An 84,669-nucleotide genomic window follows, 5' to 3' on the forward strand; every position below is an offset into this window, starting at 1 on the left:
CGTTCGCGAAGATCCTCAGAATATGGGTGCGTCATCCTTGCCGGCCGTCCTTTTCCGGTAGGACAGAGAATCATATTTCAGCTGATTTGCGAATCTGCGATTCTGAAAAATCGAAGCGTGCTCTAGACGTCTGCCTCCCATCGGGATCCCGCAGATGTTCCGCGGGCGCGGGACGTCGCTGGTACGCGCTGACGCTCTTGCCTGACACTCCGGGAAGATTTCAGTGTTCCCAGTGCGAGTGGCAGATGACCGAGCACATGTTCACCCGCTGGAACTGCGGATCCCTTGCGGCCAGGAAATCATTGTTGAAGGTTCCGAAGGTGGTTTCCGGTCTATGCTTCATGCCTTGGTAGAACGCGTCGATGATGCCGTCCTTGAAATCGGCTTCACGAGGGAACGCAGCGACGACCGCGTTCCGGTCTGCCTCATCGTAATGCTCGAATCCTCGGCCGGCGACGTCCATCCCGGCTCCAGCCTGGAGCAGCGCAATTTCCGCACGCATGAACTCCGGTATGCCAGGCGTTGTGTGCAAGGCAACCGCGTTCCACACTGTTTCGATGTCGCCTTCCGAGATGCCGCGTGCGCGCAGGAAGTCGCGCGCGGCATTTGCCCCATCCACTTCAAAGCGAAGGCGGCTGTCTGCGAACTGCGCCGTCAATCCGAGGTCATGGAACATGGAGGCGACGTAGAGCAGTTCGGGATCGTAGACGAGCCCCTTGTTTGTCCCGCCGATGGCTCCCCAGAAGTAGACGCGACACGAGTGGCGAAAGAGCAGCTCGCTTTCTGTGTCGCGTATGAGTTGGGTCACATCCCTTGCGAGCTTGCTGTCGGGAATGCGTATGCCGGCTATCTCCAGCGGGATCATGGCATGCTCCATTGGTGTTGGTTGGGGTCGGCCTTAAGCCGATTTAGCGCACTGCCTGGGGCGTGTTGCGGAAGCTGATGGCCATGCGATTATAGCTGTTCATCAGGCTGATCGCGATAGTGAGGTCGACAAGCTGCTTCTCGTCGAAGACCTTCCGCGCCGCCTGATAGGCGCTGTCGGGCACGCCGGTCTGGGCAACCAGGGTCACGCTCTCCGCCCATGCCAGAGCCGCACGCTCGGTCTCGGAGAAGAGGTTGCCGCCTTCTTGCCAGGCCTGCAGGAGGGCCAACTTTTCAGTTTTGACGCCCCGCTTGATAAGTTCGCGGGTGTGCATGTCGAGGCAGTAGGCGCAGTTGTTGATCTGCGATACGCGGAGATAGACGAGGTCGACGAGTTCTCCCGGCAGGCCGCTCTGGCTGACGTAGCCATACACCCCGCCAAGTGCCTTCGCGCCATTCGGTGCGACCTGGTTGTAATCAAGCCTCTGTGTCATGTCGGTTTTCCTTAGTTCTGCTTTACGGGGAAAGTGAGTTTCGTTTCGGAGGTATCGGTGACGAAGATAGCAAGCAGCCTGGCTGGCTCCGTCTGGCTCGCGTTGCGGCTGATGGAATGGACAGCGCCAGGTGGCTCCGACCAGCCTTCTCCGACCTTGTAGATACGAGCCGGGCCGTCGTTGACCTTCGACTCGACCCGGCCGGAAAGGACGTAGGCATAGATGAAGGCCGACTTGGCATGGGTATGCGGCTTGGAAGCCGCACCGGGCTCGTAGTCGACTTCGACTGCGACAAGCGACTTACCCGGTACGTTGGGGATGGCTTCCCGGAGCCTGGGGGTGACCGTCTCGGACCGCGGATCATGCGCCGATGCCTGCGACGCCATGATCCAGGACATTGCCGCGACGGCGACGGGCAACAGGTTTTTCATCTTCATGAGTGTGCTCCTTTCGATGGCCTGAAGATGCCGCTGCCGTGGCATAAAAAAAAGAACCAAGAACATGCAGAAACAGTGTACCATGAACCCATGGGGACCAAGCTTAGCCTTTCCATCGACCGCTCCGCATCGACATCGCTCTCGGAACAGATTCACTCCGGAATCAGGAAGGCGATCGAGGACGGCGTCCTGGAACAGGGAGCGCGCTTGCCTTCCTGGCAGGATCTTTCGGCCGAGCTTGGGGTTGCGCGCGGAACCGTCCGGGTCGCCTATGATAGGCTTGCTGCAGCGCAGCTGATCGAGGCTTCAAGGGCGGCGGGCACCCGCGTGGCGCAGCGGCCAGGTGCCGTTGCGGATATGCAGACGCGGGTAGATTCAGGTGCGTTCATGCAAATGTATCTGGAAATGACGCAGGGACCCGCGTTCTTCCAAATGGGTGTCCCTGCGACCGACGTCTTTCCCGCAACATTGTTTGCCCGTCTGTATGGCCAGGCCGTGCGAGCCGGTGCGAGCGCGCCGCTGCTCTACCCGGATCCGCGTGGGGAGCTAGAGCTGAGACGCGAGATCGCCTCCTTTCTGGCCATAGCCCGTGGCATGAACTGTTCGCCGGACCAGGTGATGGTGACCAATGGATATGCTGCAGGTCTGGGGCTTGCACTCGGCGCCCTAAAGCTGGCCGGACATCCCGCTTGGCTGGAGGAGCCTAGCTTTCCCTGGTCGAGAAGAGGCGTCGAACTGGCCGGTCTCTCAGTCGCACCGATCCCGGTCGATGCGCAGGGCATCGACGTGGAACACGGTATGCGCTCATGCCCCGGCGCGAAGCTCGCGGTTGTCACGCCGGGACAGCAGGCACCTCTGGGCCATACCTTGTCCCTGGGACGCCGTCTGCTTCTGCTCGACTGGGCAGCGGCGAATGGTGCATGGATTGTGGAAGACGACTACCTGAGCGAACTGCAGCTGACAGGCAGGGCAGCCCCCGCTCTTGCCTCGCTGGATCGAGCCGGGCGTGTCATCCACATCGGCTCTTTCAGCAAGACCATTAGCCCGGCGCTCAGGCTCGGCTTCGTCATCGTACCCCATGCACTGGTGCCGTTGTTCGCGGAGACGGCCGCCTGTCTCATGCCGGCGCCTGGTCCCGCAGTGCAGATGGCTGTCGCAGAGTTCATCAGGGAGGGCCACTATCTGAGGCACATACGCCGCATGAAGCGTCTCTATGCCTCGCGACAGCAGGCCGTGCTTGCTGCCCTTCCAAGCTCCGATTGCGTCGTTGATGTTTCGACACCGGGTCTCGCGGTCCTGCTCAAGCTGCGGGACGACATTTCGGACGTCGCCGTGGTCAGCGAGGCTCTCCCATTCGGTCTGTTTCCAGCACCGCTTTCGACGTGGTTCGCGTCGTCAGCAAGCGCTCAGCCGGGGCTGCTTCTGGGCGTCGCGAGTGCTCCCCAGAGAAATCTCCGCGAGGCCTGCCGCCGGCTTCTGGAGCTGGCCGAACGGTCGCGGCTTTAGGTGTGGCCACCCAATCACCGCGTGTTCCGAAAGCTTGCGCGATACTGAGCTGGAGTGACCGCGAGCCGTTGCGTGAAGACGGCCCGCAGCCTGTCGGCCGTGCCAAATCCGCAGTCGTAGGCCACCGTCTTCAGCTGAAGATCGCTACCCTCGAGCAGGTTCCTCGCGGCATCTACTCTTGCCCGCTCCACGAACTCATGCGGGGTGCAGCCTGTGGCCTGCACGAAGTGTCGAGCAAGGCTGCGTGTGCTCATTCCGACAAGGTTTCCCAGAGACTCAAGCGTGTGGCGTTCGCGCAGATGGTCCATCACATGCTGCTGGATCTTGGCGATCGGCGACGTCGGATCGGCAGGCGCGATAAGGTACGGGCTGAACTGAGACTGGCCGCCCTGTGCGACTACGACCAGCCGCTTCGCGACAGCGAGCGCTACGTCGTTTCCGTGCGTCTCCCTCACCAGAGCCAGCGCGAGATCGATACCCGCCGTCACGCCCGCAGAGGTCACGAGGCGGCCGTCCCGATAGCCGGGCGACAAATCGTAGACGTTCCTCCATCACCGAAGTCTCTTTCCACGGCATCAACACCTCCCGCCAAAAAGCGAAAAGTGTTACCCATGTCTCCGGTACGAAACGTCACCTATCGCTCAAGTCGGGCAGTCCGGCACTTCCCATACTTCAAGCCCTCTTAGTTGAAGTTTTCTGTGATGGCTCACATGGCCCAGTTGCGGCTCCGGCCCGAATGGTGATTGACTCTAATATGTATCTGCTTTAAACAAATACAAATAGCACTGGAGGAGCGCTATCGCGGCTTGAGCATGGGCTTGGCCAGCAGGTTTCCATTAGGGAGGAATGAATGTCAAAGATTTCGAAGATGCTCGCTAGCGCCGTCGCAGCCGTTGCGCTGATGTCGGGGGTTGCCGCTGCTCAGGACACTGTCGGTGTCAGCTGGCGCTATTTCCAGGACGAACGCTGGAAGATCGACGAAGCCGCAATGAAGTCCGTGCTCGAAAAGGCCGGGGTTTCCTATGTCGGCATCGATGCGCAGGGCGACCCGCAGAAACAAGCGGCAGACATTGAAAGCCTGATTGCTCGTGGCGTTAAGGTGCTTGTCGTCGTAGCCCAGGATGCCAAGGCCATCATTCCTGTTATCGACGAGGCCAAGCGCAGCAACATCGCCGTCATTGCCTACGATGCCCCAATCGACACCGGCGATGTCCTTTATACAAGCTTCGACAACGTGGCTGTCGGCCGTGTCATGGGCGAGGCTCTCCTGAAAGCTGTGCCAAAGGGCAACTACGTTGCGATGGACGGAGACCCTGCCCAGACGATCCAGCAGGTTTTCAAGAGCGGTCAGATGCAGGCGATCCAGCCCGCAATCGACAGAGGCGACATCAAGATTGTTGCCCAGCAGAACGTTGAACAATGGAAGCCGGACGTTGCGCAGTCGCTCATGGAACAGGTGTTGACGGCAACGAATAACAAGGTCGATGCGGTACTCGCGATGAACGACAGCATCGCCAACGGCGTGGCGGCAGCACTCGCCAGTCAGGATCTCTTGGGCAAGGTTGGTATCTCCGGGCAGGACGGCGACAAGAACGTCCTCAATCGCATCGCCAAGGGTGAGCAGACGATGACCGTCTGGAAGGACGCGAACGCGCTTGGAACGGTCGCGGCGAAAGCTGCCGTCGAAATCATCAAGGGCGCAAAGATCGATGCCGTGATGGGGGTGAAGCCTGGCAAGACATCAACCGGCGCTTCGCAGCCCGCAATAATTCTCGATCCCGTCGCCATTACGCGTGACAACCTCGACCTCGTCGTGAAGGCCGGCTGGATCTCGAAGGACGTGCTTTGCAAAGGCGTGACGAAGAACCCGCCAAAAGCCTGCGAATAAACAGTTCCAGCTGGAGTTCTGTCATGACATCCATTCTTCAACCTGCGTCCAGCTCGACGAAGCTTTTCCCCCGACTGCTACAAGCGGTCGGGGGAGGGGGCCGCGACACGCGCCTTGTGGCTATGGTGTCCGTTCTTGCTTTGATATGGCTTTGCGCAAACATCCTTACCGACGGCGTATTCCTGTCGCCGCGAAACCTGTTCAATCTCTCGCTGCAGGTCTCGGTCGTGGCCATTATGGCATCGGGCATGATCCTGGTCATCGTGACACGACACATCGACCTCTCGGTCGGATCTCAGGTCGGTTTTCTCGGGGTCCTCGGTGGTCTCGTGCAAAGCAGCTGGCTCTCCGACAGCCCGCACGCCTGGTGGATCTCCTGCCTCGTCATGCTCGCGGGCGGTATGGTGATCGGTTTGATCCAGGGTGCACTTGTCGCCTACGCGCGCATACCCTCATTCGTCGTTACGCTGGGGGGCCTGCTCTTCCTGCGCAATGCTGCTTATGAACTGAACGACGGCACCACGATCGCCCCTCTGAGCGCGACGTTCCAGAATCTCGGTGGGGGACAGAACGGGGTTCTCGGAGCTACCCTGAGCTGGGCGGCCGCCGGCGCGGTCACCGCCTATGTCGTGTTCAACCTTGTCCGCAGGTACCAGCGCAAAAAGTCCCTTGGCATACAGAATGCTTTAACGGCATCCGACATTGTTCCGGCGGCACTCTGGTGCGTTTGCGCATTCGGTCTGGTGGCAGTCATGAACAGCTACTATCGGCCTGGAACGACAGAGTCGATGGGATTGGCCGTGCCCGTTCTCATCCTGATCGCTGTGACAATCCTTATGACGGTAATCGCCAAAAAGCACAGGTTTGGACGCCACGTGTTCGCTGTCGGCGGCGATCCACTCAGCGCGCGATTGACGGGTATCAATACCCAACGCGTCGTCCTGAAAGTCTTCGTGCTGATGGGGTTCCTGTCTGGATTGGCCTCGATCGTTCTTACGGCTCGACTGAATGCCGCAGCGAGCGGAGCGGGCACGATGATGGAGCTCTATGTGATCGCGGCAGCAGTGATCGGTGGGACTTCGCTTGCCGGAGGAGCTGGTACAATTCTTGGCGGCTGCATTGGCGCCTTGATCATGCAAAGTCTTCAAAGCGCAATGGTCCTGATGGGGATTGCGAGCCCGCTGCAGAGCATGGTGCTTGCGGGCGTTCTCGTACTCGCCGTCTGGATTGATACAATGTGGCGCGAAAGGAGGCCATCATGACGACCCCGTTGCTCGAAGCCCGCAACGTCAACAAGGCATTTGGCGGCGTTCACGCAGTCGAGAATGTCAGTGTATCGCTCATGCCGGGCGAAGTCGTCGCGCTACTAGGCCATAATGGTGCTGGCAAATCCACCTTCATCAAGATGCTGTCGGGAGTCTTTCCCGCAGACAGCGGCGAGATCCTGATCGACGGCAAAACCGTTGATATCCGGTCACCCCATGATGCACAGGAAATGGGGATCGAGACCATCCATCAGACGCTGGCGCTCGCCGATAATCTCGATGCGGTCTCTAACCTTTTCCTCGGTCGGGAGCAAACCGACCGCTTCGGTTTCCTCGACACGGAAGCGATGGAGCACGGAGCACGAAAGACAATCGAGCGCATGCGGTTGAGGATACCTTCTCTCAACGTGTCCGTCCGATCCATGTCCGGTGGTCAGCGGCAAGCGGTAGCGATCGCACGCGCACTTCACTTCAACGCGCGCATCCTCATCATGGATGAACCCACTGCCGCCCTTGGACCCGAGGAGACGAAAAACGTCGGCATCCTGATTGAGGAACTCAAAAAGCAGGGTTTGGGTATTTTCCTCATCAGCCATGACATGCACGATGTCTTCGCGCTGTCGGACCGGATCACCGTGATGAAATCCGGACGCGTTGTTGGTTCCTATCCGACGCGAGACCTGACACAGGACGACGCGCTCGAAATGATCATCCTTGGCCGCAAGCCGGCTCGCCTTGCCGCGACGGCATGAGGCATACCAACCCGAGAATGGAAAGAAATATGACAGTCAAAGCACCAAACTTCAGTCTCGATGGGAAGGTTGCCCTCGTAACGGGCGCGGCGCGTGGCATAGGTCGCGCGATCGCACTCGCCTGCGCCGCCGCCGGGGCCGATGTGGTCATCGGCGTGCGAAGCGTGGAGGCGGTTGCCGATCTCGTTGCGGAACTGAAGACCACTGGCCGACGCGCTCTCGCCGTCACGATGGACATCTCGAACAGCGGTCAAATCGCCGAAGCGGTTGCCGAAGCTGTCGCGGCATTCGGAAAAATCGACGTGTTGGTCAATAACGTCGGCGTGGCGCCGGGAAACCTCGCGGAACTCGTCGACGAAAAAGCGCTTGACCAGATCCTCGATGTTAACATCAAGGGCACCTTCCTCGTCACGCAAACGGTTGCCCGCCATATGATCGAGCGCAAGAGCGGTCGCGTCATCAACATCAGTTCACAGGCCGGGACCGTCACGCTTCGCGGTGAAGCCCTGTATTGCATGAGCAAGGCGGCTATCAACCACTTGAGCAGATGCCTGGCGGCCGAGCGGGCGCAATATGGCATTACGGTCAATACGGTCTCGCCCACCTTCATATGGACGGATTCGACCCGCCCGGTCCTTGCCGATCCGGATTTTTATGCACGTACCGTGGGCCATATCCCGCTCGGGCGGATCGGTGATACCGATGACGTTGTCGGAGCCGTGGTCTACCTCGCATCCCCTGCCGCATCCTTTGTGACTGGCGCCAACCTGTTGGTGGACGGGGGATGGTCGATTGCATGACGATGTCCTTCGCTCAAACCTTTGCCTGCACGCTGGCATCTGCTAGTGCGTGGAGGTGTATTTTAAGCAATGATTCGAGTGCGTTGCCGGTGCCTGACAACAGCTCATGATCGACAATGCTGTCAGTGGGAGGAAACTTGACGACGAACAGTGTCTTGAGACACATGAATGCCGTGCGTTGTCTGCGCGTCCTGCGCAGAGACGTTCCTCTGTCGCGCGCAGATATTGCGCGCGAACTGAACGTGACGCGGGCAACCGTCGGCAATTCGATAAAGCAGCTTCTTGCAGAAAATCTCGTTATCGACCTCAACGAAAGCGCCGAGGCCAGCGGAGCCGGGCGCCCCGGGGCTCTCGTATCGCTCAATCCGGCAGGCGCCTACTTTATCGGTCTCGATATTTCCTCGGCCGAGATCAACGCGGTTCTGATCGACTTTTCGATGCGCGTGGTTGCCAAGCGGATCGTGTCGATTGCCGACCGCTATCACGAGCCGAAGCGGGTGATCGAATTGCTCGCCGCCTTGCCGAAGGAACTGGTTGACGTATCAAAGGTCCGGGCATCAAGGGTGCGCGGGGTCTGTATTTCCGCGCCGGGTATCGTGCGCGACGGGAAAATCATTTCCGCCCCGTGGTTGAGCTGGCGAGACGTCGACGTCGTTTCAGCCATGTCGGAAGCGATGAAGCCCTCGCTGCCGCTTCAAATTTGCAATGACGCAGTGGCTCTTGCAAGCGCGGTCGCCGCCGACTCGTCGGAAAGCGATTTGAGCGACGTACTGCTGTTATTGCTCGCACAGGGTATTGGCAGCGCGCATTTGCGGCAGGGGCGGGTCGTCGAGGGAGCACACGGACTTGGAGGGGAAGTCGGGCACATGGTGATGGGTGGGCGGCCTGAAATGGCGGCCACGCACACGTTTGAAATCCTCGCTGGCTACCAAAGATTTCTGCCCTTCATCGAGGATGGCGTCCCAATCCCGGAAGGTCTTGCCAAACTCGTGACCCGGGAAAAATCTCCGGCTCTCGACCAGGCTCTTCATGAATGGGCCTTGGGACTGGCAACTGGCATCCTTAACCTAATTCATATTCTCGACCCAAAAACGATCGTGCTGGGTGGGCCGCTTGCCGTCCTTTACCCTAAGGTGGCAGAGCGCGTCGAGAGACTCCTCTTTGAAAACCTCGTCCACGGCTTCAACGTCCCCCCTATCTCCGTTGCCCGGTTCGGTGGGGATGGAGCTGCCATTGGCGCTGCCGCTCTTCTTCGCGAGAGCCTCTTCGACCTTCCCGAACTGCCCGCCGTTTAATTCGGCGCGGAACGCCAAACGGGTTTGACTCCATATTTGTATTTGTATAATACAAACGCAAATAGTCAGCTTGTGGAGGAAACAGATGCTGAAGCTAATCGACCCCATTCTCTCTCCGGAACTGCTCTACTCTCTTCGAGCGATGGGGCATCGGCACGATATTGCTATCGTCGATGCGAACTTCCCGTGCGATGCCGGCGACGAGCGCCTCATCCGTCTCGACGGCGTTTCCGGGCCAAGGGCGCTGGAAGCCATCCTGAAGATCTTCCCGCTGGAAGAGCAGGAACCACATGTGGCGTGGCGTATGATCGCTGAAGGCGATGCTGCCAAGATCCTACCCGTTTTCGAAGATTACAGGGCCGGCCTTGAGAAAACGCAGGGCAGGGCGATCGAACTCACTGCGGTCGAGCCGGATGAATTCAAGGACCGCGTCCGGGCCGCCCATACGGTCGTGGTCACGGGAGAGCGACGCTTCTATGGCAGTGTCATTCTGCGCAAAGGTGTCATTGCACCCGAGTAAATCGGAATCCAAGCGGTAATCCAATGTCAGGTGACACCTTGCCCGATCTCTTCTCCTCTTCTTTCGACGCCTTCCTTTTTGATATGGACGGAACGATCCTCAACTCAATTGCCGCCGCTGAACGGGTTTGGGGAGCTTGGGCTTGGAAGTTCGGGCTTGATCCAGAAGTGTTCCTACCCAAGATCCATGGGCGCAGGGCCTTCGAAACGATCTCTTCCCTCGGCCTCCCCGATATCGATCCGCAGGCCGAGGCCGCCGCCATAACACAGGCGGAAATCGATGAAATCAACGGTATAATTGCAATCGGGGGTGCGCAGCATTTTTTGAGCAGCCTCCCATCTCATCGGTGGGCCGTCGTGACCTCTGCGCCTTCTGCACTGGCCAAAAGACGGATTGAGGCGGCGGGATTGCCGACACCATCAGTGTTCGTAACAGCCGAGGACGTACGGCAGGGAAAGCCGGCGCCTGATTGCTTCATTCTGGCCGCCGAGCGCCTTTCGGTCGAACCCGCACGTTGTCTCGTCTTCGAAGACGCCGAAGTGGGGATTGCCGCCGCAACCGCGGCAGGTTGTCAGGTCTGCGTCATTACCGAGACGCATAGGCGGCGGATGAAGGTGAACCACCACCAGTTTGAGAATTACGAACGCCTCAAGCCGAGGCTCGTTAACGGGGCCTTGGGGCTACTGTCATTCTGATCATTGAGCGCGTCCGGCGTCTATTTTCGGGCGACCGAAGACAAGGTTTTCGTCCACGGACAACATCTGCTTGTGCAGCATTGATGCGCCGCCGATCGCAGGGCCTTCGCGGCCGAGCGACGAGAGTTTTATTTCCGGGATGGGATGCCCGTTGAGGAGATTGCTCGCAACTTTCTCGAGCGTCTCTTCACGGCAAAGGTCGAAAAGTGCTGCGACCGGTCCGCCGAGCACGATCCGCGTGGGATTGAAAATGCTTGTCAGGGTCGCAATTCCTCTTCCGAGATAAAACGACCAATCCTTGAGAGTCGATAGAGCGCTTTTTTCCTGTCGCCTGGCCGCTTCCATGAAAGCAGGAATGTCATCTGCCGAGCCACCGTGAAAGCGGTAGCGCGCAAGCACAGCTTCGCGCCCGATGAAGCTCTCGAACGATCCCGAAACGGTTGCCAGTTCAACGAAACCCTCGTCCCCCAGTATGATGTGGCCAAGCTCACCGGCATAGCCGTCCTGGCCCCGGAGAAGCTGACCGGAATTTACGATCGCCCCACCGACGCCGGCGTCCAGATAGATGTAGATCTCCGTCTCGCCGCGCTCATCCTTGGACTGGTAGATCTCGGCAATGGCGAAGGCGTTTGCATCGTTCTCGGCAATCAGCAGGGGAATTTCCGGCAAGCGCTGCTGTAATCGCTCCAGGATCGGTTCTTGCCGCCATCCCAAAATGGGCGCTCGCAAAACGGTGCCATTGCGATCGATGACACCAGGGGCGGTCAGGCATAGGCCGCGGATGCGATAATCATTGCCGAGCCTTTGCCTGATATTCTCAACGACATCCACTAACTTTTGCACCACGAGGTCGGGGCCTGCCTCAAAGAGGCTGAAGTCCGCCGTCGACTGAGCGATGACCGACGCCTCCATGTCGAGAGCGACGACGTTCATGCGACCGACGCCGATATCTGCGCCTATGAACATCCCATAGTTTGGGTTGATACGAACAAACGTCCCGGGCCTGCCCGTGCCGGCGCTTTTGTCATCCTGTGACTCGTCTTCCACCAGCAATCCTTCGTCAGCCAGGCTGGCAACGATGCTGCTTGCCGTCGAGCGAACCATGCCCAGCTCTTTGGCGATATTCGCGCGGCTAATCCGGCCATGGCGAAAAACAACATCCAGCGCCCTGACTTCATTAATGTGCCTTACGGCGCGCGGCATGGACATTGGCGTTCTCCAATAAAGTCAGACTCACAAAAAGAGATGTACAATCAAGGAAGTGACGAGCGCATTCAAGCCCATGGCCAGTCCTGAGAAAAGACCCGCCACCGGGTCGACCGAATAGGCACGAGCGATGCCAATTCCGTGTGATGCAAGCCCTACGGCGAACCCTCTCGCACTATAGTCGCGTATCTTCATCGCGTTCATCAGCGGGGTCACGACGACGGCGCCAGTAATGCCGGCCATGATGACGACGGCCGCGGTCAAGGCCGGATCGCCGTGCAAACCAGACGAGATAGCCATGGCGACCGCCGCCGTGACAGATTTCGGAGCGAGAGAAGCGACGACCGTTGGATCGAAGCCGAAGAAGCGGCCCAGATAAATCGTGGAGGTCACCGCCGTCAGGCTTCCGACGAAAAGCGCCGCGACCATCGGAATAAGATTGGCCCTGACCAGATGGAGCTTCTCATATAGCGGTATACCGAGCGCCACAGTCGCTGGCCCCAGCAGAAAATGAATGAACTGCGCACCGGCGAAATAGGTCTGGTATCGAATGTGGAAGATGGAAAGCAGACATGCGATTGTCGCGACCGACAGCAGCACCGGATTGACAAGAGGATTGGCGGGAAGCGCGCGTGCGAACCTGAGCGCGGCTATCCAGACAAAGAGCGTCACGGAAAGCCATGAGAGCGGGGACGCTGCGAGGTAAACCCACAAGCCTTCATCCATGGCTTGCCCCTCCGATGAGCCGCTTGATCGCCAAATAACACCACACGGTGACGATCAGCGTCGCAACCGTCGAGGTGGCTATCGTGACGAAAAGCGCCACGCCTCTTTCAGCAAGGAGGTCCAAATGCTGGATGATCCCAACGCCGGCTGGGACAAACAAGACTCCAAAATTAGCCAATAGCATATGCGATGTGGGCACGGTTGGTTGCATCAGTCTGCCGATTAGAGTTCTTCGAGAAGCAATCAGCGCCCCGAATATTAACGCCATACCTATGACCGGCCCCGGTACGAGACCCTTAAGGTAGTAAGCGATGATTTCGCCAACGAGCTGAAATATCAGCAGAAGCGTGATTCCAACCATCATTGTTCGGCTTCACAACAAACTCGCTTGACTCATAAACCCCAATATGTTTGTTTGCAATCGAAACAAACGAGAGGAGCGTCGTTTGTCGAAGATCCGGCGTGGTGCCGGTAGGTTGGAGGAGGACTACATGCGTTTATCGTTCAAAATGCTTGCCCTGACAGCTGCACTGACCGCATCGGTCAGCGGCCATGCGCTTGCGGCTGAAAGCGTCGAGGTGTTGCACTGGTGGACATCGGGCGGGGAGGCTGCAGCCGTGGGCGTTCTGAAGGACGACCTGCAGAAGAAGGGCGTCAGCTGGCAGGATATGCCGGTCGCCGGGGGCGGCGGTGAAGCTGCAACAACCACTCTCAAAGCCCGTGTCGCCGCTGGCAATCCCCCGACGGCTGCTCAGCTGCTCGGAATGGCGGTCAACGAGTGGTCCGAGCAAGGTCTTCTCGGCGACTTGACCTCGGTGGCTCAAAAGGAGGGATGGGACAAGGTCGTCCCGGATCAGATCAAGCAGTTCGCTGTTCATGATGGGAAGTGGCAGGCCGTTCCGGTTAACATACATCGGCCCAACTGGCTCTGGATCAACGCCAAAGTGTTCAAGGACAACGGGCTGGAGCCACCGAAAAACTGGGACGAGTTCAACGCGGTTGCCGAAAAGCTCAAGGCCAAGGGCATTACGCCCCTGGCGCATGGCGGACAGCCTTGGCAAGACACGACGATTTTTGACGACGTGGTTCTGGGGCTCGGCGGGCCGGACTTTTACAAGAAAGCGATCATTGAGCTGGACGAGACCGCGCTTGGCTCGGACACAATGATCAAGGTCTTCGATCAAATGCGCAAGATCCGCGGTTATGTCGATCCGAACTTTTCCGGCCGCGACTGGAACCTTGCAACGGGAATGGTGCTCAAGGGCGACGCAGCGATGCAGCTCATGGGTGACTGGGCCAAGGGCGAAATCGTCAAGGCCGGCATGAAACCCGGCGTCGATATCCTCTGCGTTACCGCGCCAGGCACCGAGGGCTCGTTCCTTTTCAACACGGATTTTCTCGCAATGTTCCCGGTCGGTGCCGACAAGGTCGATGCACAGACCAAGCTTGCATCGAGCGTTATGTCGCCTGAATTTCAGCAAGCCTTCAATCTCGTGAAAGGATCGATCCCAGCGCGTTCCGACGTGCCGGGTGACAAGTTCGATGCTTGCGCTCAGAAATCCATGGCCGACCTGAAGACGGCCGAGAAGGCCGGCACCCTGATGGGGTCGCTTGCTCACGGCCACGCGGAGCCCGCGTCGATCCAGCGTGCGATCTTCGACGTCGTGACCCAGCACTTCAACTCGGACATGTCGTCTAAGGATGCCGTGTCCGCGCTGATCAGCTCCATCCAGGCTGCGAAGTAACCAGTTCCTCCCTGCCCCTGCCGTCGAGAGGCGGCGGGGGTATCCTGCAGCGAGGTTGCGCACCCGTCCGACCACGGGACGCCGACCAGTTGATTCCGAGCCAGCCGATGTCCTTTTCAAAACGCCTTGGCAAGGTAATGCCAGCAATCGTCCTGTCGCCATCACTGGCGGTCATCACGGTCTGCGTCTATGGCTTCATCGCCTACACGGCGCTGTTGTCCCTCACCGGATCAAAGATGTTCGCCAACTTCACTTTCGTTGGGTGGCGACAGTATGGGAGACTTTTTGAGAACCCCCGATGGATCACAGCCATTGAAAACATGGCGATCTTTGGTTGTCTCTATATCATTGGAGCGACCTGCCTTGGCCTGCTCATCGCCATCCTGATTGATCAGCGTATCCGCTTCGAAGGTGTGTTTCGGGCTGTCTTCCTTTACCCGATGGCACTCTCATTCGTCGTCACGGGCGTCATCTGGCAGTGGCTGTTGAACCCCGGCCTCGGCCTGGAGCACATGATGCGCGAGCTTGGCTGGACGTCTTTTTCGTTTCAGTGGCTGATCGAGCCCGACCGTGCGATCTACACGATCGTCATCGCCGGCGTCTGGCAGGTAACCGGTTTCGTCATGGCGCTTTTCCTGGCCGGCCTTCGCGGGATAGATACCGAGGTTCTTCGCGCTGCCCGCATAGACGGGGCCCCCATACACAAAGTGTACACGCGCATCATCATTCCGGCCCTTCGGCCAGCCTTCCTCACAGTTTTCGTGATCGAGGCGCATCTCGCCATCAAGAGCTACGACCTTGTCGTCGCACTCACGAAGGGTGGCCCTGGCGTGTCCACTGAACTTCCATCGACGTTCATGTATTCGATGACATTCACGCGCAACGAGCTTGCGGTCGGCGCGGCCAGCGCGACCGTCATGCTCGTTACTCTGGCAAGCATCATCATCCCCTACCTTTATTCGGAGCTGCGCAATGAGCCTGCGACTTGATGCGGAAAGCGCCGCAATCCTATCGAAGGGCACCGACATAAAAGCGACCCGTATTCTCGGCCGGGGCTTTATCTATGGATGCCTGATTATCGCAGCCGCGGTTTTCCTGGCGCCCCTTGTCTCCATGATCTTCACGTCCCTGAAAAGCATGGACGAAATTCGGTCCGGCAATATTCTGTCGTTTCCGAAAGCGATCACCTTCGAAGCATGGAAGCACGTTTGGGATTCAGCATGCATCGGGGTTACCTGCGGGGGGCTGAAGGGCTACTTCGGCAATTCCTTCCTGATTGTCATACCGGCCACACTGCTGTCGGTGGGCTTCGGAGCACTGAACGGATACATTTTCGCAAATTGGCGGTTTAGGGGCGACAATATCCTCTTCGGCCTCGTCCTGTTCGGCTGCTTCATCCCCCTACAGATCGTACTGATCCCGATGGCCGGCCTCCTCGGCCAATTGAAACTCGCCGGCACGATACCCGGTCTCGTTCTCGTTCACGTCGTTTACGGGATTTGCTTCACGACGATGTTCTTCAGGAACTATTTCGTGACCGTGCCGGCGGAGATCTTCAAGGCGGCACGTATCGACGGGGCCGGGTTCTGGGCCGTGTTCATCCGGATACTGCTGCCGATCTCCTGGCCGATCGTGATGGTGTCCATCATCTGGCAGTTCACGGGGGTCTGGAATGACTTTCTGTTCGGGGTCTCGTTCGCAGCCGGCTCCAGTCAACCGGTGACGGTCGCTCTGAACAATCTGGTCAATACATCAACAGGCACCAAAGCTTACAACGAAGACATGGCCGCCGCGATGATCGCCGCGCTGCCCACCATAATTATCTACGTGGCGGCGGGGCGGTACTTCCTTCGTGGTCTGATGGCCGGTGCAGTGAAGGGATAACGACGATGGCCAACCTGGCGATCAATCACATCAACAAAAGCTTCGGGAGTCTGACGGTCCTGAAGGACATCAACATCTCCATTGAAGACGGGGAGTTCCTTGTCCTTGTCGGTCCTTCAGGCTGCGGGAAATCGACCCTGCTCTCCATTATCGCTGGACTGGACGAGCACACATCGGGCTCGATCACCATCGATGGTAGATCTGTTCAGGGCCTTGAACCGAAGGAAAGGGACATCGCGATGGTGTTTCAATCCTATGCGCTCTACCCGGCAATGACGGTCGAGCAGAACATCGGCTTTTCGCTGGAGATGAGCAAGATGCCGAAAGCCGAAAGGGTGGAGCGCGTCGGCAAGGTTGCAGATCTGCTTCAGATCCGCCACTTGCTCAAGCGGCGTCCGGGCCAGCTCTCGGGCGGGCAGCGTCAGCGTGTTGCCATGGGACGAGCGCTGGTTCGGGAGCCGAAAATCTTTCTCTTCGATGAGCCGCTATCGAACCTCGATGCGAAGCTGCGTGTGGAAATGCGCACCGAGATCAAGAAGCTGCACCAGCGGCTCGGAGCCACCATCGTCTACGTCACCCATGACCAGATCGAGGCCATGACGATGGCGACCCGGATCGCCGTGATGAAGGACGGTATTCTGCAGCAGTTCGGTACGCCCGAAGACATCTATGATCGACCCGCAAACGTGTTCGTCGCGACCTTCATGGGTTCGCCGCCGATGAACCTGCTCCCCGCCATAGTCACTTCCGGCTCCCAGAGCCTCTCCATTAAAGGCGCGGATACGACTTTGCCGGTCCCCATGTCAGTCATCGACATGCCTGCCCCCGGCAGGGAGGTGCTTCTGGGCCTCAGGCCGGAATGGATTTCACTGGCGACGGACGGCAACTCCTCCAATCCAACACTGACGCTGCATGTGGATGTCATCGAGCCCACTGGCCCGGATGTGTTCGTGGCCCTGCGCACAGGTGAGCGCGAAATCATGTCGCGCCTGCCCACGGGCACTCCGGTCCGGATCGGAGAGAAATCATCCTTCGCACTCGACCTTTCAAAAGCAGTTCTCTTCGACGCCGAGACCGGCGTCGCTCTCTAAACACTAACTTCCCAAGGACTTAGCAATGCCAGCAAAACAGGAAAGACGCCTTCGCGTCGGCGTGCTCGGAGCCGGTCAGATCGCCCAGGCAGCGCATTTCGAGGCCTGCACGAAGGCCGCAAACGCCGATCTCTATGCTATCTGCGATGTCGCGGACGATTTGCGCGAGCGCATGGTGATCACCCACGGTGCGCAAAAATCGTATAACGACTACGACAAGATGCTGGCTGATCCGGATCTCGATGCCGTCATCATCGCCACGGCCGATGCCTTCCACGTTCCGGCCTCGATTCGAGCACTGGAAGCGGGCAAGCATGTCTTGTGCGAAAAGCCGGTCGGCATCACCGTCGAGGAGTGCGTGGACCTCAAGGCCGCCGTCGAAAAATCCGGCAAGACCTTCCAGGTCGGCCACATGAAGCGCTTTGACGCAGGCCTGCAGGCTGCCAAGTCGTTCATCCGTGACGAGATGGGCGATCTGATCGCGCTGAAGGCTTGGTATTGCGACAATACTCACCGCTACCCAATGACGGATGCGGTGCAGCCACTGATCGTGACCAGCGCACATGCCAAGCGTCCGTCCACGAACCCGAAGGCTGATCTTCGCCGCTACTATATGCTGGCTCATGGCTGCCATCTGATCGATACCGCGCGTTATTTCGCCGGCGATATCGTCTCTGTAAACGCCCGGCTTTCCGAGCGCTCCGGCATCTGGTGCTGGTTCGTTGATGTCGAGTTTGCCTCCGGCACACTTGGTCATCTCGATCTGACGGTTCAGGTACGCATGGACTGGCACGAAGGTTTCCAGATCTATGGCAAGAACGGCAGCATTCTCGGTAAGACCTACAATCCGTGGTATTATAAGTCGAGCGAGGTCGATATCTTCCGCGAGGCAGATGGTGCGACCCACCGCGTTCTCGGCGCCGACGGCCACTTCTACCGACGCCAGGTCGAAGGGTTTGCACGCACTATTCTCGACGGTGCACCGATGGAAGGTGCCGACATCACCGACGGGTTGGCCTCGGTCCAGGCTATGGTTGCGATTGCCCGCTCCGCTGAAAGCGGGAAGCCTGTTGCACTTGCCGACGTCACGGGTGGCCTGTGATGAAGCTCGGGATATTTGCAAAGACCTTTGATGGCAACGATCCCGAAACGGTCCTCAAGGCCGTCGCGGCCGCCGGGTTCGTCTGCGCACAATACAATATGGCCTGTTCCGGCCTGCCATCCATGCCGGAAGTGATTCCTGCGGCGCAGGCCAAAGCGGTAAGCGATGCAGCAGACGCTACCGGCGTGGACGTCGTCGCGGTGTCGGGCACGTACAACATGATCCACCCCGACCCGGCCATTCGCGCCGCCGGTCACGCCAAGCTTGAGATCATTGCCCGCAATTGTGCGGGCATGTCGACCGGGTTCATCACGCTGTGCACCGGCACGCGCGATCCTGTCGATCAGTGGAAGGAGCATCCGGATAACAATACGCCAGAAGCATGGCGCGATCTCTTGGAAGCCATGGAAACGGCAGTCGGTATCGCCGACCGCTACGACGTCGATCTCGGGATCGAACCGGAGCTTGCCAATGTTGTGAATTCGGCGGCTAAGGCTCGGCAACTCATTGACGAAATAAAAAGCCCGCGCATCAAGGTCGTGCTCGACCCGGCCAACCTCTTCGAGATCGCAAGCCTTGAAGAGCAGCGCGCGCTCGTATCGGGCGCCATCGACCTTCTCGCTGATGGCATCGTCATGGCCCATGCAAAGGATCGCAATCCGGACGGCAGCTTCGCGACGGCCGGCAAGGGCGTGCTCGACTACGGCCATTACCTTGGCCGCCTCAGGAGCATCGGCTTTGAAGGCAGCCTGATCACCCACGGTCTGTCGGCAGGCGAAGCGCCCGGCGTCTCGACTTTTCTGAAAAACCATCTGCAGGACGGAGTGGCCTCATGAGCACGGCCATCAGCCCGTTCGAAACCTCCGACGGCACGCTGCTGAATGTCGAAGCAGCTGGCGAAGGGCAGACCGTCGTCTTTCAGCACGGCCTTTGCGGCGATGCTGGCCAGACGCGCGAAGCCTTTCCGACCGAGCCGGGGCTGCGCCGGATAACGGTGGAGGCGAGGTGCCACGGCCGCTCACAGCCGGGCAGGCTTGACAAGCTATCGATCGCGACGTTCGCGGAAGACATTGAATTATACATCGAGCGTAATCTGCAGGCGCCCGTGGTGATCGGTGGCATTTCGATGGGGGCGGCAATCGCGTTACGGCTTGCGGTCAAGCGGCCCGATCTCGTCAATGGGCTCGTGGTTGCTCGCCCTGCGTGGGTTATTGAGGCCGGTCCGGAAAATATGGCGCCGAATGCCGAAGTGGGCAGGCTGTTGAAAGCCATGCCGCCTGAAGAGGCAAAGGTCGCCTTTCTCGACGGATCGATTGGCCGCCGCCTGGCAACGGGCGCCCCTGACAATCTGGTATCGCTTGCCGGTTTCTTTTCACGGGATCCGATCGAGGTGACCGCGGCACTCCTGAGCGCGATTTCCAGCGACGGGCCAGGAGTGACAAAAGCTGAGGTTCGCAACCTTGATGTTCCAACGCTGGTGATCGGTCATGAGAAGGACCTGATTCACCCGCTCACCCACGCGCAAACCCTGGCGCGCATCATACCCGGTGCACGCCTCGTTCAAATCACGCCCAAAGTGGAACACCGGGAGAAGTATGTTGCCGACTTCCGGCTTGCGATGGGCAATTTCCTGAAGAGTCTGAGACATGAGCAAGCCTGACAAAAACTGGATTGCCAGCCTGCCGAGAGACCGATTGATCGCGGAGTTCTCCGTGTGGTCAGCTGATCTCGTACGGCTTGCCGATGATCTCGCGCGTGTGGAACCATTCGTCGACGTCCTGCATATCGATGTCGCCGATGGTCACTTCGCGCCTGCGATGCTCTTCTTTCCTGATCTGGTCGCGGGCGTGCGCAAGGTCTCCTCGCGGCCGATCCATGTTCACCTGATGGTGTCCGACAATGTGCTGTTGCCGCAGATCGAACAATTCGTCGATGCCGGCAGTGATCTCATCAGCATCCATGTTGAGAACGAAGCGGTGGCTGACGCAGCGATCGATCTTCTGGACCGGCGCGGCGTTGCATCCGGCATGGTCCTGCGGGTCGAGTCCCCCGTGGACCGTATCGCCAAATATGTCCCACGCCTGGATTTCGTAACGCTGCTCGGAACGGCCATCGGCGTAAAAGGGCAGGGGCTCGACGGACGGGCCGGCACGCGGCTTGAGGAAGCTGGCCGGATCATAGCGGCCAGCGGCGCGACGCATCGCATCGTTCTTGCTGCCGATGGCGGTATCCGGGAGCATACGGTACCGCTGCTGCGCCGGGCAGGCACGGAGACGGTCGTTCTCGGCTCTCTGGCTTTCAATGCTCCATCGCTTGAAGAGCGGATGGCGTGGCTACGCGCACTCTAACGCACGGTATGAACATGCATCAGATCGCCATCGGGATAGACTTAGGGGGAACTCAGGTGCGCGCGGCCCTCATCGACAAGCACGGCACGATCGTTGCGCGCATGGAGGAGCCGACCGAGGCCCAGGCGGGTCCTGAGCGAGTTCTTTCGCAAATTCACAGCCTCACCGAAAGATTGCTGGCCGCGACCAAGTCTTCCGTGGTCGTTGGCATCGGCGTCTCGACGCCGGGTCCGATCGACACCGTCAGCGGCATCGCGAAGGATATTCCGACCCTTTCAGGCTTTGCGGATTTCCCGTTGAAAGCGGAACTGCAAAAGCGCTTTGCCTTCCCCGTAAGCCTCGAGAACGACGGCATTGCCGCAGCCATCGGAGAATGGCAATTCGGGGCGGGCCGAGGGCTCGAAAATCTTGTTTACGTTACTGTGAGCACGGGCATCGGCGGGGGTGTCGTCGCGGACGGCCGCGTGGTGCGTGGCCGCAAGGGCATGGCCGCGCACATCGGCCACATGTCGGTCGAGCCTAACGGCGCGCTATGCCCCTGTGGCAATCACGGCTGTTTCGAAGCCTATGGTTCCGGCACGGCATTCACCCTGCGCGCCAGGACGCGCGCCATCGGCTGCGAGGAGACGACGCTGGGAAAGAACGGTAGCGAGATCCACGCGCGCGATGTCTTCGTGTCGGCGCGGAACGGCGACGCCCTTGCCAAGAGACTGATTGACGAGGAGGCGGAGATCCTCGGGCGCGGTTTTACCGGCCTGATCCACATCTTCAGCCCCGACATCGTCGTCATGGGTGGCGGGATCTCGCACGAGTTCGAAAGCCTCCAGCCCGGCATCCAGGCCTACATCGGCCAATGGGCAATGCCTGCCTTCAAGGATGTAAAGGTGGTGCGTGCCGCCCTGGGCCAGAATTCTGGCCTTGTGGGGTCGGCTGCGCTTGCCTTTCTGGCGAAACGCCCCGAGGCGGATACCTTCGCGCTTGCTGCGCACAATTGAAAGCAAGAAGGAGAAGAAATGCTGACGATTAACAGATTGAGCCTGGCCGACGCCCGCATTTTGATCGAGGGTGCTCGCGGACGCGCGGAAGAAATCGGAGTACCGATGTGTATCGCTGTGACGGATGAATCGGGGCAATTGATCGCGTTCGAACGCATGGACGGGGGAAAATTACCAGCACCATCATAGCACAGGACAAGGCCTACACTGCCCCCGGCGCCAAGCGAACGACAGAGAGCTATGGAGAAGTCAGCCAACCGGGCAAGCCGGCCTATGGCATCAACTCGGCCATCGGCGGGCGACTGCTGGTCGTGGCTGGCGGCATCCCCGTCATCGTCGACGGTCAGGTCGTCGGCGCCGTTGGGGTCAGTTCTGGAACGCCCGGGCAGGACAAGGATTGCGCCCAGGCAGGAATCGACCTTTTTTCGCGACCTCAGCGCCTGAAAAGTTGCCGATGGCTTGATGCCAGCACGAAGGAGTTAGCCGTACCTGTTCCGGGGATTGGGTCACTGGCCCAAGGTCCCTCCGAGACATAGGTCAACTTCAGCTTTGAAATGCACGCTGGCTTCATCTTCGGTGGTCGGTTCCATAAAACAGCGTTATGTACCAACTCGTTGATTTAGTTCGAGCGCCGGCCTGCCTGTTGCGGGTTGCTGGTTCAGATCCTTTCAAGAGCTCCGCCTAAAGGTGGGGCGCTTGAAGGGTGACGAAAATTAAAGCGCCGGAATAGCTTCCGTCACTCTGTCGCGATAGATTTCACAGCGGACGCGACGACGGCGAGAGCATTCTCATCAAGACCAATTACACCATCCTGCTTTTCACCGATCAGTTTGGGCTTTGCACCGCTGTTGTCCCAAATCCAGGCTCTGTCAGCACGTTCAAGAAACCAAGGGAGTTGATCGAGAGATCTTGCGTAGCGAGCACGTACCTTATCGGCGGGAACGTCATGTCCACCCTTCGCGACGCGTAGCTTGATGCGCTCGATCGATCGTTCCGGACTGTCCAAAACGGTGTAGAAAAGCCATACAGCAAATCCCAAGGCCTCAGCGGCTTCCACAAGACGTCGATATTTATCTGTAGATAACACGGTCTCGACGCCAATTGTTTTATGGACGGCTATGGATGAATGGATCCAGGCCTCGATGCGTTGAACTGCAATCAAATTGGCTTCGGAGAGTGGTTTCTTTTCTACTTCACTGATCCGGGCTGCTAGAAGATCAGGATTGACAATCCATACGGACCGCCCTTCCAACTCAAGATCTGCATTTGCATAGACGCTACTCTTACCGGATCCGTTGGGTCCTGCAACGATCAGAAAGACCGGCTGCTCAAGCTTTTGCAGGAGCACGGTCGACGACGCCTGTCACAGCTTTGTTATCACGGCGAGCCTTGGCCACATTCTTGCTGAAGACGTAGGTGATGTCTTGTCCAAATGTTTGGCTTTTCGCGTCAATCGTGCGCACAGTGACGAACTGCCCGCTGCTCGAATCGCGAACTCGCTTCTCCGTCACCGCGTTGCCACGCACTCCGGAGTTTGGGCCACCAAGCTTTTTGACGACGACTTTTGCCATGTTTACTCCAATTCTTCACGGTCCAATATAGCAAGCATCATCGAGCCCGAAAAGACCAATCCGAGCAGGTTGCGGATGGGATTGTTGGACGGCAGCCGGCCGGTCGAGATACGAGCAACCAGGTTGCAGAAGCATCGTGCAAGCTGCCTGCGCGCATTCTGCTTGGCCAAGTTCCCCAGTGTGGACAATGCTCCCGCGCGCGTGATGGAGTTCAAAGATACTTTGCTGAAAGGCAGACACTGCGGGAACTCTCTTCAGGCATATTCCGGCGCGGCGCCTGATGCGTTCTGCTACACTTGGCTGATAGTCATCTCTATTGCGGTTGCCGGATGCCATTTACCTCCAGCGGCATACCAGGCGACAGATTGTGTCGAGGAGTGACGCCTTAAACGGGACTTTACCACCATCTGCGCGTAACTCCCGTGGTGTGGGTTGCCGAATAACGATTCCGTGACGTTCATTGTCGTCATCCCACGTCGCTTGACTGCGACCAGAAAATGCAATCCAAAACGGCGATGCCGCAACGGTTTCGTCGGTGCGCTTGTACAGATTTTCTTTGAAAGTCTTCTTATATTCCGTCTCGGCTGCAAGGTGATCCTCGCGAATCTTGATTAGTCGGTCACCTCCCTCGACGAATTTTGCTATTTTAACGACAATCCGATCGGCGTTGGTCCGGGCAAGATTGATTTGGCTCAAGTCAGCAAAACGTTCCCGTAGAGCAATAGACCGCAGACCGTCGTAATACATGAAACAACGCATCGTCGGCCCGGCGTACAGATCCTCTCGGCCGCCGGCCAGCCAAAAGGCGAGCAGCGAGTGTCCAACCATCGCCGCTTCTAAAAAATCCATAGGATCTTTCAGGTTGAAGAAATCACCCATCATCCTACGCAATTCTCGATCAACAAAAAGGCAAAGCGAGCCCACGCCGCCACGACGGTCTGCATCTAGTTCCTCGAGAAAGCGGGACCCGCTAATGTTGGTCTCCACTTTTTCCTTGTGGCCATAAAGGCCATGAGAATACTCATGGGCGAGAGCAGTAACCACTGCAGCAACCACGAACGCCATCGGGTCATAATTACGTGCAGGAACCTCGTGCACACTGACAATTAGGTCGAAAAGCCGCTCTACCGAGGCCAGTGCTATTCGCGCGTAGTAGAACAACTCGCCGTCCTTCTTATTCATACCCGCCGGCCCGTTTGGCTCTCCACTCGGGTCAAGGACGAACGTAAATTCAGCCTTAGCTTCTTCTTGAGACGAGGTCGAAACATATCGGGAGATTGTTGCCAAGATAGTCGCCGTCTGCCGGACAAGGCGGTCAGCTCTTACGACGTCTTGCGAAGTATGGCGCTGCGGATCGCTAAGATACGCTTCGGCGAGAGCGGCTGCGGCATCGTCGGTCAATTCAGGCATTGGTTCACCAGCGGAAAAGAAATTGAAGTTGCAGATCGATATCGCAAGGAAGCGAAAGAATTAGCTAAGAACAATTTTTGTGCGCGTTTATGCTCGTCGAAGTTCGCTTAGAGATGACAAGGTCCTCACGGCGACACATTCGCAGCATTGACCCCTCTTAAATATCGCCGCAGGCGCTTCACCGTCGCCACGAGGCCGACGCACAATCTTTCTAATCAGTGTCTGGGATTTTCGTCTCGCTGTGGACGACTGTCCGCCGAACGCCGATCCTGAACTTCGGCAGCGAGAACGGACATCCATGTCATTGCCGCCAGCGATTTGCCATCGGCCGCACTCCCGTTATTCCCCGCCCGGCTAGGCTCCTAAGATTCCTAGATAATGTGCCATAGTGAGGTAACAAGTTTTCGGGTCTTCGGTTCTGATCCCTTCAACTGCCGCAGCTTGGTTTTTCGAGTTGGACGCGGCCTGCACTCTCTATCTCTGGGGTACCTCATTCACTTTCCTGGCGATAGTGTGCGGCGTGTGGACCTGGAATATCTTCTCCCCAGGCCTCCCTGTGGCGCTGGTGGCGGGACTGATCATCTCGGAAACGGCTTTCGGTCTCATTGGGTGCCTTGTTGTTCATGGCCGATGGCCGAACATAATGGAAACTACCGGCGTGGCGGTAATGATCGCCGGCGTCGTTTTGGCGACCCCCGTCTTCCATAGTTAGCGGCCCAGATTGAAGATGGCTTTGGCCCGAATGCCTTGAATTGGCGACCCTTCGCAGGGTCGTAAGTGCCCATCCTACATTAGCCGTCTCCGTCCGAGATTAGCGGCGTTCCATTAAGTTTTATGGCCACGGACGCACGAAATCAGCCCCACGCCCGCCGGATTGCGTCCAAGGCTGCCAATATTGTCGGATCTTGGACGCGAGCCTCCAGGCAAAGGAAACTCAGTGTCGTCGAGATTTTGATATTCTCAGCGATGACAAGGCCGTGTGCCTGTTGTTCATGAAGGGCAATCGACTCTCGGCAAAGGCTCAATCCCACCCCTGTCCGGACCATGGCGACCATGGACGTCTCCTGATCCACCTGGGCGACGATATTTTGCCGGACGCCTAAATCGGCAAACAAGCGCGACAGCAATCGATTGTGGACCGAGGCCTGTGGTGTGCCGATCCAGGGAAGCGATGCGAGTTGCGGCCAATCGGCGCCGCGCACGAAACCGGCAAGCGCTGGCGGAGCGACGACGCGATAGGTCAATTGTGCCAATTCACGGGCATGAAACAGCGGCGCGGCGTTTTCGCCGGCCCTATCGGCGGAAGGATCGTAGTCGCTTGGGTCGCCGAGAAAGAAACCGGCATCGAGTTCATTTCGCCTTAGCCTCTCCGGAACATCGCCGCTCATTCCGTGACGCAGCGTGGTTTCGATGCCCGGTCCGCTTTCGATAAGCGCCTTCAGAAACGCGCCCAAGCGGGTGAATTCCGGATCGATGATCGTGCCGATCCGCAATTTTCCCCGGACGCGTGTCGATAGATGTCCGGCCGTCTGGCCGAAATCCGTCAGCGCCGCCAGCACCTGTTCGGCCTTGGCAGCGAGCAGCGCGCCCTCCTGCGTCAGCTCCAAACCCGTGGAGGTTCGCTGGAACAGGAGGAGGCCGGTCTCTGCAGCAAGACGTTTCAGTTGCAGCGTCACGGCCGGTTGGGTGACATGCAATAGCTCCGCGGCGCGGGTGACATTGCCCTCCCGTGCGACGGTGACGAATGCCCTCAATGTTCTCAGGTCGGCCGACTGCAGCATATTAGTTTCATTTATAATGCCTTCTATCATTTGTCATTGGATTTTCCGGCTGAACCTCCGCTATGGCATTGAACACTGTAGGCAGGGAGGCTGGCATGCAGCGGCAGGATGTCGAAGCTTATGAGTATGCGTGGTTCCGTCTGAACGGGCGGGCAGTACAATGACCCGGGACGCTTCCCTCTCTTCCCATGATGCTTTTGATTATATCGTTGTCGGCGGCGGCTCAGCCGGTTGCCTGCTCGCCAACCGCCTCAGCCGCGATCCGGCGATGCGTGTTCTGCTGCTGGAAGCCGGTCGCAAGGATGACTATCCGTGGATCCATATTCCCGTCGGCTATCTTTATTGCATCGGCAATCCGCGCACCGACTGGCTGTACAAGACCGAGCCGGATGCCGGCCTGAACGGTCGGTCGCTGCGCTACCCGCGCGGCAAGACGCTCGGCGGCTGCTCCTCCATCAACGGCATGATCTATATGCGCGGCCAGGCGCGCGACTTTGACGGCTGGGCCGCGGAAACCGGAGACGCGGCGTGGAACTGGCAGAACTGCCTGCCGGATTTCAAGGCGCATGAGGATCATTACCGGCTGGACGCCGGCGCGGATCCGAAGACCGGCGGCAACAGCCGTTTCTCCGACATGCACGGCCATGGGGGCGAGTGGCGGATCGAGAAGCAGCGGCTGAAATGGGACATTCTCGAATCCTTCGCCGAGGCCGCAGTCGAGGCCGGTATCCCTCGCTCCGACGATTTCAACAGCGGCGACAACGAGGGCGTCGGCTATTTCGAGGTCAACCAGCGCTCAGGTTGGCGCTGGAACACGTCGAAAGCCTTCCTCCGTCCCGTTAAAAACCGTCCGAACCTGACGATCTGGACGCAATCCCATGTCGAACGGCTGATCCTGGAAACCGAGGGTTCCGGCCGCAAACGTTGCGCCGGGGTCGTGGTCCGACGGCAGGGGCAGCGGGCAGAGGTTCAGGCGCGCCGGGAGGTCATCCTGTCCGCGGGCGCAATCGGCTCGCCGCAAGTACTGCAACTGTCGGGTATCGGCCCCGCCAGACTGCTGAAGCGCCATGGCATTGAGGTCGTGCATGACTTGCCGGGTGTCGGGGAAAATCTCCAGGACCATCTGCAGATTCGCGCCGTCTTCAAGGTCGGTAATGCAAAGACGCTGAACACGCTCGCCAGCAGCCTGTTCGGCAAGGCGATGATCGGGCTCGAATATGTTCTGAAACGCAGCGGCCCGATGAGCATGTCGCCCTCGCAACTCGGCGCTTTCACCCGGTCGGACGACAGCCAGGCGCACGCTAACCTAGAATATCACGTCCAGCCGCTCAGCCTCGACGCTTTCGGCGAGCCGTTACACAGCATACCCGCTTTCACCGCGAGCGTCTGCAATCTCAACCCGACCAGCGTCGGAAGCGTGCTCATTCGCTCCGATAAGGCGTCGGACGCCCCGGCAATAGCGCCGAACTATCTCAGCACGGAAGACGACCGCCGCATCGCCGCTGAAAGTCTGCGGCAAGTGCGTAAAATCGTGTCGCAGCCGGCATTGGCCAAATACCAGCCTGAAGAATGGAAGCCCGGCTTGCAGTTCCAGAGCGACGAGGAGTTGGCGCGGCTGGCGGGCGATATCGCCAACACCATTTTCCATCCGGTCGGGACAACGAAGATGGGACGTGACGACGATCCGATGGCGGTGGTGGACAGTCGTCTTAAGGTGCGCGGTGTCGATGGCCTGCGCGTCGTCGACGCGGGCATCATGCCGAAAATTACCAGCGGCAACACCAATGCGCCGACGCTGATGATTGCCGAAAAGGCAGCCGGCTGGATCGTCGCCGATGCGCGTGCGTAGTAAATTGTTGGGGAGACAAGAGCAATGACATCGATCGCACGTTCCGCGCTTCCGCTTTCCGGCGTTCGGGTGGTTGATTTCGGGCAATATATCGCCGGCCCGGCCGTGGCCATGATCCTTGGCGATCTCGGCGCGACCGTCGTGCATGTCGATCCGCCTGGCGGTCCACTCTGGGACAATCCGGCCAATGCCATCCTCAACCGCAACAAGCTGATCGTCACCCTCGACCTCAAGACGGAACAGGGGCTGAATGAGGCGAAAGCGCTGGTGGCCGAGGCCGATATTGTCGTCGAGAATTTTCGCCCTGGCGTGCTTGCCCGGCTTGGGATCGATTTTGCGGCGCTGCGGACGGCACGGCCGGAGCTGATCACCCTGTCGATCCCAGGCTTCGCCTCCGACGACGAGCTTCGCCGGGATTGGCGGGCCTTCGAGACGGTGATCGCGGCCTCGTCCGGCATCTTTACGGATATGGGCCTCAATCGCGTCCTGATGGGCATCAACCCGTCCTTTTCGCCGCTGCCGCTGTCTTCCGCCTATGGCACGATGCTTGCGGCGTCCGCGACGGTGCTGGCGCTTCAGGCGCGCGAGCGCACGGGGCACGGCGACCACATCGAAGTGCCGCTGGCAAGCGCCGTCATGGAAGGCCTTTCCTACAATTCCATCCTGATCGACGATTATCCGCTGCGCTACCAGACACAGCGCGAGCGGGAAATCGAGCGCCGGCGCGCAGAAGGCCTGCCGATGGATATGTCCTATGACGACCTCCAAGAATTCCTCGATCCCTTCTATCGCAGTTATATGTGCGCCGACGGGCGGATGTTCTACGTGGTCTGCCCTAGCCACAAGAACCATGCGAAGCGCTGCCTGCAAGCCCTCGGCATCTACGACGAACTGGTCGCTGAAGGTCTGCGCGAGGAGGAAGACACCTACCTTCCGGTCTCGCAGTGGTCGTCGGACGTGTCGCTTGGCGTCTACCCGCTTCCGAAATTCTGGGCCGACAAGATCGCGGCCCGCATGAAGCAGGTTTTCCTGACCAGAACGGCGGCCGAATGGGAACGCGTATTCGGGGAGGGGTTGTTTCCGGGTGCGCCGCAGCGCTGGCTGAAGGAATGGATCGCCGACGATCATGCCAAGGCCGCCGGCCTGATGATCGAGGTGGACGATCCGACCCTGGGCCGGATGACCCAGCCGGGGCCGCTGGCCTGGCTGCAGGAGGGCGCCGAAGCCATGCTGACGCCAAGCCCGAGGCGCTGGGGGACCTTTGAGGACGCTCTGGCGATGCTTTCGGGCGTGGAGCGCCCGTCCTTGCCGGCGCCGACGACCGACGCCCACGGGGGCTGGCTGGACGGCGTCAAAGTGCTCGATCTGTGCAACGTGATAGCCGGTCCACACTCGGTCGCCTATCTCGCCCGCTTCGGCGCGGAGGTGATCAAGATCGACCCGGCCAAGCCGCTCTATGACTGCTGGAACACCGTGATCTTTGGCATGTCCCACATGCGCGGAAAGCAGTCCGTGCTGCTGAATATCGGTTCGCCCGATGGCCGTGTCGTCTTCGAGGAACTGGTGCGCTCCGTCGATGTCGTGGTCTGGAACGCCACCGACCGCCAGGTCAAGGCAATGGGGCTCGATGCCGAAAGCCTGAAGGCGCTCAATCCGCAGGCCATCTTCTGCCAGCTCGATTGCTTCGGTGGCGTGCGCACGGGGCCGCGCACCGACTATCTCGGCTATGACGACCTCGTGCAATCGGCGACCGGCATCATGCTGCGCTTCGGCGGCTCGATGGATACGCCGGAAGAGCATGCCCATGTCGGCACCATCGACGTCATGTGCGGTTTCGGGGCAGCGTTGGGAATTGCCGCCGCCCTCTACCAGAAGTCCATAACCGGGATCGTCGGCCGCCCGCGCACGTCGCTGTCGGCGCTGACCGGCCTCGCGCAGATACCGTTCTGCTACGACTATGCCGGGCGCGGCCCGTTCGACGAGCCGTCCGGCCGAGACACCAAGGGGTATCATGCCCTGTCGCGGCTCTATGAAACGGCAGGCGGCGATCACCTTCTTTTGTGCGCTTCGGAAGCCGATCTTCCGCGCTTCAGCAAGGTTGAAGGTCTGAGGGGGATTGTCGAGATGGCCGCGTCCGATCGCGAGGCCTATCTGGCGAAAGCCTTCCTGACCGCGCCGGTGGAAACCTGGCAGCAGCGCCTGCGGGAAGCCGATATCGGCGTATCGTTCTGCGAGAACATCGAAACGATCCGCAGCCGCAGTGCCCGCATTGCCGACGGCACGCCCGGGATCGACCGGGGCAGCTACTCCTTCTCCATCTTCCCGGACCATCCGAGCGGCCATACCGTCACGCAGCTCGACCCCTTCGCCGTCCGGCCGGCTGTCGGCGAGGTCAAGGCTGTCACGCCGGCAGAAAAGTACGGAGCCTCCACGCGCGCCGTGCTGCGGACCCTGAACTACACCGAAGCCGAGATCGATCGGCTGATTGCCTCCGGTGCAATCAGCGAGACCTGGAGCGAGGAATATCTGCCGAGCTAGCAGGAACCGGCGGCTTCGGGTTCTGAGGAGGATACCAAAGCCGCTCGCAGCCCGCCGAGATATGCGATGGCGTCGACGGGCATGGAATTTCGACATCGCACATAGGGAGGAAGTGCCATGAAAGAACTCTTCGCCTCGACATGCCTTACAGCAGCGATGCTGACCTTTGGCAGTTCGGCGCAGGCTGCGGATTGCGGCGACGTCACCATCGCCAGCATGAACTGGCAGAGTGCGGAAGTGCTCGCCAGTCTGGATAAGTTTATCCTGACCGAGGGCTACGGTTGCAACGCCGAAATCATACAGGGCGATACCGTTCCGACCATCACCTCGATGACCGAGAAGGGGCAGCCCGACATCGCGCCCGAGGGATGGGTCGATCTTCTGCCCGATGTCGTCAATGCCGGCGTTACAAACGGCAAGCTCGTCGTTGCATCGACCGTGCTGACCGACGGCGCGGTACAGGGCTGGTGGATGCCGAAATACCTTGCCGACGCTCACCCGGACATCAACACGATCGATGATGTCCTCAAGCATCCGGAGCTCTTTCCTGATCCGGAAGACGCGTCGAAAGGTGCGGTCCACAATGGCCCGCAGGGCTGGGGTGGTACGGTCGTGACCTCGCAGCTTTACAAGGCCTACGGCGGCGAAGCGGCGAATTTCACGCTCGTCGACACGGGTTCGGCGGCCGGCCTCGACGGATCGATCGCCAAGGCCTACGAGCGCAAGGAAGGCTGGGTCGGCTACTATTGGGCCCCGACAGCGCTCCTCGGCAAGTACGATATGGTCAAGCTCGACTATGGCGTGCCGCATGATGCGGCCGAGTGGAAGCGCTGCAACACGGTCGCGGATTGCCCTGACCCGAAAAAGAATGAATGGCCGAAGGACAAGGTCCAGACGCTCGTCACCAAGGGCTTCTCGGAGCGTGCTGGTGAGGACGTGATGGGTTATCTCAACAAGCGCGCCTGGTCGAACGACACAGTCAACAAACTCATGGCCTGGATGACCGACAACCAGGCAAGCGGCGACGACGGTGCCAAGCACTTCCTCCAAGAGAACAAGGCCATGTGGAAGGAATGGGTGTCGCCTGAGGCAGCCGAGAAGATCAAGGCGGCGCTTTGATCGAGTTCAAGTCGTTGCCGGCGCCTATCGCGCCGGCAACGAACGGCGCTCCGGAGGATGCGCTCGCCATTATCGAGGAGGATAGATTTTGGATTGGCTGTTCAGCTTTCCACACATAGACGATACGTCTCTACGCAATCTCAAGAAAGCGATCGATGAAGGGTTTCGCGGCTTCACGCGTGCCTATGGCGACGGACTTGAAGCAATCTTCGAGCCGCTGCAGCATTTTCTGATCTGGTCGGAACGTTTCATGACGAAGACGCCCTGGCCGATCATCCTGCTTCTCATTGCCGCCGTCGCGTGGTTCGCGAGCCGTAACTGGAAGATCGTCGCCGGCACGGTCGTGACGCTCCTGCTCATCGGCTATTTCGACATGTGGGACGACACGATGAAGACGGTCTCGATGATCTTCGTTTGCACCGTGATGTCGATCGTTGTCGGTATTCCGATAGGCATAGCCATGTCCCGATCGGACCGCGTTCAGAACATGGTCAATCCGGTGCTGGATGTGATGCAGACCATGCCGAGCTTCGTCTACCTGATCCCGGTCGTCATGCTGCTCGGCATCGGCAAGGTGCCTGGCCTCATCGCCGTCGTTATCTACGCCATTCCGCCGATGATCCGCCTCACCAATCTCGGCATCCGCCTCGTCGACAAGGATGTGCTGGAAGCCGCCGACGCCTTCGGGTCGTCGGGCTGGCAGAAGCTGAAGAACGTGCAGATGCCACTGGCGCTGCCCACCATCATGGCCGGCATCAACCAGACGATCATGATGGCGCTCGCCATGGTTGTCATCGCTTCGATGATCGGCGTGCAGGGCCTAGGCCAACCCGTTCTGAAGGCGATCTCCAACCAGTATTTTACGCTCGGCATCTTCAACGGCCTTGCCATCGTCGGCATCGCAATCATCTTCGACCGCGTCAGCCAGGCCTTTGGCACACGCCTTCAAAAGCACCGGGAGGTGGTTCATGGGTAACAAGAAAATCGGTGGCTCCGGCATCGAAATAAAAAACCTCTACAAAATCTTCGGTCCCAACGGCGCGGATTGCGTAAAGCTCATCGAGCAGGGTGTAACGAAGACGGAACTGAACGCGAAACATGGCCATGTCCTTGGTCTGAAAGACATCAACATCTCCATGCCTGCCGGTGGCATTCAGGTGATCATGGGTCTTTCGGGATCGGGGAAGTCCACGCTCATTCGCCACATCAACCGCCTTATCGATCCGACCTCAGGTGAAGTCGTCATCGGTGACGAGGATGTGGTCAAGATGGATGCCATGCAGTTGCGCGAGTTCCGGCGGCATCAGACCGCCATGGTGTTCCAGAAGTTCGCGCTTCTTCCGCACCGCACCGTCCTGGAAAACACCCTTTATGGCCTGGAGATACAAGGGGCGCCACGGAACCGGCAGGTTGACTGTGCCATGCGATGGATCGAGCGGGTGGGGCTGAAGGGTTTTGAGGGCAAATATCCCAATCAATTGTCTGGCGGCATGCAACAGCGCGTCGGTCTCGCCCGTGCGCTGGCGAACGATGCCCCGATCCTCCTGATGGACGAGGCGTTTTCGGCGCTGGACCCGCTCATTCGTGTCGACATGCAGACTGTTCTCCTCGACCTGCAGAAGGAGATCAAAAAGACGATCGTTTTCATCACCCATGATCTGGACGAGGCGCTGAGGCTCGGGGACCGCATCGCGATTTTGCGGGATGGCGAAGTCGTGCAGCAGGGTACCGGGCAGGATATCGTGATGAACCCGGCCGACGATTACATCGCCAGCTTCGTCCGGGAAGTGAACCGCGCGCGCGTCATCAAGGTCGAGACTGTCGCCACAGCGCCCAACGGCTCGTCCGGCGAGCTGAAGATTTCGGTGCAGGCCGGCGCCACGCTGGAGGAGGCGGTGAGAGCGATGACGCTGGCCGGGACAAGCGAGATCGCCGTCGTCGATGTCGACGGTCAGGCCATAGGCGCGTTGACGCTTCCCCAGGCGGTTCATGCCATGGTCAATGCGCAAGTTGCCTGCGGAACGACCGACGCCAAGAAAGTTGCCTAGGAAGGAAATCCAGAAATGGGAGCCTCAGATGTTTGACGCCGTCCTGATCGAAAAGTTTGACATCGGGCAGGAAGCCGGTCTTGGCAGGGTCGATACCGCGCAACTGCCACCCGGAGAAGTACTGGTGGACGTCGCGTGGTCGACCCTGAACTACAAGGATGCCTTGGCAATCACCGGCGCCTCGCCGGTCGTTCGCAGCTTCCCGATGGTGCCGGGGATCGATTTTGCGGGCGTCGTGGCCGAAAGTTCCCATTCCGGCTTTAAGCCTGGCGATCGGGTCGTGTTGAACGGCTGGGGCGTTGGAGAGCGGCATTGGGGTGGGCTGGCGGCCAGGGCGCGCGTAAGCGGAGACTGGCTCGTCCCTTTGCCGGAAGGGGTCAGTCTGCGGAACGCCATGGCGATAGGAACGGCCGGCTACACGGCGATGTTGTGCGTGATGGCACTTGAACGCAACGGTGTGCTGCCGGACAGCGGAGAGGTTGTGGTAACCGGCGCGGCCGGTGGAGTCGGCAGTACAGCAACCATGCTTCTGGCCGCGCGCGGTTACACCCTTGCTGCCGTTACAGGGCGGATGGTCGAGGCGGACTATCTCACCGGCCTCGGTGCCAAAACGATCGTTGATAGGGCTGAGTTCACGCAGGCTGGCCGACCCTTGGCCAAGGAGCGTTGGGCTGGAGCCATCGATGTGGCAGGCGGAGTGGTGCTGGCCAATGTACTGGCTTCGATGCGCTATCGCGGTGTCGTCGCCGCATGCGGGCTAGCGAGCGGCATGGAACTGCCCACGACTGTCGCGCCCTTCATCTTGCGCGGGGTGACGCTGGTGGGCATCGACAGCGTTATGTGCCCCAAACCCGAGAGGCTGGCTGCCTGGCAACGCCTAGCGGAAGAACTCGATATGGAAAAGCTTGACGCAATGACGACCGAAGTCCAGCTCGCCGATGTTGTCGCGGTGGCACCGCGGTTCCTTGAGGGCGAGGTGCGAGGCCGGATACTAGTATCCGTCAACCCGGAGCTTAGTTGAACGTAATACTGACGTGTACTTGATCGAGTAAGCCGCGTAAGATCGCAAAGAGAGTGGCTGCATGTGTTTGGCATCGTCGGCGAGCTACGCGTGGAGACGCAAGAACCTAAAAACAATAGCGTTAGGGGAAGATCTCGACTTTGAGGGATGTTCGCTCTGTATGCCGAGCAAGTTGCATTGATGGGGACTGCAAGTAGCCTCTAATTTTGAACATCAGGAAAACCAGAGACGTAGGCCACTACAGTGGTAGAGCGACGGTTCTAATCCTTTCAAGAGCTTAAGCTTACGGCAGCTTTGCGCCGATATCGTTGAAAACATCATTCGACGCGCTGTCGAGCTTGCCAATGCATTCCGCGGCGGCAAAAATGTTCAGTTCGTGCTCGCTCTGGCCGAGCTTTGATGTCGAGCTGCCGCCGCGAATACGCGCAGTCAAATGAGAGAGGGAATGATCGCCGACATCATTGATCCAGAAGTCGCTCTAGGCTCGGAATACCTTGGCATACATTCAAGCGGGCAGGGGTGCAGCGGAGTTCACAAGCCTTGATTCCCGCAATTCGTGCCAGAAATCCGCTGGGACGGCTTCCTGAAGCGCTGCGCGGTCTTCGGCGATGCGGCTCGGCTGGCTTGCTCCTGGAATGACCGCCGCCACGGCCGGGTTGGCGAGCGCGAATTGCAGGCCGGCAGCCTTCATGCTGATGCCGTAGCGGTCGACGATCGTTTTGATGCGGGCGATCTTTTCCCTCATCGGCGCCGTCACCGGTGCGTATTCGAAATTCGGTCCGCCAACCAGCGCGCCAGAACTATAAGGACCGCCGACCACGATACCGAGCCCCCGTTCGGGAACCATCGGCATGACACGCTGCAATGCGCGATCATGGTCGAGCAGGGTATACCGACCGGCCAACAAGAAGCCATCCGGCCGCGGTTCCTGCAATTCGAGCAGAAGTTCGATCGGCTCGACGCGGTTGACGCCAAGGCCCCAGGCCTTGATCACGCCTTCGTCGCGCAGTTTGTCGAGTACCCTGAAGGCGCCCTTGCGGGCGGTTTCGAAAACATCGAGCCATTCGTCGCCATAAAAGTCCTGGGCAACGTCATGACGAAGGCGATATCGATATGATCGGTGTCCAGCCGCTTCAGGCTGTCCTCGATCGAGCGCAGGGTCGCATCGGCGGAGTAGTCGTTGACGATCTTGTTGGGGCGGCCGTATTTGAACACGTCACCCTTTTCGCCGAGATCACGGGCGCTGACATCCTCGACCTCATCGAGAATGACGCGGCCGACCTTGGTGCTGATGACGTATTGGTCGCGCGGCTTGTCAGCAAGTGCTGCGCCCATGCGGATTTCCGCAAGGCCGGCACCATAGAAGGGTGCGTTGTCGTAGTAGCGAATGCCGTCGTTCCAGGCGGCTTCCACGGTTGCCCGCGCTTCCGGTTCGGGAATGTCGCGGAACATGTTGCCGAGCGGGGCTGCGTCGAAGCCGAGCTTGCTCGGCAGGATATCCTTGATTGCCATTGTCTTTGTCCTCTGGTTCGTGTCGTTTGATGATCAGGCGACCTTCGCCGGGTCCAGCACGAGCGCGGACCGTTCGGCGATATCGTTGATCCTGGAAAAATAGTTCTGGAAATGCGGTGTCTCGCGATGAGCGGCGATCGCGGCCTTATCGGTATAAAGTTCATCGAGCACGAAGCGGGTCGGATCGGCCTGGTCCTGACAGACGTCCCAACGAAGGTTACCCGGTTCCGCGCGGCAGGCATCCACCATGCCGAACAGCAGCTGCTTCAGGTCGCCGGCCCGGCCGGGCCGCTCGGCGAGGATCGCCATGATCTTGATGGGGGCGGACATCTTTTTCTCCAATGATGTTGCCAATGATCTTTATGATCGGCGGGGCGCCTCGCAGCGCCCCGTCATGCCGTCGACGGTTCAGGCGGCCTTGGCCGTGGCGAGCGAACGGTCAAGGGCAGCGACCAGCCGGGCGGCCAGCGGCTTGTCCGAACGCGGGTTCTGACCGGTGATCAGTTCGCGGTCCTCGATGACGTTGGGCTCGAAATTGACGGGCGTGGTGATCACCTCTCCGCCAGCGATCTCGAGGGCGTCGACCACATTGAAGTAAAGCTTGGCTTTCAGGATATAATCCTCAACGACCGTCTCTTCGGTGTTAGAGAACACCGTCATCTTGTAGCCGGCATATTGCCAGTCCTTCGCCCATTCCCTTGCCTTTTCAGGCGCACCTGCAAAGAGGGCACCGCGGAATTCACGGGCATGCGGCATGGCTGAGGCCATTGCGATCGGGCCGTGGCAGAGAAGCGCGGTCGGCTTGGCCTTCTCATGAAAGTGGCGGAGGATTTCGCCGAGATCGGCATCCTGCATCAGGTCGACAACCGGCGCCTGGCCGCCCGGAACGAAAACGCCCACATAATTGTCGAGACCTTCCTCGATGACCGAACGCAGCGTGCGCGGAGCGTTCATGGCCGGGTCGTCGGCATAATAGGCCTTGCCGCGGCGATAAGCCGCCTCGTCGCCTTCGAAATGGTCGATGCTGTCGGATGCTTCGTCGATATGGGGCTTGGTGCCATCAGGCGTGGCGAGAACGATCTCGTAACCGGCGTCAACTGCGGCCATGGCCGGCACGACGGTCTCGTTGAGGTACTGGCCCGTGGCGCCGGTTCGTCCGCCCTGGACTTCGATGCGTGTGGCGTTGGAGCCGATCAGAAGAAGTTTACCCTTGCTCATTTTAGTCTCCATCAGGTTTGCAGTGAGGCTTGGTTGCCATCCGTTTCGGATGTGCTGACTATGCTCCGGGCCAACACATTTCGGAAATTTATTTGTTTTATTCCAGATATTCATATGGCATTATAACTGTATGCGATACGACCTGAACCTGTTGCCCGTCTTCGTGGCGCTGATGGAAGAACGGAACGTCACCCGCGCCGCCGAGCGGCTGGGCATCACCCAGCCTGCGCTGTCGAACGCACTCAACCGTCTTCGCGAGACGCTGCGCGATCCGCTGTTCATTCGCGAGCGCTACGGCATGCGGCCGACGCAATTGGCCGAGGAAATGGCGCCGATGATCGGCGCGGCACTCGCGCAGTTCGACGACCTGATCACCGGTCAGCAGGATTTCGAACCGGCCAAGGCAACGCGATGCTTCACGCTGGCGCCAAACAGCTATGTGGAATTCGTGCTCATGCCCTCGGTGGTCGCCCGGTTGAGAGAACGGGCGAAAGGCATCAAAGTTCGCCTCGTTCCCTATGGCAGCGACCTTGCGGAAACCGGTGTCATATCCGGAACCACGGAAATGGTCTTCGGTCGGATCATCGACCCGCCGGACAATCTTGTCGTGCAGCATCTGATGGATGACGGACTTGCCTGCGTCGTTCGGGCGGGTCACCCGGAGATATCAGACAGCATTTCCCGCGAGCAATATGAAGCGATGATGCATGTGAACGTCCTGCCGCCCGGCCGACTGCGCGCCGGCCTGTTCCAGGCGCTCGGTCGGCAGGGGTTGAAGCGCGACGTGGCCGTTTCGGTCACCCACTTTCTGGCCGTGCCCGAAATGATCGCGGTCACGGATTACTGCGCGACGCTACCGCGCCTCATCTGCCGCGGACTTGCGCGGGACCCCCGCGTAAAGGTGGTGCCTGCACCGGTCGATCTTGGCACGTTCCCCGTCGAGATGGCTTGGCATGTCCGTTACCGCAACGATCCAGCCCATCGCTGGCTGAGGACAGTAATAACCGAGGTCGCGAAAACAGTGTCGGCAGATGTGGCGTTGAAAGCGTGACTCTCGACGACCTCGAGCCGGGGCATAAAATACCCTTATGCCACAAGGCATGCTTCTCAGACATTGACGCTGGTTGGGCTACCCGTCGTCGGTTCGATTCCGCTCAACTGCAAAAGCTATCTCGCGATTCGTCAGGGCGCATCACGAACGCGGGCCAAATTAGCGAAAAGACCGGACTCCTGTGCCAGCGCCTCCTCGGTCGTGGTAAGATGCTCAGCTCCCTGTATCGAAAAGGTGGGGCAGAGAAATGGATAGGCGTCTCGCCGCGATACTCTCCGCTGACGTGGTAGGCTATAGTCGTCTCATGGGAGTGGATGAGAGCGGCACGTTCGAGCGGTTGAAGGCCTGCCGTCGGGAGCTGGTCGATTCCGCCATCGAAGAGCACCATGGCCGGATCATCAAACTCATGGGTGATGGCGCGCTCGTCGAGTTTGCCAGCGTTGTGGATGCGGTTCAATGTGCGACCGAAATCCAGCGGAAAATGCCCAGCAGAGACCAGGGAGTTTCCGAGGAGCAGCGCATTCGATTTCGCATCGGGATTAATCTCGGCGACATTATCGTTGAAGGCGACGATATATATGGCGACGGCGTCAACATAGCCGCCCGTCTGCAGGGAATTGCCGAACCTGGCGGAATTTTCATATCTGGGACCGCATTCGACCACGTTGCGCACAAGGTTGACGTTGGCTTCTCGGCACTCGGCGAGCATCGGCTGAAAAACATAGCGGATCCGGTTCGCGTCTATCGCGTTCTGCTTGGCCCGGGGCACACTGGCACGGTCGTCATTTCCAGTCGGGCAAGGTCACGAGGCGTGGCGCTGTTGGCGCTCGCAGGACTGTTGATCGTTGCGAGTGCGGCTGTCGTCGCTTGGCAATGGCCCCATAAACAACGCGCATCGATCGCAGTGCTACCCTTCGCCAACTTGAGTGACCAAACCCAGGATTACTTCGCCGATGGCATTACCGACAACCTGATTACCGATCTCACCAGGTTGTCGAAACTTGATGTCATTTCCCAGAATTCCGTCTTCGCCTACAAGGATAAGCCCCACTTGCTGGCAGACATTCGTCGCGATCTCGGCGTGCGCTTTGTCGTGGAGGGCAGTGTGCAGCGAATGGGCGACCTGATGCGTGTCAACGCGCAACTGGTTGACACTGTAAGCGGCGATCATCTGTGGGCCAATCGGTTTGATCGCAGCGGGGCGGACGTGTTTGCTGTCCAGGATTCGATGAGCCGCCAGATCGCCGATGCGCTCGGTCTGGAACTCACCCCCTCCGAGGCAGAGCGAATTGCCCGTCCGCCGACCGCCAATCTCGAAGCTTATGATTATTATCTGCGTGCCGAGCAGGCGGCCCGTACCGGACGTCGTTCTCGGATGCTGGAGGCATTGGCGCTTTATGACAAGGCCGAGGAACTCGACAACGGCTTTGCCGAAGCATTCGCATCCGATGCGCATGCGACGGCCTTTGTCTGGCGAAGCGCATATGACGACGTCCTCCAGAGTGCCCTGGCGCGAAAGAGAGCCTACGATAAGGCAAGTCGAGCACTCGCCCTCGATCCTGAACTACCGTCGCCATATGCAGTCCTCGCTATCATGCAGGTCGTGGACCGACGTTATGACCAGGCGATCGCCTCGGCACAGAAGGCCGTGTCACTTGGGCCCGCCGACGCCGAGGCCCATATGGCGGCCGCATATGTTCAATCGGTAACGGGCAACCACGCCGACGCTACTGCGGCGGTCGATAAGGCGCTCAGGTTCGATCCGAACCCGTCCGCTGTCGACCGGTATACGGCGGGTATAGTTTTTTATCTGCAACGAGACTACGAGAGGGCGATAGACAGTTTCAAACGCGCAGGCTATGGCTCCCAGGGGAACGGCGAGTTCGTTACCCCTCTCGCCATGGCCTATGTCCGCGTCGGTCGCATTGATGAGGCTCGAGCGACTGTCGCCGAGGCCCAACGTCTTATGGGGGGGCGTGACTGCCTCGCGTCATGGCGGCTCGGCAATGCCCATTTCAGGGACCAGGATTTGGCATTTATGCTGGACGCGCTACGCGAGGCGGGGCTGCCGGAATGGCCGTTTGGCTTCCGCGGGGACGAGCAAAATCGGTTGCAGGGTGCCGAGATCGCCGCCACCGTCATGGGCAAGCTTCTGCAGGGAAAGACCGAGCCGTCCGAAAGCCCTGCGCTGATGCAAGTCCAACTGGACGGAAAGGCCGCATTCCGCTCGGCGTCCCAGATGATGACCGAGAAAATTTCTGTCAAAGGGAACCTGCTTTGCGAGCAAAGTGAAAACGCATTTGGCCGAGCCGATTGCGGTCCGGTCTATAGACACGTAAACCTTGCCGGCGAAACCAGCTATGCTTACGTAAATTCGACCAAGGTCTTTTATTTTTCACCTGCCCAATAGGCGCTTGCCAGTCCGTCAGTGATACTGATCCCGTTCGAGATCGGCCGCGACCTTCGGCCATTTGGCGTCGGCCCGGGCCACAGTGTCCGCCGGATGCGCGGCAAAGTCCTCCGCATCAGCCTTGTCATACATCAGGTAAAGCTTGCCTTCGACAATCTTGAAGGCTTCCGGATCGATGTTGACCGTGACGGACCCGCCACTCACCTCGCCCGTGCAGTAGCCGCCGTACTGGGGCGCGTATTTAAGCGGTTCGCTCATGAACATCTCCCGATGTTTGGCATTGGCGAAATGCCATGGCGTCCCCATCCATTCGTAGGAGATTTTTTCCGAGCCTTTCGTCGCTTTGCCTTCGGTAAAGTAGGCGACGGTATCGTACCCCATGATGGCGACACCGCCGAAGTAGCCCGTATTTACCGAATCGTCGGCTATGGCCGGCGATCCACCGACAGTGCCTGCGACAGCCAGACCGATCGTTACCAAACAGCGACCAATGCAGTATTTCCCGTATCCAACGTGCATCTTCGCCTCCTGTTATTCGTGGATTTCCATGCATTTAGCGTAATTTCCCTCACCCAGGACGCTGGCCGGAGGACATGCCACGCCATGGCGCTTGAAGAGGCGCACGATATCGAAATTGCCTTTCCACATGGCCCTCGTTATCGGCGCGTAGCCGTGAACCTCGGCGTGGGTGACGTCAGCCCCCTGGTCGAGCAAAAATTCTGCGAGGAGGACGTGGTTCTCTTCGCCCGCAACCATGAGCGGCGTAACGCCCGCTTTGTTGGATGCATCGTCGAGAATTGCTCCGCGCTCCAGAAGCAGCTTGGTAATCGGTACGTTACCGGAAAATGCCGCGGCGTGAAGGGGTGTGAAGCCGCCTGAATTCCTCGCCATAACGTCGGCATTCCTGCCTATCAACAACTCGGCGACGGCAAGCTGATTTTTAAGGGCGGCGGTGATGAGCGGGGTCGCCTGGTCCCGAGTGCGGCGGTTGACATCGGCCCCCGAAGCCAGAAGCTGTTCCACGGCGGCGGTGTTGCCCGCTGAAACGGCATCGAACAAGGGATCATCCGCGGCCGCCACTGTCGCAGACAAAAACAACGCTACCGATGTAAGGAACCGGCGCATGGCTTCACCTTGGAGATTTCCCGCAGCATAGCACGCCGTCGGCACTTCGGCTACTAGCACCTGCGGCGGCCGCCCTGACGACGCTTCTCGTTGGGGCGATGAAGAAGGAAATTTCCGCCTCTTCCAGATCAGCACAAACTAGGCGGGAAATTTCCCGATCGATAGCCAGTGCGTTCAGCAAATGGTGTCACATTGGTGCGTCAAAGTGGGGTATTCGCTTTAAAATGTGGACGCGAGCAACCGCAGAGCCACTGCCCGGCTTGTGAACTGCCTTACCAGCCATAGCTGAAGGTAGCGCCACTGCCGTTATCCCCATCCTGCACGACGTCCGTTTCAGTATTTCGCCCATACTGGAAAATGCCATAGGCATTGTTGTTGCCGTTCTGCCGCAACGTCGCGGAATGACCATTGCCCCGTTGCCTGACAAAGCCGAGGTTGCCGCGGCCAGCCTGAGCGATACCAGCCGCGTTACCCCGACCCAGCTGCCTGATGTCAGCGTCTTTCAGACCGCGGTAGAGCGAATAGACGCGCAACCCGGTTGAAAAAAGTCCGGCATCCCGCGCATTGTCCGGTGCGAGGTTGAATGAGATCCGGCCGCCGGCATAGGCTGGCGCAGACAAGGCTACTTGGCCGAGGTTCCCAGCAAGAAGGGTAACGGCAAGGATCTTAAACAGGTTGCGGGTCATTCTGATCTCCATTTGCGGCTGCCTCAGCCGATGATCAACTTTCACATCTTGCAGCTGAACCCAGTCGGAATCGCCCGTTCAGTTGTCGTTCAGTCGCTTCGGCCCGGTAGAATGTGGAGGCCGATTAGCTGCCGCCGATCTGCTTCACGCACCTGAAACTCTCATCCCCGACGACGACGTCCAGCGTGGCTTTGTATTTGGCTCCTTTCGAGTCGAGCGAGACCGAACCAAGGATTGCCGCATGTCCCTCGACTGCATCGAAATCGCCACTCTGGTTGATCGTGGAGCTTCCGCCGCCTCCCACTTTTTCGACATGGAAGGTGTAAGTCCCGCCGACATGCATGTCGGCGTGGACGAGCGCGTCCAGTCTCACCATACCTGCCTCCGGGGTTGCTTTGATTTCGCAAAGCTGCACCCGGTCAGATTGGTTGGCTTTCGTCATGGCGGAAACCGCGCCGACGGGAAGCAGGACCAGCGCGAGAATCGTCATCACGCGGTGCGGATGTTTGATGCTATTTGGCATGGTCGTTTTCCCCTGATGGTCTGCTGTTGCGATCACGTCACGTGCAGGCGCCTAAGGGCAGGCCTGGACGAAGGCCGCGACATTGCCGTTGCCGCCCTGGCTGACATTCGCGCTGCAGCCATGGCCGACCTGAACGCCGGCCGCGATGTTGCCATTACCGTCCTGGGTAAGAATGGTCGTGTGGCTGGAGCCGAATTGGCCAATGCCCGCTACGTTGCGGTTGCCGCGCTGATAGGTGGCGCCATAGTTGTCATCGCCTTCCTGACCGACAGCTGAAAGATTATGTCGCCCATATTGACGGCCGAGAATCCGGTTGTAGCCACCGTTCTGATAGGTTCTGATCCGGTTTCCGTATCCTTCCTGTGCCCCACCGGCAGAGTTCGACCAGCCATATTGTTCGATACGAACATCATTGGCCATGGCGGGGGCTGCGGCGGCAATGCCGACGAGAGCGACGAGTGCGGTTGCAATGATAGACGTGCGGATCATGAATATGTCTCCTCAGGCGGATAAGACCGCGGTTGAACGTCTTTCTTCTAGACGCTCTCTTCGGAACGGAAGCTGAAGACACCATTCAGTCGGGGTTCATTCGCGGAGATCGGCGCCCCTCCGCGGCCAGATCACCCCTATCCTGCCTACTCGAGAGTTCAGGGAAGGGGTAGGTGGGCCCGCTCACGCGACACCAGCCAAATTCCGCTCAGACGATTGCTGTGCTTGCTCCCTCGCAAGGTCGCTCAGCATCTGTCGGGCTACGGCTGGCACAACATGATGTGGAAGGTGGCCGACGCCCTCGATCACCCTGATCGTCGGCCTCGGATGCTTCTGCCGAAGGCCATCGATATGCCAGGCCGGCTGAACTATGCGGTCCTCCGAACCGAACAGGACGTGCAATGGAAGATTGCCGGGCAGCTTCGGCTGAAGTTCCATGTCTTTGTTGAAGGCCCGCAGCTCGTTAGCCATTGTTTCAATTGCGCCCGGATTAACCATATGAGCGGCGGGCAATGCCGACAGCTGGGGAGGCAAAGGGTTTGGAAAGGACGACGATCGCAGACCATGCTCGAGAAAAAACGCTGCCCATCGGCTGATTACGTGCTGGCGGATCAAGGATCCCACCACCGGGGCGACGGATGCCCGGAGGATGGGCAGCGGTTTCGGTGGGACGGGCCTGCAGCACGGCGAAATCAGAAGCAATCCGTTCACCAGCTCCGGCCGGCGCGCGGCCAAATGAAGTGCCGGCGCGCTGCCGATGGAGTGGGCTACGATCGAGACGCAATGCAGGTCCATTGCATCGATTAGGCGCTCAAGCCAAAAGGATTGGCCTATCGGTCCTCGTTCAGCGAGAGGAAGAGGGCTGCTGAAACCGTAGCCCGGGCGATCCGGGGCTACCATTCGGAACGGGCTCTGAGCAAACGGAAGCAGAACCTCTTCAGCCAGGCTCCCACAGCCATGGAGGACAACGATCGGCCTGGCGTTCAAGTCGCCGCTCTCCAGAACATGCGCCTGGTGCTTGTCAATCTGGTGAATCGTTCCGATCCGGGGGCGAGATACCTGCTGCTTCAACATGATCCAACAAACGCCCGCGGTTGGTTCTCGGTTCCGCGACGCTTGTGGCTTAGTTCGACCAACCTGTTCTAGGCGGAGCGGGCCTGGGGCAAGCCGTTGTAACAAGTCCCCACTGACACTGCCATCAGGGTTAACCTGCTCGCCCCCGCAATGTTGTTCTAGTGTCGCCTGGCTTCCCGGCAATATTTCCATTCTGATATCGATGACAGGGCTGGCGCTCCAAAGATCCTCTGATGCGCTCTTTCTCAGAAGCTTGAAAACATGCTAAGTTTCGTCGGCTACAGAGGGGAAAACCAATGCCACGCATCGCAAATCTTTACTTCAAGACCGCCATCATTTTCCTGATCGCCGGTATCTCGGTCGGCCTTCACATGTCGATTTCAGGTAACCACGCACCGACCGGGGCCCATGCCCACGCCAATCTGCTCGGCTGGGTCACCATGGCGCTCTTCGGCGTTTACCACGCGCTCAATCCACACAAGGCCGAGAGGCGCCTGGCGATGATCCAGTACGTCGTCTATACCTTCGGTGTCGCGGTGCTGATCCCGTCCCTCTATCTGCTGCTTTCCGGAAACATGGCAATGGAACCGATTGTCGCCATTTCCTCGCTCATCGCCTTCGCCGGCGTGCTGATGTTCGCCGTCATCATCTTCTCGGGCAGCGAGGCTTCGAGTCGGGCCGGCGTCTCCCGGGCGAGCTGATCCAATCGGGAAAGAGCGACGATCTCGGTTGCCAAGTTGCATGTTCGAATTTTCTTAGTGCATCTCCTGCTTTTGCACTGAGAATTATCGGGAGTTTCGGGCCTGGCTTGGCAACCGTTGATCGACACTGTCAAACGCGGGTCGCGCCAGGTTGCGAAGGCTTGGATTGAGCCGATCGCTGTCACATCGGCTCCGCGAGGGCGGAGATCTCCTAGAATGCACTGAGGCCCATTCAGCAATCCGATCGCCAGGACATGAACGCGTTCGTGCCTGACGGCAGGCTGCGATTCGTTCGATCGGAAGTGAGCGCAGCTCGTTCGGATCGATAAGCTCTTCGCAAGCCTGGCTATCTCAGTGCTTTTTCAAACCTTGTAAAGCTCATCGAAGTAGGCGCAGATCGGCCCGATGCGGCGGTGCAGATCAAGAAGATAGGTTATTGCAGCGGCGTCGACAGGGGTCATGAATATCTGCATGGCCTGAATGACGCTGTCGGCGGCGAGCGTCTTCACGTCCTCGCCAATCAGCCCCGGCGACACTTTTGGCACCGGGCTCATCTTGCCGTCCGCCGCCTGCTTCAGGAAAAACAGAGGGCCTCACGACGGGAGCACGTCAGGCCCGGGCCAGACTTCCCATTATTTCACGCGACGCAATAAACTCGCAATTATTCCCGCAATTGTGGAGGTGAGGATATGACGGCAATATTACCCCTGTCAGACGAACACAAGTTAGCTGAAGTTTTCAATAACGAAATCGCAGGACGAAGATGACCCAACCTCGCCATTCCATGACCCGCCGAGACGCGCTGTTGTCCATAGGCGCCGCTGCAGCAGCCATGGCAAGTTCACCCTCTCTCAGTTTCGCAGCCAATGCGGCTCCCATCATCAACCCAATCGAAGGATCCAAGAACATGCCATATGTAACCACCAAAGACGGCGTCGAAATCTTCTACAAGGATTGGGGCTCTAAGGATGCCCAGCCGATCATGTTCCACCATGGATGGCCGCTGTCGTCCGACGACTGGGATGCGCAGATGCTGTTTTTCCTGTCGAAAGGTTTTCGCGTCGTCGCCCATGACCGGCGTGGCCATGGCCGATCCGCCCAGGTGGCCGACGGTCACGATATGGACCATTACGCAGCCGATGCCTTTGCCGTCGTCGAGGCGCTCGACCTGAAGAATGTCGTCCATATCGGTCATTCCACCGGTGGCGGCGAGGTCGCCCGTTATGTGGCCAAGCACGGCGAACCTGCCGGCCGCGTCGCCAAGGCGGTTCTCGTTTCGGCCGTGCCGCCGCTCATGCTCAAGACAGAGGCCAATCCCGAAGGCCTGCCGATGGAAGTGTTCGACGGTTTCCGCTCGGCACTTGCCGCCAACCGCGCGCAGTTCTTTCGCGACATTCCGACCGGGCCGTTCTACGGCTTCAACCGCGAAGGCGCCAAGGTGCAGGAAGGCGTGATCCAGAACTGGTGGCGTCAGGGCATGATGGGCGGCGCCAAGGCCCATTACGATGGCATCAGGGCTTTCTCCGAAACCGACCAGACGGATGACCTGAAGGCAATCACCGTTCCGACGCTCGTCTTGCATGGGGAAGACGACCAAATCGTTCCGATTGCGGACTCTGCGCTGAAGTCGATGAAGCTTCTGAAGAAAGGTTCGCTGAAGACCTACCCGGGGTTTTCGCATGGCATGCTGACCGTGAATGCCGACGTGCTGAATGCCGACCTGCTGGCCTTTGTCCAGGCCTGATCGGTCCTGGCGACGGGTGCGGCCTCCCACGCACCCGTCGCCTCACAAAGATCCACAGGCGATCGGCGCGCTACCCTCTTCGATAGAAGCAGTCCCCGTTAAATGATCAGGCGACCCCCAAGAACTGCCGGATGCGATGGTCCTTCGGCGTTTATCTCGTTGAAATAATTGCCACATGCGAAAAACAAGCACCGCCAAGACACCGGTACCTGTTGCCATGCAACTGACCCCGGACCTCGTAGCCAAAACCTTCAAGCCGGTCGAGGACGAGGGCCCAGAGCCTAACTGGACTCCAATCTCGGGTCAGCGGCTCGATGAACTCGTCAGCAGAGTAGAGCGGGAGGCTGGTGACGAGGAGATATGGGTGTTCGCTTATGGGTCTTTGATGTGGAACCCGGGCTTCGAAGTAGCGACAAGTGAAGAAGCCATTGCCTACGGGTGGCATCGTGCGTTCTCGTTGAGGATAGAACGGCTAAGGGCCACCTCCGATGCGCCGGGTCTGATGCTGGCGCTTCGGCCGGGAGGGAGTTGCTCTGGCCTCGTCCTGAAGCTCCCCTGCGCCACGAAAAGGCAGGATCTGCGTACGCTTCTGGCGCGCGAAATCCGATATGCCGAGGTGTGCGACATGGTGCGATGGGTTTCGGTCGAGACACCGACGGGTAGACGCCGCGCCCTCACATTTTGGGCGAGCACGAAGCGATCACGGCTCACGGAGAAGATACCGCTCGATGACGCCGCAGTGTTGATCGCTCAGGCATGCGGACCGGCGGGATCCTGCGCGGAATACCTGCATCGGACGGTCTTGAATCTGGCAGACCGGAACATCTTCGATCGAAACCTGTGGCAGCTACAGCAAATCGTCGCCGCAAGACTAAGAGCGCTTTCACAGGACGGCTCGATCTGAGGAAGGTGTAAGTCTCCTGAGGATCCGTGATGATGCGCGGCGGTGTACGTCAATCCAGCATGACCATCTGCGCCGCGACTTGCTCTTCGAAGAATTTCGAGAATGAAGCGATGCGCGGTGGAAGGGCTTGGTACGGCGGGTAAAACAGCGTCAGCCACAGGTCAGGCGGCGCCCATCCCTTGAAGACGTGGACGAGACGACCGCTCCTGAGGTGATCGGCGATGTTGAATCCTGGGAGCAGTGCGACACCTGCACCGTCGGCGGCCATGTCCGCCAGTACCTCGCCACTGTTGGCGCTGAAGGCCCGACCTGCCGAGATCGTGATACTTGAGCCACCGTCGGACAATAGCCAGTTCTCGCGCCGGCTTTCGCCGCTATAGGCGAGGCAGTCGTCTGGCTTTAGTTCGTTGGGATGTTGCATCTCGGCGAAACGGCTCCCCGGGGCCGCGACCAGGATACGCGGCACTACCCTGATTTTTCTCCAGATCGTGTATTTGTCCGAAGGCTGTGATGAGATCCGGACCGCCAGATCGTAATCGTCATCGACGATATTCACTAAACCGTCGGACAAGGAGATCTCAAAGCTCATCTTCGGATAGCGTTCCTTGAAACCTGACAGGATCGGCGGAAGCACGGTCTTGCCGAACCACGTCGGCGCGCTGATCCGCAGCCGCCCTTCGTCAGCCTTGTGTGCATTCATAACTTCGCGGCGCGCTTCTTCCAGCGTCTTCACCGCTGGCTGGATCTGCGCGGCGAAGATTGCGCCGTCAGTCGTCAGCGAGACTTGCCTTGTCGTGCGCACGAAAAGCTGCACGCCAAGTTCCGCCTCGAGTGCTGCGATCGCGCGTGTGACGGCTGCCGGCGTCATGTCCAACTCGCGGGCGACCTGGGCGAAATTTCGTTTTTCGGCAGCGAGCAGAAAGGTTCGGAGAGCTTTGTAGTCGTTCATCTCATTGTTTCATAAACTGCAATTCAATCGAGAGGAATATTGCAATACCGGATGGCGATCAACGGGCTTAGTTTTGAAATCAACAGTTTCAACGCCCACTGAAAGGCATCGGCATGATCAAGGACATCAAGGGACTGCACCACGTCACTTCGATGGCATCGGACGCGCGGCAGAACAACCGCTTCTTCACCAACACTCTCGGTCTTCGTCGCGTTAAGCAAACGGTCAACTTCGATGACCCCAGCGTCTATCACCTCTACTACGGTGACGAGACGGGTTCGGCCGGGACAGTGATGACCTACTTCCCGTTTCCGAACATGATGCTCGGCCGCCCCGGTGTTGGCGAAGTTGGCGAGACACAGTTCTCCGTGCCGAAGGGTTCGCTGAAATTCTGGCAGGACCGCTTCACCGCGCAGGGCGTGGACGGACTGGAACTCGACACCGTGTTTGGCGCCAATCGGCTTCGCTTCATGGGGCCAGACGGCGACGTCCTTGCTCTCATTGAATCCTCCGACGACAAGCGGGCACCCTGGGTTGCCAATGGAATTCCCGACGATGCGGCAATTCGCGGTTTCGCCGGCGCAAGATTCAGTCTGCACGACACCGCTGCGACCGAAGAGCTGCTCGGCTTCATGGGCTACCGGCGCGCTGACAAAGAGGGCGACGTGACCCGATTCATTATCCCCGACGGCAATGGAGCCGACACGATCGATCTGGCAGCGTTGCCGAAGACGCCTTTTGCGCGCCAAGGCGCAGGTTCGGTGCACCACATCGCGTTCGCCGTCGAAAACCGCGAGAAGCAGCTCGAAGTGCGCAAAGCTCTGATGGATACCGGCTATCAGGTGACGCCCGTCATCGACCGCGACTATTTCTGGGCGATCTACTTCCGCACGCCTGGCGGGGTGCTGTTCGAGGTCGCGACGAGCGAGCCCGGCTTCAACCGGGACGAGGATACGGCGCATCTTGGGGAGGCTCTCAAGCTCCCAAGCCGATACGAGAACTACCGCACCGAGATTCAGGCCAACCTCGTGCCATTGGCGTCGTGAGCAGCAATCTCCCGTCAAAGCCACGATAAGAGCGCCGCGTCCGAAAGGGCCGCGGCGCTTTCCATTTCGGCCGCGCTTGCGGTCTAACGATTGTTGCAGATACCGCAATTCAATGGAAAGTCTTATTGCAATTCCGTGGGCATCAGCCGTGCGATAAGTTTGTTTTCAGCAGCCAAGACAACGAGTGAGCGGCTCCGAGACGGATCCAGGAACAGGTTCTCCGAACGAGCGTCGCACCCGCGTCCGATCAATTGCTGCTGCCCATTATAACACCGCAACAGGCGGTCCAAACAACCGAAGAGGAAGTGACCATGTCCAAGCTCGAAGTCCTGACCCCGGCAAACAGCCAGCTCATCTTCATCGACCAGCAGCCGCAGATGGCGTTCGGGGTCCAGTCGATCGATCGTCAGACGCTGAAGAACAATGTCGTCGGGCTTGCCAAGGCCGCCAAGATCTTCAACATCCCGACCACGATCACCACAGTCGAGACACAATCCTTCTCGGGTAACACGTATCCGGAACTGCTTGCTGTCTTCCCGGAGAACGACCTTCTCGAACGCACCTCGATGAACTCCTGGGACGACCAGAACGTCCGCGACGCGCTGGCGAAGAATGCCGCCGAGGGCCGCAAGAAGATCGTCGTCTCCGGTCTGTGGACCGAAGTCTGCAACACGACGTTCGCGCTTTCGGCCCTCCATGATGTCCCGGAATACGAGATCTACATGGTTGCGGATGCTTCCGGCGGCACTTCAGCCGACGCGCACAAATACGCGATGGACCGGATGGTGCAGGCCGGCGTGATTCCAGTCACCTGGCAGCAGGTCCTGCTCGAGTGGCAGCGCGACTGGGCCCGCAAGGAGACCTACGATGCGGTCACAGCCCTCGTTAAGGAGCATTCGGGCGCGTACGGAATGGGCATCGACTACGCCTACACGATGGTTCATGGCGCAGAAGAACGCGTCAAGCACGGCAAGCGCATCGGTCCGAATCCCGCAAAGTAACAGTCTGATCAGACCGCTCCGATCACCTCATCGGAGCGGTCCTTTCCGCAATCGGAGAACATCTCATGAAAATCTATCTAATGTCGCTTGGCGCTGGCCTGCTCGTCGGGACCGTCTATAGCCTTCTCAACGTCCGATCACCAGCACCGCCTGTCATTGCCCTGATCGGCCTTCTCGGAATCCTTGTCGGCGAACAAATTATTCCGTTCGCGAAGACGCTTTGGAGAAACGAGCCGGCGGCGATCTCATGGGTTCATCAGATCAAGCCGCACATCTTCGGTCACCTGCCGAGGGGCGGCGACCGCATCAACATTGCTCATAAGGCAAAGGCGAGTGTAGAGGAGCGGGGCTGATGACCACGCGTCGATCCTTTCTCGGAGGTGCATCGAGCTTGGCCTTCTCGAACCTCTTCTCACCAGCGAAAGCTGCCGATCCCAGACAGACCGGAGTAGATACCATGCATCCCGACCTGATCCTCCACAATGGCCGCGTGACGACCCTTGACCGGACCAATCCGAATGCGACGGCAATCGCCATTAAGGATGGGCTGTTCCTCGAAGTCGGATCCGATAGTGAGATCATGGCGCGCGCTGGTTCCAGCACTAAGATCATCGACCTCAAGGGCAAGCGCGTTCTCCCCGGCCTTATCGACAACCATACCCATGTTGTTCGCGGTGGCCTGAACTACAACATGGAACTGCGCTGGGACGGCGTGCGCTCGCTCGCCGACGCGATGGACATGCTGAAGCGCCAGGTGGCGATCACGCCCGCGCCGCAGTGGGTTCGCGTCGTCGGCGGGTTCACGGAACATCAGTTCGCCGAAAAGCGGCTGCCCACTCTCGACGAGATCAACGCTGTCGCGCCTGACACACCCGTGTTCCTTCTGCACCTCTATGATCGTGCGCTGCTCAACGGTGCGGCTCTCCGCGCTGTCGGCTACACCCGTGACACCCCGAACCCGCCCGGAGGCGAGATCACACGCGATGCCAACGGCAATCCGACCGGTATGCTGCTGGCCAAGCCGAATGCAGGCATTCTCTATTCGACGCTTGCCAAGGGGCCCAAGCTTCCGCTGGACTACCAGGTCAACTCTACCCGCCACTTCATGCGCGAGTTGAACCGACTTGGCGTGACAGGTGTGATCGACGCGGGTGGTGGTTTCCAGAACTATCCTGACGACTATGAGGTCATCCAGAAGCTGTCCGACGAGAACCAGATGACGGTGCGGCTGGCCTACAATCTCTTCACCCAGAAGCCGAAGGAAGAGAAGCAGGACTTCCTGAACTGGACCCAGTCGGTCAAATACAAGCAGGGTAACGACTACTTCCGGCACAATGGTGCGGGCGAGATGCTTGTGTTCTCGGCCGCCGACTTCGAGGATTTCCGCCAGCCCCGTCCGGAGATGGCTCCGGAAATGGAAGGAGAGCTGGAAGAGGTCGTCCGCGTCCTGGCCGAAAATCGCTGGCCGTGGCGTCTGCACGCCACCTATGACGAGACGATCTCCCGTGCCCTTGACGTGTTCGAGAAGGTCAACAAGGACATTCCACTCGAGGGACTAAACTGGTTCTTCGACCATGCCGAAACCATCTCGGATCGCTCGATCGACCGTATCGCCGCGCTCGGCGGTGGTATCGCCACACAACATCGTATGGCATATCAGGGCGAATACTTCGTTGAGCGCTATGGGCACGGCGTGGCGGAAGCGACACCGCCGATCAGGAAGATGCTCGACAAGGGCGTGAACGTCTCGGCCGGGACCGATGCCACCCGCGTCGCCTCCTATAATCCGTGGGTTTCGCTGTCGTGGATGGTGACTGGCAAGACGCTCGGCGGCATGCAGCTCTATCCGCGTGCCAATTGCCTCGACCGCGAGACGGCGCTTAGGATGTGGACCGAAAAGGTCACATGGTTCTCCAACGAGGAAGGCAAGAAGGGCCGCATCGAGAAGGGTCAGTTCGCCGATCTCGTGGTACCGGACAAGGACTTCTTCTCCTGCGCCGAGGACGAGATCTCCTTCCTTGTTTCGGAACTGACAATGGTCGGCGGCAAGATCGTGTATGGCGCGGGTGACTTCAAGGCGCTTGACGAGAACGACATCCCGCCCGCGATGCCCGACTGGTCGCCTGTCCGCAAGTTCGGCGGTTACGCGGCTTGGGGTGAACCGGAAGGGGCAGGCGCTCGTTCGCTGCGCCGCACTGCTATCTCTACATGTGGATGTGCGAGCAATTGCGGCGTGCACGGCCACGACCATGCCGGAGCCTGGACATCCAAGCTCCCGATTGCCGACCTCAAGGGCTTCTTCGGCGCTCTCGGCTGCTCCTGCTGGGCGGTCTGACGAACATTCAGCTCGGGTGGCCAACTGCCACCCGAGAGCCGCTCTATAATTGCTATTTTTGCAATTAAGTCGAAACTATTGCTGCAATTGTTGGCAATTCGATAACCGGCCAATATCGCTCCAAGCAACACAGCCGCTCGCGGCGGACATACAGGAGCCGACATGACCTACCAATCTCAATCATCCAATCCAATCCGGAGCCGCGTGGCAGGCGTCGTCGAATCGCCTGTGGTGCGGACGGCGTCGCTGCTGGCTCTTTGCGCAGCCTACATCCAGGGTCCGCTCACCAAGATCTTCGACTTCAACGGTGCACTGGCTGAGATGGATCATTTCGGTCTGCATCCCGCCGCGTTCTTCGCGATCGCCGTGATCGTATTCGAGCTGACGGCCTCCGCGATGGTGATCTCGGGTTTCCTGCGCTGGGCGGGCGCGCTTGCGCTTTCAGGCTTCACCCTACTTGCAACCTTCATCGCCCTTCGCTTCTGGGAGATGGCGCCTGGGATGGACCGCATGATGGCCACCAATGCCTTCTTCGAGCACCTCGGCCTCGCAGGCGCATTCGTCTTCGTTACAGCATTCGACCTCGCCAAGGGAGCAGGCAAATGAGCGCCGCAAAATCATCCGGGGGAACCTTCGCGCCCCTCGCACAGCCCGTGTTCGCCGTCCTCTGGATCGCCACCGTTATTGGTAACACCGGAAGCTTCATGCGCGATGTCGCAAGCTCCTGGTTGATGACGGATCTGTCCGCATCGCCGGCCGCGGTCGCCATGGTCCAGGCTGCCGGAACCCTGCCGATTTTCCTGCTTGGCATCCCCGCAGGCGTTCTCACCGACATCCTCGATCGCCGCAAGTTCCTGATCGCCATTCAGGTGCTACTCGCCTCTGTCAGCATCGCGCTGATGGTTCTCTCGCAGACAGGCATGCTTTCGGTCAGCGCGCTGATTGGCCTGACCTTTTTCGGCGGCATTGGCGCGGCATTGATGGGACCGACATGGCAAGCAATTGTGCCGGAACTGGTGAAGCGCGAGGACGTGAAGAGCGCGGTGGCGCTCAACTCGCTCGGCATCAACATCGCCCGCTCCATCGGGCCTGCCGCGGGTGGCCTGCTTCTCGCAGCCTTCGGAGCCGGGATCACCTATGGCGCGGACGTGGCCAGCTATATCGTCGTGATCGCAGCTCTTGTCTGGTGGCCGCGGACAAAGAACTCCAACGATGCGCTTCAGGAGAACTTCTTCGGTGCGTTCCGGGCCGGACTTCGCTACACCCGCTCGAGCGAGCCACTGCACGTCGTGCTTCTGCGGGCCGCGATCTTCTTTGCCTTCGCCAGCGCGGTCTGGGCTCTTCTTCCGCTCGTTGCCCGACAACTCCTCGGTGGTGATGCAAGCTTCTATGGCATCCTGCTTGGTGCGGTAGGTGCTGGTGCGATCGGGGGAGCCTTGGTGATGCCGAAGCTGCGTGAACGCTTGAGCTCGGACGGACTGCTTCTCGGCGCCGCGCTTGTCACAGCAGCCGTCATGGGAGTCCTGTCGCTTGCGCCGCCGAAGATCATTGCCATCGTGGTCCTTCTTTTCCTCGGGGGAGCATGGATCACTGCCCTGACTACACTCAACGGGGCAGCGCAGGCCGTTCTCCCGAACTGGGTGCGTGGTCGTGGTCTTGCCGTCTATCTGACCGTCTTCAACGGTGCGATGACTGCCGGAAGTCTCGGCTGGGGTGCAGTCGGCGAAGCTGTCGGCATCCAGTCCACCTTGCTCATTGGAGCGGCCGGCCTGCTCATCGCCGGGTTCATCATGCACCGCGTGAAGCTTCCCGCAGGCGATGCCGACCTTGTGCCGTCCAACCACTGGCCCGAGCCGCTCGTTGCCGAGCCAGTTGCCCATGATCGTGGCCCAGTTCTCATCCTGATCGAATACAAGGTCGAGAAGCAGCACCGCACAGCCTTCCTGCACGCTCTCGACCATCTTTCCAGGGAACGTCGCCGCGACGGTGCCTACGGATGGGGTGTCACTGAGGACTCGGCGGACCCTGAGAAGATCGTCGAGTGGTTCATGGTGGAATCCTGGGCTGAACATCTTCGCCAGCACAAGCGGGTCTCGAACGCCGACGCCGATCTGCAGGGGAAGGTTCTGGCTTACCATGCCGGTCCTGAGAAACCCGTCGTCCGGCACTTCCTGACAATCAACCGACCGGCGGCGGCTTGACACGGAAAAAAGGGGTGGCGGCTACGGCCGCCGTCTCCAGATCCTCTGGCGAGCTAGGTAACTCCTGCGATCATTTTGCGATGCGAACGCCGCCAATCCTACCGCAGCAGGCCTTCGTTCCCGAACTCGTCCCAACCGCTCAGCCCGGTCGCGGGGTCGTCATCGTTCGCATCAGCTTGTTTGACTTTTTCTTGTTTTTTCAGTGAACGCGTCAGCTTCGCCTGATAGGCGGCGCGTCGCCGGTTTTCCGCTTTCACCACCGCGTCTTGCTCGCGCCATTCGTCCACGGCCCCGCGGTCGAGCAGATCCTCTACAACCCGTGGATCAAATACGTGGAAGGTGATCCGTCGCGCTCGGCCTTGCAGCCGGACGGTTCTCGTTCCAGCGCTCGGAAGACGCCCATCCTCCAGCCAACGCATCCTTTCAGAGGCCGTGATCGTTAGGATGTCCTCGATCTCGCGAGGGATGATCCGAAGGTCTGAAATGTTCTGGAGGGCTTCGGTCACAATCGACGAGGTCGCGCGAAAAGCCGTCTTCGAAGTCTCCGGCATGACGAGGGTAAGCTCGCCCGACTGCACATCCAGCGACTTTCTGACCGCCGGGGGCAGGCGGGACCGGATCTCCTGCAGGATTCCCTTCACCCTGACAGCCGATCCGAGCGTCGCCTCCACGGGGAGTGACCACTCCCTGATCAGCTCGGGATCATCGCTCTTATTTTTCGTCTTCGTGTTGGGCATACCGGAGCAGATGGGGTCGGAAGCGGCGAGCGTCAACCGGCTGCCTGTCCGATGCCCGCCTTTGGCGCTTCGCACATTCGGGCGATTTTGCTTGATCCACCAGGGCCTATGTGTCCGTTCTGTTAGCCAGGGCACCCACCCTGCCGTGAGGGATCACCCACTTTAAAGCGGCAGGGCCGCTCAAGTCCTTCCACCGCCAGCGGCCAGCGATTTGATCGGCTTGACTTCGTACTACATTGACGGGTTTTACCACAAGGAACGCGGCCATTCAGGACATCGCCAAGGTTCCGACCAACTCCCTCGAGTCTATGTCCACGTTGACGAGCGCCCTTGAAATCTGCGGTGAAAGGAATGCCCGCAACCTCGGCAGAAAGCCGCGAGTCAAGCCGCTGACGTGCGGTAGGTCGGACACTCGAGAGGATCGCCCGTACCGTGACAGACATCCAACTACCGGTCGTTGTCTTCCCCTCGCTTGAAATAGGGCAGCAGAGGCGGCGCCAATCAACAGAAAGACGCCCACGCCGGAAAGGGGTCCAAATCCCGGCAAGCGTATCGTCAGGGTTTAGGGCAAGCGACGGATGGGCGGCGGTGGGAATATCGGCTGATCGAGAATGCACAATCGACTTGCTTCGGCACAGGCCTGAGATTGGGTCGGCCGAGATGCGCGAGAACAGACCGGCGGACGTCGCCACTCGGCAGCTGGGCAAAGCGGTCAGGCTTGATACCGTATTTTAGGGTGGACCATGTATTTGAACCTTACCTTTCTAGAGTTTCAGATGACCTGTTCCGGCGGACGATCTTTGCCGACATTTTCCGCAAGGAAATCTATGAAAGCGCGAATGCGGGCTGCGAGGTGCTCGTGCCCGGCGAATACTGCGTGGATCAATTCTATGTCTTCAGGATTGTATTCTTCCAGCACGGGGATGAGTAATCCAGAGTCGATCTCTGGCTCTACATGAAATTGGCCGATGCGAGCCAAACCAACGCCGGCAAGGCACAGCCTGCGTATGGCCATTCCGCTGTTGACCGCGCTGTTGCCGGATACGGGCAACCGATACATCTCGGTCGATCCCGGCGCTCGAAAGGGCCACTCGTTGAGCGTTCGGCGGAAATTGAAAGTCAGGCAATTGTGGCCAGCCAGATCGGCCGGTGTCTTTGGTATGCCATGGGCATCCAGATAGGCCTGAGATGCAACAATGACGCGCCGGCTTTCAAGGAGTTTTCGGGCTTTCAGGGACGAATCTTCCATGGGGCCGGAGCGGATCGCAATGTCGGTCCGCTCTTCGATCAAGCCAATGACGCCGTCCGAAAGTGATATGTCGAGTTGCACTTCGGAATAGAGTTTGAGGAACTTCGGGACGAGCGGGAGGAGATAGCGTTCGCCAAAGCCAACGGAGGCATTGACCCTGAGAATCCCTCGCGGCGCGACTTTTCTGCCAGACGCGATGATCCGTTCAGTCTCCGCAATGTCGCCCAGGATTCGCCGGGCTCTCTCCAGATAAATTTCGCCTTCCGGCGTGAGCGTCATCGTGCGGGTTGAGCGGACGAGCAGTCGGGTCCCGAGCCGGTCCTCAATCCTGGTGACAAGCTTGCTCACCGCCGATGGCGAAAGTTTCAGGCGCCGTCCGGCCGCCGAAAAACTCTGCAATTCCGCCGCATTTACAAATACTTCCATTTCACCAGTGCGATTATCCATCGTGTTGTCCTGTGAATTCGATTCACATCTGTTTCCTCAATATTGCCAATTATCACAAAAGTCCCGTGCAATCATATTGCGGTCAACAACTTCATCTGACAGCGCTGCTGTCTTTGCAGCCGCCACCTCAACGGCGAGCGGAAGGAATTTATCATGCCTTTAGCAATCTTAGCCTTGACGATCGCGGCCTATGCGATCGGTACCACAGAATTCGTGATTGTCGGTCTTTTGCCGACCGTTGCCAGAGACCTCAACATTACCCTGCCGCTTGCCGGGCTTATCGTGAGCGTCTATGCGCTCGGCGTCACCTTTGGCGCGCCGATCCTGACGGCGCTCACTGCCAAAATCGAAAGAAAGCCGTTGCTGCTCGGCCTAATGGCCTTGTTCATCGTTGGCAATACAGTCGCGGCGTCGTCGCCGGGCTACGATCTGCTGCTTGTGGCCCGGGTGATCGCCGCCTTCGCCCATGGCGTGTTCTTCTCGGTCGGCTCGACCATTGCCGCCGATCTCGTGCCGGAGAACCGCCGCGCTTCGGCCATTGCCATGATGTTCATGGGCCTGACAGTTGCCATCGTCACGGGCGTGCCACTCGGCACCTATATTGGCCAGATCCTCGGTTGGCGCGCGACTTTCTGGGCCGTTGCCGCACTCGGCGTCATCGCCTTCCTCGCCATTGCCGCCCTGTTGCCGCACACGCTCAAGAAGGCGCCGCCGGCAAGCCTGCTCGATCAGCTTCGCGTTCTTGGCTCCGGTCGTCTGCTCATCGTCTTCGCAATGACAGCGCTTGGCTACGGCGGCACCTTCGTCGCCTTCACCTTCCTGGCGCCAATCCTGCAGGAAATCACCGGCTTCTCCGAGGAGAGCGTCAGCCTTATTCTGGTTCTCTACGGCATCGCAATCGCAATCGGCAACATTGCCGGCGGCAGGATCGCCAACCTTAATCCGGTCAAGGCATTGATCGGTCTGTTCATCTTGCAGGCTATTGTACTTGTCATCTTGACCTTTACCGCGGCCTCGCCGGTTCTGGCGATCGTCACCCTTGCTGCGCTCGGGTTCCTTCAGTTCGGAAACGTGCCCGGCCTCCAGCTCTATGTCGTCAAACTGGCCAAAGAACACCGTCCGGGTGCCGTGGACGTCGCATCGGCTCTCAATATTGCCGCCTTCAACCTAGGCATCGCGATCGGCGCATGGCTGGGGGGTCTGGTGGTTGAATCGCCGCTTGGCCTCGGTGCGACCCCTTGGGTTGGTGCCATCCTGGTTGTCATCGCTCTGTTGCTGACCGTGTTGAGCGGCGCTCTCGACCGTCGCGCGGTTCCGGCCCTGAAGACAGCCTAACACAGCGACCCGGCGCGTTCGGCGCCGGGTCGCTCCCATCGGATCTCACCCAGGAGAATTCCCATGTCTACGTTGAAAGCCCGCCAGTTTTCCGCGCTTTCGGAGGACGCCTGACGCCCGGGGGGCGAAATTTCGTTTCTCGGCTGATGGCGATCAACGGGCGTGGTTTTGAGACGATCGCTGCCTTCATTGAGGGCCAGATTGTTTCCCCGACTGGTTACCGAAGGAGAATCCAAGAGATCTGCTGAAAACACGACTGCTGATGGCCGATGAACTAGTTGGCGGCTTTGGACGAATTGCAGATACCGCACGGAAACAAAACGGCAGCTATGTGGTTACTGATCAGACGCGCAGGAGCGTTTCCCTTGCGAGGAAAAGTAGCCGTAACGGGAGCAAGACGATGGACACAGCAGCACATTGGGCGCTTCTCCTTGGCATATTGACGTTGGCGAGCTGGTTGGTCGGAGGCTTCGCGGCTGTGCTTGGAAACGTGGAGCTTGGCCATCACGGGCAAAAGACAGCCGAATATCTGACATTCGGTCTGAGCGTCACCGGCTTCATCTCCGCCATCGCGATGGTATTGATCCTGGTGATCCGATGACCTCGATCACCCGACTGGCCATAGGTCCGGCCTTCCCGCGACCGTCAATTATGTGGCTGCGGGCTGGATGATCGTTCGGGGGATGAGCTCTGATCGATCTGCCTATCCGCTACCCTGACGTCGCGCGGCGGTCTGCCCGGCGGCAGCAGGCGGACGACGAAAGATCGAGACTTGGTTGCGTCCGGCCTCCTTGGCGCGGTAAAGCGCCATGTCGGCCTCGTGCTGGAGATTGGCCAACGAAACATCCGTATCGAGTGCCGATTTGAACGCCACCCCGACGCTCAGCGTCACCGAGGGGCCAACGCTGGAGGCCGGGTTCGGCAGGGCGGCCGCTTCCACGCTTTCGCGTATTCGCTGGGCGACCGCGACGGCCTCTTCTTCATCGACATCAGGAAGCACGATGAGAAACTCCTCGCCGCCATGTCGAGAGACAAGATCGCGATCTGCGCGCACGCAGCTCTGGATGATGCCGGCAACCTTGACGAGGCAGCGATCGCCTTCGCCATGGCCGAGCTTATCGTTCAGCCCCTTGAAATGATCAATATCGCACATCAGCATGGCGACGCCAGTTTCGCGGCCATTGCGCCAGAGGCCCTCGAGCGTTTCCATCATCCAACGGCGATTGGCGATCCCGGTGAGCGGGTCGGTTCGGGCCAGCCGCTCCAATCGGGCGTTCGCGTCGGCCAGCTCCGCGACACGGCGTTGATCCCTGCAGTCCAGAAGAAATGTCTTCTGCGCCAGGATGTTCATCGTTCGCCTGGCGACCACCGTCGCGATGATCCCACAGGAAAAGAACAGGGTCGCGGCGACGACACTGCCCGCCTCCAAGAGCGGGTTGTACCATTGGAGGATAAAGTAGAGACAAAGGGCATAACAGGCAATTGCAATCGTCCAGGCCAGCGGTACGCTGAAGATGGTGATTGCGCTCGTCGCGACGAACAACATGATGCTTAAATGCCGCTCGTAAAATTCGCCGCCGGCATAAACGCCGACGAGCCCGACCGAGAGGAGAATAAGGAACATTCCCACAAGCAGCGACGCCCGCTGAACGGCCGCCGGCCGCGGCTTGTTCCAGACGACCGCGGTCAAGATTGCCGCCGGCGGCAAAAGGCAGGCGGGGGCAATCATCGACAGAACGATCTGCCCGGGAAGCAGGAGTGCGTTCAGCGCCAGCGTCAGAACATCGACGAATGCGACCCAAATCATCCAGGAGCGGATGACCTTCGCGGTCTGCCGCCACAGCCTTTCGTCAAAACGGCGGCGCAGCTCGCCCGTCAGGCGGATATCGCGGGTTCGGCCCGATAAAAGACGTTCGACCTCATCCGCCATTACGCCAGACAGCGGCCGTGGGGGCACAGACCCCGCTGGTGAGGTTTCAGAGGAAGTGCTTTTGGCATCACTCATCTTTGATTTAACTAGCCGCGATGCAAAGCCCGGCAAGGCTTACGTACCCGCATCGGGATTCGTATGTTGATATTTTGTAAACAAGATTGCGCGCGCGGTCTGGGCCGGATCGTCTCGCTCATGCTACCAACCCTTTTCCGAAAGGGGACAGGATGAGGCTCAAACTGGTTGCAGTTGCGGTTGCGGCGCTGGCGCCGGTGGTTGCGATGCTCGTCTACAACGAAGTCGCGCTCCGCCACCAGCGCAACGAGGAAGTGCGCGCCTCCGCGGCGCAGGCGGCGCGGCAAGCCTCGTCGGAAGTCGAACGGATCATCGAGGGTCTGCACGCCCTTCTCGTCGCCGTATCCGCCATGCCTTCCGTCCGGCACCTCGACGTCCAGGCTTGCAACGATGCACTGAAGTCGGTTGTCGAAAGCATCCCCAACATCCGCACCATCTTCGTCGCCGGTCTCGATGGGCGGCCGATCTGCGGAAGCATGGCTTTTCCCCCGGACGTGGTGTTTTCCGACCGCGATTACTTCCGGCAGACTCTGGAGACCAAAGACTTCGTCGTCGGCACCTATACGCAGAGCCGCCTTTCCGATCGCCCGGTGTTGCCGCTCGCGATGCCGCTGATGGAAGGCGATAGCATCAAGGCGATGATCATCAGCGGAATTCGGCTGGACTGGCTGCAGAACCGCATCACCGAGCGCGGTGTTGCTCCCGGCAATGCGGTGACGCTCGCCGACGCCAAAGGGACTATCATTGCGCACGTTCCCTCTCCCGAACAGTTCGTCGGTACGGTTATGCCCGAGGAATACCAGCGGCTGATCCACGCCGAACAGCCTGATGTCATCGAGATGACCGGCCAGGACGGAACAGCGCATATCGTCGGCTATCGCCCGATAGCCTTGCCTTCCAACCCACTCTATGTCAGCGCCGGCTTCTCGAAAGCGGAAGCCTTCGCGCCGATCGACCGGGCGACGCTGATGAATACGCTCGCCATCATCGGCGGTGCGCTTTTCGCCTTCCTCGCCGCGATTTTTATCGGCAACCGCTTCATCCTGATACCGATCTCCAGGATCGCGGATGTGATGGAAAGTTGGCGCAGCGGTCAGACGACGGCGCGGACCGGCATGAAGGGACCGGGCGAGCTGGGGCAGGTCGGCGCAACCTTCGATCGGCTGCTCGATGAACTCGAAGAGCGCAGGCGCCAAAATCAGCAGGCGGAGGAGGAACGAAGCCTGCTCGTCCGTGAGCTGGCGCATCGCGTCAAGAATGGCTTCACGCTCGTGCAGGCGATTGCCAGACAAACCTTCTCGCGGTCCGATCCGGAGAGATACAGTTCCTTCGCCGAGCGGCTCGCAGCCCTCGCCGGCACCTATGACCTCATCCTGTCGCGGGAGGGGTCGGCTTCGCCCATTCGGGATATCCTCTCCGCAGCCCTGCGGGCGCATGTCGCCTCGCAAGCCGAGCGCATTCATTTCGAAGGACCGGACGTCGTTCTTCCCGCAGACACTGCCCTCCCGCTCTCGCTCGTGATTCATGAGCTGGCGACCAATGCAACCAAGTATGGAAGCCTCGGCAGCGAAAATGGAACAGTCACCATCGAATGGAAACATGAGGATGGATGCGTCCAGCTTCTGTGGACGGAAGCCGGCGGCCCGCCGGTCTCGACGCCGACGAAAAAGGGCTTCGGCTCGGTGCTCATAGAACGTGCCTTCCCTTCGAAGGCGCAGGCGCGATCCCGGGTGGACTACCGGACCGAAGGCCTCATCTTCGAAGTAATATTTTCGATTGGGGAACCGGTTGCCAAAGGCGAAGTTGACCCTCCAAGCCGGGACGAAAAGCATACGAGCCAGACATGAAAACCAAGGTAGTCGTGGTCGAGGACGAAGCTCTGCTGCTGATGATGGCGGTCGCCATCGTCGAGGAGGCAGGCTTTGAGGCGCTCGAGGCACGCAATGCCGACGAGGCGCTGATGCTTTTCGAAAGAGTGCCCGGCATCCGGATCCTGTTTACGGATATCGACATGCCGGGCAGCATGGATGGCTTGATGCTGGCAAAGGCTGTCCGCGACCGCTGGCCGCCGGTGGAAATTATCCTCGCCTCCGGCATGAAGCAGCCGGACGCGAATGACCTGCCTGAGCGCGGCCTCTTCTTCTCCAAGCCTTACGACATCCGCAAGCTCACCGATGCGCTCGTCAGGATGGCTGCCTAAAGCATGGTCTTCAAAAACGTCGCCGAGGCGTCTTTGGAAGCTGAGCCATGCATCCTTTTGGAATCTTGTGCGTTTCCCTAATCCAACAGCAAAGGAGACGATCATGTCGAAACGTGAACTGGTAGATACGGGCACCGACAAGCGCTACGTCCGCCGCGACAATCGCGGTCGCTTCAAGGAATCCGACGACGTCGGCCGCTCGCTGGCGGCAGACAAGCGGCGGCGGGCAAAGAATGACACCAAGCCTGGGGAAGGCGACCGAGGCGACCATCACGCCAAAAAGCACTGAAGGCGCTGCGGCGGGAAAACCTCTTGACGTCAGGAGGAGGCCTCACTTCTTCGCTGGCGAGGGACGCTGTAGATCGATGCGGCTCGTCACGACCGACTGGCCCGAGGCCGGATCTCGGTCAACCGTTTGCAGTCGCAACCTGTCTTGCCCGACTTTCTCAATCATCAGCGTGGCGTCTCGATCGCCATTGACGATCCGCGCCCAGGTCACGCGCAGGTTCAGTGCTTCACCGTTCCTGCTGCCGGCAAGCTTGGACGGCTGCCCCGATGGACCGATGTAATTGCCAGTGTAACGCTGCCCGGCTGCCTTCACACTTGCCGAGAAACTTCGGGTGAAAACCGCCAAGCCGCGGCATTTTCCGTTCATCGAGACGGCGGATGCGCTGGCATCTGATCTGAGGGTACACGAGACATTGAAATTGGTGCCGCCTATCTTGGTGAGCACCATTCCACCCCCGCTCCAGTCACCTGCCAAGGATTGCAAAAATCCTGCCTCGGACGCCTTTACGTTCGACGGCAAGCAGGAGAGCGAGAGCAAAGTCGCGATCAGGACGGCACGCATGATATCCCCCACGCTAGCGTGCCCTTACAACTGGCGAACGCGGCAGATTGTTCCCGGCGCCGAGGCGCTGGCGCCATCGTGGCAGCAGCGGGCAGTCGCCTCCTTATTCAATCTGGGACGGCTCGCTGAGATACGACTTCGATCTTGCGGAGATTGAAGAAATAGCGACGGGGATCATTATCGACGCACATCATACCGGCCACTTCGTGATCTCCCATCCTGCGGAAATAGTCGGCGATAGGCTGCCTGTCGTAGACCATCGCAGCAGTGCTGACGTTGTCGAACGTCCGTAGCTTCAACGAGGCGGTCGTGCCCCGCGCCCGGAGTGCCTTCTGCAGATAGGAGAACCAGTTCCGGGCGATCCGAGTGCGGCCGAACGGCGCCGCCTTGATCGCCAGGCTGATTGGGATAATTCCGGGTTCGATCGCCACCAGCCGATCCGACCGCCACTGAAAGAGGAGGGCGTCCGCGCGCATGTCGGCGTGAAACCGCTTGCCGAACCAGCCGAGGTTCTCGAGAACGCCGTCGAGCGGGTGATCCGATGGTATGCCCGCACCTCGCCACAGGCCGAGCATCTCGGTCGGCAGGACCGGCGCCAGCGAAGAGAACCAGGCCGTCATTTCGTTCTGTCGCTTAGCGCTTTTCAGCGGCATCATGACCCCGGCTTGGTTGACAACAGGGCTTGCAGCGACACCGGCCTGAGGCCCTGCGCATCGACGCCGACATCGTACTGGCGGGGCAGGGGCTTGAGGCGGCCGTGGGAATGTCCGTGCAGATTGATCGACTTCTTCCCCATCTTCTTCCAGGTGCGGAAGGGGTAATGGCACAGGATCAGCAGATGATCGTCCAGCGTCATCTCACTGTAGTGCTGAACGCTTGCCCATCCCGTCGCCTCTGTCGTCGCCGGGGGATCATTATTCCCGATGATGAGGTGCTTCCGCCCGTTCAGCATCGAAAGGAGCTGGTCGCAGTCCCCACCGCGGAACGACATGAAGTCGCCGAGATGCCAGATATCGTCCTGCGGGCCAATGATTTCGTTCCAGTTCTGGATCAGGGTCACGTCGTGGGACGTCATGTCGGGAAAGGGGCGTCGGTCGATGCGAAGGACGCGGGGATCTGCAAAATGGGTATCGCCGGTAAAATAGATCATCTGACAGAGATGGCGCAGCCCGCCTGCTTGGGAAGCCGCCGTTTTTGCTAATGGCCAGGTGTGGGGATCGAATGTTTCACGTCGTCAAGGGACGGGCTGTGCACGATGCGATAGCGCGCTTCGACGAGGTTATAGATCCCGAAGGCCGCCAGTCCGATCGCCACGGCGATATAGAGGATGGCGCCGAAAGGAAGCCGTCTCACCCATTCGAGCGCGTCCGCCATGCTGCCTGCCTGCTCAGGGTCAACACGAAAACCTGCATAGGCGAAAAAGATTCCGGTGATCACAAAGACGATGCCGCGGGCGACGAGGCCGTAGACGCAGACCGAGGTCACCACGCCGCTGGCGTCGGCGAGCCTGAGATAGCGCTCGAATTTCCTGGTGATGCCCTTAACCGCCGTCACGACCCCGCCGATGATGAAGCCGAGACCGACGGCCATGGCAAGATAGGCGCCGAACGGCTGCGACATGATCCACTGGGCCAATCCCTTCTCACCCGAGCCTTCGCTTCCGCCGCCGCTGAAGAGTGCGTGCCCCAGCGCGTATCCGGCAAGCCCGAGATAGACGACGGCGCTGCCGAAGAAAACCGCGCGGATGGCGATGGCCTTAGTGTCGCGGCCATGGCCGTCGCTGTCGGCGAGCGACTGCGCCAGTCGCCAAGCGACGAAACCCAGAAGTCCGACGCCGATGAGCCCGACCCAGACGCGACCGAAGGGCTGTTCGAGAAGCGTCGAAAGTGCCGATTTCGTTTCCGGCTTCCCCCCGGCAACGCCGGAGAAGAGAGCGAGGCCCGCCACGAGGAGGAACACGATACCGCGCGCCACATAGCCGCTCTTGGCAAGCAGGTCGAAACGAAATCCTTTGGGCATGATATTCTCCGCGCGTCTGTGTGGCTGTCAGCTCTAACGCGCCACCGCGCGGAAAGTTGTCCTCGAGGAAAGACCATGATCATTGAGGGAGTTGCCGATGCCGGTCCGTAGCGCCGGGCTTCTCATCTACCGCCTTTGCGAGACGAGGCCGGAGGTCCTGCTCGTTCATCCCGGCGGTCCCTTCTGGGCAAAGAAGGACCAGGGCGCCTGGTCGATCCCGAAAGGATTGATCGAAGCCGGCGAAGACGAACTGTCGGCAGCAATCCGGGAGGCGCAGGAGGAACTCGGCGTCGAAATCAAGGGAAGCTTCGTCCCGCTCGGAGAATATCGCCAGCCTGGCGGAAAGGTGGTGGTCGTCTGGTCGGTGGAGGCGGACGTCACGCTTGATGTCGAGAAAGTACGGAGTTCGGAGTTTCAGATCGAATGGCCGCCGCGATCGGGTCGGATCCAAAGTTTTCCCGAGGTCGACCGCGCCGGGTGGTTTGCGATCGCAGAGGCTGAGATCAGGATTCTCAAGGGCCAGGCCGCAATGCTTGCCGATCTCGTAAAACAGCTCGGTCGAGACCAGTGAACGCGCTCAATCGCCTGAAGCACGCGAGGCCTTTAACCTCGATCGACTCCGGTGATCTCCGGAGTGAAAGCAATTACTTTTTCGCATATCCGGTTTTCGTCACCGCTGTTCGCGGCTAGCAGAAGCGCGGCGGCGGCTTCGCCCATCTGGCGCCGCGGCGAGATCGAGGTCGCAATCCTGACGGGGAGGGCACTGGCAACATCCAATCCGTTGAAGCCGGCGATCAGGATTTCGGCAGGGCTGGAAATGCCGAGTTCCAGGCATGCGAAGACGCCGCCCGTTGCCATGTCATCGTTGGAATAATAGATGCAATCGAGATCCCGGGTCGCGGCAAGCATGGACATCGACAGCCGCTTGCCGTGCGCCACTGAGGAATAGGCGGCGTTGAACCGCTCGTCCACGAAGGAAAGGCCGCTCTCGCGCAGCACTTTCTCGAAGCCGGCCTTCCGCTTGCCTGCGCGCAGATCTCTGTCGATCGCGCTGCCGATATAACCGAACCGCCGGCGACCGGCCGCCAAAAGCGCTTTTGCCATCTCTTCCCCAGCCTTGCCGTGCGAGAGGCCAACGTTGAAATCGATCGGTGTGCCGTCGAGGTCCATCAGCTGGATGACGGGAATGGCTGCATTCTGCAGCATTTTGACCGTTTCCGCCGGCTGATCGAGGCCCGTCACGATGATGGCGGCAGGCCGCCAGGAGAGCATGTCGCGGATGATCTCCCGTTCCTTCGCCATGTCATAGTCGGAGATGCCGAACACCGCCTGCATGCCGGATCCCCGCAGCCCGGCGGAAATGCCCGCCAGCATTTCGGGAAAGACGATGTTGGACATGCTGGGAACGACGACGGCGACGAGATTGGTGCGCTGCGACGACAGTGAGAGCGCCAGCCGGTTGCCGACATAGTTTAGCCGCTCGGCCTGTTGAAGCACCTTTTCGCGGGTCTCCTTGGAGACGTCGGCGGCGCCGCGAAGAGCGCGCGATGCCGTCATCTTGCTGACGCCTGCCGCAGCGGCAACCTCTTCCAGTGTGGATTTACGCATCGCACCGACCCCATCGTCGAACTGCCTCGCCAGCGGGCAACGTCAGACTCATAGGCTCTTTTCCAAAAAAGGAAAACACTCGCTACTTGACATGCACGGTAAAAATGGGCGTTGTTACCGATACCGGTATCGATACCAGCCATCGGAAACGGGAGAGAAGCCGTGCGGGGGACAAGGAAGGCCATGGTCGTCGAATGGGAGTCGATGGGCGGACAGGCAGCACTTCGGAGGGTCCGGCATCTGATTAACGTTCGATACCGATCATCTGCGGATCAGGAAAGGTGACTTGACCCGCAGGTTGCAAACCTATCTGAATTCGATCAGGCATATGCCGATCGGGCCGGTTCCAGATCGCGTCGCGAGCCGGCCGGGGAGTGACCACAAGACAATACGAAGAGTAGCCTGATCTTGACCGAAGAGACCGGCCGACGGGAGGAAGAGCCGATATGCATGTGATGATCCTGGGCGCAGCCGGCATGGTCGGCCGCAAGCTGGTCGAGAAGATCGGGCGCGAGCCGCTCGCTTTCGGCCGGCCCGTCACCCGTCTGACACTGGTGGATGCCTTTCAGCCGCCGGTGCCGGAGACGCTCCAGGCGGTCTCGACGACGCAGACGATCGACCTTGCCGCCGCCGGCGCAGCTGACAGGCTGATTGAAAGCCGGCCGGATCTGATCTTTCACCTGGCCGCCATCGTGTCGGGTGAGGCGGAGGCTGATTTCGACAAGGGTTACGCCGTCAACCTCGATGGTACCCGCGCTCTCTTCGATGCGATCCGTCAGCTCGGCCTCAAGAGCGATTATGTACCGCGCGTCGTCTTTGCCTCCTCGATCGCCGTCTTCGGCACACCGTTCCCGGAGGTCATTCCGGACGAATTCTTCACAACGCCGCTGACGAGCTACGGCACCCAAAAGGCGATCGCCGAACTGCTGCTTGCCGATTATTCCCGCCGCGGCATCTTCGACGGCATCGGCATCCGGTTGCCGACCATCTGCGTGCGCCCCGGCGCACCCAACAAGGCGGCCTCCGGTTTCTTCTCCAACATTCTGCGCGAGCCGCTGGTCGGCAAGGAAGCCATATTGCCGGTCAGCGACAGCGTGCGGCACTGGTTTGCCAGTCCGCGCGCGGCCGTCGGCTTTTTTGTCCATGCCGCGACGATCGATACCGAAAAGATCGGCGCGCGGCGCAACCTCACCATGCCGGGCCTTTCCGCGCTGGTCTCCGAAGAGATCGACGCTCTGCGCCGGGTGGCCGGCGACAAGGCGGTCGCCCTCATCAAACGCGTGCCCGATCCCGTGATTGAACGCATCGTCGCCGGTTGGCCGACTCAGTTCGATGCGACCAGAGCCTCTTCGCTCGGCTTTACGGCGGAAACGAGCTTCGACGAAATTCTGCAGGTGCATATCGAGGATGAACTCGGCGGGAGGATTGCGTGAGCATATCGGCGGGAGGAGAAGCAAGGATCGCGCTTGTCACCGGCGGCGGCACCGGTGTCGGGCGTGCCATATCAAGGGGACTCGGCGCTGCCGGCTACAGGGTCGTGATTTCAGGGCGACGGGCCGATGTGCTTGAGAAGGCGGCGAGCGATCTTGGCAGCGAAACGGGGGCCGAGTTTTTCGCAGTTCCTGCCGATGTCGGCGATCCCGCTTCGGTGCGGGCTCTGTTCGACGCGATCTCGGAGAGATATGGACGGCTCGACCTCCTGGTCAACAATGCCGGGGTCACTGTGCCGGGAGTGCCGCTCGAGGAGGTTTCCTTCGAGCAGTGGAGCGCCATCGTCGCCGCCAATCTCACCGGTGCCTTCCTCTGCACCCAGCAGGCCTTCCGGCTGATGAAGAGCCAGACCCCGCGCGGCGGCCGCATCATCAACAACGGCTCGGTCTCGGCCACAACGCCCCGCCCGAATTCCGCGCCTTACACCGCGACGAAGCACGCCATTACTGGCCTGACCAAATCAACCGCGCTTGACGGGCGCGAATTCGACATCGCCTGCGGCCAGATCGATATCGGCAATGCCGCCAGCGACATGACGACGAGAATTGCGGCCGGCGTGCTGCAGGCCAACGGCAGCATTGCTGCGGAGGCGACGATCGACCCGGCCCATATTGCCGACGCGGTCGTCTACATGGCCGGCCTGCCGCTCAGCGCCAACGTGCTGACCATGACCGTGATGGCGACAAAAATGCCCTTTGTCGGGCGAGGGTGAGAAGGCCTGCAGCTGCGGCCGAAGCGACCTATATGCAGTTATGCAGTGCTCATGATCTGGGAGGAGGGAGTATGGCAAACGTTCAATTCGCGGATGTCCGGAAATCATTCGGCGCGCATCCCGTCATTAAGGGGGTGGACATCGATATCGCCGACGGCGAATTCGTCATCCTCGTCGGCCCCTCTGGCTGCGGCAAGTCCACGCTTCTGCGGATGCTGGCAGGGCTCGAGAATATTTCCGGCGGCGAGATCAGGATCGGCGGGCGCGTCGTCAACACGCTGCCGCCGAAGGACCGCGACATTGCCATGGTGTTCCAGAATTATGCGCTCTACCCGCATATGACGGTGGAGCAGAACATGGGCTTCTCGCTCATGCTCAACAAATCGCCGAAATCAGAAGCGGAAAAGCGGGTGAAATATGCCGCCGGGATCCTCGGTCTCGACAAGCTGCTCGACCGTTATCCGCGCCAGCTTTCCGGCGGCCAGCGCCAGCGCGTCGCCATGGGCCGGGCGATCGTGCGCAATCCGGAAGTCTTCCTGTTCGACGAGCCGCTGTCCAACCTCGATGCGAAACTGCGCGTCGCCATGCGCGCCGAGATCAAGGAACTGCACCAGCGCCTGAAAACGACGACCGTCTACGTCACGCATGATCAGATCGAGGCGATGACGATGGCCGACAAGATCGTCGTCATGCATGACGGCATCGTCGAGCAGATCGGCAGCCCACTCGAGCTTTACGACCGCCCCGCCAATCTCTTCGTCGGCGGCTTCATCGGCTCGCCAGCAATGAACATGATCCACGGCAGGCTCGATCCGGAGAACCCCAGCCAGTTCGTCGCCGCCAACGGCACGCGGCTGCCGGTCTCCAAACCGCCGGCAAGCGCTATCGGCCGCGACCTCGTCTACGGGCTGCGCCCAGAATATATCTCGCTCGATGCCAACGGCCTGCCGGCCGAGATCGTGGTGATCGAGCCGACCGGCTACGAGACGCATCTGACCGTCCGCCTCGGCGGCAGCGATGTCAGCTGCGTCTTCCGCGAGCGTGTCGATGCCCGTCCGGGTGAAGCCATCCGCGTGGCGATCGACGCCAAACATGTGCATCTCTTCGACGCCGAAGGCGGCATGAGATTGACTGACTGACGCCATCCGGCGGGATAAGGGGAGAGGAGGAGTCTTCCGTTCCGCCGGAGCGCAAGCATTCGAAGGGTGAGCCCCACGGGAGCAAAAACCTCCCAGGGGAGCTTACGCCTCCGGGATGCCAGGCCGCCGTTCACCAAGCGGGAGGTGAATGCCGGAGAATTGCTCCCGCTGTTTCAATGAGGAGGAATCTCATGACGATCAAGAGACGTGAATTTCTTGCTGCATCGGCAGCCGTTGCCGGTGTCGCCGGCCTTGGCATCAAGCCGTCCTTTGCGCAGGCCGAACCGACCTACACGCCGGAAAGCGGCGCCAGCCTGCGGCTGCTGCGCTGGACGCCTTTCGTGAAGGGCGATGAGGATGCCTGGCTCGCCAATACCAAGAAGTTCACCGAGGCGACGGGCGTAGAAGTGCGCATCGACAAGGAGAGCTGGGAGGACATCCGTCCGAAGGCAGCGGTCGCGGCCAATGTCGGCTCCGGTCCGGATCTCATCATGTGCTGGTTCGACGACGCGCACCAATATCCCGACAAGCTGGTCGATCTCACCGAACTCGGCAACTATCTCGGCAACAAATACGAGGGCTGGTATGACGGCCTGAAGGGTTACGCCACCCGCGACGACAAGTTCATCGCCATGCCGCTGACAACAATCGGCAATGCCGTCGTCTATCGCGACAGCCATGTGAAGGCGGCCGGCTTCAACGAATTCCCGAACGATACCGCAGGCTTCCTCGAGCTTTGCAAGGCGATGAAGGCAAAGGGAACGCCCGCTGGCTTCCCGCACGGCAAGGCAGTCGGCGACGGCAACAACTACGCCCATTGGCTGCTCTGGAGCCATGGCGGCAAGATGGTCGACGAAAGCGGTACGGTGACGATCAACAGCCCGGAAACGCTCGCCTCTATCAACTACGCCAAGGAGCTCTACGCGACCTTCATTCCGGGCACGGAAAGCTGGCTGGATGTCAACAACAACCGTGCCTTCCTCGCCGGCCAGGTATCGCTGATCGCCAACGGCGTCTCGGTCTATTACACGGCCAAGAACGACCCGAAGCTCGCCGAGATCGCCAAGGACATCCGCACGACGAACTTCCCGATCGGGCCGGTTGGCAAGAGCGTCGAGCTTTTCCAGACGAGCTCGCTGCTGCTCTTCAAGCACAGCAAATATCCGGAAGCGGCAAAGGCCTACGTCAAGTTCATGATGGAAGCCGATCAGATGAATGCCTGGATCCAGGGCTCCAGCGCCTATTGCTGCCAGCCCCTCAAGGCCTTCGCCAATAATCCGGTCTGGACTGCCGATCCGGTTCACGCGCCCTATGCGCGCGCCTCGGAAAAGCTGCGCCCGAACGGTTATGCCGGGCCGCTCGGCTACGCCTCGGCGGCGACCATGGCCGACTACGTGCTGGTCGACATGTATGCCGCCGCCGTCACCGGCCAGAAGTCGCCCGAGGACGCGATGAAGGAAGCCGAACGCCGGGCAAACCGCTACTACCGCGTCTGATCCGGAGCCTGGACCTGCGGCATGCCTGATGTCCGGCATGCCGCGAGCCTCTGAAGCGCGTCACATCAGATTTGATCCATGCGCCGCGCTTTAGTTCCTTGTTTTTAGGCATGTCGTTGTCCCGGAACCGCTGCACACTTCCGGGCGACATGCATCAGGACTGAATGCAATCTGGAGACAAGCAATGTCGACCTTGGACTCAGGGGATAAGCGCGGCCCCTCGCTAATGCAGAACAACAACGTGCTCGGCTTCCTCTTCATGCTGCCGGCCGCCGTGTTCCTCGTCTGCTTTCTCACTTATCCCTTGGGGCTCGGCGTCTGGCTTGGTTTTACCGACACGCGGATCGGCCGGGACGGCATTTTCATCGGCCTGGAGAACTATGAATTCCTGGCCGATGACGCGGTTTTCTGGCTGTCAGTCTTCAACACCATCCTTTACACGGTCATCGCCTCGGCTCTGAAATTCGCTCTCGGCCTCTGGCTGGCGCTGCTCCTGAACCAGCATCTTCCGTTCAAATCCTTCTTCCGGGCGATCGTGCTCCTGCCCTGGGTAGTGCCGACGGTGCTTTCGGCGCTGGCCTTCTGGTGGATCTACGATTCCCAGTTCTCGATTATCTCGTGGTCGCTGATGAAGCTCGGGCTGATCAGCGCGCCGATCAACTTCCTCGGCGATCCCACGAATGCCCGCATCTCGGTCATCGTCGCCAATGTCTGGCGCGGCATTCCCTTCGTAGCTATTTCGCTGCTCGCCGGCCTGCAGACGATTCCGGCCTCGCTGCAGGAGGCGGCCTCGCTCGACGGCGCGACGAGCTGGCAGCGCTTCCGCTATGTGACGCTGCCGATGCTGACGCCGATCATCGCCGTCGTCATGACCTTTTCGGTGCTCTTCACCTTCACGGATTTCCAGCTGATCTACGTGCTGACCAAGGGCGGGCCTGTCAACGCCACGCATCTGATGGCCACACTCTCCTTCCAGCGCGGCATTCCGGGTGGCCAGCTCGGCGAGGGTGCTGCCATCGCCGTCGCCATGATACCCTTCCTGCTCGGCGCCATCATGTTCAGTTTCTTCGGTCTGCAACGCCGCAAATGGCAGCAGGGCGGACAAGATTAAGGAGCGAACCATGTCGACCAATCTCAAAACGGCCGATGAGGTCCTGACCGACAATGCCGAGGGCATGAGCTACCTGAACCGCCTGCCGCGGCGCGTGGTGATGCTCTACCTGCCGATGGCCGTCTTCGTCTTCGTGCTGCTCTTTCCCTTCTACTGGATGGCGATCACCGCGGTGAAGCCGAACGAGCAACTGACGGATTACAACAACTACAGCCCCTTCTGGGTGGTCGGCCCGACGCTTGACCACATCAAATACCTATTTCTCGAGACATCTTATCCCGGCTGGCTGTGGAATACGATGCTGGTGGCTGTGGGGTCGACGGCGCTGTCGCTCGTCGCCTCGGTGTTCGGCGCCTACGCGATCGAGCGCGTGCGCTTCACCGGCTCCAGGCAGATCGGCCTCGTCATCTTTCTCGCCTATCTCATTCCGCCGTCGATCCTCTTCATCCCGCTCGCCTTCATCGTCTTCAAGCTCGGGATCTACGACTCGCGTCTGGCGCTGATCTTCACCTATCCGACTTTCCTCATTCCCTTCTGCACCTGGCTACTGATGGGCTATTTCCGCTCCATCCCCTTTGAACTGGAGGAGAGCGCGCTGGTGGACGGCGCCAACCGCTGGCAGATCCTCGTCAAGATCATCCTGCCGCTTGCCGTGCCGGGCCTGATCTCGGCCGGCATCTTCGCCTTCACGCTCTCCTGGAACGAATTCATCTACGCACTGACATTCATCCAGTCCTCGGAGAACAAGACCATTCCGGTTGGCGTCCTGACCGAGCTGGTGCGGGGCGACGTTTTCGAATGGGGATCGCTGATGGCAGGCGCCCTGTTCGGCTCACTGCCAGTCGTGATCCTCTATTCGTTCTTCGTCGACTACTACGTGTCCTCGATGACGGGTGCGGTGAAGGAGTAACAACGATCGTTTCGGCGGCGGGTGGTGAGGATTTCATTCCCGCCGGCCGAAAAGATGCCGATCGGCTCGTCAACCGCTACCGGACGAACTGCCTCACGAAATCGGCGCCGAGGCCGACCTTCTGATAATGGGCGGCGCACATGTCGATCTTGGTGAAGACATCCTCGAAGCCGGTGTGATCGCCGTTTTCGTCGACATAATACATGCAGCCAGAAATGTTGAAGAAGGTGATCATCTCCTCGACGTCGTCGGGCACGGTCAGCGTATGGGTTTCGCCGGGCGGCTCGAAGACATAGGCTCCTTCGGTGGCCATCCAATCATGTTCGAGGTAGCGCCAGCGGCCCTTGATGACATAGCCGTGAACGGGTGCCGGATGGCGATGGCGGCTGAGGATACCGGCGCGGCGGACCCGCAGGAGATTGCACCATGCGCCCTGCAGCGTGTTCAGCATCAGCGGGCGGAACCAGACATCGGGGGCCTGGGGAACCCAGAGCCGTTCATCTTCGGGAACCGCCGCGACGACGATCTCGGGCGGCGACATAGGGTGGACAGATTGATAGGCCACGGAACCTCTCTCCTTTCAAGCTGCGGCATAACCGCCGTCGACCGGCAGGATAACGCCGGTCATGAAGCCGGCCGCTTCCGAGCACAGGAAGACGATCGGGCCGGCGACGTCTTCCGGCTTGCCCCAGCGGCGCATCGGCGTGCGCTGCAGGATAGGCTCTGCTCTGCTCGGGTCTTCATAGAGGGGACGGGTCAGCTCGGTGGCGATCCAGCCGGGGGCCACCGCGTTGACCCTGATATTGTCCGCCGCCCAGGCAACGGCCAGAGATTTGGTGAGCTGCGCCACGCCGCCCTTGCTGGCGGTGTAGGCCGGCACGACCGGTCCGCCGAAGAATGACAGCATGGAAGCGGTATTGACGATAGCGCCGCCTTTTCGAGCCAGCAGCGGCTTTGCCGCGACACAAACCCGCATCGTGCCCGAGAGATTGACGTCGATGACCTCCGAAAAGGTGGCGGGATCGAACTCCGCGCCGCCGCGCCGAATGAGCCCGGCGCAATTGACGACTGCATCGAGCCTGTCGAAAGAACCGACCAGCCTCTCCACGGAGGCCTGGTCGCGCACATCGAGCACGACGCCGGCAAGACACTCTCTCTTCGGCATGGCGCCGATTTCGGCGGCATCGATCCCCGTCGCCGTCACACGATAACCTGCGTCACGAAGCGCCAGGGCGGCGGAAAGCCCGATACCGCGGCCGCCACCTGTCACCAGTGCATGTTTCATACGCCAACCTCTTTGCTCAGGAATGCCAGAACGTCGCCTCTCCCGGTTATAGGCGCTGCGGCCTCGAACGAAGCGCACCATCGACCCTGTCGCTGTGACCTGTGGTATCGACCGTCTGCACCTTCGCCTGGAATGCGGATGCGTTCGCTCGCGGACGCGACGAATGCGCCATGCAAGCCCATCTTCAGCACGAAGAGTGGTCTGCCAAGCTTCGGCTAAAAATTCACGTTAGCATTCGTGTCGTCAAGGGCCGGTCAGGCGGTCGCATTCTCCAGAGTAGCGAAGATGACATTACAAAGCGAGTGATCGAATGGGCGATCGCGCGAGTACGCTCGAGCGGAACGCATCTGGCCGGCGAAGGCTCTCTTCGGACCATCCGCGCCCGCTTAACATCAGAAGACGCAGAAAGCCGACATCACGAGCGAGGCAGGATACGCTGACAATGTCCCCGATGCTCGGGTATTGCGTAAATTGGATAGCACCGCCACCAGGAAGTCATCGGGCCGTTCAAACGCCGCTGGACCAACTCGCGAAGCGCTGCCGTTTCGGCGGTTTCGCTTTCCGTCCTTTGGCGGAGAAGCTCCAGGCCCTGCTGAAGAACGGAATTCATGCTGGAATCCCGGCCGCTCTCCACCAGCGACCGGGCAAACGCGTCCTGCTGGTCGGTTAGCGAGATCGACGATTTGACACTCATCGGTTTTATCTCCATCGAGCCGAGTTTGCTACTCAGTTGCACATTTGTCGATCTACCGAAAGCCTTCATCTATCGTCATGGCAGGCCCGCTATTGGTAGTGTTTGCTACCAACGCCGCACTTTTCCAGAGAAACGAGTTCATCTGCTTTACGGCCACTGGCAAATGGCCATTGTGGCCAAGAAGAGGGCTCCGCACCGACCGATACGATCAGCTCTTTACAACTAACATGTCAGTCTGCTACACCTGACTCATTAGCTGGGAGGAACAAGGTTGACATCAAGATTCGGGCTCTCCGTCGCTCTCGCCACGCCGTTCGACAGTGATGGCAATATTGCGATCGAGGCGATGATCGCGCAAGCGCGGCGGTGCCTTGCCGCCGGGTGCTCCAGCGTGACGCTGTTCGGGACGACAGGTGAGGGATCTTCCATCGGGAATGGCGAACGGGAACGCATAGTGGCCGCCTTTCTCGATGCCGGCATTGCGCCCGGCAACATCATCGTCGGCGTGCTCGTCGATGCCGCAGAGGATGCGGCGATGCAGGCCGGTCAGGCCCTGTCCAATGGCGCCCGCAACATCCTTCTTGCCCCGCCGTCCTATTTCAAGAACGTGAGTGACGACGGCGTCTTCCAGTGGTTTTCCGCCGTATTCTCCCTGCTGGGCGACACGGCGCGGGATATCATCGTCTATAATCTTCCTTCGGTCACCATGGTGCCGCTGAGCGTGTCGCTGATCGGCCGGCTGCGGACCGCCTTTCCCCATATCGTCACAGGCGTCAAGGATTCCTCCGGCGACTGGCCCTACACCGAAGCGCTTCTCAAAGCGCATCGTGATCTCATCATCCTGGTCGGCGACGAGCGGCACCTCGCAAGGGCCGTGCGGCTCGGCGGCCAGGGCGCCATATCGGGCATGGCGAATTTTGTGCCTGGCGAACTCAAGCCGATGGCCGAAGAGGGCAGGGACGATAACCGCGTCGCCGATTTCGTCGTCGAATTGCTGAAACATCCGGTCATTCCGGCCGTGAAGACGATGGTGGCGTGCACGACGTTGGAGGACATCTGGGTTGCGGTTCGTCCGCCGCTCCTCCCATTATCCGCCGAAGCGCAGGAACAGCTTGCGATTGCTTTTGACCGTCTTTTCCAATCGAAGGCGGCATAGTTAGCCATGTTTGCGGGGGAGGCGATGGACGAAATGGAGGAGCAGCCGACGCTACGGGAAAAGGCCTATGCAAGTTTCACGCGCCACCTGCTTGCCCGTGACGTGCGTCCCGGCCAATTCGTGTCGCAGCGCCGTCTCGTCGAGCTGACCGGGCTGACGCTTGGCGCCATCCGAGAGCTCATCCCGAGGCTTGAAGCGGAGGGGCTGATCAAGACCGTGCCGCAGCGGGGTTTGCAGATCGCTCACATCGATCTCAACCTTATCCGCGAGGCGTTCCAGCTGCGTGTATTCCTAGAGAAGGAAGCTGTGGCGCTCTTCACACAGACAGCGTCGGACGAAACGATCGCCGGGCTGTTGAAGCAGCATCGGGATATCGCCGACGCCATCCGAAACGGCAACGTGTCGCATGAGTTGGAACTGCACGCACAGGCCGTCGATTGGGGCATGCATGATGCCTTTATCGACGCGCTTGGCAACACCATCATTTCGAACGCCTACCGCGTGAACTCGATCAAGATGCGCCTGATCAGCCAGGACCGCTTTCGCATCGACGGCCATGTCGGACCCGTCATGGGCGAGCACCTGAAAGTGCTCGAGGCGATCGAACGACGATCGGCCGAAGACGCCGTCAACAGCCTTGTCGCACACATCAATCATGCAAGGGATCGTGCGCTCAGTATATAATCGAGAATAAACCGCCGGGGGTGAGGAGATCACCGGCAAAAGAGGAGGATAGACATGCCATCATTCTTCAACCCGACGCGGCGCGGATTTCTGGCGGGCACCGCCGCTCTTGGCGCCAGCAGCATGTTCGGCATGCGGCCGGCAGCCGCTGCGGTCGACTGGAAGCGCTTCGCCGGCACCACGCTCGAAGTCAACCTGGTCAAGAGCCCGCGCAGCGAAATCCTGACCAAGTACCTGTCCGAGTTCGAGGAGCTCACCGGCATCAAGGTCAATGCCGAAGCAACGCCCGAACAGCAGCAGCGACAGAAGACGACCATTGAGCTGAGCTCCGGCAAGCCGAGCTTCGACGTTGTGCACCTGAGCTATCACGTCCAGAAACGGCAATTCGAGAAAGGTGGCTGGCTTGCCGATATCAGCGGCTTTCTCAAGGACGCCTCGCTGACGGATCCCTCGCTGGTGGAAAGCGATTTCGCCGAAGCAGGCCTCGCCTTCGCCAAGGACGCCAACGGCGTTCTGCGGTCGCTGCCTTTCTCGGTCGATTACTGGATCATCTACTGGAACAAGGCGCTGTTCGAGAAGAAGGGGCTTGCCTACCCCACGAGCTTCGAAGAACTGGCAAGTGCCGCAGAGGCGCTCACCGATGCCTCCGCCAACACCTACGGCTTCGTCGCCCGCGGCCTCAAGAATGCCAATACGCCGGTCTGGACGACATTGCTGCTCGGCTATGGTTCCAGCCCGCTCGGCCCGGACGGCAAGCTGCGAACGACATCGCAGGAAGCGATCGAGGCGGCCAAGCTTTACCAGAGACTGATGACCAAGACCGCGCCTCCCGGCGTTTCCGGCTTCAACTGGGCCGAGGCGCAGTCGGCCTTCTTGCAAGGCAAGATCGGGATGTGGCTTGATGGCGTCGGTTTCGCCCCACCGATCGAGAATCCGGAAAAGTCGCGCGTCGTCGGCCAGGTCGGTTACGGCGTCATGCCGAAAGGACCGAAGGCGCAGGCCGCGGGCACCTTCGGCGACGGCCTCGGCGTCGTCGCGGCAAGCCAGAAGAAGGAAGCAGCCTATCTGTTCTGCCAGTGGGCGATTTCGCACGACATGGGTGCACGCCTGCTGCAGGCCGGCGCCGGCGTTCCGTTCCGCCAGTCTGTCCTTGCGGATGCGAAGGTCCGCGAAGGCGTCAAGATGCCCGGCTCATGGCTGGATGCCGTTGCCGGCTCCGGCAAGATTTCCCAGCTCGCCCTGCCGGTCATCATTCCGGTCACCGAGTTCCGTGACATCTATGGCGTCGGCCTCACCAACATGATCGGCGGCGCCGATCCGGAAACCGAACTGAAGAAGGCGACGGCCCAGTTCGAACCGGTCCTGGCGAAAAGCGAGGGATAATGGCCTCGGCAGGCATCGAAACGGCCGCTATGGCCAAGGCGTCGAAAGGTGGGAGCAAACCGGACCGGTTTGCTCCCAACTACTGGCCCTTCGTCATCCCGGCGCTCATCGTCATCTCCGGCGTCATCGTCTTTCCGTGGGTGTTCACGGTGTGGATGAGCGTCAACAGCTGGACGCTCGGCCAGTCGCAGGTCTTTGCGGGGCTGGACAATTATATCAGACTCGCCACCGACATGCGGTTCTGGGAGTCGCTGTGGCATACGGTGCTCTATACGGCGCTCTCCGTGCTGCTTCCCCTTTTTCTGGGGACGCTCGCCGCACTGATCTTCGATGCCAGGTTCCCGCTGCGCGGCCTCATTCGAGGCATATTCGTGATGCCGATGATGGCGACCCCCGTCGCCATCGCGCTGGTGTGGACGATGATGTTCCACCCGCAGCTCGGCGTGCTCAACTATCTCCTCTCCTTCATCGGCATCGGCCCGCAGGAGTGGATCTACAATCAGGCGAGCGTCATTCCCTCGCTGGTCCTTGTCGAAAGCTGGCAGTGGACGCCGCTCGTCATGCTGATCGTGCTCGGCGGCCTGGCGGCGGTTCCGCGCGAACCTTATGAGAGCGCCGAGATCGACGGCGCCAATGTCTGGCAAAAATTCCGCTATCTGACTCTGCCGATGATCGCGCCCTTCCTGATGATTGCGGTGATCATCCGCAGCATCGATGCCGTGAAGAGCTTCGACATCATCTATGCCATGACCCAGGGCGGCCCCGGCACCGCCTCGGAAACGATCAACATCTATCTCTACAACACCGCCTTCGCCTATTACGACATCGGCTACGGCTCTGCCATGGCGGTCGTCTTCTTCATCCTCATCGTGCTGCTCTCCTTCGTCCTGATGATGATCCGGCAGCGCGTGAACTGGTCTGACGGGGAGGCACGCTGATGAAGCGCAAGACGCTCGATCGCATCGGACTGCTGTTCGTTGCGCTGGTGATGATCTCGCCGGTCGTCCTGTTTTTCCTCTGGATGATCTCGCTGTCGCTGAAATATGAAATCGACAACGGCGCCTATCCGCCGATCTTCATCCCGGAGCGTTTCGCCTGGTCAAACTATGTGAAGGTCTTCGAGGAGAATAATTTCTTCCTCTATCTCTGGAATTCGCTGCTGGTGACCGGCAGCGCCACGCTGCTGGCGCTCTTGATCGGCGTGCCGGCCGGCTATGGCATCGCGCGTCTGAAGGCGGAGAAATCGGCGATGGTCATCATGATCGCGCGCATGACGCCGGGCCTGTCCTTCCTCATTCCGCTCTTTCTCTTGTTCCAGTGGCTGAACCTGCTCGGCACGCTGATGCCCCAGATCATCATCCATCTCGTCGTCACCGTGCCGATCGTGGTATGGATCATGATCGGCTATTTCGAGACGACGCCGATGGAGCTGGAGGAGGCTGCAAGCATCGACGGCGCGACACCCTGGCAGGTTTTCCGTCTGGTCGCCCTGCCGATTGCGAGGCCCGGCATCGTCGTCGCCTTCATCCTGTCGGTGATCTTTTCCTGGAACAATTTCGTGTTCGGCATTGTGCTCGCCAGTCGCGAGACGCGCACGCTGCCGGTCGCCGTCTACAACATGCTGTCTTTCGAACAGGTCAGCTGGGGACCGCTCGCGGCCGCCGCATTGATCGTCACCTTGCCGGTCCTGATCTTGACGGTGTTTGCGCAACGACAGATCGTGGCGGGCCTGACGGCGGGCGCCGTCAAGTGAGCAGGTGAGACAGAGATTTTGACGGCTTCTTCCGCCTTCGAGCCGCCTCCCGGTCCTGCGCACCGCGTGCTCTGCGTCGGCGCGGCGGTGCTCGACACCTTGTTCCGCGTGCGCTCGCTGCCCACCGGCCAGGGCAAGATCCTGCCCTATGAAATGCTGCAGATCGCCGAAGGCATGGCGTCGAGCGCGGCATTCGCCGTCGCCCGGCTTGGCGGCCATGCCAGCCTCTGGGGCGCGGTCGGCGACGATGCCACGGGCGAACGCATTATTTCCGATCTCGCGGATAGCGCCATAGACACGAGCGGCATGACGGTTGTGCGGGGCGCCCGCTCGGCGGTCTCGACGATCCTCATCGATGATGAGGGCGAGCGCCTGATCGTGCCCTTCTACGATGCGCGGCTGCACGATACGGTCAAACCGGTCACCGAGCAGGATGTCTCCTCCTTCGATGCGGTTCTCGTTGACGTGCGATGGCCAAAGCTTGCGCTGGCGACGCTATTGGCGGCGAGGGGGGCGGCCAAGCCAGCCATCCTCGACGGCGACGTTGCGGGCGAGGGCGTCATCGAGATGCTGGCGCCGGCGGCGAGCCACATCGTCTTCTCACAGCCGGCTGCCGAGCGGCTTGCCGGAACGGCGGATCTCGTCGAGACCGTCGGCCTGCTGAAGCGGAAATTCGAACATGCCTTCATCAGCGTCACGGCTGGCGAAAACGGCTCCCTGTGGTTCGACGATGCAAGCGGCGACATCCGTCACCTCGCCGCGCCGAAAGTGAGGGCCATCGACACGCTTGCGGCCGGCGACATCTTCCACGGCGCTTTCGCGCTGGCCATCGCAGAAGGCCTGCCGATCGAAGAGACGATGCGAATGTCGTCCATGGCGGCGGCGCTGAAATGCCAAGTGTTCGGCGGCCGCATCGGTGCACCCACGCGAGCCGAAGCGTGCGATGCTCTACGGGATTGGAACGTCCGCGTTTCCCAGAAGGCGATCGATATCAAGTTCAGATGAGGCCGGACATCGTATCCTCGCCGACCGCGAGTTGCGCCTCCGCGGTACGAGGGCTGGGCCTTGCCAAATTTTGCTATGCCGTCGGTCTTGGTCGCATAGGGCGCCGCCGATCGTATGCGGCGGAGCAAAAGGGGAGATGCGTGGCTTCCTTGAGCATAAGGCTGCGCAGCATCGAGATCTCCAATGCGGCGATGACAAACCACGCACTTTATGAGGCCGAGCGAAGGCAGTTCACCCGCGCGACTATGACGGCGCGAGGGAGGCGATGAAGGCGGTTAATACGGAAATCGTCGCCCTCATTCACAAAGCGTGGGGCCGGAAACGTGCAGGAAGTTTACTGCAGTAAACAATGAGAACGAGCCCACAGCGACCAGAAACAGCATATCATCTATAATGGAATTGGCGCTTGGTGCGGCCACCCGCAGCATCGCTACCTTGGGTGCCAAAGCCTATGCCGACAAAGGCGATCGAAGGGCAGCTGGCGAGCGGGAGACGGTGATCGATTTCGCCCATACGCTGATCGAAGATCCTTTCCTGCAGGAGGCCCGGTTCTGTGGGCCTGCCAGAGATTGGCGCCTGTGGACCATAGGGCGCGGTTGGGCGCGATCTGATGGCAGCGGCTACGTCGTGCGTTCCAAGCTCGAAGTGAGCCCCTTTGCCTAGGTCTACAAGGCAAAGATCTGATCGAGGATCGGCCGGCGTTCACTGAAGAAAGGTTGCGGTTGGAGTTGACGCGAAATGGTTTTTGACGATACGGCGCTGTGGCGTATGGGCGGAAATCCGCTGAAGAGGCAATGGAAGAAGTACGGGGAATGGGCTTGAAACGCGCGGTGGATTTTTTCCTGGCTTTTGTGGCTTCGGTCATCCTGCTCGTTCCGATCCTTGTCGTCGCTCTCAGTGTCCGGCTAACGTCGCCAGGACCGATCCTCTACTGGTCAAAACGTATCGGGCGTTTCAATCAGATCTTCCTGATGCCGAAATTCCGCAGCATGCGCGTCGACACGCCGACAGTCGCGACACATCTGCTCGAAAATCCCGAGCGGTTTCTGACGCCCATCGGCTCGTTTCTGCGCAAATCCAGTCTCGACGAACTGCCCCAGCTCTGGTGCATTCTGGCGGGCAAGATGAGTTTCGTCGGGCCGCGCCCGGCGCTCTACAATCAATATGATCTGATCGCATTGCGGACGGCCCACGGCGTCGACAAGCTCCTGCCGGGATTGACCGGATGGGCGCAGATCAACGGGCGTGACGAATTGCCGATTCCGGACAAGGTGAAATTCGATGTCGAATATCTTGAGCGACGCTCCGTCGGTTTCGACATGCGCATCCTGTTTCTGACGGCCGAGAAGGTCGTTCGCCGGAAGGGAATAAAGCACTAGCTTACCTACTTCTGATAGATAAGCGGTGCGGAAGGCTTTGATTTCCGATTATTTCAGTTGCGCTCGTTGCAGAAAATGACAAGAAGGTGGTTGTCTGATTGA

General features: G+C 59.8%; 84 protein-coding genes and 4 pseudogenes. 55 read left to right on the plus strand and 33 right to left on the minus strand.

From position 1 onward, the window contains the following. Window positions 1-220 precede the first annotated feature (220 nt). From FHT70_RS25000 to FHT70_RS25010, 3 genes are read right to left on the minus strand one after another with little or no spacing between them, the layout of a single operon-like run. On the minus strand, window positions 221-865 hold the full coding sequence (locus FHT70_RS25000; RefSeq protein WP_183705512.1) for an HD domain-containing protein: 645 nt from the start codon (window positions 863-865) through the stop codon (window positions 221-223). A 43-nt stretch (window positions 866-908) separates the two neighbouring features. Next, complete coding sequence (locus FHT70_RS25005; RefSeq protein WP_097600240.1) at window positions 909-1,358, minus strand: carboxymuconolactone decarboxylase family protein; 450 nt, start codon at window positions 1,356-1,358, stop codon at window positions 909-911. Between the two features lie 11 nt (window positions 1,359-1,369). Further along, entirely contained in the window at window positions 1,370-1,795 is a 426-nt protein-coding gene (locus FHT70_RS25010) for a cupin domain-containing protein (RefSeq protein WP_183705514.1), read from the minus strand. Window positions 1,796-1,885: 90 nt separating this feature from the next. On the opposite strand from FHT70_RS25010, the gene FHT70_RS25015 reads away from it, so the two are divergent. Next, window positions 1,886-3,301, plus strand: a complete 1,416-nt coding sequence (locus FHT70_RS25015; protein ID WP_183705622.1) for a PLP-dependent aminotransferase family protein — start codon at window positions 1,886-1,888, stop codon at window positions 3,299-3,301. Window positions 3,302-3,315: 14 nt separating this feature from the next. Here the strand turns inward: FHT70_RS25015 and FHT70_RS25020 are convergent. Continuing rightward, window positions 3,316-3,819 (minus strand): annotated as a pseudogene (locus tag FHT70_RS25020) (helix-turn-helix domain-containing protein); the annotation flags it as partial. A gap of 332 nt (window positions 3,820-4,151) precedes the next feature. Here FHT70_RS25020 and FHT70_RS25025 point away from each other — a divergent pair. The 7 genes from FHT70_RS25025 to FHT70_RS25055 all read left to right on the plus strand — a co-directional run bounded on the left by FHT70_RS25025 (window position 4,152) and on the right by FHT70_RS25055 (window position 10,516). Then, on the plus strand, window positions 4,152-5,189 hold the full coding sequence (locus FHT70_RS25025) for a substrate-binding domain-containing protein (RefSeq protein ID WP_183705515.1): 1,038 nt from the start codon (window positions 4,152-4,154) through the stop codon (window positions 5,187-5,189). Window positions 5,190-5,212: 23 nt separating this feature from the next. Further along, complete coding sequence (locus FHT70_RS25030; RefSeq protein WP_183705517.1) at window positions 5,213-6,451, plus strand: sugar ABC transporter permease; 1,239 nt, start codon at window positions 5,213-5,215, stop codon at window positions 6,449-6,451. Beyond that, window positions 6,448-7,206: an ATP-binding cassette domain-containing protein gene (locus FHT70_RS25035; RefSeq protein ID WP_183705519.1), complete on the plus strand. Its 759-nt coding sequence runs from the start codon at window positions 6,448-6,450 to the stop codon at window positions 7,204-7,206. The genes FHT70_RS25030 and FHT70_RS25035 overlap by 4 nt, the downstream gene beginning before the upstream one ends. Before the next feature lie 29 nt (window positions 7,207-7,235). Beyond that, the gene (locus FHT70_RS25040; protein WP_183705521.1) at window positions 7,236-8,006 is read left to right on the plus strand and encodes a glucose 1-dehydrogenase; all 771 of its coding nucleotides are present in this window, start codon (window positions 7,236-7,238) and stop codon (window positions 8,004-8,006) included. Window positions 8,007-8,143: 137 nt separating this feature from the next. Further along, window positions 8,144-9,301, plus strand: coding sequence for an ROK family transcriptional regulator (locus FHT70_RS25045; RefSeq protein ID WP_183705523.1), 1,158 nt, complete (start codon window positions 8,144-8,146; stop codon window positions 9,299-9,301). Between the two features lie 85 nt (window positions 9,302-9,386). Next, window positions 9,387-9,821, plus strand: a complete 435-nt coding sequence (locus FHT70_RS25050) for an RbsD/FucU domain-containing protein (protein WP_183705525.1) — start codon at window positions 9,387-9,389, stop codon at window positions 9,819-9,821. Window positions 9,822-9,844: 23 nt separating this feature from the next. After that, window positions 9,845-10,516 carry an HAD-IA family hydrolase gene (locus FHT70_RS25055; RefSeq protein WP_183705526.1) on the plus strand — a complete coding sequence of 224 codons (672 nt, stop codon included), beginning with the start codon at window positions 9,845-9,847 and terminating at the stop codon, window positions 10,514-10,516. Here the strand turns inward: FHT70_RS25055 and FHT70_RS25060 are convergent, their stop codons facing one another. Genes FHT70_RS25060 through FHT70_RS25070 form a run of 3 tightly spaced genes read right to left on the minus strand, consistent with a single transcriptional unit; the run spans window position 10,517 to window position 12,812 of the window. Beyond that, window positions 10,517-11,725 (minus strand): ROK family transcriptional regulator, encoded by a 1,209-nt coding sequence (locus FHT70_RS25060; RefSeq protein ID WP_183705528.1) that lies wholly within the window; start codon window positions 11,723-11,725, stop codon window positions 10,517-10,519. A 24-nt stretch (window positions 11,726-11,749) separates the two neighbouring features. After that, window positions 11,750-12,448 (minus strand): LrgB family protein, encoded by a 699-nt coding sequence (locus tag FHT70_RS25065; RefSeq protein WP_183705530.1) that lies wholly within the window; start codon window positions 12,446-12,448, stop codon window positions 11,750-11,752. After that, window positions 12,441-12,812 (minus strand): CidA/LrgA family protein, encoded by a 372-nt coding sequence (locus FHT70_RS25070; protein ID WP_183705532.1) that lies wholly within the window; start codon window positions 12,810-12,812, stop codon window positions 12,441-12,443. Before FHT70_RS25070 ends, FHT70_RS25065 begins: the two co-directional genes overlap by 8 nt. Window positions 12,813-12,939: 127 nt before the next feature. On the opposite strand from FHT70_RS25070, the gene FHT70_RS25075 reads away from it, so the two are divergent. From FHT70_RS25075 to FHT70_RS25120, 10 genes and pseudogenes are all read left to right on the plus strand, one after another. Further along, entirely contained in the window at window positions 12,940-14,193 is a 1,254-nt protein-coding gene (locus FHT70_RS25075; RefSeq protein ID WP_183705625.1) for an ABC transporter substrate-binding protein, read from the plus strand. A gap of 107 nt (window positions 14,194-14,300) precedes the next feature. Beyond that, window positions 14,301-15,182: a sugar ABC transporter permease gene (locus FHT70_RS25080; protein ID WP_183705534.1), complete on the plus strand. Its 882-nt coding sequence runs from the start codon at window positions 14,301-14,303 to the stop codon at window positions 15,180-15,182. Beyond that, window positions 15,166-16,077: a carbohydrate ABC transporter permease gene (locus tag FHT70_RS25085; RefSeq protein WP_210282944.1), complete on the plus strand. Its 912-nt coding sequence runs from the start codon at window positions 15,166-15,168 to the stop codon at window positions 16,075-16,077. The genes FHT70_RS25080 and FHT70_RS25085 overlap by 17 nt, the downstream gene beginning before the upstream one ends. 5 nt (window positions 16,078-16,082) lie before the next feature. Further along, window positions 16,083-17,168, plus strand: coding sequence for an ABC transporter ATP-binding protein (locus FHT70_RS25090; RefSeq protein ID WP_183705536.1), 1,086 nt, complete (start codon window positions 16,083-16,085; stop codon window positions 17,166-17,168). Window positions 17,169-17,193: 25 nt separating this feature from the next. Continuing rightward, on the plus strand, window positions 17,194-18,270 hold the full coding sequence (locus tag FHT70_RS25095; RefSeq protein ID WP_183705538.1) for a Gfo/Idh/MocA family oxidoreductase: 1,077 nt from the start codon (window positions 17,194-17,196) through the stop codon (window positions 18,268-18,270). Next, entirely contained in the window at window positions 18,270-19,106 is an 837-nt protein-coding gene (locus FHT70_RS25100; RefSeq protein WP_183705629.1) for a sugar phosphate isomerase/epimerase, read from the plus strand. The genes FHT70_RS25095 and FHT70_RS25100 overlap by 1 nt, the downstream gene beginning before the upstream one ends. Then, window positions 19,103-19,930: an alpha/beta hydrolase gene (locus FHT70_RS25105; RefSeq protein WP_183705539.1), complete on the plus strand. Its 828-nt coding sequence runs from the start codon at window positions 19,103-19,105 to the stop codon at window positions 19,928-19,930. The genes FHT70_RS25100 and FHT70_RS25105 overlap by 4 nt, the downstream gene beginning before the upstream one ends. Next, window positions 19,917-20,618, plus strand: coding sequence for a ribulose-phosphate 3-epimerase (locus tag FHT70_RS25110; protein WP_183705541.1), 702 nt, complete (start codon window positions 19,917-19,919; stop codon window positions 20,616-20,618). Before FHT70_RS25105 ends, FHT70_RS25110 begins: the two co-directional genes overlap by 14 nt. Before the next feature lie 14 nt (window positions 20,619-20,632). Further along, on the plus strand, window positions 20,633-21,613 hold the full coding sequence (locus tag FHT70_RS25115; RefSeq protein WP_183705631.1) for an ROK family protein: 981 nt from the start codon (window positions 20,633-20,635) through the stop codon (window positions 21,611-21,613). 18 nt (window positions 21,614-21,631) lie between these two features. Next, window positions 21,632-22,149: pseudogene (locus FHT70_RS25120) on the plus strand (heme-binding protein). 200 nt (window positions 22,150-22,349) lie between these two features. Here the strand turns inward: FHT70_RS25120 and FHT70_RS25125 are convergent. The 4 genes from FHT70_RS25125 to FHT70_RS25140 form a co-directional block, all read right to left on the minus strand. After that, a complete protein-coding gene (locus tag FHT70_RS25125) occupies window positions 22,350-22,961 on the minus strand; it encodes a zeta toxin family protein (protein ID WP_176536329.1) in 612 nt (203 codons plus the stop codon). Further along, the gene (locus tag FHT70_RS25130; protein ID WP_097600190.1) at window positions 22,942-23,184 is read right to left on the minus strand and encodes a hypothetical protein; all 243 of its coding nucleotides are present in this window, start codon (window positions 23,182-23,184) and stop codon (window positions 22,942-22,944) included. The genes FHT70_RS25125 and FHT70_RS25130 overlap by 20 nt, the downstream gene beginning before the upstream one ends. Before the next feature lie 336 nt (window positions 23,185-23,520). Continuing rightward, window positions 23,521-24,594, minus strand: a complete 1,074-nt coding sequence (locus tag FHT70_RS25135; RefSeq protein ID WP_183705543.1) for a hypothetical protein — start codon at window positions 24,592-24,594, stop codon at window positions 23,521-23,523. Window positions 24,595-25,448: 854 nt separating this feature from the next. Continuing rightward, complete coding sequence (locus FHT70_RS25140) at window positions 25,449-26,375, minus strand: LysR family transcriptional regulator (RefSeq protein WP_097600187.1); 927 nt, start codon at window positions 26,373-26,375, stop codon at window positions 25,449-25,451. Between the two features lie 160 nt (window positions 26,376-26,535). On the opposite strand from FHT70_RS25140, the gene FHT70_RS25145 reads away from it, so the two are divergent. The 6 genes from FHT70_RS25145 to FHT70_RS25170 all read left to right on the plus strand — a co-directional run bounded on the left by FHT70_RS25145 (window position 26,536) and on the right by FHT70_RS25170 (window position 34,950). Next, window positions 26,536-28,224 carry a GMC family oxidoreductase N-terminal domain-containing protein gene (locus FHT70_RS25145; RefSeq protein ID WP_183705545.1) on the plus strand — a complete coding sequence of 563 codons (1,689 nt, stop codon included), beginning with the start codon at window positions 26,536-26,538 and terminating at the stop codon, window positions 28,222-28,224. Between the two features lie 24 nt (window positions 28,225-28,248). Next, the gene (locus FHT70_RS25150; RefSeq protein ID WP_183705547.1) at window positions 28,249-30,762 is read left to right on the plus strand and encodes a CoA transferase; all 2,514 of its coding nucleotides are present in this window, start codon (window positions 28,249-28,251) and stop codon (window positions 30,760-30,762) included. A gap of 117 nt (window positions 30,763-30,879) precedes the next feature. Further along, window positions 30,880-31,881: an ABC transporter substrate-binding protein gene (locus FHT70_RS25155; protein ID WP_183705549.1), complete on the plus strand. Its 1,002-nt coding sequence runs from the start codon at window positions 30,880-30,882 to the stop codon at window positions 31,879-31,881. An 88-nt stretch (window positions 31,882-31,969) separates the two neighbouring features. Beyond that, entirely contained in the window at window positions 31,970-32,857 is an 888-nt protein-coding gene (locus tag FHT70_RS25160; protein WP_183705551.1) for a proline/glycine betaine ABC transporter permease, read from the plus strand. Further along, entirely contained in the window at window positions 32,850-33,929 is a 1,080-nt protein-coding gene (locus FHT70_RS25165; RefSeq protein ID WP_183705553.1) for a glycine betaine/L-proline ABC transporter ATP-binding protein, read from the plus strand. Before FHT70_RS25160 ends, FHT70_RS25165 begins: the two co-directional genes overlap by 8 nt. A 28-nt stretch (window positions 33,930-33,957) precedes the next feature. After that, on the plus strand, window positions 33,958-34,950 hold the full coding sequence (locus FHT70_RS25170) for an MDR family oxidoreductase (protein WP_183705555.1): 993 nt from the start codon (window positions 33,958-33,960) through the stop codon (window positions 34,948-34,950). Window positions 34,951-35,455: 505 nt separating this feature from the next. Here FHT70_RS25170 and FHT70_RS25175 read toward each other — a convergent pair. The 3 genes and pseudogenes from FHT70_RS25175 to FHT70_RS25185 all read right to left on the minus strand — a co-directional run bounded on the left by FHT70_RS25175 (window position 35,456) and on the right by FHT70_RS25185 (window position 37,680). Beyond that, window positions 35,456-36,462 (minus strand): annotated as a pseudogene (locus tag FHT70_RS25175) (aldo/keto reductase). Window positions 36,463-36,495: 33 nt separating this feature from the next. After that, the gene (locus tag FHT70_RS25180; RefSeq protein ID WP_183705557.1) at window positions 36,496-36,792 is read right to left on the minus strand and encodes a putative quinol monooxygenase; all 297 of its coding nucleotides are present in this window, start codon (window positions 36,790-36,792) and stop codon (window positions 36,496-36,498) included. A 78-nt stretch (window positions 36,793-36,870) separates the two neighbouring features. Continuing rightward, window positions 36,871-37,680: a type 1 glutamine amidotransferase domain-containing protein gene (locus FHT70_RS25185; RefSeq protein WP_183705558.1), complete on the minus strand. Its 810-nt coding sequence runs from the start codon at window positions 37,678-37,680 to the stop codon at window positions 36,871-36,873. Window positions 37,681-37,810: 130 nt separating this feature from the next. On the opposite strand from FHT70_RS25185, the gene FHT70_RS25190 reads away from it, so the two are divergent. Beyond that, window positions 37,811-38,731, plus strand: coding sequence for a LysR substrate-binding domain-containing protein (locus FHT70_RS25190; protein ID WP_183705560.1), 921 nt, complete (start codon window positions 37,811-37,813; stop codon window positions 38,729-38,731). Window positions 38,732-38,978: 247 nt separating this feature from the next. Next, entirely contained in the window at window positions 38,979-41,141 is a 2,163-nt protein-coding gene (locus FHT70_RS25195; RefSeq protein WP_183705562.1) for an adenylate/guanylate cyclase domain-containing protein, read from the plus strand. A 15-nt stretch (window positions 41,142-41,156) separates the two neighbouring features. Here FHT70_RS25195 and FHT70_RS25200 read toward each other — a convergent pair whose 3' ends face one another. The 6 genes from FHT70_RS25200 to FHT70_RS25225 all read right to left on the minus strand — a co-directional run bounded on the left by FHT70_RS25200 (window position 41,157) and on the right by FHT70_RS25225 (window position 45,038). After that, window positions 41,157-41,660, minus strand: a complete 504-nt coding sequence (locus FHT70_RS25200) for a YHS domain-containing (seleno)protein (RefSeq protein WP_097600140.1) — start codon at window positions 41,658-41,660, stop codon at window positions 41,157-41,159. Between the two features lie 12 nt (window positions 41,661-41,672). Next, window positions 41,673-42,266, minus strand: coding sequence for an ankyrin repeat domain-containing protein (locus FHT70_RS25205; RefSeq protein WP_183705563.1), 594 nt, complete (start codon window positions 42,264-42,266; stop codon window positions 41,673-41,675). A 272-nt stretch (window positions 42,267-42,538) separates the two neighbouring features. After that, window positions 42,539-42,952: a curlin gene (locus tag FHT70_RS25210; protein ID WP_176536326.1), complete on the minus strand. Its 414-nt coding sequence runs from the start codon at window positions 42,950-42,952 to the stop codon at window positions 42,539-42,541. Window positions 42,953-43,076: 124 nt separating this feature from the next. Beyond that, window positions 43,077-43,475: a curli-like amyloid fiber formation chaperone CsgH gene (csgH, locus tag FHT70_RS25215; protein ID WP_183705633.1), complete on the minus strand. Its 399-nt coding sequence runs from the start codon at window positions 43,473-43,475 to the stop codon at window positions 43,077-43,079. Between the two features lie 51 nt (window positions 43,476-43,526). Next, a complete protein-coding gene (locus FHT70_RS25220) occupies window positions 43,527-43,964 on the minus strand; it encodes a curlin (protein WP_183705565.1) in 438 nt (145 codons plus the stop codon). 183 nt (window positions 43,965-44,147) lie between these two features. Beyond that, window positions 44,148-45,038, minus strand: a complete 891-nt coding sequence (locus FHT70_RS25225; protein WP_183705567.1) for an alpha/beta hydrolase — start codon at window positions 45,036-45,038, stop codon at window positions 44,148-44,150. Between the two features lie 296 nt (window positions 45,039-45,334). Between FHT70_RS25225 and FHT70_RS25230 the strand changes: the two genes are divergently transcribed. Further along, a complete protein-coding gene (locus FHT70_RS25230) occupies window positions 45,335-45,739 on the plus strand; it encodes a hypothetical protein (protein ID WP_183705569.1) in 405 nt (134 codons plus the stop codon). 362 nt (window positions 45,740-46,101) lie between these two features. On the opposite strand, the gene FHT70_RS25235 is transcribed toward FHT70_RS25230, so the two are convergent. Further along, window positions 46,102-46,293 carry a hypothetical protein gene (locus FHT70_RS25235; RefSeq protein ID WP_183705571.1) on the minus strand — a complete coding sequence of 64 codons (192 nt, stop codon included), beginning with the start codon at window positions 46,291-46,293 and terminating at the stop codon, window positions 46,102-46,104. Window positions 46,294-46,646: 353 nt separating this feature from the next. On the opposite strand from FHT70_RS25235, the gene FHT70_RS25240 reads away from it, so the two are divergent. Further along, window positions 46,647-47,483 carry an alpha/beta hydrolase gene (locus FHT70_RS25240; RefSeq protein ID WP_311044978.1) on the plus strand — a complete coding sequence of 279 codons (837 nt, stop codon included), beginning with the start codon at window positions 46,647-46,649 and terminating at the stop codon, window positions 47,481-47,483. 175 nt (window positions 47,484-47,658) lie between these two features. Then, window positions 47,659-48,387: a gamma-glutamylcyclotransferase gene (locus FHT70_RS25245; protein WP_183705575.1), complete on the plus strand. Its 729-nt coding sequence runs from the start codon at window positions 47,659-47,661 to the stop codon at window positions 48,385-48,387. A gap of 49 nt (window positions 48,388-48,436) precedes the next feature. On the opposite strand, the gene FHT70_RS25250 is transcribed toward FHT70_RS25245, so the two are convergent. Beyond that, window positions 48,437-49,336, minus strand: a complete 900-nt coding sequence (locus tag FHT70_RS25250) for a LysR family transcriptional regulator (RefSeq protein ID WP_183705577.1) — start codon at window positions 49,334-49,336, stop codon at window positions 48,437-48,439. A gap of 113 nt (window positions 49,337-49,449) precedes the next feature. On the opposite strand from FHT70_RS25250, the gene FHT70_RS25255 reads away from it, so the two are divergent. From FHT70_RS25255 to FHT70_RS25280, 6 genes are all read left to right on the plus strand, one after another. Continuing rightward, window positions 49,450-50,382 carry a VOC family protein gene (locus FHT70_RS25255; protein ID WP_183705579.1) on the plus strand — a complete coding sequence of 311 codons (933 nt, stop codon included), beginning with the start codon at window positions 49,450-49,452 and terminating at the stop codon, window positions 50,380-50,382. A gap of 311 nt (window positions 50,383-50,693) precedes the next feature. Beyond that, a complete protein-coding gene (locus FHT70_RS25260) occupies window positions 50,694-51,383 on the plus strand; it encodes a hydrolase (RefSeq protein WP_097600131.1) in 690 nt (229 codons plus the stop codon). Between the two features lie 65 nt (window positions 51,384-51,448). Then, window positions 51,449-51,736 carry a XapX domain-containing protein gene (locus FHT70_RS25265; protein ID WP_097600130.1) on the plus strand — a complete coding sequence of 96 codons (288 nt, stop codon included), beginning with the start codon at window positions 51,449-51,451 and terminating at the stop codon, window positions 51,734-51,736. Next, entirely contained in the window at window positions 51,736-53,718 is a 1,983-nt protein-coding gene (locus FHT70_RS25270; protein ID WP_183705583.1) for an amidohydrolase, read from the plus strand. Before FHT70_RS25265 ends, FHT70_RS25270 begins: the two co-directional genes overlap by 1 nt. 162 nt (window positions 53,719-53,880) lie before the next feature. Next, window positions 53,881-54,324 (plus strand): DoxX family protein, encoded by a 444-nt coding sequence (locus FHT70_RS25275; RefSeq protein WP_183705585.1) that lies wholly within the window; start codon window positions 53,881-53,883, stop codon window positions 54,322-54,324. Beyond that, window positions 54,321-55,919, plus strand: a complete 1,599-nt coding sequence (locus FHT70_RS25280; RefSeq protein WP_183705586.1) for an MFS transporter — start codon at window positions 54,321-54,323, stop codon at window positions 55,917-55,919. The genes FHT70_RS25275 and FHT70_RS25280 overlap by 4 nt, the downstream gene beginning before the upstream one ends. A gap of 98 nt (window positions 55,920-56,017) precedes the next feature. On the opposite strand, the gene FHT70_RS25285 is transcribed toward FHT70_RS25280, so the two are convergent. Together FHT70_RS25285 and FHT70_RS25290 are read right to left on the minus strand one after the other, a co-directional pair. Continuing rightward, window positions 56,018-56,656, minus strand: coding sequence for a hypothetical protein (locus FHT70_RS25285; RefSeq protein ID WP_183705635.1), 639 nt, complete (start codon window positions 56,654-56,656; stop codon window positions 56,018-56,020). Window positions 56,657-57,428: 772 nt separating this feature from the next. Next, complete coding sequence (locus FHT70_RS25290) at window positions 57,429-58,352, minus strand: LysR family transcriptional regulator (protein ID WP_183705587.1); 924 nt, start codon at window positions 58,350-58,352, stop codon at window positions 57,429-57,431. Window positions 58,353-58,505: 153 nt separating this feature from the next. On the opposite strand from FHT70_RS25290, the gene FHT70_RS25295 reads away from it, so the two are divergent. Both FHT70_RS25295 and FHT70_RS30490 read left to right on the plus strand, forming a co-directional pair. Continuing rightward, window positions 58,506-59,687, plus strand: a complete 1,182-nt coding sequence (locus FHT70_RS25295; protein WP_183705588.1) for an MFS transporter — start codon at window positions 58,506-58,508, stop codon at window positions 59,685-59,687. Window positions 59,688-59,949: 262 nt separating this feature from the next. Next, window positions 59,950-60,288 carry a hypothetical protein gene (locus tag FHT70_RS30490; RefSeq protein ID WP_246721968.1) on the plus strand — a complete coding sequence of 113 codons (339 nt, stop codon included), beginning with the start codon at window positions 59,950-59,952 and terminating at the stop codon, window positions 60,286-60,288. A gap of 102 nt (window positions 60,289-60,390) precedes the next feature. Here the strand turns inward: FHT70_RS30490 and FHT70_RS25305 are convergent, their stop codons facing one another. Then, entirely contained in the window at window positions 60,391-61,692 is a 1,302-nt protein-coding gene (locus tag FHT70_RS25305) for a GGDEF domain-containing protein (RefSeq protein WP_183705589.1), read from the minus strand. Window positions 61,693-61,844: 152 nt separating this feature from the next. Between FHT70_RS25305 and FHT70_RS25310 the strand changes: the two genes are divergently transcribed. From FHT70_RS25310 to FHT70_RS25320, 3 genes are all read left to right on the plus strand, one after another. Next, window positions 61,845-63,539, plus strand: a complete 1,695-nt coding sequence (locus FHT70_RS25310) for a cache domain-containing protein (protein ID WP_183705590.1) — start codon at window positions 61,845-61,847, stop codon at window positions 63,537-63,539. After that, window positions 63,536-63,892, plus strand: a complete 357-nt coding sequence (locus FHT70_RS25315; RefSeq protein WP_183705592.1) for a response regulator — start codon at window positions 63,536-63,538, stop codon at window positions 63,890-63,892. The genes FHT70_RS25310 and FHT70_RS25315 overlap by 4 nt, the downstream gene beginning before the upstream one ends. Window positions 63,893-63,995: 103 nt before the next feature. Then, the gene (locus FHT70_RS25320; protein ID WP_183705599.1) at window positions 63,996-64,181 is read left to right on the plus strand and encodes a hypothetical protein; all 186 of its coding nucleotides are present in this window, start codon (window positions 63,996-63,998) and stop codon (window positions 64,179-64,181) included. Window positions 64,182-64,223: 42 nt separating this feature from the next. Here FHT70_RS25320 and FHT70_RS25325 read toward each other — a convergent pair whose 3' ends face one another. The 4 genes from FHT70_RS25325 to FHT70_RS25340 all read right to left on the minus strand — a co-directional run bounded on the left by FHT70_RS25325 (window position 64,224) and on the right by FHT70_RS25340 (window position 66,761). Next, complete coding sequence (locus tag FHT70_RS25325) at window positions 64,224-64,742, minus strand: hypothetical protein (RefSeq protein WP_085781378.1); 519 nt, start codon at window positions 64,740-64,742, stop codon at window positions 64,224-64,226. 107 nt (window positions 64,743-64,849) lie between these two features. Further along, entirely contained in the window at window positions 64,850-65,395 is a 546-nt protein-coding gene (locus tag FHT70_RS25330; protein ID WP_183705601.1) for a GXWXG domain-containing protein, read from the minus strand. Further along, a complete protein-coding gene (locus tag FHT70_RS25335; protein ID WP_085781379.1) occupies window positions 65,395-65,892 on the minus strand; it encodes a metallophosphoesterase family protein in 498 nt (165 codons plus the stop codon). The genes FHT70_RS25330 and FHT70_RS25335 overlap by 1 nt, the downstream gene beginning before the upstream one ends. A 47-nt stretch (window positions 65,893-65,939) precedes the next feature. Continuing rightward, window positions 65,940-66,761, minus strand: coding sequence for a DUF1206 domain-containing protein (locus FHT70_RS25340; protein ID WP_183705603.1), 822 nt, complete (start codon window positions 66,759-66,761; stop codon window positions 65,940-65,942). Between the two features lie 97 nt (window positions 66,762-66,858). Here FHT70_RS25340 and FHT70_RS25345 point away from each other — a divergent pair, with 97 nt between their 5' ends. Next, window positions 66,859-67,332 (plus strand): NUDIX domain-containing protein, encoded by a 474-nt coding sequence (locus tag FHT70_RS25345; RefSeq protein ID WP_183705605.1) that lies wholly within the window; start codon window positions 66,859-66,861, stop codon window positions 67,330-67,332. A gap of 32 nt (window positions 67,333-67,364) precedes the next feature. Here FHT70_RS25345 and FHT70_RS25350 read toward each other — a convergent pair whose 3' ends face one another. Continuing rightward, window positions 67,365-68,369 (minus strand): LacI family DNA-binding transcriptional regulator, encoded by a 1,005-nt coding sequence (locus FHT70_RS25350; protein ID WP_085781382.1) that lies wholly within the window; start codon window positions 68,367-68,369, stop codon window positions 67,365-67,367. A 446-nt stretch (window positions 68,370-68,815) separates the two neighbouring features. On the opposite strand from FHT70_RS25350, the gene denD reads away from it, so the two are divergent. The 6 genes from denD (at window position 68,816) to FHT70_RS25380 (ending at window position 75,228) form a co-directional block, all read left to right on the plus strand. Further along, window positions 68,816-69,802: a D-erythronate dehydrogenase gene (gene denD / locus FHT70_RS25355; RefSeq protein ID WP_183705607.1), complete on the plus strand. Its 987-nt coding sequence runs from the start codon at window positions 68,816-68,818 to the stop codon at window positions 69,800-69,802. Next, window positions 69,799-70,572, plus strand: coding sequence for an SDR family oxidoreductase (locus tag FHT70_RS25360; RefSeq protein ID WP_097600114.1), 774 nt, complete (start codon window positions 69,799-69,801; stop codon window positions 70,570-70,572). Before denD ends, FHT70_RS25360 begins: the two co-directional genes overlap by 4 nt. A 71-nt stretch (window positions 70,573-70,643) precedes the next feature. Next, entirely contained in the window at window positions 70,644-71,711 is a 1,068-nt protein-coding gene (gene ugpC / locus FHT70_RS25365; RefSeq protein ID WP_183705608.1) for a sn-glycerol-3-phosphate ABC transporter ATP-binding protein UgpC, read from the plus strand. Between the two features lie 191 nt (window positions 71,712-71,902). Then, window positions 71,903-73,207 carry an ABC transporter substrate-binding protein gene (locus tag FHT70_RS25370; protein ID WP_183705610.1) on the plus strand — a complete coding sequence of 435 codons (1,305 nt, stop codon included), beginning with the start codon at window positions 71,903-71,905 and terminating at the stop codon, window positions 73,205-73,207. Window positions 73,208-73,391: 184 nt separating this feature from the next. Next, window positions 73,392-74,318, plus strand: coding sequence for a sugar ABC transporter permease (locus FHT70_RS25375; protein WP_097600112.1), 927 nt, complete (start codon window positions 73,392-73,394; stop codon window positions 74,316-74,318). Between the two features lie 10 nt (window positions 74,319-74,328). Beyond that, window positions 74,329-75,228 (plus strand): carbohydrate ABC transporter permease, encoded by a 900-nt coding sequence (locus FHT70_RS25380; protein ID WP_040112047.1) that lies wholly within the window; start codon window positions 74,329-74,331, stop codon window positions 75,226-75,228. 76 nt (window positions 75,229-75,304) lie between these two features. Here the strand turns inward: FHT70_RS25380 and FHT70_RS25385 are convergent, their stop codons facing one another. From FHT70_RS25385 to FHT70_RS25395, 3 genes and pseudogenes are all read right to left on the minus strand, one after another. Next, a complete protein-coding gene (locus tag FHT70_RS25385) occupies window positions 75,305-75,769 on the minus strand; it encodes a 2,4'-dihydroxyacetophenone dioxygenase family protein (protein ID WP_085781388.1) in 465 nt (154 codons plus the stop codon). 39 nt (window positions 75,770-75,808) lie between these two features. Then, complete coding sequence (locus FHT70_RS25390) at window positions 75,809-76,513, minus strand: SDR family oxidoreductase (RefSeq protein ID WP_097600110.1); 705 nt, start codon at window positions 76,511-76,513, stop codon at window positions 75,809-75,811. A 496-nt stretch (window positions 76,514-77,009) separates the two neighbouring features. After that, a pseudogene (locus FHT70_RS25395) lies at window positions 77,010-77,207 on the minus strand (type II toxin-antitoxin system ParD family antitoxin); the annotation flags it as partial. A 271-nt stretch (window positions 77,208-77,478) separates the two neighbouring features. Between FHT70_RS25395 and FHT70_RS25400 the strand changes: the two are divergent. The 8 genes from FHT70_RS25400 to FHT70_RS25435 all read left to right on the plus strand — a co-directional run bounded on the left by FHT70_RS25400 (window position 77,479) and on the right by FHT70_RS25435 (window position 84,567). Further along, entirely contained in the window at window positions 77,479-78,363 is an 885-nt protein-coding gene (locus FHT70_RS25400) for a dihydrodipicolinate synthase family protein (protein WP_097600109.1), read from the plus strand. Between the two features lie 6 nt (window positions 78,364-78,369). Continuing rightward, complete coding sequence (locus FHT70_RS25405) at window positions 78,370-79,047, plus strand: GntR family transcriptional regulator (protein WP_183705612.1); 678 nt, start codon at window positions 78,370-78,372, stop codon at window positions 79,045-79,047. A gap of 54 nt (window positions 79,048-79,101) precedes the next feature. Further along, the gene (locus tag FHT70_RS25410; protein WP_183705614.1) at window positions 79,102-80,430 is read left to right on the plus strand and encodes a sugar ABC transporter substrate-binding protein; all 1,329 of its coding nucleotides are present in this window, start codon (window positions 79,102-79,104) and stop codon (window positions 80,428-80,430) included. Then, window positions 80,430-81,368: a sugar ABC transporter permease gene (locus tag FHT70_RS25415; RefSeq protein ID WP_085781402.1), complete on the plus strand. Its 939-nt coding sequence runs from the start codon at window positions 80,430-80,432 to the stop codon at window positions 81,366-81,368. The genes FHT70_RS25410 and FHT70_RS25415 overlap by 1 nt, the downstream gene beginning before the upstream one ends. Next, entirely contained in the window at window positions 81,368-82,183 is an 816-nt protein-coding gene (locus FHT70_RS25420; RefSeq protein ID WP_085781403.1) for a carbohydrate ABC transporter permease, read from the plus strand. The genes FHT70_RS25415 and FHT70_RS25420 overlap by 1 nt, the downstream gene beginning before the upstream one ends. Window positions 82,184-82,201: 18 nt before the next feature. After that, window positions 82,202-83,188: a sugar kinase gene (locus FHT70_RS25425; RefSeq protein WP_183705616.1), complete on the plus strand. Its 987-nt coding sequence runs from the start codon at window positions 82,202-82,204 to the stop codon at window positions 83,186-83,188. 393 nt (window positions 83,189-83,581) lie between these two features. After that, complete coding sequence (locus tag FHT70_RS25430) at window positions 83,582-83,851, plus strand: hypothetical protein (RefSeq protein ID WP_183705618.1); 270 nt, start codon at window positions 83,582-83,584, stop codon at window positions 83,849-83,851. A 149-nt stretch (window positions 83,852-84,000) separates the two neighbouring features. After that, window positions 84,001-84,567 carry a sugar transferase gene (locus tag FHT70_RS25435; RefSeq protein WP_183705620.1) on the plus strand — a complete coding sequence of 189 codons (567 nt, stop codon included), beginning with the start codon at window positions 84,001-84,003 and terminating at the stop codon, window positions 84,565-84,567. Window positions 84,568-84,669: the final 102 nt, after the last annotated feature.

The organism is Rhizobium sp. BK049, assembly GCF_014193135.1.
Lineage (GTDB): Bacteria > Pseudomonadota > Alphaproteobacteria > Rhizobiales > Rhizobiaceae > Rhizobium.

Coding starts and splice junctions, on each gene's coding strand:
- FHT70_RS25170 (WP_183705555.1), top strand. CDS start 33,958: ATGTTTGACGCCGTCCTGATCGAAAAGTTTGACATCGGGCAGGAAGCC.
- FHT70_RS25155 (WP_183705549.1), top strand. CDS start 30,880: ATGAAAGAACTCTTCGCCTCGACATGCCTTACAGCAGCGATGCTGACC.
- FHT70_RS25075 (WP_183705625.1), top strand. CDS start 12,940: ATGCGTTTATCGTTCAAAATGCTTGCCCTGACAGCTGCACTGACCGCA.
- FHT70_RS25115 (WP_183705631.1), top strand. CDS start 20,633: ATGCATCAGATCGCCATCGGGATAGACTTAGGGGGAACTCAGGTGCGC.
- FHT70_RS25110 (WP_183705541.1), top strand. CDS start 19,917: ATGAGCAAGCCTGACAAAAACTGGATTGCCAGCCTGCCGAGAGACCGA.
- csgH (WP_183705633.1), bottom strand. CDS start 43,475: ATGCCAAATAGCATCAAACATCCGCACCGCGTGATGACGATTCTCGCG.
- FHT70_RS25095 (WP_183705538.1), top strand. CDS start 17,194: ATGCCAGCAAAACAGGAAAGACGCCTTCGCGTCGGCGTGCTCGGAGCC.
- FHT70_RS25055 (WP_183705526.1), top strand. CDS start 9,845: ATGTCAGGTGACACCTTGCCCGATCTCTTCTCCTCTTCTTTCGACGCC.
- FHT70_RS25265 (WP_097600130.1), top strand. CDS start 51,449: ATGAAAATCTATCTAATGTCGCTTGGCGCTGGCCTGCTCGTCGGGACC.
- FHT70_RS25040 (WP_183705521.1), top strand. CDS start 7,236: ATGACAGTCAAAGCACCAAACTTCAGTCTCGATGGGAAGGTTGCCCTC.
- FHT70_RS25250 (WP_183705577.1), bottom strand. CDS start 49,336: ATGAACGACTACAAAGCTCTCCGAACCTTTCTGCTCGCTGCCGAAAAA.
- FHT70_RS25430 (WP_183705618.1), top strand. CDS start 83,582: ATGGAATTGGCGCTTGGTGCGGCCACCCGCAGCATCGCTACCTTGGGT.
- FHT70_RS25030 (WP_183705517.1), top strand. CDS start 5,213: ATGACATCCATTCTTCAACCTGCGTCCAGCTCGACGAAGCTTTTCCCC.
- FHT70_RS25090 (WP_183705536.1), top strand. CDS start 16,083: ATGGCCAACCTGGCGATCAATCACATCAACAAAAGCTTCGGGAGTCTG.
- FHT70_RS25370 (WP_183705610.1), top strand. CDS start 71,903: ATGACGATCAAGAGACGTGAATTTCTTGCTGCATCGGCAGCCGTTGCC.
- FHT70_RS25025 (WP_183705515.1), top strand. CDS start 4,152: ATGTCAAAGATTTCGAAGATGCTCGCTAGCGCCGTCGCAGCCGTTGCG.
- FHT70_RS25290 (WP_183705587.1), bottom strand. CDS start 58,352: ATGGATAATCGCACTGGTGAAATGGAAGTATTTGTAAATGCGGCGGAA.
- FHT70_RS25100 (WP_183705629.1), top strand. CDS start 18,270: ATGAAGCTCGGGATATTTGCAAAGACCTTTGATGGCAACGATCCCGAA.
- FHT70_RS25325 (WP_085781378.1), bottom strand. CDS start 64,742: ATGCGTGCCGTCCTGATCGCGACTTTGCTCTCGCTCTCCTGCTTGCCG.
- FHT70_RS25150 (WP_183705547.1), top strand. CDS start 28,249: ATGACATCGATCGCACGTTCCGCGCTTCCGCTTTCCGGCGTTCGGGTG.
- FHT70_RS25280 (WP_183705586.1), top strand. CDS start 54,321: ATGAGCGCCGCAAAATCATCCGGGGGAACCTTCGCGCCCCTCGCACAG.
- FHT70_RS25190 (WP_183705560.1), top strand. CDS start 37,811: ATGCGATACGACCTGAACCTGTTGCCCGTCTTCGTGGCGCTGATGGAA.
- FHT70_RS25070 (WP_183705532.1), bottom strand. CDS start 12,812: ATGATGGTTGGAATCACGCTTCTGCTGATATTTCAGCTCGTTGGCGAA.
- FHT70_RS25315 (WP_183705592.1), top strand. CDS start 63,536: ATGAAAACCAAGGTAGTCGTGGTCGAGGACGAAGCTCTGCTGCTGATG.
- FHT70_RS25420 (WP_085781403.1), top strand. CDS start 81,368: ATGAAGCGCAAGACGCTCGATCGCATCGGACTGCTGTTCGTTGCGCTG.
- FHT70_RS25140 (WP_097600187.1), bottom strand. CDS start 26,375: ATGCTGCAGTCGGCCGACCTGAGAACATTGAGGGCATTCGTCACCGTC.
- FHT70_RS25405 (WP_183705612.1), top strand. CDS start 78,370: ATGTTTGCGGGGGAGGCGATGGACGAAATGGAGGAGCAGCCGACGCTA.
- FHT70_RS25435 (WP_183705620.1), top strand. CDS start 84,001: ATGGGCTTGAAACGCGCGGTGGATTTTTTCCTGGCTTTTGTGGCTTCG.
- FHT70_RS25345 (WP_183705605.1), top strand. CDS start 66,859: ATGCCGGTCCGTAGCGCCGGGCTTCTCATCTACCGCCTTTGCGAGACG.
- FHT70_RS25035 (WP_183705519.1), top strand. CDS start 6,448: ATGACGACCCCGTTGCTCGAAGCCCGCAACGTCAACAAGGCATTTGGC.
- FHT70_RS25130 (WP_097600190.1), bottom strand. CDS start 23,184: ATGGCAAAAGTCGTCGTCAAAAAGCTTGGTGGCCCAAACTCCGGAGTG.
- FHT70_RS25350 (WP_085781382.1), bottom strand. CDS start 68,369: ATGCGTAAATCCACACTGGAAGAGGTTGCCGCTGCGGCAGGCGTCAGC.
- FHT70_RS25065 (WP_183705530.1), bottom strand. CDS start 12,448: ATGGATGAAGGCTTGTGGGTTTACCTCGCAGCGTCCCCGCTCTCATGG.
- FHT70_RS25220 (WP_183705565.1), bottom strand. CDS start 43,964: ATGATCCGCACGTCTATCATTGCAACCGCACTCGTCGCTCTCGTCGGC.
- FHT70_RS25285 (WP_183705635.1), bottom strand. CDS start 56,656: ATGCCCAACACGAAGACGAAAAATAAGAGCGATGATCCCGAGCTGATC.
- FHT70_RS25185 (WP_183705558.1), bottom strand. CDS start 37,680: ATGAGCAAGGGTAAACTTCTTCTGATCGGCTCCAACGCCACACGCATC.
- FHT70_RS25390 (WP_097600110.1), bottom strand. CDS start 76,513: ATGAAACATGCACTGGTGACAGGTGGCGGCCGCGGTATCGGGCTTTCC.
- FHT70_RS25245 (WP_183705575.1), top strand. CDS start 47,659: ATGCGAAAAACAAGCACCGCCAAGACACCGGTACCTGTTGCCATGCAA.
- FHT70_RS25230 (WP_183705569.1), top strand. CDS start 45,335: ATGCCACGCATCGCAAATCTTTACTTCAAGACCGCCATCATTTTCCTG.
- FHT70_RS25295 (WP_183705588.1), top strand. CDS start 58,506: ATGCCTTTAGCAATCTTAGCCTTGACGATCGCGGCCTATGCGATCGGT.
- FHT70_RS25255 (WP_183705579.1), top strand. CDS start 49,450: ATGATCAAGGACATCAAGGGACTGCACCACGTCACTTCGATGGCATCG.
- FHT70_RS25310 (WP_183705590.1), top strand. CDS start 61,845: ATGAGGCTCAAACTGGTTGCAGTTGCGGTTGCGGCGCTGGCGCCGGTG.
- FHT70_RS25005 (WP_097600240.1), bottom strand. CDS start 1,358: ATGACACAGAGGCTTGATTACAACCAGGTCGCACCGAATGGCGCGAAG.
- FHT70_RS25305 (WP_183705589.1), bottom strand. CDS start 61,692: ATGAGTGATGCCAAAAGCACTTCCTCTGAAACCTCACCAGCGGGGTCT.
- FHT70_RS25135 (WP_183705543.1), bottom strand. CDS start 24,594: ATGCCTGAATTGACCGACGATGCCGCAGCCGCTCTCGCCGAAGCGTAT.
- FHT70_RS25085 (WP_210282944.1), top strand. CDS start 15,166: ATGAGCCTGCGACTTGATGCGGAAAGCGCCGCAATCCTATCGAAGGGC.
- FHT70_RS25015 (WP_183705622.1), top strand. CDS start 1,886: ATGGGGACCAAGCTTAGCCTTTCCATCGACCGCTCCGCATCGACATCG.
- FHT70_RS25330 (WP_183705601.1), bottom strand. CDS start 65,395: ATGCCGCTGAAAAGCGCTAAGCGACAGAACGAAATGACGGCCTGGTTC.
- FHT70_RS25080 (WP_183705534.1), top strand. CDS start 14,301: ATGTCCTTTTCAAAACGCCTTGGCAAGGTAATGCCAGCAATCGTCCTG.
- FHT70_RS25375 (WP_097600112.1), top strand. CDS start 73,392: ATGTCGACCTTGGACTCAGGGGATAAGCGCGGCCCCTCGCTAATGCAG.
- FHT70_RS25000 (WP_183705512.1), bottom strand. CDS start 865: ATGATCCCGCTGGAGATAGCCGGCATACGCATTCCCGACAGCAAGCTC.
- FHT70_RS25240 (WP_311044978.1), top strand. CDS start 46,647: ATGCCATATGTAACCACCAAAGACGGCGTCGAAATCTTCTACAAGGAT.
- FHT70_RS25060 (WP_183705528.1), bottom strand. CDS start 11,725: ATGTCCATGCCGCGCGCCGTAAGGCACATTAATGAAGTCAGGGCGCTG.
- denD (WP_183705607.1), top strand. CDS start 68,816: ATGCATGTGATGATCCTGGGCGCAGCCGGCATGGTCGGCCGCAAGCTG.
- FHT70_RS25385 (WP_085781388.1), bottom strand. CDS start 75,769: ATGTCGCCGCCCGAGATCGTCGTCGCGGCGGTTCCCGAAGATGAACGG.
- FHT70_RS25320 (WP_183705599.1), top strand. CDS start 63,996: ATGTCGAAACGTGAACTGGTAGATACGGGCACCGACAAGCGCTACGTC.
- FHT70_RS30490 (WP_246721968.1), top strand. CDS start 59,950: ATGGCCGATGAACTAGTTGGCGGCTTTGGACGAATTGCAGATACCGCA.
- FHT70_RS25210 (WP_176536326.1), bottom strand. CDS start 42,952: ATGACCCGCAACCTGTTTAAGATCCTTGCCGTTACCCTTCTTGCTGGG.
- ugpC (WP_183705608.1), top strand. CDS start 70,644: ATGGCAAACGTTCAATTCGCGGATGTCCGGAAATCATTCGGCGCGCAT.
- FHT70_RS25010 (WP_183705514.1), bottom strand. CDS start 1,795: ATGAAGATGAAAAACCTGTTGCCCGTCGCCGTCGCGGCAATGTCCTGG.
- FHT70_RS25235 (WP_183705571.1), bottom strand. CDS start 46,293: ATGAGCCCGGTGCCAAAAGTGTCGCCGGGGCTGATTGGCGAGGACGTG.
- FHT70_RS25415 (WP_085781402.1), top strand. CDS start 80,430: ATGGCCTCGGCAGGCATCGAAACGGCCGCTATGGCCAAGGCGTCGAAA.
- FHT70_RS25225 (WP_183705567.1), bottom strand. CDS start 45,038: ATGTTGAAGCAGCAGGTATCTCGCCCCCGGATCGGAACGATTCACCAG.
- FHT70_RS25050 (WP_183705525.1), top strand. CDS start 9,387: ATGCTGAAGCTAATCGACCCCATTCTCTCTCCGGAACTGCTCTACTCT.
- FHT70_RS25335 (WP_085781379.1), bottom strand. CDS start 65,892: ATGATCTATTTTACCGGCGATACCCATTTTGCAGATCCCCGCGTCCTT.
- FHT70_RS25145 (WP_183705545.1), top strand. CDS start 26,536: ATGACCCGGGACGCTTCCCTCTCTTCCCATGATGCTTTTGATTATATC.
- FHT70_RS25165 (WP_183705553.1), top strand. CDS start 32,850: ATGGGTAACAAGAAAATCGGTGGCTCCGGCATCGAAATAAAAAACCTC.
- FHT70_RS25205 (WP_183705563.1), bottom strand. CDS start 42,266: ATGCGCCGGTTCCTTACATCGGTAGCGTTGTTTTTGTCTGCGACAGTG.
- FHT70_RS25195 (WP_183705562.1), top strand. CDS start 38,979: ATGGATAGGCGTCTCGCCGCGATACTCTCCGCTGACGTGGTAGGCTAT.
- FHT70_RS25180 (WP_183705557.1), bottom strand. CDS start 36,792: ATGTCCGCCCCCATCAAGATCATGGCGATCCTCGCCGAGCGGCCCGGC.
- FHT70_RS25275 (WP_183705585.1), top strand. CDS start 53,881: ATGACCTACCAATCTCAATCATCCAATCCAATCCGGAGCCGCGTGGCA.
- FHT70_RS25340 (WP_183705603.1), bottom strand. CDS start 66,761: ATGCCCAAAGGATTTCGTTTCGACCTGCTTGCCAAGAGCGGCTATGTG.
- FHT70_RS25270 (WP_183705583.1), top strand. CDS start 51,736: ATGACCACGCGTCGATCCTTTCTCGGAGGTGCATCGAGCTTGGCCTTC.
- FHT70_RS25200 (WP_097600140.1), bottom strand. CDS start 41,660: ATGCACGTTGGATACGGGAAATACTGCATTGGTCGCTGTTTGGTAACG.
- FHT70_RS25105 (WP_183705539.1), top strand. CDS start 19,103: ATGAGCACGGCCATCAGCCCGTTCGAAACCTCCGACGGCACGCTGCTG.
- FHT70_RS25260 (WP_097600131.1), top strand. CDS start 50,694: ATGTCCAAGCTCGAAGTCCTGACCCCGGCAAACAGCCAGCTCATCTTC.
- FHT70_RS25410 (WP_183705614.1), top strand. CDS start 79,102: ATGCCATCATTCTTCAACCCGACGCGGCGCGGATTTCTGGCGGGCACC.
- FHT70_RS25380 (WP_040112047.1), top strand. CDS start 74,329: ATGTCGACCAATCTCAAAACGGCCGATGAGGTCCTGACCGACAATGCC.